Annotated in this window: 95 protein-coding genes and 1 pseudogene; 38 read left to right on the forward strand and 58 right to left on the reverse strand. The window is 60.4% G+C overall.

Going from position 1 to position 112,183, the window contains the following annotated elements:
* Positions 1-708: 708 nt before the first annotated feature.
* The 7 genes from ACLIRY_RS20360 (at position 709) to ACLIRY_RS20390 (ending at position 9,119) form a co-directional block, all read left to right on the forward strand.
* A complete protein-coding gene (locus tag ACLIRY_RS20360) occupies positions 709-2,241 on the forward strand; it encodes an acyl-CoA carboxylase subunit beta (RefSeq protein WP_413207265.1) in 1,533 nt (510 codons plus the stop codon).
* A gap of 48 nt (positions 2,242-2,289) precedes the next feature.
* The gene (locus tag ACLIRY_RS20365; RefSeq protein ID WP_413207266.1) at positions 2,290-4,278 is read left to right on the forward strand and encodes an acetyl-CoA carboxylase biotin carboxylase subunit; all 1,989 of its coding nucleotides are present in this window, start codon (positions 2,290-2,292) and stop codon (positions 4,276-4,278) included.
* 279 nt (positions 4,279-4,557) lie between these two features.
* Complete coding sequence (locus ACLIRY_RS20370) at positions 4,558-5,208, forward strand: hypothetical protein (protein WP_413207267.1); 651 nt, start codon at positions 4,558-4,560, stop codon at positions 5,206-5,208.
* Positions 5,209-5,493: 285 nt separating this feature from the next.
* The gene (locus tag ACLIRY_RS20375; RefSeq protein WP_413207358.1) at positions 5,494-7,047 is read left to right on the forward strand and encodes an acyl-CoA carboxylase subunit beta; all 1,554 of its coding nucleotides are present in this window, start codon (positions 5,494-5,496) and stop codon (positions 7,045-7,047) included.
* Between the two features lie 44 nt (positions 7,048-7,091).
* Positions 7,092-7,526 (forward strand): OadG family transporter subunit, encoded by a 435-nt coding sequence (locus ACLIRY_RS20380; RefSeq protein WP_413207268.1) that lies wholly within the window; start codon positions 7,092-7,094, stop codon positions 7,524-7,526.
* Positions 7,523-7,921, forward strand: coding sequence for an acetyl-CoA carboxylase biotin carboxyl carrier protein subunit (locus ACLIRY_RS20385; RefSeq protein WP_413207269.1), 399 nt, complete (start codon positions 7,523-7,525; stop codon positions 7,919-7,921). The genes ACLIRY_RS20380 and ACLIRY_RS20385 overlap by 4 nt, the downstream gene beginning before the upstream one ends.
* 31 nt (positions 7,922-7,952) lie before the next feature.
* Positions 7,953-9,119, forward strand: coding sequence for a sodium ion-translocating decarboxylase subunit beta (locus ACLIRY_RS20390; protein WP_413207270.1), 1,167 nt, complete (start codon positions 7,953-7,955; stop codon positions 9,117-9,119).
* A 197-nt stretch (positions 9,120-9,316) separates the two neighbouring features.
* Here ACLIRY_RS20390 and ACLIRY_RS20395 read toward each other — a convergent pair whose 3' ends face one another.
* From ACLIRY_RS20395 to ACLIRY_RS20420, 6 genes are all read right to left on the reverse strand, one after another.
* Positions 9,317-10,114 carry a hypothetical protein gene (locus ACLIRY_RS20395; RefSeq protein ID WP_413207271.1) on the reverse strand — a complete coding sequence of 266 codons (798 nt, stop codon included), beginning with the start codon at positions 10,112-10,114 and terminating at the stop codon, positions 9,317-9,319.
* Positions 10,111-10,542 (reverse strand): secondary thiamine-phosphate synthase enzyme YjbQ, encoded by a 432-nt coding sequence (locus tag ACLIRY_RS20400; protein WP_413207272.1) that lies wholly within the window; start codon positions 10,540-10,542, stop codon positions 10,111-10,113. The genes ACLIRY_RS20395 and ACLIRY_RS20400 overlap by 4 nt, the downstream gene beginning before the upstream one ends.
* Entirely contained in the window at positions 10,539-11,147 is a 609-nt protein-coding gene (locus ACLIRY_RS20405) for a methyltransferase family protein (RefSeq protein WP_413207359.1), read from the reverse strand. Before ACLIRY_RS20405 ends, ACLIRY_RS20400 begins: the two co-directional genes overlap by 4 nt.
* Positions 11,148-11,173: 26 nt before the next feature.
* Positions 11,174-11,536 carry an I78 family peptidase inhibitor gene (locus ACLIRY_RS20410; RefSeq protein ID WP_413207273.1) on the reverse strand — a complete coding sequence of 121 codons (363 nt, stop codon included), beginning with the start codon at positions 11,534-11,536 and terminating at the stop codon, positions 11,174-11,176.
* 5 nt (positions 11,537-11,541) lie between these two features.
* Positions 11,542-13,020, reverse strand: coding sequence for a D-glycero-beta-D-manno-heptose-7-phosphate kinase (rfaE1, locus tag ACLIRY_RS20415; RefSeq protein ID WP_413207274.1), 1,479 nt, complete (start codon positions 13,018-13,020; stop codon positions 11,542-11,544).
* A gap of 124 nt (positions 13,021-13,144) precedes the next feature.
* Positions 13,145-13,960, reverse strand: coding sequence for a metallophosphoesterase family protein (locus ACLIRY_RS20420; protein WP_413207275.1), 816 nt, complete (start codon positions 13,958-13,960; stop codon positions 13,145-13,147).
* Between the two features lie 317 nt (positions 13,961-14,277).
* Here ACLIRY_RS20420 and ACLIRY_RS20425 point away from each other — a divergent pair, with 317 nt between their 5' ends.
* The 8 genes from ACLIRY_RS20425 to ACLIRY_RS20460 all read left to right on the forward strand — a co-directional run bounded on the left by ACLIRY_RS20425 (position 14,278) and on the right by ACLIRY_RS20460 (position 25,212).
* Positions 14,278-15,567, forward strand: a complete 1,290-nt coding sequence (locus tag ACLIRY_RS20425; RefSeq protein WP_413207276.1) for a diguanylate phosphodiesterase — start codon at positions 14,278-14,280, stop codon at positions 15,565-15,567.
* Between the two features lie 28 nt (positions 15,568-15,595).
* A complete protein-coding gene (locus tag ACLIRY_RS20430) occupies positions 15,596-16,912 on the forward strand; it encodes a diguanylate phosphodiesterase (RefSeq protein ID WP_413207277.1) in 1,317 nt (438 codons plus the stop codon).
* A 23-nt stretch (positions 16,913-16,935) separates the two neighbouring features.
* The gene (locus tag ACLIRY_RS20435; protein ID WP_413207278.1) at positions 16,936-17,709 is read left to right on the forward strand and encodes an ABC transporter ATP-binding protein; all 774 of its coding nucleotides are present in this window, start codon (positions 16,936-16,938) and stop codon (positions 17,707-17,709) included.
* The gene (locus tag ACLIRY_RS20440; protein WP_413207279.1) at positions 17,706-18,593 is read left to right on the forward strand and encodes an ABC transporter permease; all 888 of its coding nucleotides are present in this window, start codon (positions 17,706-17,708) and stop codon (positions 18,591-18,593) included. The genes ACLIRY_RS20435 and ACLIRY_RS20440 overlap by 4 nt, the downstream gene beginning before the upstream one ends.
* A gap of 72 nt (positions 18,594-18,665) precedes the next feature.
* A complete protein-coding gene (locus ACLIRY_RS20445) occupies positions 18,666-20,111 on the forward strand; it encodes an efflux RND transporter periplasmic adaptor subunit (RefSeq protein WP_413207280.1) in 1,446 nt (481 codons plus the stop codon).
* Positions 20,108-23,197, forward strand: coding sequence for an efflux RND transporter permease subunit (locus ACLIRY_RS20450; RefSeq protein ID WP_413207281.1), 3,090 nt, complete (start codon positions 20,108-20,110; stop codon positions 23,195-23,197). Before ACLIRY_RS20445 ends, ACLIRY_RS20450 begins: the two co-directional genes overlap by 4 nt.
* 692 nt (positions 23,198-23,889) lie before the next feature.
* Positions 23,890-24,204 carry a hypothetical protein gene (locus ACLIRY_RS20455; RefSeq protein WP_413207282.1) on the forward strand — a complete coding sequence of 105 codons (315 nt, stop codon included), beginning with the start codon at positions 23,890-23,892 and terminating at the stop codon, positions 24,202-24,204.
* A 141-nt stretch (positions 24,205-24,345) separates the two neighbouring features.
* Positions 24,346-25,212, forward strand: a complete 867-nt coding sequence (locus ACLIRY_RS20460; protein WP_413207283.1) for a transglutaminase family protein — start codon at positions 24,346-24,348, stop codon at positions 25,210-25,212.
* A 191-nt stretch (positions 25,213-25,403) separates the two neighbouring features.
* Here ACLIRY_RS20460 and ACLIRY_RS20465 read toward each other — a convergent pair whose 3' ends face one another.
* From ACLIRY_RS20465 to ACLIRY_RS20510, 10 genes are all read right to left on the reverse strand, one after another.
* On the reverse strand, positions 25,404-26,045 hold the full coding sequence (locus tag ACLIRY_RS20465) for an L-fuculose-phosphate aldolase (RefSeq protein ID WP_413207284.1): 642 nt from the start codon (positions 26,043-26,045) through the stop codon (positions 25,404-25,406).
* Positions 26,039-26,470 carry an L-fucose mutarotase gene (gene fucU / locus ACLIRY_RS20470; protein ID WP_413207285.1) on the reverse strand — a complete coding sequence of 144 codons (432 nt, stop codon included), beginning with the start codon at positions 26,468-26,470 and terminating at the stop codon, positions 26,039-26,041. The genes ACLIRY_RS20465 and fucU overlap by 7 nt, the downstream gene beginning before the upstream one ends.
* Before the next feature lie 12 nt (positions 26,471-26,482).
* Entirely contained in the window at positions 26,483-27,553 is a 1,071-nt protein-coding gene (mtnA, locus tag ACLIRY_RS20475) for an S-methyl-5-thioribose-1-phosphate isomerase (protein ID WP_413207286.1), read from the reverse strand.
* A gap of 126 nt (positions 27,554-27,679) precedes the next feature.
* Positions 27,680-28,744, reverse strand: a complete 1,065-nt coding sequence (locus ACLIRY_RS20480; protein WP_413207287.1) for a sugar ABC transporter substrate-binding protein — start codon at positions 28,742-28,744, stop codon at positions 27,680-27,682.
* Between the two features lie 103 nt (positions 28,745-28,847).
* On the reverse strand, positions 28,848-29,927 hold the full coding sequence (locus ACLIRY_RS20485; protein ID WP_413207288.1) for an ABC transporter permease: 1,080 nt from the start codon (positions 29,925-29,927) through the stop codon (positions 28,848-28,850).
* Positions 29,924-31,459, reverse strand: a complete 1,536-nt coding sequence (locus tag ACLIRY_RS20490; protein ID WP_413207289.1) for a sugar ABC transporter ATP-binding protein — start codon at positions 31,457-31,459, stop codon at positions 29,924-29,926. The genes ACLIRY_RS20485 and ACLIRY_RS20490 overlap by 4 nt, the downstream gene beginning before the upstream one ends.
* Before the next feature lie 30 nt (positions 31,460-31,489).
* Positions 31,490-32,752 carry an S-methyl-5-thioribose kinase gene (gene mtnK / locus ACLIRY_RS20495; protein WP_413207290.1) on the reverse strand — a complete coding sequence of 421 codons (1,263 nt, stop codon included), beginning with the start codon at positions 32,750-32,752 and terminating at the stop codon, positions 31,490-31,492.
* Positions 32,753-32,848: 96 nt separating this feature from the next.
* On the reverse strand, positions 32,849-33,577 hold the full coding sequence (locus ACLIRY_RS20500) for a GntR family transcriptional regulator (protein ID WP_413207291.1): 729 nt from the start codon (positions 33,575-33,577) through the stop codon (positions 32,849-32,851).
* Between the two features lie 360 nt (positions 33,578-33,937).
* Positions 33,938-35,026, reverse strand: a complete 1,089-nt coding sequence (locus tag ACLIRY_RS20505; RefSeq protein WP_413207292.1) for an isocitrate/isopropylmalate dehydrogenase family protein — start codon at positions 35,024-35,026, stop codon at positions 33,938-33,940.
* 264 nt (positions 35,027-35,290) lie between these two features.
* The gene (locus ACLIRY_RS20510; RefSeq protein WP_413207293.1) at positions 35,291-36,037 is read right to left on the reverse strand and encodes a glucose 1-dehydrogenase; all 747 of its coding nucleotides are present in this window, start codon (positions 36,035-36,037) and stop codon (positions 35,291-35,293) included.
* A 249-nt stretch (positions 36,038-36,286) separates the two neighbouring features.
* Here ACLIRY_RS20510 and ACLIRY_RS20515 point away from each other — a divergent pair, with 249 nt between their 5' ends.
* A complete protein-coding gene (locus tag ACLIRY_RS20515) occupies positions 36,287-37,777 on the forward strand; it encodes an aldehyde dehydrogenase family protein (RefSeq protein ID WP_413207294.1) in 1,491 nt (496 codons plus the stop codon).
* Between the two features lie 47 nt (positions 37,778-37,824).
* Here the strand turns inward: ACLIRY_RS20515 and ACLIRY_RS20520 are convergent, their stop codons facing one another.
* The 13 genes from ACLIRY_RS20520 to ACLIRY_RS20580 form a co-directional block, all read right to left on the reverse strand.
* The gene (locus ACLIRY_RS20520; RefSeq protein ID WP_413207295.1) at positions 37,825-38,721 is read right to left on the reverse strand and encodes a LysR family transcriptional regulator; all 897 of its coding nucleotides are present in this window, start codon (positions 38,719-38,721) and stop codon (positions 37,825-37,827) included.
* A 414-nt stretch (positions 38,722-39,135) separates the two neighbouring features.
* Positions 39,136-40,239 (reverse strand): IS4 family transposase, encoded by a 1,104-nt coding sequence (locus ACLIRY_RS20525; protein ID WP_413207296.1) that lies wholly within the window; start codon positions 40,237-40,239, stop codon positions 39,136-39,138.
* A gap of 184 nt (positions 40,240-40,423) precedes the next feature.
* Entirely contained in the window at positions 40,424-41,050 is a 627-nt protein-coding gene (locus ACLIRY_RS20530) for an SCO family protein (protein ID WP_413207297.1), read from the reverse strand.
* The gene (locus tag ACLIRY_RS20535) at positions 41,047-41,628 is read right to left on the reverse strand and encodes a nitrous oxide reductase accessory protein NosL (protein WP_413207298.1); all 582 of its coding nucleotides are present in this window, start codon (positions 41,626-41,628) and stop codon (positions 41,047-41,049) included. The genes ACLIRY_RS20530 and ACLIRY_RS20535 overlap by 4 nt, the downstream gene beginning before the upstream one ends.
* 86 nt (positions 41,629-41,714) lie before the next feature.
* Positions 41,715-42,347 (reverse strand): nitrous oxide reductase accessory protein NosL, encoded by a 633-nt coding sequence (locus ACLIRY_RS20540; RefSeq protein WP_413207299.1) that lies wholly within the window; start codon positions 42,345-42,347, stop codon positions 41,715-41,717.
* A gap of 53 nt (positions 42,348-42,400) precedes the next feature.
* On the reverse strand, positions 42,401-43,414 hold the full coding sequence (locus tag ACLIRY_RS20545) for a hypothetical protein (protein WP_413207300.1): 1,014 nt from the start codon (positions 43,412-43,414) through the stop codon (positions 42,401-42,403).
* Positions 43,411-44,163, reverse strand: a complete 753-nt coding sequence (locus tag ACLIRY_RS20550) for an ABC transporter ATP-binding protein (protein ID WP_413207301.1) — start codon at positions 44,161-44,163, stop codon at positions 43,411-43,413. The genes ACLIRY_RS20545 and ACLIRY_RS20550 overlap by 4 nt, the downstream gene beginning before the upstream one ends.
* Before the next feature lie 14 nt (positions 44,164-44,177).
* A complete protein-coding gene (locus ACLIRY_RS20555; protein ID WP_413207302.1) occupies positions 44,178-45,335 on the reverse strand; it encodes an ABC transporter permease in 1,158 nt (385 codons plus the stop codon).
* Positions 45,332-45,721: a hypothetical protein gene (locus tag ACLIRY_RS20560; RefSeq protein ID WP_413207303.1), complete on the reverse strand. Its 390-nt coding sequence runs from the start codon at positions 45,719-45,721 to the stop codon at positions 45,332-45,334. The genes ACLIRY_RS20555 and ACLIRY_RS20560 overlap by 4 nt, the downstream gene beginning before the upstream one ends.
* Positions 45,722-45,806: 85 nt before the next feature.
* Entirely contained in the window at positions 45,807-46,190 is a 384-nt protein-coding gene (locus ACLIRY_RS20565) for a hypothetical protein (RefSeq protein ID WP_413207304.1), read from the reverse strand.
* 80 nt (positions 46,191-46,270) lie between these two features.
* Positions 46,271-47,341, reverse strand: coding sequence for an ABC transporter substrate-binding protein (locus ACLIRY_RS20570; RefSeq protein ID WP_413207305.1), 1,071 nt, complete (start codon positions 47,339-47,341; stop codon positions 46,271-46,273).
* The gene (locus ACLIRY_RS20575) at positions 47,338-48,852 is read right to left on the reverse strand and encodes a sensor histidine kinase (RefSeq protein WP_413207306.1); all 1,515 of its coding nucleotides are present in this window, start codon (positions 48,850-48,852) and stop codon (positions 47,338-47,340) included. The genes ACLIRY_RS20570 and ACLIRY_RS20575 overlap by 4 nt, the downstream gene beginning before the upstream one ends.
* Positions 48,842-49,567, reverse strand: a complete 726-nt coding sequence (locus ACLIRY_RS20580) for a response regulator transcription factor (protein ID WP_413207307.1) — start codon at positions 49,565-49,567, stop codon at positions 48,842-48,844. Before ACLIRY_RS20580 ends, ACLIRY_RS20575 begins: the two co-directional genes overlap by 11 nt.
* Positions 49,568-49,841: 274 nt before the next feature.
* Between ACLIRY_RS20580 and ACLIRY_RS20585 the strand changes: the two genes are divergently transcribed.
* From ACLIRY_RS20585 to ACLIRY_RS20595, 3 genes are all read left to right on the forward strand, one after another.
* Positions 49,842-50,813: a Bug family tripartite tricarboxylate transporter substrate binding protein gene (locus ACLIRY_RS20585; protein WP_413207308.1), complete on the forward strand. Its 972-nt coding sequence runs from the start codon at positions 49,842-49,844 to the stop codon at positions 50,811-50,813.
* 180 nt (positions 50,814-50,993) lie between these two features.
* The gene (locus tag ACLIRY_RS20590; protein ID WP_413207309.1) at positions 50,994-51,434 is read left to right on the forward strand and encodes a tripartite tricarboxylate transporter TctB family protein; all 441 of its coding nucleotides are present in this window, start codon (positions 50,994-50,996) and stop codon (positions 51,432-51,434) included.
* A 10-nt stretch (positions 51,435-51,444) separates the two neighbouring features.
* Positions 51,445-52,953 carry a tripartite tricarboxylate transporter permease gene (locus ACLIRY_RS20595; RefSeq protein ID WP_413207310.1) on the forward strand — a complete coding sequence of 503 codons (1,509 nt, stop codon included), beginning with the start codon at positions 51,445-51,447 and terminating at the stop codon, positions 52,951-52,953.
* 483 nt (positions 52,954-53,436) lie between these two features.
* Here ACLIRY_RS20595 and ACLIRY_RS20600 read toward each other — a convergent pair whose 3' ends face one another.
* Positions 53,437-54,222 (reverse strand): metallophosphoesterase family protein, encoded by a 786-nt coding sequence (locus ACLIRY_RS20600; RefSeq protein WP_413207311.1) that lies wholly within the window; start codon positions 54,220-54,222, stop codon positions 53,437-53,439.
* A gap of 35 nt (positions 54,223-54,257) precedes the next feature.
* The gene (locus ACLIRY_RS20605) at positions 54,258-55,019 is read right to left on the reverse strand and encodes a hypothetical protein (protein ID WP_413207312.1); all 762 of its coding nucleotides are present in this window, start codon (positions 55,017-55,019) and stop codon (positions 54,258-54,260) included.
* Positions 55,020-55,261: 242 nt separating this feature from the next.
* Between ACLIRY_RS20605 and ACLIRY_RS20610 the strand changes: the two genes are divergently transcribed.
* The gene (locus tag ACLIRY_RS20610) at positions 55,262-56,452 is read left to right on the forward strand and encodes a nucleotidyltransferase family protein (RefSeq protein WP_413207313.1); all 1,191 of its coding nucleotides are present in this window, start codon (positions 55,262-55,264) and stop codon (positions 56,450-56,452) included.
* Positions 56,453-56,546: 94 nt separating this feature from the next.
* Here ACLIRY_RS20610 and ACLIRY_RS20615 read toward each other — a convergent pair whose 3' ends face one another.
* Positions 56,547-57,341, reverse strand: coding sequence for a class I SAM-dependent methyltransferase (locus ACLIRY_RS20615; protein ID WP_413207314.1), 795 nt, complete (start codon positions 57,339-57,341; stop codon positions 56,547-56,549).
* A gap of 180 nt (positions 57,342-57,521) precedes the next feature.
* On the opposite strand from ACLIRY_RS20615, the gene ACLIRY_RS20620 reads away from it, so the two are divergent.
* The 4 genes from ACLIRY_RS20620 (at position 57,522) to ACLIRY_RS20635 (ending at position 62,381) form a co-directional block, all read left to right on the forward strand.
* Complete coding sequence (locus tag ACLIRY_RS20620; RefSeq protein ID WP_413207315.1) at positions 57,522-58,802, forward strand: glycosyltransferase family 4 protein; 1,281 nt, start codon at positions 57,522-57,524, stop codon at positions 58,800-58,802.
* 6 nt (positions 58,803-58,808) lie between these two features.
* Entirely contained in the window at positions 58,809-59,891 is a 1,083-nt protein-coding gene (locus ACLIRY_RS20625; RefSeq protein ID WP_413207316.1) for a glycosyltransferase, read from the forward strand.
* 244 nt (positions 59,892-60,135) lie between these two features.
* Positions 60,136-60,633: a lasso peptide biosynthesis B2 protein gene (locus ACLIRY_RS20630; protein ID WP_413207317.1), complete on the forward strand. Its 498-nt coding sequence runs from the start codon at positions 60,136-60,138 to the stop codon at positions 60,631-60,633.
* Complete coding sequence (locus ACLIRY_RS20635) at positions 60,630-62,381, forward strand: ATP-binding cassette domain-containing protein (RefSeq protein ID WP_413207318.1); 1,752 nt, start codon at positions 60,630-60,632, stop codon at positions 62,379-62,381. The genes ACLIRY_RS20630 and ACLIRY_RS20635 overlap by 4 nt, the downstream gene beginning before the upstream one ends.
* Positions 62,382-62,717: 336 nt before the next feature.
* On the opposite strand, the gene ACLIRY_RS20640 is transcribed toward ACLIRY_RS20635, so the two are convergent.
* From ACLIRY_RS20640 to ACLIRY_RS20655, 4 genes are all read right to left on the reverse strand, one after another.
* On the reverse strand, positions 62,718-63,179 hold the full coding sequence (locus ACLIRY_RS20640) for a c-type cytochrome (RefSeq protein WP_413207319.1): 462 nt from the start codon (positions 63,177-63,179) through the stop codon (positions 62,718-62,720).
* A gap of 139 nt (positions 63,180-63,318) precedes the next feature.
* Entirely contained in the window at positions 63,319-64,035 is a 717-nt protein-coding gene (locus ACLIRY_RS20645; RefSeq protein WP_413207320.1) for an MBL fold metallo-hydrolase, read from the reverse strand.
* 187 nt (positions 64,036-64,222) lie between these two features.
* Positions 64,223-65,494, reverse strand: a complete 1,272-nt coding sequence (locus tag ACLIRY_RS20650) for a DUF2254 domain-containing protein (protein ID WP_413207321.1) — start codon at positions 65,492-65,494, stop codon at positions 64,223-64,225.
* 545 nt (positions 65,495-66,039) lie between these two features.
* Positions 66,040-67,164 carry a glycosyltransferase family 4 protein gene (locus ACLIRY_RS20655; RefSeq protein WP_413207322.1) on the reverse strand — a complete coding sequence of 375 codons (1,125 nt, stop codon included), beginning with the start codon at positions 67,162-67,164 and terminating at the stop codon, positions 66,040-66,042.
* Positions 67,165-67,531: 367 nt separating this feature from the next.
* Here ACLIRY_RS20655 and asnB point away from each other — a divergent pair, with 367 nt between their 5' ends.
* The gene (gene asnB / locus ACLIRY_RS20660) at positions 67,532-69,499 is read left to right on the forward strand and encodes an asparagine synthase (glutamine-hydrolyzing) (RefSeq protein WP_413207323.1); all 1,968 of its coding nucleotides are present in this window, start codon (positions 67,532-67,534) and stop codon (positions 69,497-69,499) included.
* Between the two features lie 130 nt (positions 69,500-69,629).
* On the opposite strand, the gene ACLIRY_RS20665 is transcribed toward asnB, so the two are convergent.
* The 6 genes from ACLIRY_RS20665 to rfaD all read right to left on the reverse strand — a co-directional run bounded on the left by ACLIRY_RS20665 (position 69,630) and on the right by rfaD (position 75,494).
* Positions 69,630-70,208: a hypothetical protein gene (locus ACLIRY_RS20665; RefSeq protein WP_413207324.1), complete on the reverse strand. Its 579-nt coding sequence runs from the start codon at positions 70,206-70,208 to the stop codon at positions 69,630-69,632.
* 129 nt (positions 70,209-70,337) lie between these two features.
* Positions 70,338-70,970 carry a hypothetical protein gene (locus tag ACLIRY_RS20670; protein WP_413207325.1) on the reverse strand — a complete coding sequence of 211 codons (633 nt, stop codon included), beginning with the start codon at positions 70,968-70,970 and terminating at the stop codon, positions 70,338-70,340.
* A gap of 64 nt (positions 70,971-71,034) precedes the next feature.
* Positions 71,035-71,967, reverse strand: a complete 933-nt coding sequence (locus ACLIRY_RS20675) for an Hsp33 family molecular chaperone HslO (RefSeq protein WP_413207326.1) — start codon at positions 71,965-71,967, stop codon at positions 71,035-71,037.
* Positions 71,968-72,188: 221 nt separating this feature from the next.
* A complete protein-coding gene (argF, locus tag ACLIRY_RS20680) occupies positions 72,189-73,106 on the reverse strand; it encodes an ornithine carbamoyltransferase (protein ID WP_413207327.1) in 918 nt (305 codons plus the stop codon).
* Positions 73,107-73,108: 2 nt separating this feature from the next.
* Positions 73,109-74,299: an aspartate aminotransferase family protein gene (locus ACLIRY_RS20685; RefSeq protein WP_413207328.1), complete on the reverse strand. Its 1,191-nt coding sequence runs from the start codon at positions 74,297-74,299 to the stop codon at positions 73,109-73,111.
* A gap of 208 nt (positions 74,300-74,507) precedes the next feature.
* The gene (gene rfaD, locus ACLIRY_RS20690) at positions 74,508-75,494 is read right to left on the reverse strand and encodes an ADP-glyceromanno-heptose 6-epimerase (protein WP_413207329.1); all 987 of its coding nucleotides are present in this window, start codon (positions 75,492-75,494) and stop codon (positions 74,508-74,510) included.
* Positions 75,495-75,731: 237 nt separating this feature from the next.
* Here rfaD and ACLIRY_RS20695 point away from each other — a divergent pair, with 237 nt between their 5' ends.
* The 8 genes from ACLIRY_RS20695 (at position 75,732) to ACLIRY_RS20730 (ending at position 83,204) form a co-directional block, all read left to right on the forward strand.
* Positions 75,732-76,154 (forward strand): accessory factor UbiK family protein, encoded by a 423-nt coding sequence (locus ACLIRY_RS20695; protein ID WP_413207330.1) that lies wholly within the window; start codon positions 75,732-75,734, stop codon positions 76,152-76,154.
* A gap of 300 nt (positions 76,155-76,454) precedes the next feature.
* Positions 76,455-76,955: a YbjN domain-containing protein gene (locus ACLIRY_RS20700; RefSeq protein ID WP_413207331.1), complete on the forward strand. Its 501-nt coding sequence runs from the start codon at positions 76,455-76,457 to the stop codon at positions 76,953-76,955.
* Between the two features lie 5 nt (positions 76,956-76,960).
* Positions 76,961-77,779, forward strand: a complete 819-nt coding sequence (gene proC, locus ACLIRY_RS20705) for a pyrroline-5-carboxylate reductase (protein WP_413207332.1) — start codon at positions 76,961-76,963, stop codon at positions 77,777-77,779.
* Positions 77,780-77,921: 142 nt separating this feature from the next.
* Positions 77,922-78,614 (forward strand): hypothetical protein, encoded by a 693-nt coding sequence (locus ACLIRY_RS20710; RefSeq protein ID WP_413207333.1) that lies wholly within the window; start codon positions 77,922-77,924, stop codon positions 78,612-78,614.
* A 201-nt stretch (positions 78,615-78,815) separates the two neighbouring features.
* Complete coding sequence (locus ACLIRY_RS20715; protein ID WP_413207334.1) at positions 78,816-79,286, forward strand: phasin family protein; 471 nt, start codon at positions 78,816-78,818, stop codon at positions 79,284-79,286.
* Between the two features lie 472 nt (positions 79,287-79,758).
* Complete coding sequence (locus ACLIRY_RS20720; RefSeq protein ID WP_413207335.1) at positions 79,759-80,094, forward strand: tRNA-binding protein; 336 nt, start codon at positions 79,759-79,761, stop codon at positions 80,092-80,094.
* 43 nt (positions 80,095-80,137) lie between these two features.
* Positions 80,138-81,121 carry a DUF3369 domain-containing protein gene (locus ACLIRY_RS20725; protein WP_413207336.1) on the forward strand — a complete coding sequence of 328 codons (984 nt, stop codon included), beginning with the start codon at positions 80,138-80,140 and terminating at the stop codon, positions 81,119-81,121.
* Positions 81,111-83,204 carry an ATP-binding protein gene (locus ACLIRY_RS20730; RefSeq protein ID WP_413207337.1) on the forward strand — a complete coding sequence of 698 codons (2,094 nt, stop codon included), beginning with the start codon at positions 81,111-81,113 and terminating at the stop codon, positions 83,202-83,204. The genes ACLIRY_RS20725 and ACLIRY_RS20730 overlap by 11 nt, the downstream gene beginning before the upstream one ends.
* A gap of 61 nt (positions 83,205-83,265) precedes the next feature.
* Here the strand turns inward: ACLIRY_RS20730 and ACLIRY_RS20735 are convergent, their stop codons facing one another.
* The 4 genes from ACLIRY_RS20735 to ispH all read right to left on the reverse strand — a co-directional run bounded on the left by ACLIRY_RS20735 (position 83,266) and on the right by ispH (position 88,713).
* Entirely contained in the window at positions 83,266-85,332 is a 2,067-nt protein-coding gene (locus ACLIRY_RS20735; RefSeq protein ID WP_413207338.1) for a methyl-accepting chemotaxis protein, read from the reverse strand.
* 152 nt (positions 85,333-85,484) lie between these two features.
* Entirely contained in the window at positions 85,485-86,048 is a 564-nt protein-coding gene (locus ACLIRY_RS20740; protein WP_413207339.1) for a DUF4344 domain-containing metallopeptidase, read from the reverse strand.
* A gap of 479 nt (positions 86,049-86,527) precedes the next feature.
* Positions 86,528-87,658 (reverse strand): adenosyl-hopene transferase HpnH, encoded by a 1,131-nt coding sequence (gene hpnH, locus ACLIRY_RS20745; protein ID WP_413207340.1) that lies wholly within the window; start codon positions 87,656-87,658, stop codon positions 86,528-86,530.
* A gap of 68 nt (positions 87,659-87,726) precedes the next feature.
* A complete protein-coding gene (gene ispH, locus ACLIRY_RS20750) occupies positions 87,727-88,713 on the reverse strand; it encodes a 4-hydroxy-3-methylbut-2-enyl diphosphate reductase (RefSeq protein ID WP_413207341.1) in 987 nt (328 codons plus the stop codon).
* Between the two features lie 457 nt (positions 88,714-89,170).
* On the opposite strand from ispH, the gene hpnA reads away from it, so the two are divergent.
* Entirely contained in the window at positions 89,171-90,184 is a 1,014-nt protein-coding gene (hpnA, locus tag ACLIRY_RS20755) for a hopanoid-associated sugar epimerase (RefSeq protein WP_413207342.1), read from the forward strand.
* A gap of 711 nt (positions 90,185-90,895) precedes the next feature.
* Here the strand turns inward: hpnA and ACLIRY_RS20760 are convergent.
* A pseudogene (locus ACLIRY_RS20760) lies at positions 90,896-91,867 on the reverse strand (IS1595 family transposase).
* A gap of 178 nt (positions 91,868-92,045) precedes the next feature.
* On the opposite strand from ACLIRY_RS20760, the gene ACLIRY_RS20765 reads away from it, so the two are divergent.
* Positions 92,046-92,276 carry a hypothetical protein gene (locus ACLIRY_RS20765; protein ID WP_413207343.1) on the forward strand — a complete coding sequence of 77 codons (231 nt, stop codon included), beginning with the start codon at positions 92,046-92,048 and terminating at the stop codon, positions 92,274-92,276.
* Complete coding sequence (locus ACLIRY_RS20770) at positions 92,273-92,659, forward strand: type II toxin-antitoxin system death-on-curing family toxin (protein ID WP_413207344.1); 387 nt, start codon at positions 92,273-92,275, stop codon at positions 92,657-92,659. The genes ACLIRY_RS20765 and ACLIRY_RS20770 overlap by 4 nt, the downstream gene beginning before the upstream one ends.
* Here ACLIRY_RS20770 and ACLIRY_RS20775 read toward each other — a convergent pair.
* Positions 92,656-93,201, reverse strand: coding sequence for a hypothetical protein (locus ACLIRY_RS20775; protein WP_413207345.1), 546 nt, complete (start codon positions 93,199-93,201; stop codon positions 92,656-92,658). The genes ACLIRY_RS20770 and ACLIRY_RS20775 overlap by 4 nt on opposite strands.
* A gap of 142 nt (positions 93,202-93,343) precedes the next feature.
* Here ACLIRY_RS20775 and ACLIRY_RS20780 point away from each other — a divergent pair, with 142 nt between their 5' ends.
* Together ACLIRY_RS20780 and ACLIRY_RS20785 are read left to right on the forward strand one after the other, a co-directional pair.
* Complete coding sequence (locus ACLIRY_RS20780) at positions 93,344-97,330, forward strand: ATP-binding protein (RefSeq protein WP_413207346.1); 3,987 nt, start codon at positions 93,344-93,346, stop codon at positions 97,328-97,330.
* Between the two features lie 930 nt (positions 97,331-98,260).
* Positions 98,261-99,013, forward strand: a complete 753-nt coding sequence (locus tag ACLIRY_RS20785) for a hypothetical protein (protein WP_413207347.1) — start codon at positions 98,261-98,263, stop codon at positions 99,011-99,013.
* A 49-nt stretch (positions 99,014-99,062) separates the two neighbouring features.
* On the opposite strand, the gene ACLIRY_RS20790 is transcribed toward ACLIRY_RS20785, so the two are convergent.
* The 10 genes from ACLIRY_RS20790 to ACLIRY_RS20835 form a co-directional block, all read right to left on the reverse strand.
* Complete coding sequence (locus ACLIRY_RS20790; protein ID WP_413207348.1) at positions 99,063-100,262, reverse strand: type ISP restriction/modification enzyme; 1,200 nt, start codon at positions 100,260-100,262, stop codon at positions 99,063-99,065.
* A complete protein-coding gene (locus ACLIRY_RS20795) occupies positions 100,263-101,231 on the reverse strand; it encodes a hypothetical protein (protein WP_413207349.1) in 969 nt (322 codons plus the stop codon).
* Positions 101,189-101,506 carry a hypothetical protein gene (locus ACLIRY_RS20800; protein ID WP_413207350.1) on the reverse strand — a complete coding sequence of 106 codons (318 nt, stop codon included), beginning with the start codon at positions 101,504-101,506 and terminating at the stop codon, positions 101,189-101,191. The genes ACLIRY_RS20795 and ACLIRY_RS20800 overlap by 43 nt, the downstream gene beginning before the upstream one ends.
* Positions 101,507-101,509: 3 nt before the next feature.
* Positions 101,510-102,031 carry a hypothetical protein gene (locus ACLIRY_RS20805; RefSeq protein ID WP_413207351.1) on the reverse strand — a complete coding sequence of 174 codons (522 nt, stop codon included), beginning with the start codon at positions 102,029-102,031 and terminating at the stop codon, positions 101,510-101,512.
* Between the two features lie 115 nt (positions 102,032-102,146).
* The gene (locus ACLIRY_RS20810) at positions 102,147-103,499 is read right to left on the reverse strand and encodes an IS5 family transposase (RefSeq protein WP_413207352.1); all 1,353 of its coding nucleotides are present in this window, start codon (positions 103,497-103,499) and stop codon (positions 102,147-102,149) included.
* 303 nt (positions 103,500-103,802) lie between these two features.
* Positions 103,803-107,198, reverse strand: a complete 3,396-nt coding sequence (locus ACLIRY_RS20815; RefSeq protein WP_413207353.1) for a DEAD/DEAH box helicase family protein — start codon at positions 107,196-107,198, stop codon at positions 103,803-103,805.
* On the reverse strand, positions 107,195-107,338 hold the full coding sequence (locus ACLIRY_RS20820; RefSeq protein WP_413207354.1) for a hypothetical protein: 144 nt from the start codon (positions 107,336-107,338) through the stop codon (positions 107,195-107,197). Before ACLIRY_RS20820 ends, ACLIRY_RS20815 begins: the two co-directional genes overlap by 4 nt.
* A gap of 7 nt (positions 107,339-107,345) precedes the next feature.
* Positions 107,346-108,344, reverse strand: a complete 999-nt coding sequence (locus ACLIRY_RS20825) for a hypothetical protein (RefSeq protein ID WP_413207355.1) — start codon at positions 108,342-108,344, stop codon at positions 107,346-107,348.
* Positions 108,344-109,525, reverse strand: a complete 1,182-nt coding sequence (locus ACLIRY_RS20830; protein WP_413207356.1) for a restriction endonuclease subunit S — start codon at positions 109,523-109,525, stop codon at positions 108,344-108,346. The genes ACLIRY_RS20825 and ACLIRY_RS20830 overlap by 1 nt, the downstream gene beginning before the upstream one ends.
* Complete coding sequence (locus ACLIRY_RS20835; RefSeq protein ID WP_413207357.1) at positions 109,522-111,060, reverse strand: type I restriction-modification system subunit M; 1,539 nt, start codon at positions 111,058-111,060, stop codon at positions 109,522-109,524. Before ACLIRY_RS20835 ends, ACLIRY_RS20830 begins: the two co-directional genes overlap by 4 nt.
* Positions 111,061-112,183: the final 1,123 nt, after the last annotated feature.

Genomic DNA, 112,183 nt, shown 5'->3' on the forward strand with positions numbered 1-112,183 from the left:
CGCATCGATCATCTCTGACCGGACCTCTCCGGCCAGTTGCTCCAGCTCCACCAACGAAAGAGACCGCGTCCCGGATGGGTCCGAAAACCGGTCGAGCAGGGGCGTTTCAGGCGATGAACTCACGGTAGCCGTCTCCCATTCAGCGTGCGCCGGGCACGTGATACCCCCATCCAGACATCGTGGGGGAGATGCGGCGGACCACTCTGGACGCCGGTGAAAAACCGCTCTTTCCCTAAGGATTTCCAGGAACACACGGGTCGGGAATGATAGGGGAGACCTCCCCTTGGACGCAAGGGAAGCCGATACCGGATATTGGATCCTTCGAACCAAAGACCAACGCTGTCCCTAATCCTATTAGCAGATGCGAAAAAGCGCGTATGAAGGGCTGGTTTCTACGGGGGGTGACCGCTATACTCCGTACGCTTCCGTCTGTTCGAAATGATTCATTTAGGGTCCGAGACAATCGAACGGTACTCGTTGCCAAAGTGTCCTATTTCGTATCCGACGCGCAAGTTCGTCCCATCCGCTGGCCCCGTTGGCCGCCGCTTGCGGGACAGTAGCCATCAGACAAATAATGACGCGGCCCCCGGTCCCCGGGGGTAACGGTCAAATGAAGCAAGAGAGAGGGGAGGCGACGTCCGTCCGTTCCATTCTGGTCAACGGGTCCGGCTGCGCCTTCGGGCATGTAAAAAAAACAGGAAGACCCGTATGCACGAAATTATCCGTCAGCTCGACGAAAAACGCGCCGCGGCCCGCCTAGGGGGGGGGCAGCGTCGGATCGACGCCCAGCACGCGAAGGGAAAGCTCACCGCGCGCGAGCGTATCGATTTGTTGCTTGATCCCGGCTCCTTCGAGGAGTGGGACATGTTCGTGGAACATCGCTGCGTCGAATTCGGCATGGCGGACAGCAAGATTCCCAGCGATGGAGTGGTCACAGGCCATGGCACCATCAATGGACGCCTGGTCTTCCTGTTCAGCCAGGACTTTACCGTGCTGGGCGGATCCCTGTCGGAAACCCATGCGGCCAAAATCTGCAAGATCATGGATCAGGCCATGAAGGTCGGCGCTCCGGTCATCGGCCTGAACGATTCCGGCGGGGCACGGATCCAGGAAGGCGTGGACAGTCTGGCGGGCTACGCCGAGGTCTTCCAACGCAATGTCCTGGCCTCCGGCGTCATTCCCCAGGTGTCCCTGATCATGGGTCCCTGCGCCGGTGGCGCGGTCTACTCTCCGGCCATGACCGACTTCATCTTCATGGTCGAAGACAGCTCTTACATGTTCGTCACCGGCCCGGACGTGGTGAAAACCGTCACCCACGAGCAAGTGACGGCCGAAGAACTGGGCGGCGCGATCACCCATACCAACAAATCTGGCGTGGCCGACCTGTCCTTCGAAAACGATGTGGTCGCTCTGTTGCAACTGCGCCGTTTCATGGACTTCCTGCCCGCCAACAACAAGCAGAAGCCGCCGGTCCGCCCGACGGACCACGCCTGGGACGCTTACGATATGTCCCTGGACAATCTGATCCCGAACAACCCCAACATGCCCTACGACATGAAGGAGTTGATCCTGAAGATCGTCGACGAGGGCGATTTCTTCGAGATCGCCCCCAAGTACGCGGCCAATATCATCACCGGTCTGGCCCGCATGGAAGGCAGAACCGTCGGCATCGTCGCCAACCAGCCCATGGTCCTGGCGGGTTGCCTGGACATCGACAGCGCCCGCAAGGCTGCCCGCTTCGTCCGGTTCTGCGACGCCTTCAACATTCCCCTGTTGACCCTGGTGGACGTTCCCGGCTTCATGCCCGGCACCAGCCAGGAATACGGCGGCATCATCAAGCATGGCGCCAAGCTGCTGTACGCCTATGCCGAAGCCACGGTGCCCAAGGTGACCTTGATCACCCGCAAGGCCTATGGTGGCGCCTATGACGTGATGTCCTCCAAACACCTGCGCGGCGATTTCAACTACGCTTGGCCCAGCGCCGAAATCGCGGTCATGGGCCCCAAGGGCGCGGTGGAGATCATCTTCCGCCAGGACATGGGCAACGCCGAGAAGATCGCCGAGCGGACGGAAGAATACCGCCGCCTGTTCGCCAACCCCTTCGTCGCGGGCTCCCGCGGCTTCATCGACGAAGTGATCCTGCCCCATGGCACCCGCAAGCGGGTCAACCGGGCCTTCGCCATCCTGCGCGACAAGGTTCTGGAAAACCCCTGGCGCAAACACGGCAACATTCCGCTGTAACCCGTGGTCCGCACGATCCGTCCTCGATGAAATGAGCTGGGGCAACCAATGTTCGACAAAATTCTGATCGCGAACCGCGGCGAAATCGCCTGTCGCGTTATCAAATCCGCCCGCAAGATGGGCATCAAAACCGTGGCCGTCTATTCGGACGCCGACCGGGACGCCTTGCATGTGGACATGGCCGACGAGCGCATCCACATCGGCGGCTCCGCTTCCGCCGACTCCTATCTGGTCATGGACCGCATCATCCAGGCCTGCAAGGACACCGGCGCCCAGGCCGTCCACCCGGGCTACGGCTTCCTGTCCGAAAACAAGGCCTTCCAGGCCGCCCTGGACAAGGAAGGCATCGCCTTCATCGGCCCGGGCAACCGCGCCATCGAAGCCATGGGTGACAAGATCGAGTCCAAGAAACTCGCCGCAGAAGCCAAAGTCTCCACGGTTCCGGGGTACATGGGCGTCATCAAGGACACCGACGAAGCGGTGAAGATCGCCAAGGACATCGGTTTCCCGGTGATGATCAAGGCCTCCGCCGGTGGTGGTGGCAAGGGTATGCGGGTGGCCTATACGGAGGAGGAAGCCCGCGACGGCTTCGTCTCGGCCACCAACGAAGCCAAATCCAGCTTCGGCGACGACCGGGTCTTCGTGGAAAAGTTCATCGAGGAACCGCGTCACATCGAAATCCAGATCCTGGCCGATGGCGAGACCTGCCTGTACGTGGGCGAGCGGGAATGCTCCATCCAGCGCCGCCACCAGAAGGTCATCGAGGAGGCCCCCTCGCCCTTCCTGACGCCGGAGGTCCGCAAGGCCATGGGCGAGCAGGCCGTGGCCCTGGCCAAGGCCGTGGATTACAAATCCGCAGGAACGGTGGAATTCATCGTCGACGCCAACCGGAATTTCTACTTCCTGGAAATGAACACCCGTCTGCAGGTGGAACATCCGGTCACCGAGATGATCACCGGCCTGGATCTGGTCGAATGGATGATCAGGATCGCCGCCGGAGAAAAGCTGACCCTCACCCAGGACGACATCACCCTGAACGGCTGGTCCCTGGAATGCCGGATCTACGCCGAGGATCCCTACCGGGGCTTCCTGCCCTCCATCGGTCGCCTGACCCGCTTCATCCCCCCCGAGGAGGTGGAAGGCCAGGTCCGCGTGGATACCGGCGTCGCTGACGGTGGCGAGATCAGCATGTACTACGACCCCATGATCGCCAAGCTGATCACCCATGGGAAGGACCGGAATGAGGCCATCGCTCGCATGCGGGAGGCCCTGGATGCCTTCTACATTCGCGGCGTATCCCACAACATCCCCTTCCTGGCCTCCCTCTTGGGCAAGCAGCGGTTCGTTGACGGCCGACTGACCACCAACTTCATCGCCGAGGAATACGCCGACGGCTTCCATGCCGCCGACCTTCCCGCCGAGGATCCCACCATCCTGATCGCGGCGGTCGCCTCCGTGCACCGCAAGCAGGTGGAACGGGAAGCCATGATCTCCGGCCAGATCGCCGGGCATGAGAAGAAGGCCCGGAATGACTGGGTTGTCCGCCTGGGCGACACCAATCACCCCGTAATGATCCTGCCAACCGACACCGGTCATGATGTCACCGTTGATGGCAAGACCGTCTCGGTAGCCCACGACTGGCGCTTCGGCGATCCCCTGTTCAAGGCGGTGATTGATGGCCGCCCTGTGGTCGTCCAGATCGACCGGGAAGGCGTGGGCTATCGCCTGTTCCACGCGGGCACTCAGGACCACGCCCTGGTGCTGACGGAAAGCGCGGCCAAATACGCGGCCCTGATGCCGAAGAAGGAGGCGCCGGACATGTCCCAATTCCTGCTCTCCCCCATGCCGGGCCTGTTGGTCTCCCTGGCTGTGGCAGAGGGACAGGACGTCAAAGCCGGGGAACGTCTGGCGGTGATCGAGGCCATGAAGATGGAAAACGTCTTAAAGGCCGAACGGGACGGAACCGTCGTCAAGATCCACGCAGCCCCGGGCGACAGCCTGTCCGTGGACCAAAAGATCATTGAGTTCGCGGGATAGACTCGCAGTCCGTCGAAGAGCGCGCCGCCCCGCAAGGAGCGGCGCTTTTTTTCTGCCCAGAAGCCCCCCAGACCTCCCTTGAGAATCCATGGGCAGCCGCCACCTTGTTATGGCAATATACTCCCCAAGCAATCATAAGATGAACAAACAGCCTTCCAAGGTGTTCTCTTGAATGCCTTTGCTACGGGCTAGATCAAATGGTTAGAGCATCGCATGGACCGGAAAACCGGTTCCCGATTTTCCGCTCGATGTTCTTAAAAAAAGGGAGAAGACGACACCATGCTTCAAACCTGCCTTTGCCTGCCCTTGACCCTAATCCTGGGCCTGCTAAGCAGTGTCGATTACGAAGCCTTGGCGGACCCCCCGCGGCCCGTGGACTCGCGGATCACGGCTCCGGTGATTGATGAAGCCCGTTTGAAGCAGGTCATCGCTGCCGTCACCCAATGGTCACGGGATCCCTTCATCATCGCCCAGGTCAAAGCGCAGAACGGCCAGCATGCCCATTTGACCCAAGGGGACATCGCCGGGCTGGACGCCCAGTGGCACATGGAGTCTGCGTCAGACAAGGCCCCAACGATCGCCGGGCTCCTCGCCGCCCCCTTGTCCCTCTATCTTGCCCGTCTCAAGGCACAAAGGGAAAACCTCTATACGGAAATCATCGTCATGGATGACAAGGGGTTGAACGTTGGCGTATCCGGTCCGACCAGTGACTATTGGCAAGGTGACGAAGCCAAATTCCTGGAAACCTACGGCAAGACTTCCGGAACCCCCTACCTGTCCGAGGTGGAATTCGACATCTCAAGCCAAAGTTTCCAAATCCAACTCAGCCTTCCCATCACCCAGGACGGTCAAGCCATCGGCGCGCTCACCGTTGGATTGAACGCCGAAGAAATCCTCCCGCCCGAAAAGCCCCCCCCAGAAAGCCCTTAGCGCTGGCAGGGCGATATGGGATGGGAGCTATGCGGCCATATGGGGCATCGGGCCATCTTTTCCCTTGCCAAGCCCCCCCTTGGACGCGCAGCTTTGGGTGGGGGGTGAAGGCGAAAAGAGTGACCCAACCATTTGAGTAGATTGTCACTTTCTTTTGTCTTGCAGCACCGGCGCCCGGGGAGCGAAACAAGACTTCAGGGCGCAGGATCCTAGTCCGATAGCGGACGCCCCATGGGGAAAACCGCGGCCATTCCGGACGCGGACAAGCAAAGCGGTTCGATATTCATGGCGATTTCCAAGACTCTCGCGAACGAGTTGGAGCGGCGTCGCGCCGCCGCCCTGGCCGGTGGCGGCCAAGCCAAAGCTGATGCCCGACACGCTAAGGGCAAAATGACCGCCCGGGAACGGCTCACCACCCTTTTCACCGAGGGCACCTTCCAGGAGTTCGGCCTGCATGCCCAGCATGCCACCCGCCATTTTGGCATGGCCGACAAATCCATCCCCACCGACGCGGTCGTCTGTGGGACCGGATTCATCGATGGCCGCCCCGTGGCCGGGTTCAGCCAGGATTTCACCGTCGTCGGCGGATCCCTGGGTGAGATTCACGCCAAAAAGATCTGCCACACCCTGGACCATGCCGTGAAGGCCGGTGTCCCGGTCATTGGGTTCAATGACTCTGGAGGAGCGCGGATCCAGGAGGGTGTCGGCGCCCTCTCTGCCTACGGCCAAGTGTTCTATCGCAATGTCCAGCTGTCCGGAGTGGTCCCGCAGATTTCTGTGATCGCCGGTCCCTGCGCGGGCGGCGCCGCCTATTCCCCGGCCCTGACTGATTTCATCATCATGACCCGGCACAATGCGGAAATGTTCATCTGCGGGCCAGAGGTGATCCGCGCCGTCACCGGTCAGGTCACGACCATGGCCGAGATCGGCAGCGCCGAAGCCCATGCCTCTGTGGCCGGAAACATTCATTTTATCGCAGAGGACGACGCCCATGCGGTGGCCATCGTCCACCGACTGCTGTCCTTCCTGCCGTCCAACAACATGATGGACCCACCCCACCGGATCGAGCCGGACCTGTCCGTGGCCGATGATCCGGTTCTGGACGATATCGTGCCGGAGGATCCGAAGATCCCCTTCGATTGCCGCAAGGTCATCGAACGGTTGGCCGATGGCGGTGACTATCTGGAGGTCATGCCCACCTTCGCGGCCAACATCGTTATCGCCTTCGGGCGGATTGGCGGGGTCGTGGTGGGCTTTGTCTCCAACCAGCCCACGGTGAAGGCCGGAACCTTGGACATCGACGCCAGCGATAAGGCTGCCCGCTTCGTGCGCTTTTGCAACGTCTTCAACATCCCGCTGGTGACCCTGGTGGATGTGCCGGGCTTCCTGCCCGGTGTACAAGAGGAACGACGGGGCATCATCCGCCATGGCGCCAAAATGCTGTTCGCCTATGCCTCGGCCACCGTGCCCAAGATCACGGTGATCATGCGCAAGGCCTATGGCGGTGCCTATCTGGCCATGTGCAGCCAGGATATGGGTGCGGATCGGGTGATCGCTTGGCCGACGGCAGAAATCGCCGTGATGGGTGCCGAGGGAGCCGTGAACATCCTGTACAAGCGTGAGCTGGACAAGGCCGACGACCGGAAAGCCAAATCCAAGGAACTGGCCGATGAATACAGGGAACAGTTCGCCTCTCCCTACCTGTCTGCGGGCAAGCTATTCGTCTCGGACATCATCCAGCCCCGCCAGACCCGCTCCGCCATCGCCCTGACCCTCCGGGGGCTTCTCTCCAAGCGCGAAACCCGCCCGCCCAAGAAGCATGGAAATATCCCCCTGTAGGATTGTCACCGTGCATCCCGTCGTAAATTAAGGACCCCAGGCCCATGCTCGACAACCTGGAACTCATCGGGACTGGCTTCGCCGTGGTCATGGCGGTGCTCGCCTCCCTATGGGGTGCCTGTGCCCTGATTGGCACCATTTTCACCCGCATCGAAAAGACCCGGGTGGAGGCGGTAGCCAAGGCTGCACCGATCCCGGCACCCGCTCCCCCGTCACCCCAAATTGGCCCCCAGACCGGCCCCTCCACGACCGGAGGCATTCCTGCCCACCATCTGGTGGCCATCGCTGCGGCTGTGACCTCGGTGCTGGGGGAGGCCTACCGGATCACCCAGGTCACCGCCCCCGCCCATCAGATCAATGACTGGCCCCTGGAGGGCCGTATCGAGACCTTCTCCGCCCACCGGATCCGGACCGATTGGGGTCCAACCCGCCCGACTCTGGGTGGCGAAACCCCAAATATTCTAAGAGGACAGAAATGATGAAACGCCTACGGATCACCGTGGAAGGCACCGCCTATGACGTGACGGTGGAAGAGTTGGATCAGCCCAGCGCCCCCACCTCTGCGCCAATCGCTGCCACACCCGCCCCGTCTCCGGCTCCCATTGCAGCAGCGGCTGCGGCACCCGCCCCCATCGCCCCTGCACCGACCGCACCCGCCGGTCCTGGCGCCGTAGCCAGCCCGCTGGCGGGGACTGTGGTCAGCGTCGACGTGGCCGTGGGTCAGGCCGTCACCCTGGGACAGACCCTGCTGGTGCTCGAAGCCATGAAGATGAACACACCCATCGGTGCCCCCCAAGCTGGAACAGTTGCTGCGGTGAGCATCACCCCCGGCGCCACGGTGACCGAGGGCCAAGTTCTCGTCACCCTTTCCTGATTTTTCTTTCCCAGTTTAGGACGCCGCCGCCATGGATGTTTCCGCCGCGGACAGCACGCAAGCCACTTCCAAGCTGGAGCAGCTTTGGAATTTGACCGCTATTTCCGATGTCACCTGGCAAATGGCGGGGATGTGGGTCATCATCGCGGTCCTATTCTATTTGGCCGTCTACCGCAAGTTCGAGCCCCTGCTGCTGGTGCCCATCGCCTTTGGTGCCCTGCTCGCCAACCTGCCAACCGAAGGCTTGATCAATCCCCCCATCGGCGAGCACGGGGGCGGGCTCTACTACTACATCTCCAAGGGGGTGGAGTTGGAGATCTTCCCACCACTGATCTTCCTTGGGGTCGGAGCCTTGACCGACTTCGGACCCTTGATCGCCAATCCGCGCACCCTGTTGCTGGGCGCTGCGGCCCAGTTCGGGGTGTTCGCCACCTTCCTGGGCGCGATCTTCATCGGCTTCTCGCCCATGGAGGCCGGGGCCATCGGCATCATTGGCGGGGCCGACGGCCCGACCTCGATCTTCCTGGCCAACAAGCTGGCGCCCCATCTGCTGGCCCCCATCGCCGTGGCCGCCTATAGCTACATGGCCTTGGTCCCCCTGCTGCAACCGCCGATCATGCGGGCTCTGACAACGGATGCGGAACGGAAAATCCGCATGCGCTCCCTGCGGAAGGTCTCGCGGTTGGAAAAGCTGATCTTCGCGACCATGGTGACCATCGTCGTCATCCTGCTGGTGCCTGCGGCCTCTGCCCTGATCGGCATGTTGATGTTGGGCAACTTCCTGCGAGAATCCGAGGTGGCCGAACGCCTGACCAAGGCCGCGCAGAACGAGATCGTCAACGTCGTGACCATCTTCCTGGGCACCTCAGTTGGAATCACCATGACCGGCGAGCGGTTCCTGAACTTTGATACCCTGAAAATCCTGGCTCTGGGGGTCATCGCCTTTGGCATCGCCACAGCCTGCGGCGTCCTCATGGCCAAGCTGATGAACCTGTTCCTCAAGGACAACAAGATCAACCCCCTGATTGGCTCTGCCGGTGTCTCTGCGGTGCCCATGGCCGCCCGCGTGAGTCAGGTGGAGGGACAACGGGCAGACCCGGGGAACTTCCTGTTGATGCACGCCATGGGACCGAATGTCGCCGGCGTAATCGGGACAGCCGTCGTCGCGGGCTACTTTATCGCTTGGTATGCGAATTAGAACTACGGTCTCGTCCTTTTTGGGCGATTGCCCAAACCCATTTGGGGGCAAATGCCCCCAAACCCCCATTTCTCTTTTACAAGTGACAGCCTGGGATCTGGGGCCTTTCGGCCCCAGTGAGGAACGGGGCGAAGCCCCGTGACTGCCCCTGTGGTGTACCGCGCGGCGAGACAAACTCACCCCCCTAACCATATGATCTAGTCCCTTTCCAGACACCCCAGGTCGTGGATCAGGGTCCAGGGGGTTTTCCACCGCAACAGATCATCGAAGGATCCCGCCTCCACCTCTCCCATCCCGGGAGCGGAGTGGAGGCGGGCACCTTTGTCTGCGTCCAAGGACAGGCTCGCGCTGCTCGGTGGAGCGTTTTCTGCTTCGCTGGGATTGATCGCTCCCCGCTCCCCTTGACGACTCCCGGCAGAGGTCACCGCCCCCAAGCCGTTGGCTCCATGGCTGAGCACCACATAGGCCGCCCGCTCCCTGTCCGGTGGAGCTTGGCCCTTGTCCGCCCCCAGAACGGCGATCGCCCCATTCAACGGCGCCTTGGTCAGAGCTTCGGCCGTGCAGTCTACGCCCACGTCCACCATGCCTTGGGACACGGCGTAGGTCAGGCGATGCCCCCAACCGTCCAGGGCATCCTCTTCCATCAACCCCAGGCTCCACCAGGGCAAGGTCCCCATGCTGAAAAGCGGACTGGGACGATCCAGCCCCCCCGTTCGAACCGGGCAACTCCCCGGTATCCAGGGCGGATTGGGGCCATCGGCGTCCGCCGGACAGGGCAGAACCCCGGTCGAGATGAAATGGGCCATCAGGGCCAGTTCTGCCCGGTCCAGTCGGTCCTCGGTCACGGCCTCGCGCCGATTTTTCAACAGACTGGGCGCGGCCATCAATCCCCCCGCCAGAATCAGACCCAAAATCGCCAAAGCCAAAGCCAGATCCATCAAAATCGCGCCGGAGCGAGCCGATCCCAAGGCCCTATTGGACAACCTGCGCGTCATCCGCCAATCAGGTGCAGGAGAATCTGCCGTCGGTGTGGGATTGTCCGATGCTCGCACAGATAAATCCCCTGCCACGTGCCCAAACTCAAACGTCCATCCGCCACCGGAATCGTCAGACTGGTGGCGGTCAATGCAGCGCGGATATGGGCGGGCATGTCGTCCGGTCCTTCCAGGGAATGGCGATAGAGACCGGGCCGCTCCGGCGCCAGACGGGCCAGGGCGTCGTCCAGATCGGCCATGACATCGGGATCCGCGTTCTCCTGGATCGTCAAGGACGCCGAGGTGTGACGCACAAAAACGGTCAGAAGTCCCATGAAGACCCCCGTTCCACTCACCCAATCCGCGATGGCCGCCGTCACATTCCGAAAGCCCCGTCCCCGGGTCTCCACCGTCAGCAGGGTTTGGTCCTGGTGTGTGACAGGAATCATGATATGCGTCGTCCTTTCCACGGGATGAAGGCGGGAACGCTGCGGCGATAGGACGCATAGGCGTCACCATACAGACCGAGCAGCTTGCGCTCCTCTAACCAGGTTCCCACAAGCAGGTAGAGAGACCCCCATAGGGCGTTCGACAGACCCAAGGGATCCACCGCCCGGCCCCAGAGGATCAAAAAAGCCGCCGTGTACAAAGGGTGACGCAGCCACCGGTGGGGGCCGTCCAAACGCAAGCCTTCGTCCTCATCGACCACAGGCTCGCGGAGTTGGCGCAGACCGAGCAAACGCCCCCCGTCATAATAACGCAGGGACCAGAGGCCAAAAGCCAAGCCCACCAGGGCCAGAACGGTCAGCCCCCAAAAGACCGGAGGGGGGGCGACGAAGGCAAGGGGGGGACGTCCCAAGGTTTCCTGCCCTAGCCAGAACACGAAGCCAAGGTGGATCAGGGCAAGGATGTTATAGGCAAGACGATGGCCCCGACCGAACAGCCTGAGAAGCAGACTTCGCCCGGATGCAGCGGCGAAAACGGAATGCCCCAGACCGAAGGACAGCCACCCCAGACCATGGAGGACCCAAGCGCCGATGACAGCGTCCTCCATATCGATCACCCCTTATCCTCCCGCCGTCATCCGCAAGTAATCTGGGTGATCCGCCCCACGGCGTCGATCATGACGTTGAGACGGTCGGGTCTGAAGTCGTGGGTCACCAAGGAGCCCGGCGGCAAGATCCGCTGGGGATGGGGCAAATCGGACACCCGCAAGAAGGGACCTTGGGCGGGCGGCGGGGCGGAACTGGACAGCAATGGCCCCCCTATCCGGTCTTGAAGCTGGTCAGCGATGCAGGTTCCTCCCTGTTCCATCCCCGCTGCCGGGCCCGTTCCGGCCCCCCCATGAACAGATCCCTCATCGGAAGAGGAGGAGCAAGCCGCAAGGCCCAGGGTCGACAGGAAAAGAGCCGCCAGAGTGAGGCTCGTATTAGAGGTCCGCATGACAATCACTCTCCCGATGATTTTTCGGATAGGCGGGCGATGGTGGCCGTCGTGGAAAAGCCATCTTCAAGCTTGGCGAGCACCACCCGCCCGCCATTGGCCTGGACCAGATCGGCGCCGACCACCGTATCGACAGTGTAATCCGCCCCCTTAACCAGCACGTCGGGCAAAAGGGTGCGAATCACGTCAATGGGCGTATCCTGACCGAAAAGAACGACCAGATCCACCGACGCGAGGGAAGCCAGGACCGTGGCTCGGGCCATTTCAGACTGAACCGGCCGGGTTGGCCCCTTCAAACGGGAGACGGAGGCATCACTGTTGAGACCAATGATCAGCCTGTCGCAAGCTTGCCGCGCCTGACGCAGCAGGGAGATATGCCCTGGATGCAACAAATCGAAACAGCCGTTGGTGAAGCCAATCCGCAACCCCCTACGGCGCCATTTTCCCGCCAGTTCTCTTGCTTCGTCCAAGGAGACCACCTTGGATTCGCTGGCGCTGACCTCCAGATGGTGGGCCGCAGCAAGCAGATCGTTCCGGGGCACTGCTGCTGTTCCCACACGGCCCACGACGACACCCGCAGCCAGATTGGACAGGCGACAGGCCGAGGACAGGTCCGCGCCGACAGCCAAGGCGGCTGCGAGGGTCGCCACAACCGTATCTCCCGCGCCGGAGACATCGAATACCTCCCTGGCCTCGGCCGACATATGCTCCACCGCGCCATCCTGTGTGACCAGGGTCATCCCGTCCTGACTGCGGGTCGCCAAGACGTTGTCCACCCCGCAAGTCTCGATGATCCGACGACAGGCAGCGACCACCTCCTCGTCGCTGTCCGCAGGCATACCGCTGGCCTCAGCCAACTCCTTGCGATTGGGCGTCAACAGGGTCGCACCTTCGTAGCGGGTATAGTCCCGCCCCTTGGGGTCGACGATAACGGGAACACCCGTCTCCCGACCCAGCCGAATCAAGATCCCGGCCATGCCCGTGTCCAGAACCCCCTTCCCGTAGTCGGAGAGGACCAGGGCGCCTGCGGTTTTGATCTGACTGCGCACATCCTCCACGAGTCGATCGGCGTCGTAGGATTCCAGGGGAGCAACGGTTTCATCGTCAGCCCTTAGGAGTTGCTGGCTTCCCGCGACGAATCGAGTTTTAACGCTGGTCCTCCGATCCGGTTGAACCCCGATGAAGTTCTCGACCGAGGATTCACTGCCCAAAAGGGTCATAACCTCGCTTCCCGCGCGATCCTCGCCCAAGACCGACATGAACGCACTGCTTGCGCCCAAGGCCACGAGGTTGCGCACCACATTCCCGGCACCACCCAACATGGATTGTTCCTCCTTGATGTGGATGATGGGAATGGGAGCTTCAGGGGAAATCCGGTCAACCTTGCCATGGACAAAACGGTCCAACATGACATCGCCGACACAGATCACGCGGGCGGAAGGCAGCTTGAGGACGATATCAGCGAGGGCGGCTGCAAGGGGCATGACCGAAGAGCACTCCACGGCGGGATGGGAAGAAAAGGGGACCGGCAAGCTAGCACCGGAGCGGTAGTGGGAAAAGTGTTGAACGACCTTGCCATCGATTGCGATCTAAAGGTCCCAGGCGACCTCAGCGCCAAGTCGTCCGGGTTACAACCTTCTGTCCGGGAACGGAAAGCAAGCGAACATCCCGGCCCTCGATCACGGCTGCGGTCAAGGTTCCTCCCAGATAGGCCCCCGTATCAACGCCAAGACGCAAGGCACTCCGCTCCACGACAGGCCTGGGCGTATGTCCATGGACCACGAAAAAATCCCATGGCTCGGTCGAAGACAGGAAGGGCTCGCGTATCCACAAGAAATCCTGTTCCTCCTGGCCGCTGAAGGGACGACTGGGATTCACACCGGCATGGACGAACAGCAAATCTCCCGACCGGATGGACGTGGGCAGGGACCTCAGAAACCGGTCATGCTCTGGCGGAAAGACCGCAAGGGCATCCACCCGGGCCCGGGCCCATTCCTCCGGAGTTGCGGCGTCGTCTTCAAACCCCGCCGGTGGCGTCACCCCGTAGGACCGCAGGGTCTCCGATCCCCCTCCCGAAGTCCCCATCCACCAGGGATGCACCGGAGAGCCCTCCAGAAAGGCCAGGAACTGCTCTTCGTGGTTCCCCTTCACGACGCTGACCGGCGGTAAGTCCGCAGGGGGCGTCATCAGGCGCGCGATGACGCCCTTGGACTGGGGACCACGGTCCACCATGTCGCCCAGGCTGATGATCCGAGCCTCGGTCACAGGATGACGGGCCATATCGACGCGAATTTCGTCCAACAGGGCATCGAGAACGGATAGCAAACCATGGATATCACCGATAACATAGTGACGGACGCCGTCTGGCCCTCCCTTGGAAAGGGGCTCAAGGTCCACGCGGTGGGCTGTCGTCAGGCCGGACATTGTCGATTTTTCCTTTGGAATCGCCACTGGTAGGAACGCCATGGATATGGGAAAGTGCTCTCCGCTGGGTCAAGAGAGAACACCCCTTCAACCGGCGAAACGGTCTCTTAGCCCTGAAACGGGGCGTACGAAGTACCGTTCCTTTGGACAGGCTGCCTGAAATACTTTGGACGGTCGGCCTGAAATGATCGGCCTAGCACGACCAAATGAAGGTTGAGTGCAGAAGATGCGCCAACCGATTACAACGTAAAGAAGTAGTAAGGCCTCGGGAAGGACTCATGCCGTCTTCATCGGTTTCTTTTGGGAATGCACGGGCCATGATGACGGCCCTTGCCGGACTGAAACAAAATCCAGCGGGCCACCAAGTTGCGGTGATTGCTCTTTCCCAACTTCAACCTGAATTCCGCCGATTGAATCTGGTCCAACGGGCGGCAGAGGTTTTTGCTCCCCTGATGCGTGTCAAGGATGGCCCCCTGGTTTTCCTGCCCGCCAGCTTGGATATTGTCATCCTGGGCCGTAACCTGCCCCGTGACGCCATCCGCGACGCTGCCGGCGCCATTCGAGCCCTGTTCGGCGCCGACCCCTTGGCCCGGGAACGGGCCCCGGGACGGGATCGCTTCGCCCGGTGGTTCGACCTGGCCCGCCCCGACCATATGAAGGCCTTCGCCACCCTGGCCGACGACATCGACCAGCGCTCCGCCGAGGCGGCCCAAGCCACCGGTGCGTGGAACATCAACGACCAACCCCTGACCCCGAAACGTCTGGCCCTGCTGACCGCAGATATGGAAAACTTAGACGTTGCCCCCCTGCTGCACCGGCAGGCCGTCGTGGAAGTGACAGAGGACCGGCGAGCCTTATTGGTCCATGAGGAATTCTTGATCTCCCTTTCGGCCCTACGCAAAAAAGTGGCCGAAGAGGTCAATCTGCAAAGCGATCGCTGGCTGTTTCAGGATTTTACGCGATCTCTCGACCGTCATCTGTTACGGGTTCTGAAAAACATGGAGGTGTTCCAGAAGCCCAAAGCACTCTCCATCAACATGAACCTGGAAACCCTCTATTCCGATGCCTTCGCCGGGTTCGCGGCAGCCCTGCGCCCCGATCAAACCCTGGTGGTCGAAGCCCAGGGCGTGGATGTCTTCGCTGATATCGGCGTTTTCCTGCGAGCCCGGGATTGGTTGCACGACAAGGGACACAAGCTTCTGATTGATGGACTGACGCCCCGTACCATGGAGACCGTCGATCTGGGTCCCTTGGGGGCTGATTTCTATAAACTGGGCTGGAACCCCGGTTTGGTTCATTCCGTTGATGGAGACGACGCCGCAGCCGCCCGAGCCCTGATCGGCGCCATCGGAGCGGACAAGGTGATCTTGGGCCGGGTTGATTCCGAACAAGCCATGGCCTGGGGGATCCGTGCGGGAATCCACCGCTTCCAAGGGTTCTTCGTTGATTCCATGCTGGGGGCGATGATCCATGGGGACTGCCCGAATCCCTGTGGTCTGGGTCGGTGCATCGCGTCGCGGCGGCAATTGACCGGCGGGCTGCGTGACGAATGCCACGACAAGGCTCTCCTGGACGGAACCACCCGCATCGCCGCCAAATCGGTGTAGGACGGGTGCACGCAACGAAATGGGAATAATGGACTCCACGACGCTAACTGATACCACCGGTGACGAGACGAGCCACGAGGTTCGCTCGCTTGCCAATTTGATTGCCTGGCTACAGGACAACCTGGGACGTCTCCTTGGCTACAGGGCGGCCCGGTTGCGTCTGTCCAAAATCTGGCGCAGCGCGCCTGATGCCCTCAATCCCGCCCGCACCATGCTGGCCGAACTGGCCCGCGATCCGGAAATCAAGATTTTCTCCCTGCCCCAAGGGGACCTGCTGGTAACCCACCACCAGACCGACGGTGCCCGGGTCGTGGAGACCCTGGAAGAAATCCGCCTTCTGTTCAAAAAAGACCCCCATTGTCGGCAACCCATTCTGCTCGGCACGGATACCCCCTTGGTGGGGTGGCATGTGCTGGGCGCTGAAGCGGAGTCCATGCTGCTTTGGGCCGAGCGCACCCTGGCCGACCACCTGAACGCCACTGGCGGAGAGGGCGCCTTACCCGGCGGCGGCGCCCGCCTGGGCGCGCCTGCCGTCCGTCCCGGCATGCCCGGCCACCGGGGGCGCCCCCTGACACCGGAAGGTTTGGCCAAACTGGAAAACGGCCTGGCCATGGCCGACCTGTCGACCCAAGTGCGGCGTCAACGCATGGTCACCATCCAACCCGATGGCATGCCCCTGCCAATTGGCACGGAACTGTTCATCAATATCGGGGAATTGCGCCAAACCATCGCCCCCCAGGTGGATCTGTTCTCGAACCAATGGCTGTTCCGGCGCTTCACCGCCACCCTTGACCAACGCATGACCACCTATATCGGCGGCTATGTGGCGGCGGTGGACACCCCCATGGTCAGTCTGAACCTGAACGTGGCCACCATCCTGGGACCGGGCTTTGCTGCGGTGCGCGACGCCGCCAAACGGCATTCTGACAGGATCGTCGTTCTGGAACTACGCCTGGACGACATCATGGCAGACTTACCCGCCTTTCTGTTCGCCCGGGAACATGCTCACCAACTCGGCTTCAAGGTACTGATTGACAATCTGGGGGCACAGGCAATGCTTTGGGTGGACCGTCAACGCCTGGACGCGGATTTCCTTAAGGCCGTCTGGTCGCCGGAGATGGGACACCTTCTATCGACTTCGGATGGGGATATTCTCCGCCAACGTATCCGCGCCTTCGGTCCGGAATCCATCATCATGAGCCGCTGCGACGATGCCGCAGCCGTGGAAGCGGGAAAGGCATTGGGTTGCAGAATTTTCCAAGGCTTCTACCTGGATGACCTGCTGCGCGAAGGCACACCCCATAATCCCCAACCCAATGATCTATCCCCGGAGCTTGCGGAGTGAAGACAGCGTCCCCCGTCCTGTCAATGCCAACGCATCCCGCGATCCGAGTGGAACAGCTCACCAAGGTCTTCCCCAACCGCAAGCGCGGCCAAGTGGTCGCCGTCGATGGTGTGACCCTTTGGGCAGAGCGGAACAGCACCGTGGGCTTGTTGGGGGGTAATGGCGCGGGCAAAACCACCACCATTTCCATGATACTGGGCCTGTTGACCCCCACATCAGGCCGGATTGAGGTCTTGGGTGTGGACATGGTCGCAGCCCGCCACAAGGCCCTGCCCTTTCTCAATTTCTCCAGCCCCTACGTGGATTTGCCCCACCGCCTGACGGTGCGGGAAAACCTGATGGTCTACGCCCTGCTTTATGGCCTGGCCGACCCCAAGGCGCGCATCGCCACCTTGACCGCCGAGTTGAGGATTGACCACCTGATGAACCGGCCTTCCGGCAAACTGTCGGCGGGGCAGAAAACCCGGGTGGCACTCGCCAAGGCTTTGCTCAACGACCCCCGCGTCCTCTTGCTGGACGAGCCCACCGCCTCGCTCGATCCCGATACGGGGGACTGGGTGCGCACCTATCTTGAAAACTGGCGGCGCAACCGCGGCGCAACCCTGTTCCTGGCCAGCCACAACATGGCCGAGGTCGAACGCCTCTGCGACACCGTTTTCATCATGGGGGAAGGGCGCGTCCGCGACCAGGGCGCCCCCCGGGATCTCCTCGACCGCCATGGTCGCGCCAACCTGGAAGAGGTTTTCCTGAAAATCGCCCGGGAAGGACGGGACCCGGACCTGGAGACACCCCCATGAGCCCCAAAACCCAGCAAGATGACGAGGACCCCGGCGCCAAAGGCTCCGCCCCCCCACCCATAGCAGAGGCCCTGCCCGCTTCAGACCAAATTCTATCCCTCCGCCGGATCGGCGCCCTGATCCTGCGCCATTGGTACCTGATGCGGGGATCGGTGCCGCGTCTGCTGGAAATCGCCTATTGGCCCATGATCCAGGTCATCACCTGGGGATTCGTGACCCGGTTCCTCTCCCAGGAATCCACCCTGGTGGCCCATGCGGGAGGCATGTTCATTGGTGCCGTATTGCTGTGGGACGTTCTGTTCCGGGCCAACCTTGGCTTTACGCTGTCGTTCTACGAAGAGCTCTGGTCCCGGAACCTGGGTCACCTCTTCGTCAGCCCCCTGCGTCCCTACGAGCTGTGCATCTCACTCATGACCATGAGTGTGATCCGTACCCTGTTGGGGGTCTTCCCAGCAAGTCTCGTCGCTCTGTTCCTTTGGAAATTCAACATCTACGATCTGGGGTTGCCGCTGCTGGCCTTTTTTGCCAACCTGATGGCCATGGGCTGGATTATTGGCCTGTGCGTCAGCTCCCTGGTCCTGCGGGTCGGCCTGGGGGCCGAGAGCATGGCCTGGGTGATGATCTTCGCCTTCATGCCCCTTTCCGGCGTCTATTACCCCATTGGAGTGCTGCCTGAAGCCCTGCAGTGGGTCGCCTACGCCTTACCCCCCGCCCATGTGTTCGAGGGGATGCGCGAAGTGATGATCCACGGCACCTTCAACCAGGGCCATTTCCTGGCCGCAGTGGGGCTGAACGGGCTTTATCTGGTCCTGTCCATGGGGGTGTTCCTGCAGGTTTTCCGAATTGCCAGGGACAGGGGTCTTCTGCTGAACATTGGCGAGTAGTTTCGTTTTTCCTTATACAAGGTATCCGCCTTGGGTACACTCCGGGACCTTCCGTGTCAGTGAGTCCCGTCCATGCCCGACCCCATGCCCGCCCACCGGTCTCCCCGCCTCCGTTCTCTTCTTGGCCTGCTGCCCATCGTCCTTGGTGTTGCGGTCCTGATCCTGGCTGTCTCTGGCCGCGTTCCCCCTGCCCGCACCCAGGACGCAACCCCGGCCACCCCGGCACGGGTCATCACCGTCCCCCGCCTGGACGTCACCCCACTGATCACCGCCCATGGCCCCGTCCGCCCGGACCGGGTCTGGCAGGGGGTGGCCGAGGTTTCGGGCCGGATCGTCGAGGTCTCCCCGGTCCTGCGCCAGGGGGTCATCGTGGAAAAGGGCACTCTGCTAGCGCGCATCGATGCCGCCGACTACACCCTGATCGAGGCCCAGCGGCAGGCTCAAGTCCAAACCCTGAACAGCAAGCGGATCAACCTTGAAGCCTCCATCGCCATCGAAGAGCGAGGCTTGACGATCGCCCAGGCAGAGCTGACCCGCAAGGAGACCCTCCGGGCCCGGGGGGCCGTTTCCCAATCGGATGTGGACACTGCGGCCCGCTCCCTTCTGTCTGCGGAACAGACCCTGCAAAACCTGCGCAATGAGTTGAACCTGCTCCCGGCGGAGATGGATCAGACCCGCGCCCAATATACCCAGGCCAAACTGGACGTGGCTCGGACGGAGCTGGTCGCCCCCTTCGACCTCCGCATCGCCTCGGCCGACGCGGTGGAAGGGCGTTTCGCCCAGGTGGGCCAAATCCTGGCCGAGGGGGATTCCATCGCCAAGGCCGAAGTGGAAGCCCAGGTTCCCCTGAACCGCATGCTCGCCCTGAACCGAGCGGGCGGAGAACGGAGCCTTTCAGAGGGGGACGGGCAAAATGGCATGGGAGGCAGACTCGGTGTGGCCAGCCAGGACATCTCCGCCAGCCGCAACCTCAGTGCCCAGGTGGTGCTTGAGGTGGGAGAGACGACACTCACCTGGCCCGCCCGGGTGGAACGGGTCAGCGATACCATTGACCCCACGACCCGCACCCTGGGCGTCATTGTCGTTGTGGATGAGCCCTATCGCAGGGCCATCCCCGGGGTTCGCCCCCCCCTGGTCAAGAACATGTTCGTCACCGTCCTTTTGGGCGGCGAGACCCTGCCCGACAGGGTCGTCATCCCCCGCCACGCCCTGCGTGCCGACGGAACCGTCGCTCTGGTGGGCGCCGACGGAACCCTCGTCTTCCAGCCCGTGGAGGTGCAGTTCACCCAGGATGGATATGCCGTGATCAAGGAGGGATTGGTGGGGGGCGAGACCCTGGTCGTCGGACATCTCTCCCCAGCTATCGCAGGAATGGAGATCACTCCCATCGACGATGGCGACACCCTCGCCCTGCTCACGGAAGAGACAGCCGCCGGGGCACTGAAGAGCGATCCAAAGACGGCCCCAAAGACTGACCCAAAGACTGACGGTACACTGAAGGACGGGGATTCCCAATGATCTCCTATTTTGCCCGCCACCCCACAGCAGCCAACATCCTGATGCTCGCCATCATGGTGTTGGGGGGCGCCAAAATCTGGGACCTGAACCGGGAAACCTTCCCCCGCCTGCCCCAATTGGATGTGGAGGTGGGAGTGGTTTGGCCCGGCGCCTCCGCCGGACAGGTGGAGGATTCCCTCTGCCGCCCCCTGGAAGACGCTGTCGAGGGCATCTCCAACCTGGAGGAAACCGTCTGCACCGCGTCGGAGGGCAAAGCCAGCCTCGTCGCCTCCATGCGCGAAGGGACCCCCCCGGCCACCTTCCTGGACGATGTCCGGGCCGAAGTGGATGCCCTGGATGAACTGCCCGACGACAGCGAGCGCCCCACCACTATCTTGAGAGACCGAACGGATTTCGTTGCCTCCCTGTCCCTGACCGGCCCCATGACGCCCCAGGAGCTGCGGGACCTCGCCTTGGACTTGAAAGACCAGATGTTGCGCTTCGGCGGCATCCCCCTGGTCAGCGTCCAGGGCTTTTCCGACCGCCAAATCCGGATCGAGGTCCCCCGAACCACCCTCCGCGCCCTAGGCTTGTCCATGGCCACCGTCGCCCAAGCCATCCAAAACCAGAACCAGAACATCCCTGCCGGGGTCCTTCAAACCCGGGAAAACGATATCCTGTTGCGCGTGGGAGAGGACCGAAGTCACCCTACCGATTTCTTGGATTTGGTCGTCCTGGGGGATGCCCGGGGCGGCGTGGTCCGCTTGGGCGACATCGCCACCATCACCGATACCTTCCAGGATGCCGAAAAGAAAATCCTGCGCGATGGTGTCCGCGCCGCCCTGCTGCAAGTCAGCAAGACTCCCGCCGACGATAGCCTGAAGGTGATCGAGCGCATCACGTCTTTCCTGAAGCAGGTAAGACCGACCCTGCCGACTCAGGTCTCCCTGGACGTGACCACCGATGTGTCCTCCATCATCGAAGACCGCCTGACCTTGTTGTTGGACAATGGCCTTCAGGGGTTGGTTCTGGTCTTCCTGTCCATGTGGCTGTTTTTCGGCTTCCGATTCAGTTTCTGGGTCTCTGCGGGCCTGCCCGTGGCCTTCCTGGGGGCCATTTTCCTGATGACCGTCTTCGGCTACTCCCTGAATATGATCACCATGGTGGCCCTGTTGATCGCCATCGGCCTGATGATGGATGACGCCATCGTCATTTCCGAGAACATCGCCGCCCGCCTGTCCAAGGGTCAGTCGCCCATGGATGCGGCCATCCAGGGTACTCTGCAAGTCTTGCCCGGGGTGGTCAGTTCCTTCCTGACCACGATCATGGTTTTTGGCGCCCTGGTCTTCCTGAAGGGGAACATGGGCGCCGTTCTCGGCGTGCTGCCCGTGGTTCTGATCATGGTGCTGACCGTCAGCCTGACCGAAGCGTTTCTCATCTTGCCCCACCACTTGGCCCATAGCCTGGAGCACGCCAGAGACAAGCCACCGGGCCGCTTGCGCCAGGGGTTCGAAAGACGGTTCGGCCAATTTCGCGATGGCTTCGTGGACGGGATCGTCCGTCGGGCCGTGGGCCACCCGGGCTTGGCCGTGGGTCTGTTGGTTATGACCCTGCTCCTCTCCATCAGCCTGGTCGCCTCCGGTAGGGTCAAGATGGTAGCCTTCCCCAATCTGGAGGGGGACATCATCGAGGCCCGCGTCCTCATGCCCCAGGGCACCCCCCTCGCCCGGACCGAAGCCATCGCCGAACGGATCCTGGAGGCTGCACGCACCATCAACGAGGAGCTTCGGGATCGGCAACCTGGGCAAGCCGATATCATCCGAGGGGTCACCACCCAGTTTTCCGTCAACAAGGACGCAGGGGACGTGGGCCCCCATGTGGTCACCGTCGGTTTGGACCTGTTGTCCTCCGAGGTTCGCAACGGATCCACGACCGAGTTGATCAACCGGCTGCGTGAGCTGGTGGGCAACCAGCCCGATGTCGTGACCATCCATTATGCCCAACGGGAGCGGGGACCGGCAGGCAAGGCCTTCGAAATCCGCCTGACCGGCACCGATCTGGACGAACTGAAGTCCGCCTCCCTTAGCCTGCAAAACTGGTTACGCGGCTATGACGGGGTACACGACACCTATGATGACCTGCGACCGGGCAAGCCCGAAGTCACCCTGATCTCCCGTGACACAGCCCTGGCCCTGGGTGTGACCGCCAAGGATCTGGCCGACCAGACCCGGGCCGGGTTCCAGGGATTGACGGTGGATGAATTCCGCGTCGGCCCGGAAAACTTCGAGGTTGACCTGCGCCTGATTGAGAAGGATCGGGGGGACTTGGCCGACCTGGATGATTTCGTGATCGTCACCGCCCAGGGCGACGCCGTGCCCCTGGGTGCCGTGGCCCAGATCACATGGACCCAGGGATGGGCCCGGATCCTGCGGGTCAATGGGCAACGCACAGTCACCATCTCCGGCGACGTGGACAGCCGGGTGGCCAACGCCAACGAAATCACCCGCGACCTGACGACCACCTTCCTGCCCGATTTGCTGTCGCACCATCCGGGCGTCCGCTCCTCGCTGGAAGGGCAGGCCGCAGAGGGGGGGAAGACCGGCAAGTCGATCCTCGGCAATTTCCTGATCGGCCTGATCGGCGTGTTCCTGCTGCTCTCCTTCCAGTTCCGCAGCTATGTGGAGCCCATCATGGTCATGGCAGCGATCCCCATGGGCTTCGTCGGCTCCATCCTGGGGCATATGATCCTCGGATTGGACATCTCCATGCCCTCGCTGATAGGGCTCACCTCCTTGGCCGGGGTGGTGGTCAATGATTCCATCCTGCTGGTCCAGTTCCTCAAGGAAAAACGTGCCCTTGGCATGCCTCCAGCCGAGGCGGCGGTGGCCGCGGCCCGGGAGCGCTTCCGGCCCATCCTGATCACCTCGCTGACCACGGTGCTGGGGCTCGGTCCGCTCCTCACCGAGACCAGCCTGCAAGCCCAGGTGCTCATCCCCTTGGCCACCAGCCTGGCCTTTGGTCTGACCTTCTCCACCCTGTTGGCCCTGATCCTGATCCCAGCCTTTTATGTGTTACTGGCCGATTGGAATGCCATCGGGCGAAAGTGAAACGCTTATACCCCAAAACCGTGAACTTGGGCTGGAACGCAGTCGTCGGCCTCGCTCACCGCTGTCTTCCATACCAAATCTCTGGCCGATCAGCCAATACCAGGGAGCAGTTCACGGAGCTTTACCCCGCCCCCCCCTCTTTGGCGAGACTGGGGCCGAAAGGCCCCAGTCCCCAGGCTGTTATTTATATACTCTGTGTCCTTGAAATTCCGGAAACCCTGCTTCGCAGTTTCTGGGCTCTGCCCAGACCCGCAAAGGGTCGGTGGACCCTTTGATCCCGGGGGTCCGGGGCCTCAGGCCCCGGTTTTGCCTCCGTTGCCTGCTCCCACCCTGGAGTCCCGCCTGCGCGGGAATGAGGACCAAGTGCTTGAAATGATAAGAGTCATTTCTGATTGGGCTCAAAGGCGCAATAAAAAATACCCTTCCAAATTGAAATAAGAAAAACAAAAATCGATTTCCATTTACTCACTCGAACATAAGTCCTTGAAAAACGATCATTAAAATCACATATAAGCGAGAATACGCCTTAATTTTAATTTTGAAACTTAATGTCTAATCCAGCCGGAGTATTTACTCAGACCGTCCAGGAATGGACCGCTCAGGGCACCTTTAGATCATATAGTTAGAGCATCGAGCGCTTGAACCCAAGTGAGGCATCATCTCCACCGTCAGATGGAAAAGGAGCATTTCTTGTGACCGACGACCCCGTAAACCTTGACGGACGCCGCGACCCCGCAGGGCAAATCGCGACGGATATCCGGCGCCACACCTTGAAAGCCTTCGAAGCAGATCAGGAGGCGCTCCGCCTTCGGCAGGAAGAGCTCGAACAGCAGCTCATGGCCGACCGGGCGGAGACCTGGACGGAAGCCGCCCTGAAGGCGGAATACCTCATCCGCCAATATGCCAAAACCGCCGAAGGCCAGGATGCCCGCCGGACGAAGCTCATCAACGGAGCCCTTGGCGATCTCGCCCGGCTGATCGAAAGGGATAATACCAAGGTGCGGTGAGTTTGACTCACCGCACCTTGGAAGCGGCCAAGTGGCCGCCGCGCCTTATGGCGCGTAAAAGCCCGCGTGGCGTTTGAACGCAAGAAAAGCGGCGTGGGTTTCAACCCGCGCCGCTTGGTATAAGGGAGAGACATAACGCCCATGACAACGCTCCGGATTCGCCACAGAACCAGCTATCGGTACGGACAACCCGTTGGATTTCATCCCCACCGGCTCATGCTTCGCCCCCGGGAATCCCACGATGTCGGCCTGTTGGATATGGAGATGACCTTGGACCCTCCGGCACAGATTCGCTGGACCCAAGATGTCTGGGGTAACCTGATTGCGACGGCAACCTTTGACAGACTGGCGGACCACCTTGTCATCGAAAGCAGGGTGACATTGGAGCTCAACGCCGCACCTTGGCCGGTTTTTGATATCGCGGCTTCGGCCATTTCCTATCCCTTCCGCTACGACGACGAGTCCTGGATCGACCTGGGAGCCCTCACCCGGCCAGGCTATGACGACCCGACCCACCGATTGCGGGATTGGGTCCGGGGGTTCGTTCGCGGCGAAACCACCGACACATTGTCCCTTCTCAAGGATATCAACGCGGGTATTTCATCGACCCTCTCCTACCAAAGTCGGGAGGCAGAGGGCACCCAATCCCCCTTGGACTCCCTCGATCGGGGGTGGGGATCTTGCCGGGACTTCGCGGTTCTGTTCGTCGAAGCGGTGCGCCTCCTTGGCTTCGGCGCCCGACTTGTCTCGGGCTATAGCCACGACTTTGAGAATACGCGGCTCGGAACCCAGGGCAGTGGGTCCACCCACGCATGGGCGGAGGTCTACCTTCCAGGGGCCGGATGGATTGTTTTCGATCCGACGAATCAAGCTGTGGGCGGAGCCAACCTCATCCCGGTAGCCGTCGGGCGCCACATCCTGCAACTCGTCCCCGTGGCTGGAGGTTTTTTCGCAACGGGTGAAACGCCAACGGATATGAGAGTCGAGGTTTCGATCACTCAACTGTAAAAGACAATCCAATGCCCCGTCCCCCTCCTCTTTGGCGAGACTGGGGCCGAAAGGCCCCAGACCCCAGGCCATAAAAAAAAGGGGGGTTTGGGGGCATTTGCCCCCAAAGGGGTCTGGGCACTCGCCCAAAAAGCGAAACGGGATCCGCTTGACCCAAGCCACTCTCCTTTCGCTCTGCTCCAACGCCGACGCTATTTCTGGCCATAACTCGCGAACTTGTCGACCACCACGGCCATTTCCGCTTGCGAGAGAATCACCGGCGTCCCCACCGACCGGGCTTGGAGCCAGATCCTCGCCACGAATTCCACCGCTTCGGCTGCGGCGAAGGCCGTGGGCAGGTTATTGCCCATGGCGATCACCCCATGGTTGGCCAATAGCAGGGCATTGTAGTCCCGGATCCCCTCTTCCACCGCGCTGGCGAGGGCATCGGTCCCGAAGGTGGAATAGGGCGCCAGGGGCACCTTGTCGCCCGAATACCCGATCATGTAGTGAACCGCAGGCAATTCCTCACCCAGACAGGCCACGGTCGTGGCATAGACCGAATGGGTATGGACCACGGCCACCGCGTCGGGACGGGCGCGATAGACCGCCCGGTGAAACTGCAGCTCGCTCGACGGCTTGCGTTTTCCCTCAACGACAACGCCATCCAGGTCCGTAACCACAATATCCTCAGCCTCGGTTTCGAAGTAATCGAGGCCCGAGGGGCTGATGGCGATATGCCCCGCCGCCCGGTCGATGACACTGATATTGCCCCCCGTGCCGGAGGTGAGTCCCACCTGGACCATCTTCCGGCCATACTGAACAATGCTGTCCCGGTCCGCCGCCATCAACATGGCGTAACTCCTTTCTTCAAGATCACGCAGCCATACTTAGAGACATCGCTGGTCTGGGTGATCGCAAAACAGGCCCGGGCCCGGTCGTAGAAATCAAACCGGGGGATGAAGGCGATCTCCGGCGTACCCGGCGCATGGCGGTCGATGGCCGCACGAAACGCTGTCAGAACTGCGGGATCCATACTGTCGCCCTCAACCGGGTGGATCATGGTCACAGGCGCGTCCACATAGGCATCCAGCTCGAACAGCGGCAGGATGGCGTCGAGAAGGTCGGCCACCATCACCCCATCGGCCCGGTGGAACAAACGGGCATTGCTTTCACCGGGGAAATGGGCGTCGGCGATCAGGATCTCGTCACCATGGCCCATGGCCGACAGGGTCCGCAGAAGGTCGGGTCCGATGAGGGGAGAAATCCCTTTCAGCATCATCCCCTCCCCTTAGCCCTGAAACGTTTTGGCCAGAGTCTCCACATAGGGAGCCCGGATAATGCCCTTTTCCGTGATCAACCCGGCCACCAAAGCATTGGGGGTCACGTCGAAGGCGGGATTGCGGGTTTTCATGCCCGGAGGCGCGGTGCGCCTTGCGCCAAATTCACACACTTCGTCCCCATCCCGCTCCTCGATGGGGATGTCCTTGCCATGGGCGGTGTCGAAGTCGATGGTGGAAGATGGGCAAGCCACATAGAAGGGAATCCCGAAATAGTTGGCCAAGATGGCCACACCCATGGTCCCGATCTTGTTGGCCACATCGCCATTGGCCGCCACCCGATCCGTCCCGACGATGACCAGATCCACCAGCCCCTGGGACATGATATGGGCAGCCATGTTGTCGGTGATCAGGGTGACATCAATGCCCGATTGCTGAAGCTCCCAACTGGTCAGGCGCGCGCCCTGGAGCAAGGGGCGGGTTTCATCGGCATAGACCCGGAAATTGATTCCTTGGCTTTGGGCCACATACATGGGCGCCAGCGCCGTCCCCAGTTCGGAAGTGGCCAAGGCTCCGGCATTGCAATGGGTGAGGACACCCATGCCCTCCTTGATCAGCGGCGCGCCATGGACCCCCATACCCCGGCAGAGCATCCGGTCTTCCTGATGGATCGCCTCGGCTTCCGCAACCAGGACCTCGAACAGGGCCCGAGGGGACTTGTCATCTGCTTCCTCGGCCTTCTTGACCAGCCGGCGCAGGGCCCAGCCCAGATTGACCGCCGTCGGTCGGGAGCTGTCCAGATAGGCCGCCTGCGCCCGAACCTCCTCCATGAAATCACCCTGGGACAGGTCCAGCTTCTCACGCAGAGCCACCAGCAGACCGTAGGCTCCGGCGATGCCGATGGCCGGAGCGCCACGGACCTTCAGGGCCTTGATCGACTCCCAAACCTGCTGGACCGTCTCTTGCCGCTCCTCGATAACCTCGCCGGGTAGGCGGGTCTGATCGAGCAGGAAGAGCTCGCGGTTTTCCCACCGGACAGCCCGTACCAGGGAGTCCGCCTTCAATTTGCTCGTGTCCAACATGTCGTATCTCCTTCCGGACCCAATGGGGCTCATTCGGGGTTCGGATCTGGGAAAATCCAGTGGAAAAAGGCGGGATCCCGGTGAATGAGCGGACCGGGATCCCGCAAGAAGAGGCTTGGGAGAGGGTTAGAAAAGCCCCTTCGTATCCACGGGAATCCAGGGCGCCAGCGCCTGATTCACGTGGTTAAACTCTGGAAAAGCGGCGCGCAGTTGCTTCATATTCTTCACGTCCTTCGCCACCAGGGCATCGCGCGTGAACAGGATCGGCGGAATAAGGATATCGTGGTCCAACTGCTCGCCCGCGATCTTCTTGGCGATCGCGCGCACGGAAACCGCGCCGATGGCGGCTGGATTGGTGGCCGCCGTGGCCATCCAGGGGCTGCCCTCCTTGACCATCAACTGGATGTCCTGGGTGGAGATATCGGCGGAATAGACCTTCACCTGATCGGTCTTGCGCGTCTCTTCCAGGGCCAGGATCACGCCCTTGGCGAATTCGTCATAGGGCGCGAAATAGGCATTGATCTCCGGCTTGGCACGCAAAGTCGCCTTCACCTGATCGGCATTCTTGACCGAGAAGGGAGAATCCAGTGTTCCCGTACGGGCCACTTCCTTGATGCCCGGCTCTTCGGCTTTCACCTTGGTGAAGGCGGCATCGCGCTTGTCCAGGGGCAGGATACCGGCCACATAGACGTAGCCGACATTGGCCTTGCCATCGAAATCCTTGATCATGGCCTCAAGGGACATGCGGCCAAGGGCGTGGTCGTCCTGGGCGATCTGGTTGATATCCGGATTTTCAAGATTGACGTCAAAGGCCACCACGGGAATTCCCGCCTTGATGGCGTCTTCGGCCGGCTTCTTCATGGTCTCGGTCAGGCCGTGATCGATGATGATCCCGTCCACACCCATGTTGATGGCCTGATAGACGAAGTTCGCCTCGGCCTGATTGTCCATGTTCTTGCCAAAGATGGTGAGCTTCATGCCCATCAGGTCGGCCTGCTTCTGGGCACCGGCACGGTACATCTGCATGAACTCCCCTTCCACCATCTGGCGGATCAGGGCCACATGCACTTCCTTCGTCCCATCGAAGGGAGGTGGTGCACCGTCCAACCCTTCGGCCAGCGTCGGCGTGGCCGAAGCCATCATGCCAGCGCAGGCGAAGGCGACGGCGCCCATCAGTGATTTCGCGAACATATATTTCCTCCTCTGAGTAGTCTTCTTACGCAATGGCGGCAAATGCTCCCCTTGACCGGGGAGTCCCTTGGTCGAAGCGGGGGAGCCCCGCCAGGACAGCGCTTTACCTCCTTTTCGCCAGGCCGAACGTGAAGGCCAAAGCGGCGACGAGGACCAGGCCTTTGATGAAGTCCTGGGTGTAATAGGGAAGGTTCAACATCGTCAGTCCGTTGAGCAACAGGCCCACGAAAATCGCGCCAACGATGGTGCCGAAGGGGTTGGGCCGCCGGACACCCAGGACCGCATAGCCGATCAACGCGGCCCCGACCGCATCCAGCAACAGGCCGCCGCCGGAGGACACGTCCCCCCGACCGACACGGGCGGCCAGCAGGATACCGCCAAAGGAGGCAATGGTGCCCGAGAGCACATAAGCCATCATGCGATAGCGATCGACCGCCGCGCCGACCAAACGGGCCGCCTCGGCATTGCCGCCGATGGCGTAGAACACCCGGCCCCAGCGGGTATGGTCGAGGATGACGTAAACCACCACAGCCAGAATCAGCATGAAAATGACCGGTGTGGGGATCACATCGAACACCCGCCCTTGCCCCAGGAACAGGAAGCTATCGCTGAACTGGCCCATGGCCTCGTCCCCATTGTCCAGCATCATGCCGGTGCCGATGGACCGTCCGCCCGAGGGGATGAGTTGCAACCCCATGACCAGAAACATCATGCCAAGGGTGGCCAACAGGTCGGGGATTTTCAGGTATACGATGAGCACACCGTTCACGAGCCCGATCAGGGCGCCGATGATCAAGCAGACGACGATGGCTTCCAGGCCGCTGCCCTCCATGACCACCATGACGTAGGACGCGACCATAACCGACATGGCTGCAGTCGACCCCACCGACAGGTCCAGGCCATCGATGACCAGTGTGAAGGTGACCCCGAGAGCCAGAATGGCGTAGACCGTCACGCCCAACAGGATCGAGAACAGGTTGTCGGAATTCCAGAAGGCCGGCTGGACCAGGCCGAACCCGATGAAGGACGCGGCCATCACGATCAGGAAACCGTATTTGATGGAAAAGCTGGTGAGCGTTCCCTTCTTGGAGGCCGGTTCAGGCCCCACGGGCGCCCCGGACAGGGGAGACGGATGGGACGCGGGGGCCGTTTGGGTGTTCCCCGGGGTGATATCGCTATTCATGACGACCTCTCTACTCGTAAATCTTCCGGGGACTGGGTTGTCCAATGTAACAGGCGTGCGCGGTCCAGCGACTCATAGGGCTGTTCGCCTGCGATGGCACCGTTGTTGAAGACCACCACGCGGTCGGCGACCTCCAACACTTCATCCAGGTCGGCGGCCATGACGATGATCGACCGCTCCCCCCGGTTTTCGGTCAGGTACCGGTTGATGTCGTGGCGGGATTTGATATCCACGCCCTGATAGGGCTCGTCGAGGATCAAAACGTTGAAGTCCTGGGAGAGCCAGCGTGCGACAATGACTTTCTGCTGGTTGCCGCCGGACAGCTCGGCAATATCCGAGCTTTCCGAATGGCATTTCACCCCCATGGCCCGGACCATCCGCTCTGCCTCCCGGCGCTCGCCACCGTGGTCGAGGAGCCCCCCCAGGGAGGAAAATCGATCCAGAAAGGGGAGAGTGATGTTCTTGCGGATGGAGAAATCGGGAATGACCGCCGTGTTGCTCCGGTCCTCGGGCACCATGAAGATGCCCGCCTTGATCGCATCGCGCACGGATCCATGGACCACAGGTACCCCATTGACCCGCACCTCACCCGCATGGGCCCGATTGACGCCGAACAGCACCTTGGCCAGTTCCGACTTGCCCGCCCCGATGAGCCCGGTGATCCCCAGGATCTCCCCGGGATAAACGGACAGGTTCAGAGGGGGCGAGCCGGGTTCGACCTCCAGATCGACCAATTCCAGGCGGGGCGTCGACCGGGCCACGGCGGTGGTTTTCCGCCCGGCGGCCCGCCCTTCCAACTCGCCGACCATGGCGGTGACGATTTCCTTCACCTTGAAGGGCTTGGCCAGGATCCCCCCGCGCACCCCGTCCCGGATGACTCCGACCCGATCGGCGATCCGCTCGATTTCGTGCAAGCGGTGGGAGACGTAAAGAATCGACACCCCCATGTCCCGAAGCTTGAACAGGGTGGTGAACAGCCGTTCAGCCTCCTTGTCCGAGAGGGAGGAGGTGGGCTCATCGAGGATCAAAAGCTTCGGATTGGACGCCAGAGCCCGGGCGATGGCGATCATCTGCCGGTCGCTTTGGGCCAGCTCTTCCACGGGCGCGTCGAGATCCAGATAACCCAAATCCATCTTCGCCGCGATCTCCGCAGCACGCCTTTTCACGGCCTTGGGCCGGTGGAAGAACCCGCCGTCAGCTGCCAGAAGGTCGGCCAGGGCTAGGTTTTCGGCCACGGTCATGTTCTGGACCACGCCCTGATTGATGATCTGATGGACCGTCTGGATGCCCTTTTGGTAGGCCTCCTGCGGTGTCGAGAACCGGGCCGGTTCGCCATCAATGAAAATCTCGCCCTGATCCGGGGCGTAATAGCCACAGATGATCTTGATCAGGGTCGATTTTCCCGCGCCATTCGCGCCCACCATGGCGAAGATCTCGCCCGGATGGAAATCAAACGACACGTCGTGTAGGGCACGGGTGGGGCCGAAACTCTTCCCCACGCCGCGAACCGAGACCAGCGGTTTGCTGTCCATGTTACGTCTCCAGCGATACGGAAAAGGGGACTAGCCGCCAGCAACCGGGGAAATTTCTTTCGCCAGCTCCGTCAGGTCCGTGATCCCGGTGAAGCTCGCCCGGTTGACCACCATGCGGCTGCCCATGGTCAAGGCGCAGACCTCTGCCTTGGCCCGTTCCTTCAGGTCTGAAATATCCTTGATCTCGGCAACCTTGGCCAAACCGACAATGCGTCGCATCATCTTGCAGGCGGCAAAGCCGATGGTGTCGGACAGCAGGCGGGACATCGTCTGCGCCCGGAATGCCGCGAAGGCCTCCGGATTACCTGGGAATCCCCAGGAATTGGCCGGATCCTTGGCGCAATGCTCCACCCAGTTCCGCTGGAATTTCGCATCAAATCCCGTCCAAACCTGCTCGATGGTCTCCAACAGCCAAGCGCGGTAGGGGGCGGGATCCTCTCCCTTGGCCCTTTGCCAATAGTCCTGGGAGAAATAGGCCAGGATCAGATTGGCCAGGAAAGCGCCAAGATCGAAGCCCATGGGGCCATAAAAGGCGAATTCCGGGTCGATGACATAGGTTTCCGTCTCGCTGACCATCAGCGACCCGGTGTGCAGATCCCCATGCAGCAACGCCTCCGCGTCACACATGAATTTCCGCTTCATCTCCGCCACCGCCGCACGCACTGCCGGATCCCTCTGGATCAAGTCGATGGCGACCTGGGGCAGCTCCGGATTGTAGTCGTTGGTTTCATTGTCCTCGAAGGGATGGGTGAAGACGAAATCCTCGGTGATCTTGCACAGATCGATGTTGATGAACTTTGCCACCTGCTCCTTCTTGGTGCGGTGATCCAAGTGGAAGTCCGAGGAGAAAAATAGCGTATCGGCCAGAAACGTGGAGGCATGCTCGGCGAGATGCGGGAAGACCTTGCCCTTAATCAACTCCCCCCGCAGGATCGCGTGATCCTTCAAGTTTTGCATGACCACCAAGGACATCTCCGAACAGGAGTGGTAGATGGTCGGCACGTTGTGGGGGCAGAGCTCCTTTTGGCGACGCAGCGCCATGGTCTCGAAGGTCATGCGCTCCCTGGACAGGGGCCAATCCTCGCCCACGCACCGCAGGAACGGGACAGCTTGTTTCACAATGACCGTTTCTTCCGGATTGGATCGGTTGGTCACCCGATACACATAGTTCAAGTTCCCATCACCGATTTCGCTGACGTCGAGCCCATCGAAGCTGGAGAAGATCTCGGCCATTTCCGCCTGTTCAGACAAATACTTTGCAATATTGTCGACGGTCAGTTGTACGTATTCCATCCCATTCACCTCTTTTTTTCTCCACAGACATCCGGGATCGAACGGCTTTCACGATGAGCCGCCCGGGAAGACTGTGAAGTATCCACGTTCTTTATCTTAGAAGCGTCGTTTTCGGCTGATTCGGAAATCAAAGATCTCCGAACTGTAGTAGTCGTTGGAGTAGCAGACAGGAACTCCATTCACGTCGTAAAAAATCTCCTCGAACAGCATGAAAAGCCCCACCTGTTCTGCCATTTCCGGCAGGTCCCGACGGGTGAGAATGGCGGGAGTCAGGGTGCTTTCCGTATAGGAGACCTCGCGCCCGACCTCATGGAGCATCCCGAACAGGGAGTCCCCCAGATCTCGGGTTTCCAGGATATCGCCCAAGATGGCGCGGGGAAAAATATCGACGCAGTAGGCGGCAAGGGCGTCATCGGCCCGGCGCACGCGCTCGACCCAAACACATTCTTCCTCTTCGCCCACCTGAAGCTTCTCCGCGAGACTGGCGCCCGCAGGAAAGGTCTTCACAAGCATGCGACTGGTGGACGGCTCCGCCCCCACCGCCTGGATATGTTCGGTGACCGACTGCAGGTCCTGCAGTCCATGTTTCATGACAATGGGAAGGTGACGGACGAAGGTTCCCCGCCCCTGAACTTTCCGGAGGATTCCCTCGGACGTCAGATTGGCCAAAGCCTCGCGCAGGGAAGACCGCCCGACGCCAAGGCGCTGGATCAGGTCGTTTTCCGTGGGGAGCTGATCCCCGGGCTGCAGCCCTTCGTCCCGAATCAGCTGACGAACGGCTTCCTGAATACGAACTGGTAAGGGCTTGTCCACCTTCAAAAGCATGCCTTGGCCTCCCTCCCGATATTCATCCGATGTTTTTTTGGACATCCGGAAAAATATCAGTGTACGCCGCCTATTTTCTGGGCATTTTTGCCTCGTTCGGCGCAATACATCTGTTGTCTGATGAATAAAGTGATCTTTCACCTCTCTCTTGTCAATGTGAAATCAGGTCCGCCCTCCGGGGGTTGCTCAGAGGGGAAAATTGCAAAATTCCATCGAAGAAAGCGATTAAAAAGCGCACGAATCGAACCATCTCGGAATATTTGTCTGACCTTAGAACATCAAGCGAAAAAACCCGCCAAACCGATACTTGGCGGGTTTTCGGCGGGGACCATCGTCCTCTCTGTCTCTCCTGCTGAGCGCTCAGGCCACCAGACGCCGCACGGTTTCCGTTGCCGTGACAGTGCCCCGGTCTCCTCCCAAGTCCCGCGTCAGCACACCAAGGGCAATCGCACCATCCACGGCATTCCGAACCCGAGTCGCAGCAGAGGTCAACCGCGCGTCGTCATGGCGTCCCCCCAGCCAATCAAGCATGGAGGCCGCAGAGAGAATGGTTCCATAGGGGTTGGCCATGCCCTTGCCCGCTATATCCGGGGCCGAGCCATGGGCCGCCTGGAACAGCCCCCGGGTCAAGCCGACCTCGGCGGAGGGCGCCATCCCCATCCCGCCAATGGTCGCCGCCCCCAGATCCGAGATGATATCGCCGAACATGTTTTCGGTAACGATCACGTTGTAGTGGCCGGGACGCAGCACGAGGTGCATGGTCATTGCGTCAATCAAGACATGTTCGGCTTCGATATCCGGATAGTTTGCGGCCACCTCGTCGAAAACCTGACGGAAGAAGGCATAGCTCCGCAGCACGTTGGCCTTGTCGCAACAGGTCACCCGGCGGACTCCATCCTCTGGCGCGCCCGCGCTGGCACGGGCCAGGGCGAAGGCCTGGTGCACGATCCGCTCGATCCCCACCCGGGTTTGCACCAGGGTATCCACGGCCACCTCGCCCCGCAGACGAGACCCCGCCCCCCGGGCGGCGTAGAGCCCCTCGCTGTTCTCGCGCAGAATGATGTAGTCGATCCCACCGGGCTTCACATTGGCGAGAGGAGAGGCCACGCCCTTGAACAGCCGGATCGGGCGGATATTGGCGAACAGATCAAGCTCGAACCGCAGACGCAGGGTGAAGTCCAACCCGGCCTCTGTGCCGTCCGGATGGTTCACCCCGGGGATCCCGGCGGCCCCATGCAGCACCGCATCGGCATCCCGGCAAGCGGCAAAAGTCGCCTCGGGGAAGCTCTCCCCGGTTTCCCGGAACAATTCGGCTCCCGCCGGATGATGGCTAAAACGCAAGGGTGTGTCCGCCCCCAGCGCAGCCTCAAGCACCGCGACCGCCGATTGGGCAACCTCCGGCCCGATGCCGTCCCCCTCGACAACGGCGATGGTATAGGCGTCCTTCATGGGCGCAGGTCCTTTCTCGATTAGAGCATTTTGCGCAAAACTGGCCCTCGGATCACGGGACACCACAGGGCGTGCTTTCCCGTCACGGGGCTTTGCCCCGTCCCCCCTTCTTTGGCGAGGCTGAGGCCGAAAGGCCCCAGACCCTGGGCTAAAAAAAATGGGGGTTTGGGGGCATTTGCCCCCAAATGGGCTTGGGCAATCGCCCAACGAATACGAAACAGTGTCGGGTGCTGTGGCTTCACAAATCAGGCAAGACTCGCTCAATCAGATACACCGGCCGCCGTCGACTTCCATGGCCACGCCGGTGATCATGCTGGCCTCTTCGGAACAGAGGAACGCGGCGGCGTTGCCCATGTCTGCGGGGGTGGAGAAGCGGCCCAAGGGGATGGTGGAGAGGAATTTGGCACGCACCTCGGGCGTATCCTCGCCCATGAAGGTTGCGAGCAACGGCGTATCCCCGGCGACCGGATTGATCGCGTTGACCCGAATGCCAAAGGGCGCCAGCTCCACGGCCATGCCCCGGGTAGCGGTGATGACCCAGCCCTTCGACGCATTGTACCAAGTCAGGTTGGGCCGGGGGGAGACCCCTCCGGTGGAAGCCACATTCAGAAAAACCCCTGCCTTCTGCTCCTTGAACAGAGGAACCAGGGCGCGGGCACCGTTGTAAATGGAGCGCATATTGACACTGGCGATGCGGTCAAAGGCCGCATCGTCGATGGTTTCCATCGGCGCTGGCAGGTGACCCACGCCCGCATTGTTCACCAGGATATGCAAACCACCAAAGGTCGACTGCGCCAGATCCCGCGCCGCTTCCATGCCGGACAACTGGGCGACATCGGCGACCAGGGGCAGGCAAGCCGCGCCCAGGTCCCCGGCGACGCGTTTCCCGTTGGCCTCGTCGCGATCAAGGAGGATCACCTTGGCCCCTTCGGCGACGAACTTGCGGACGATGCCCTCGCCAAAACCGGACCCGCCGCCCGTCACAATGGCGACCTTGCCTTCCAATCTCATGACGTCTCTCCAAGATTTTAATGTCATTGTGGCAAAACCATCCGGGAAAGTGCCCGTCGAAACCAGTCGCTTTTTTCTGAACGCCGCTTCAGCTTTCCTGGGTTGAGCCCCTTCCCGACACCGCCCATTATCGGCCACCCTGTACGGGACTCCCAGCCCTGTCCAGGCGACGAGAGCGTTCAGGAAACAACCGGCGAGGAAACAGCCGGGCCGGATCCACCCGGCATCATTTGGCATCGGACCAAGATCATGACCGTGGATTATAAAACCCGCGCTGCGGCGCTCTACACAGGCGACTTCCGCCCCATGTTCATCGGTGGGCATTGGGTCCCGGCCCGTTCAGGCGCTGTGATCGAGGCCCACAACCCCGCGACCGGCGCCCTGCTCGCCACCGTCCCCCGGGGCGATGCCGCCGATATCGACATCGCCGCGGGGGCCGCCCGCCGCGCGTTCGAAGGTCCCTGGTCCCGTTTCACACCCTTCGAACGCCAAGCCCTACTGCTGCGCATCGCTGACCTGTTTGAGAAAAACTGGGAAGACCTCTGCCTGTCCGACACCCTGGACATGGGCATGCCGATCAGCCGGACCCTGGCCAACAGCCGCCGGGTCATCGGCATGTTGCGCTTTTATGCGGGCATGGCCACGGCCATCCATGGGGCCACCATCCCCAATTCCTTCCCCGGTGAGATCCTGTCCCAAACGGTCAAGGAGCCGGTGGGTGTGGTCGGCGCCATCATTCCCTGGAACGCCCCCATCGCCGGATCCGTCTGGAAGATCGGCCCAGCCCTGGCCACCGGCTGCACGGTGATCCTCAAGCCCTCCGAAGAAGCCTCCCTCACCGTCTTGAAGATCGCCCAGTTGATGGCCGAGGCCGGATTGCCTGACGGCGTATTGAACATCGTCACCGGCCTGGGGGCCGAAGCCGGGGCCGCCCTGGCCGAGCATCCCGGCGTGGACAAGATCGTCTTCACGGGCTCCACCGCCACCGGACAGGCCATCGCCCGGGCCGCCACGGGCAACCTGAAGCGGGTCTCCCTGGAACTGGGCGGAAAGTCTCCCCTGATCGTCTGCGAAGACGCCGATATCGAAAAAGCCGTCCCAGTGGCAGCCATGGCCGTTTTCGCCAACTCGGGTCAGATCTGCATCGCCGGATCCCGCCTGTTCGTGGCGCGCAAGATCCATGACGCCTTCGTCGAGCGGGTGGCAGACTTCGCCAAGGCCCTGCGCGTGGGTGACGGCACGGCAGCCGAAACGGAACTCGGCCCCATCATTTCGGCCCGACAGGCCGAACGGGTGGGACGCTTCATGGAAGCCGGGCAGGCGGAAGGCGCAACCCTGCTTGCCGGAGGAGACCGCCTCTCCCCGTCGGGGCTTGAGGGGGGCCATTTCTTCGCCCCCACCGTCTTTGGTGGCGTAACCGACGAGATGCGCATCGCCCGGGAGGAAATCTTCGGCCCCGTCATCTCCGCCCTACCCTTCGATACCCTGGAAGAAGTGGTGGGCCGGGCCAACGCCACCCCCTATGGCCTCGCGGCGGGCATCTTCACCACCCACTTGGGCACGGCTCACAAACTATCGCGTCGGATCAAGGCCGGGTCCGTCTGGGTCAACATGTACCATGCCATCGACCCCGCAGTTCCCTTCGGCGGCGTCAAAATGTCGGGCTATGGCCGCGAGGGTGGTGCCGAACACCTGGAGGAATACCTGGACACCAAGGCCATCTGGATCCAGACCGAATAGATCGCTTTTCCGGCGTGAAGTCGGGTGGAGTAACGATCCGCCTGACCTCACGCCACTCCGCGCAAATCGGTGCGAATCAGCTCCATCAACTGTTCGGAATAGGCATGGCGCACATAGCCACGGGCGGTGATGATCCCCACCGCCCGCTCTGCACCGGCGTCCGAAATAGGCACGACCCGATAGCCTGTCCCCTCGTGCAGGGGCACGGCGATGGAGGGGACAATGGACACTCCGAGCCCCGCAGCGGCGAAGGTGAGCGCACTGTGGGCATTGCGCACCTCGTATTGCAGGTCGAGGGCAATCCCCTTCTCTCCCAAAATTTTGTTGATCAAGGCCCGGATTGCCGTTGTCTTTTCCAAAAGGATCACCGGTGCCCCGACAAAGGACGCCAGGCAACGCTCTTTGGCCCCATCGTCATATTCCGGCGGCACGCAGGCCACCAGTCGGTCCGCCCGCAGGGGCTCGAATTCGAACTCGGTCATATTGGGGACTTCGGGACCGATATAGAGCTCCACTTTCTGATCCAAGAGCAGGTCCAATGCCCCGGTGGGCGGTGTTTCCGTCACCTCCACCACACTGCGCGGATAACGGAGCTTGAAGGTCGCCAGAATATGGGCCAACCGGGTTGCAGCCAGGGTCGGAGCACAGGCGATTTTCACATGCCCCCGCCGTTGGGCGGCCACCTCGGTCAGGCGGCGCAGACCGGTCTCCACGTCATCCATGGCCTTCCGCACCTGTTCAAACAGGATCCGGCCTTCCGGCGTGAGATTGGCCCGTTGCGGCGACCGGACAAACAGGCGGATTCCCACCTGCTCCTCCAGATCCCGGATCTGCATGCTCACCGCCGACGGAGACCGGTTGCTCTCCTCTGCCGCGCGACGGAAGCTTCCATGCTCGGCGGCCAGCAGAAAGGTATGCAATAGCTTCAGATTGATGCCGGTCACTGGCCCTCGCTCCCGATGGTCTTCTCTTTTTTTACGGTGGGATAAAAGGCCCTTGATGCGGCCGACGCAAGCTCATTGCACCGGCTCCGGGAAACGAAAGGGTCACAAACCCGGAAAAGTCACGGGACCATCGACAGATTTCAGAGAACATCAATGAAAATATGAAGTTATACCAAGGTGCGGTGAGTTTGACTCACCGCACCTTGGAAGCGGCCAAGTGGCCGCCGCGCCTTATGGCGCGTAAAAGCCCGCCTGGCGTTTGAACGCAAGAAAAGCGGCCTGGGTTTCAACCCGCGCCGCTTGGTATTACGATTGATGTTGGGTGGTTCCTGGTGCTGTGAGGGCCGGAGGGATATGATTGCCGCGACAATACGCTGCCGCACCAAAGCGAAGAGTTGCCAAAGAGTTGGACTTCTACTGTGCTGAGGGGAAAGTTTCCGACACGTTGCAGGTGTCGGTATCAATCAAAAGAGCGGTAATTAGCTTCGCCGATAACCAGGAACGCGCTAAATCCGGATCCTTGGCTGGCAATTCATCTATGTCTAAGAGGCTCTTCAATCGCTTGAATGCCAGTTCGATTTGCCAGCGTAACCGATAGAGAGAAGCTATTTGTTCAGGTGTTGCCACGTCTTTATCGAGAGAGGTGAGAAGCATCATCCACCCTGCTGAAACTTCTCCTAATGGTGACATAGTCCGGCATTGTCGACTGGCTTTTCTGCATGCTTTCTTTCTGGCTCGCTGTTTCGCATCTTCAGGCAAAGGCACCAGAATCAACCGGCCCGTAAAAAGGGGGCGGCGCGCTCTTGCATCGCTTCCAACACAGACGGTGAAGGTGGAGATCGCATCACGCGGGAGCGTCGCGAGGTGCTCCAGGAGGGGAAAATTTTCACCCTGTTCATCGAATAAAACAAGCGACCTCCAACCAAGACGAACCAGGAAATGGCCTCCAGCTTCACGAATGCTGTTAAGAGCGCTGGCTTTGGCATAGGCCCGATCACCGACGACCAGTTCGCCAGGACCCGCAGTAAAGTGCTGAAAACTTTCCGATGTTCGACCATCGCTGAGGACCGCCCCGCCAAAACGGCCTTCTAAGGGGCGATAATCCATATGGAGTCGCCAATCCGTCCCCTTACTGCCAGGCTGGGAAATCGTCGTTGCGTCGATCAGACGAACGGCTAAATCGAGACCGGGCATTGGTATGGGCGCGACAAGGTGGGCCAGCTTGGTCTGCCATAGGATTTCCAGCCAATCCTTTGCGTTGCGTAAACGATCAAGTAGCGAGACGTCGCTGATCTGCGCCACGCCTGCAGCCTCAGCCCAGGCAACGGTCCTCCGCAAGGACATCCCTCCGACCGCATAGGCCAGAGCCAAACGTAAGAGCGTCGCAGGATCTCGCACCCCACGAGGCCGGATGAAAGCTTTGCTTTCACGAGCCGTGGCATCAAGGTCTATATCGGCAGAAAGACGGCTCAATATCTCCGCCCAACTCGACCCTTCATAAAGTGTTGTGCTTTTCATCTCCTATATGAATCACAATCCGATTCCCCCTGTCCAGCTCTATACTAGCGCCTATGGGGCTTTGCCCCGTCCCCCCTCTTTGGCGAGGCTGGGGCCGAAAAGCCCCAGACCCCGGGCTAAAAAAACACGAGACACTGTCGTGTCCTGTGACCGCTAATGTGGACCAACTTGATCTCCGAGCACTCTAGCCGCTCCCGACGACCTCCTCCGTCAGCCCTTGGGCCAATTCAGCAGCCCCCACGTCCGGCAGGAAATAGGAGCGGAAAGCGCCGTCCGGCCCCATGAGGAACAACAGGGCGGAGTGGTCCATGTCATAGCCATTGGGTGTTCCGTCCACCTTCTCCGACAGGATACCATAGGCCTGCATAGCCTCTTCCACATGTGCAGGATCGCCGGTGAGGCCGATCATCCGCGGATGGAACAGGGTCACGTAAGCGCCCATCTTTTCCGGTGTATCCCGTTCTGGATCAACGGAGATCATCACCGGTTGGATGCGACGCGCCAAGGCCTCGGGCATGCTGTCCAGGGCATCGGACACGGCTTGCAGGGTGGTCGGACAGATATCCGGGCAATGGGTATAGCCGAAATAAATCAGGGTGTAGCTCCCCAGAAAATCCTGGTCGGTCATCACTTGACCATCCTGAGCCACCAGTTCGAAGGGGCCACCCACCGGGTCGGCCTCCCGCCCGCCCCCGGAGGCCATCCATCGGCCTCCGATGGCCAGAACGGCCACCACCACCAGGGTGAGCGCCAAGGGCCAGTCAACACGGAACCTCTTGGACTTCCGCTTGCGGACGCGCTTGCTGGTCATGGCCCGAGGCCCGAAAAATCGCCGTCATCCAGTTTCACCATCATTGGCAGGGTGAGGGCGTCGAAAGGCAGAAGCGCCTTGCCCGCGTGATCCGCCAGAAAGGTTTGCCCGTCGGCGTCATTGGCCAAGGGGACGGGTTCATGCCCCATGGGTCCCAGCACGTCCGATCCAACGACGAAAAGCGCCGTTCGGGGATCGATCCGGGCCAGATCATAGTAATCGGTCACCGCCAGCCCCACCACCTGCTCCGGGCTTCGCTTCGGGGCGTATCGGGGCATGTCCTGCAGGTATTTCACCATGTCTTTGACCCCATCAAAATGGGCGGCGGTTCCATCGGCGAAAGCCACCGTGGCGATCCAATCGGGGTATTTCGCCACCAGCATCCCACACACGGGACAGGTCTCCATGGGGCCGGGAAGGGGCAGGTCGGCGGCGCTCACCGCATCTGCGGTGTTCGCCCGGACGGAGCCTCCCGCCCCCAGGGCCGAACCGATCACTCCCGCGCCCACAGCCAGCATCCAGCGGGACAGCGCGCGCCGGGACAGGGAGGAGCACCGGGATCCAGGGGTCTCGCACATCGTTCATTTCTCCCATTCTTCAAAAGAGCGGGAGAGCGGACGCGACGATCCCGCCCGGTCTCCCGTCCATCCCATGAATGCGCGTCCTATTTGCCCGCGCGCCGGTCGGCCCGGTTCTTGCGGATCCGCAGGGTGTCCTGGGCGATGTCCTGATAGGTCGCCGCCATGGCCCCATTGAAGTCCGCCAACTCGCCGCCATCCGCAACCACAGCCGCTTGCGCCTGGGCCTTATCCCCATAGGCCCATTTCCGCCGGGCGGTCATGGTCCCCGGCTTGCCGGGAATGATGGTATAGGTCGCCTCTTCCACCGAAATCAGCGGCTTGATCTCACCCGCGGCCCCGGCATCACCCACGTAGATGGCCTTCGGCCCGCGATCCATGTTCAGGCTCAAGCTCAGGACGGCGCAGTGCAGGGAACAGGTGCCATCCACGAGATCATCGGCATAATGGATCAGGTGACGGGTATGACTGAATTTGGTCCGGCTCATGCCGCAATAGGGGCACATGGGATATTTTTTCAGCTCGTCCGTCAGGGGATCCGGATCCGGCGCGCCCTTGGGCATGAACTGCAGGGGGGTGCCGTCCGTGTTGGTAACGCTGTCCTTCTTCTCCAACCACTCCCAAGGCATGATCGGCTGTTGAGCCGAGGCTTCTTCGACACCGACCCCCAGGGCCAGGGCGGCGATGGAAGAGGTTTGCAGGAATTGACGACGTTTCATGGTGGTATGCTCCTTGCTCTTTGGTGTTCTGACACGCCCGGGTCCCGCTCCCTTCAGGGAAACAGCATCAGACCCGACCGCAGGATGATTGCACCGGACACCGCGCCGAATAGGACGCAGGCCGCCATGGACAGCAGCGCCATGCGCCGACACAATCGGGGGGAAATGGACCGCAGGCTGGGAAAGCGGCGGCCCCAGGCCAGGGGTCCCACCGCCAGCCCCGTCGCCGTGGCCACGAACAACGGCCCGTGCAGGGCGTAGCCGATGAAGCCGTATTCCGGCTTCAACAGGCAAAACGGACAATGGTGATTGGGGTTTTCGTAAACATAGAGCGAGATCACCGAGATCACGGCGGCCATGCCCAGAACGAAAGCGACGGCGCTCGCTCCCGTATAGGTCCAGGCGACCCAGTTGCCCCGCCCGGGTCCCCGTTTCACCAAGAAGGCGCCCAGGGCGAGCAGCAAGGCCAGCCCACCGAACAGCAGGCCCAAGGCCAAGGCGGGATCCAGGGCAGCCAGATCCCCCCCAATGCCCGTATTGGCCGGGGTGAACAAACGCGAACAGCAGGAGGTCACCACGTCCGCCCGCAGGTTCAGAAAATAGGCCAACTCCAGTCCGACAGCCCCCAAAGCCAAGGGCAGAACCGCGAGCAACAGGGCATATTTCACCCGGATCAGCGGATAGTCGTAGCCCTGGCTGTCCAGATGATCGAGGGCCAGCCAAAGGCAGGCGGCAAAGAAGACACCGATCCGCAGCATCAGGGCGGGCATACCGAAGCCATTGACCCGCAGAGTCCCCGCCGCGCACATGGCACCGACGAACTGCGAGGCCATGCGGTCGGCGTTATAGACGAACAGCACCAGCGCAACCCCCTGCACTGCCAGGGCAAAGCCCACCAGGGTTGAACTCAAATAGGTTCCGCGCTCCAGCCGCAACTGGGATGCCGCGCCGTTGGTGGGATCCCAATGGCGCAGCACCCGCGCGCCAAAGACCGCGCCTCCTCCCAGGGCCAGGGTGGTCAGCAATGAGGACAGCAACAGGGCCAGGATGGCGGGTTGGAAGATCATCGCGTGCCCCCTCTACCCAACCCGGCGAGACCGGCGGGACCGGGCTCGTCCCCGGCGATCCGGCCATCCCGGAGCGTCACCACCCGGTCCACGGAGGCGCATTCCCAGACCCGGGGATCGTGGCTGGTCATCAGCACCATGCGCCCCTCGTCGCGGAAATGGCCGACGATCTCCAGAAAGCGGCTGGCCAAAGCGCTGTCCAGGTTGGCTGTGGGTTCGTCGGCGATGAGCACCGGCGGGTCGTTGACCATGGCCCGGGCGATGGCCACCCGCTGAACCTCACCGCCGGACAGCAACTCGACAGGAGTTCGCGCCTTGTGACCGACATCCAGGCGCTCCATCCAAGCGGTGGCGCGGGCGATGATCTCCCGCCGCCCCAGGCCCAGGGGATAGGCCGGAAGCATGACGTTTTCGAGCGCACTCAGCCCATGGATGAGATTGAAGCTCTGGAAGACAAAGCCGAAGGTCCGCCGCCGCAGAAGGGTGAGGAAGCGTTCCGGCAGAGCGGAAATGTCCCGCACCTCCGCCGTCTCCGGGTCCCGCATATGGATCCGTCCACTGGTCGGTCGGGAGAGGCAGCCAACCAGGGACAACAGGGTGCTCTTGCCCGACCCACTGGGGCCACGCAGCACCGTCACTCCCTGTCCTTCCAGGGTCAAGTCAAGCCCATGGAGAGCGGTGAAGGCGTTTTCCTCCCCCTCGTTATGGGTTTTGGTTACGGCTTTGAAGCTCAGCAGCGGATTGTTCATGTCATCCCCTCCCCTCAGCGCATCACGGTGTCGGGGTCGACCACGGCGGCGCGCCAGATGGGCACCAGGGTCGCCGCCAGGTAAGGGCCGACGGTCAGCAGGAAAAGGGTCAGAACCCGCGCCCCATCGATCCGGGGGGTCAGGTGGATCTGCGGATAAAGCACCGCCCATCCCTGAAGCACGGGCCGCAGCAGCCCGGCGGAAAAAAAGAAAACATGGAGATAGGCCAGCAGATACCCAGCCAGGAAGGCGAACAAGGAAACCAGAGCGCTTTCCCACAAGCGGGCGCGGATGACCTCGCCGGTCTCCCAGCCGATGGCCTTGAGGATACCGATCTCGCGCCGTTCCTCCGGCGATTGGCCCGAGGCCTTGTCCCAAGCCAGGATCATGAAGGCGAGGATGGCCCCCCCCATCAGGGCCAGCAGGATCCCCTCGCGCCAGTCGAACAGAGCGTCATAGGTCCGCAGGATGTCCCGCCGGGTGATGAAGCGGCAGTCCGGCAGGACCAGGGCGGCCTTCTCCACGATCTTGGTGATTTCCCGGGGATTGCGCACCCCCAGGGCAAGGTCGGTGAAGACTCCGTCGGGCAGGGCATGGAACGCGCGGAAATCGGCCTCCGACAGGACCACCAGATCGGCGGAAACCAGTTCGGACGCGGTTGGAAGCACCGCCTCCACCCGCAGTTTGAACAAACGTCCTTGAGGGTTCAGCAGGAACAGCCAGCCCCCAGGCGCAACGCCACGGGACCGGGCCACCCCTCCCCCGATCCGCACAAAGCCCGGCTCCGGTGGCGTACCATAGGCTCCGCCCCCCCCTCTCCCCGAAGGGACCAGCATGGTGTAATTGGCGCCATTGGCCGTGTCGTAAAAATAACCCCACAGCCGTCCCTCGGCCCATTGCACCCCGCGAATGGCGCGCAGGGCCTCCAGCCCGCCCGCGTCGATCAGGGCATGACGCCCCATGACCATGCGCTGGACGGTGACCTCTGGTGCTCCCGCCAGCGCTCGGACCGCCTCTTCCCGCAAAGCGCCGGTGAACAGGGTCACCGAAGCGAGCACGAAGAGGATCGCCGTGTAAACCAGAAGCAGGCCCAGGTTGCGCGCCTTGCGCCGGGCCATGGAGGCCAAGGTGTAGTCGATCATCAGGATCTGAACGCGAAGCCAGCGAATCATTCCGATGCCTCCCCGCTGGCAGATGCCTCTCCCTTGGTCAGAGAAGCTTGACCCCAGGGTGTGGGTGGCCCGATCAACGAGCCGCTGGGAAAATGGTCCAGGGCCAGGGGATGGTCTTGAAAGGGCGTGTGGAGATCAGCCAGGGACGGATTGCGGGTGTAACGGGCCTCGGTGAATAGGGCGAGGTCCGTCAGGCCCAAATCCGCAACCACCTGGGCTGTCACGCCTCTGTCCTCGTTCCCCCGAAGGGCGGCGTCAAGAACCGTGCCGAGGATAGCGGTCAGACCACCGGCCAAAAGAACGAGGGCGACCACCGCACGATTTGGTGGAAAGGGAGAACCGCCCGACCGGGCAGACCCGGTCTGGCGCGCCACGGGAAAAGTCATGGGGACCGTCGATTCATAGGGAAAAGGACAGGGGACGACCGGGTCCCCATGCCTTCCCCCTGAAGGGACGGTCGGCGAACCCGGATCAGAGGGCGCGGAAGATCACCGGAGGACCACGGGACCGTACAGCCCGCACCGGTTCAGCGCAGCGAGCGTCGGCGGAAGCCGAAAATAGGACGGTACGCCCCTCGGTGGGACAGCCGATCCGGGGCTCCAAGGGCGGGGCCGCAGCCGTCCCCATGGCCAAGGCCATGCAGACCGGACAATTCGACCCGCTGGCGTCCCCATGGGGAGTGGATCCGGAGTCATCGGAAGGGGAGGAAGATACAGCCAACCAATCCAGAGCTCGGCAGAAGGACGGCCCCCCGTATTGGCTCGCCTCGGCCGCAGTGATGGGCGCCGAAATCCGCAGGACCAGAGCGAAAACCGAGACCAAGATCAGAATGTGCCGCAACATGCCGTTCCGCATGACCCCTCCAAGCCGCCCCCTTTCCCCAAGGTCGGCTCCCCCTTATACGGCAATACCCCCATTAGGTGAATGGAGAATTGTCAATCATCCGACTGCGGGGGGCGGATGGAGGTCCCCCAGTTTCCCAGGAAGGCCTTCCTTTTCATCGTATCCAGATAGACCAGCAACCCCGGCCCCAACTTGATGGGAACGGGGGCGACGCGGATTCCCTCGGTCAAGGCACGCACGGCATCCTGAACGCGGGCGCTTTCCGCAAGGGGGATCAGGGAGGACGTCGTCCCCATCAACGACTGCCCCACCGTCGACAGCAAAAACTGGACGAAGGCTGTCGCCGCGCGGGGCACGGGTGTTTTCTTCAAAATGAAGACAGAACGGGACATGACCAAGGTGTAGTCGGACATGAAATGGACCCCGATCCGGGGGTCACGGGACGCGCGATCCAGGGCGTAGGATCCGATGACGTTATAGGCCAGAACCAGGGTGCCGTTGGCGACCTGGTCCATCATTTCCTCCGAGCAGCAGAAAAGGCGCACCCTTGCCCGCCCCAGGCTTTCCACCAACCGGGCGGCGTTTTGCCCCTGGATCTCGTCCTGGGTCGCAAAAAGATACCCCACACCGGAGAAATAGACGTCGAAAGTTCCCAGATGGCCATCGAAGAAGTCTGGATCATCGCGGATCATGCTCGCCAAATCGGAGTGACTGGAAGGCAGTTCTCTCCCGACAAAGGCAGCCTTGTTGTAGACCAGGGACACGGGCTCATAGGTGAAGCCCAGCAGTTCTCCCCGCCAACGGGCCCATTCCGGGGGGAAGTCCCCGGCCTGGAAGTCGAGCGGCAGGGCAAGCCCTTGATTCACCAGATCCACTTGCAGATCCATAGCCGAACTGATCACCACATCGGCCTCAAAATCCGCACGGTTCCAATTGGCGAGCACCTCCTCATACAGTTCCGAAGTGTTGAACTCGCGGTACTCGATACGGATGTCCGGACGATGCGCCTCGAAGGCCTCGATCAGGGGCATGAAGGCCCTGGAATCCGTCGCGCTGTAGACATGGACGACCACCGGTTTCTGCGCCTGAGCCAGTCCAGCCCCCCAAGCCAGAAAGGCGAACAGCCCCACAAACAAGGTCCGGAGCAGGCCTATCGATTTCATAACGTCATCTCCCCTGACCCTGGTCCAGCCCCTGGCCCTGGTCCTGGCCCCTCGGGGAAGCGGATATCCACAGCCAAACCGCCGAGGCGAGACTCCCCCAGGGTCAATTGAGCGCCATGGGCCTGGGCCACGGCCCGGACAATGGCCAATCCCAGCCCCGAACTCTGTCCACTCCGTCCGGTCCCGGCTCCCTGTCCAGTCCCATTCCCGGCCTCACTCCCCATGGAGCGGAAGCGCTCCAGGGCGGCCTCCCGACGGTCCGGGCGGATACCGGGTCCGGCATCCTCCACCAGCAAACCAATGACCGGCATGCCGCCTCCCTCCGCCGCCTCGCGATAGAGGGTGATGTCCACCCGGTTTTCCAAGGGACCATGTTTGGCGGCATTATCCAACAGGTTGCGCAGGGCTTCACGTAGAGACACCGGATCCCCGGCAATCCAGGCCCCTCCCTTGGGTAAAGAGGTCGTCTCCAGCCCGTATTCCAGATCCGAGGACAGGCTGTGTCGCAGGGTATCCTCCAGGACGGCCCGGGCCAGGGCCACCAGATCCACCGCCTGAAGGGGCGTGTTCTCTCCCCGGTGGATGACCATGGCATGGGCCAAAAGCTGGTTGGTCAGCCGGGCCGTGCGGTTGGCTTGATCCTGGGCCCGGGCGAGCCGGTTGGCCAGGGCTTCCGGATCGCTTTGGCGGCTGGCGGAATCCAGGGTTCCCTGCAACGCACCAAGGGCCGTCCGGGTCTGGTGGGCCACGTCAGCGATGAAGGTCTGTGTGTGCTGCTGATTGACAGCCAGACGCTGGATGAAGCCATTGATGGCAGAGATCAGCGCCTCCACTTCCCGGGGGGGCATGGCGGCCAAAGGTGTCATGTCCGTGGGCTCTCGCCTGCTCAGGTCCTGTTCGATGGCATTCAGGGGGGCGAGCGCCCGGTTGATACCCAAACCGACGAAAGCCAATCCCACAAGACTGAGAAAAACAAGCATGGCCAATCCATTGGTGATCAGAGAGCGTTCCAGGGCATCCCGGGCCAAACGGGTATGCCCTACCTGGGCAATGATCCAACGGGCATCTCCACCCCCCGGCAGGCGGCGCCCCAGGAAAATGAAGCGCACCTCCTCGCCGCTCCATGAGGCGTCCACGTAGCGGGGCCGGGTGGAGGGAACCAGATTTCCAGCCATTGGCAATTCGGACTCGCCGGTCAAAGTCACCCCGGTATCCAGGAAAATGCGGTAGAAAACCCGATCATCCGGGGCCAGGCCCAGCATCTCCAGGGCCGAATAGGGAATGTCAACGGTGGTGCCCCCGGGCAAAACATAGCTGCGTTCCAGGATCGCCAGCGCCGCCCCATTGAGCAGCAGGTCGTAGGTGCCATTGGCAGCGTTCCGGGCGTAGGTCCAAAGGGCCACAGCGGCCAGACCAATGATCAGGACAAACCCCGTGGCCATGCGCACCAGCAGACGGCGACGCAGGGAAAAGCGGCGCGGAGCCGTGCGTTTGAACGCGTTAATCCCCAAGGCCTCGGTCTTCCTCTCCCTCTCTGTCTCCGTCGCCCGGTCCCTCCCCCTCGACGATATCGGCGATATAGCCCAGGCCCCGGGCCGTCTTGACCACCAGGGGAGAACCCTGAGTCTTGCGCCGCAACCGGGTGACGGCCTGTTCTATCGCGTTCAGGCTGGGCGCTTCCTCGAAGGTATAGATCTTGTCGGCCAGATCTTCCTTGGTCAGGACCCGGCCCAGATTGCCCAGGAACACCTCCAACAGCTGAACCTCCCGGGCGCGCAGCTCCAGGTCTCGGCCATCGACCGTAGCCCGCTTGGCCGCCCGGTCGAAGGTGAAGTTCCCAAAGCCCACCGCATTGCTTGCCGCACCCGAGCGACGCCGGGCCAGCACCCGGCACCGGGCTGACAGTTCCCGGAAATCGAAGGGCTTGATCAGATAGTCGTCGGCCCCAGCATCCAAACCGATGACCCTGTCGTCGATCTCCGACCGGGCGGTCAGCACCAGAACAGGGGTGGTGTCCTGGCGGGCACGGAGGGAGCGAAGAATGTCGTACCCATTGCGACCGGGCAGGTTGATGTCGAGCAACACCAAATCGAAGCGCTTATGGCGCAACAGGTCATTGGCCACCTCGCCATTTTCTTCCCGGTCAATGGCGTGGCCTTCCGCCGTCAAGCGCTCGACCACGGCCTCGGCCAGGTCATCATTATCTTCCACCAGCAGGATTCTCATGGGGGCATCTTAATCCGGCCCTGCGGCCTGACAAGCCGCTTTCATACAAGGGGGAGGCGGGGGCGGGGGCGGGGGCGGGGGGCGGGGGCGGGGGGCGGGGGCGGGGGAGGAAAGGAACGGGACCGAGTCAGCTTCGCGTCAGCTTTGGGTCAAACGCCGGTCAGGTCTGGGGGCTACTGTAGCAACCTGAGGCATAAATAAGAGTCTCTGCAACGGACTTCCGCCTCCGGTAAACAAACAGCAAAACAGTATAATCCCAAGGGAGGGACCCCTCATGAAGATGCTCAAGGTAGCCGCCGCGCTGCTTCTGTCCACCACGCTCGCGGGCCAAGTTCTGGCCGCCGACATTGAACATCCCGAATGTATCGCCCCGGCCAAGCCCGGTGGCGGCTTCGACCTGACCTGCCGCGTCGCCCAACAGGGCCTGATGGATACCTTCGGCAAGCCCTTGCAGGTCACCTTCATGCCCGGCGGTATCGGCGCCGTGGCGATTAGCCAGTTCAACACCACCCGCACCGATGACCCCAACGCCATCGTCGCCTTCTCCTCCGGCTCCCTGCTGAACATGGCGACGGGCAAATATGGCGAATGGACGGAAAAGGACGTGCGCTTCCTGGCCACGGCAGGCGCAGACTTTGGCGCCGTCGTGGTCCCGGGTGACAGCCCCTACAAGACCCTTGACGCCCTTATGGACGCCATCAAGGCCGATCCCCAGGCGGTGGTCATCGGCGCCGGTGGCTCCGTTGGATCCCAGGATTGGATGAAGGCTGCCCTGCTGTTCAAATCCGTCGGCCAGGATCCGCGCAAAATGCGGTACGTCGCCTTCGACGGTGGCGGCGATGCTATCGCCGGCCTGCTTGGTGGCTCCATCCAACTGTACATGGGCGACGTGGGTGAGATGGTCTCCCACATCGGTACGGGTACCATGAACGTCCTTGCCGTCATGTCGCCCGAGCGCCTGGGTCCTCCCTTCGCCGATATCCCGACCACCAAGGAATTGGGGTATCCCGACGCGGAATGGACCATCCTGCGCGGCTACTACATGGGCAAGAACGTGTCCGACGATGCCTACAACGCCTGGGTGGCTGCCTTCGAGAAGGCCTATGCCGACCCCGCCTTCGCGACCCTGCAGAAAGACAAGGGCCTGATGCCGCTGAACATGGCTGGGGCGGAATTGTCCGACTCCATCAAGATCCGCGTCGAAAAAATGCGGACCATCGCCAAGGAAGCCGGGCTGATTAAGTAAGCCCAAGCCAAAGGCCCACCCCGGACGACAACGTCTCTCTCCGTTTTCGTCCAGAGTGGTTGCGGTTCCCCACCCTGCCCTTTCAGGGTGGGGGCCGCCTTCCCCTTGGCGGACTGCGGGCCATCTATCGGCCCCACACATTTTTTCGCCAAACATTTCTTTCGATTGGAGCGCCATGACATGGCCGACCGGATTTTCTCCGGGCTCTTGCTGTTGGTGTCGATCGGCTATGGCGTCATGGCCTTCACCGTCATCAAGGCCCCTTTCCAATACGACCCCTTGGGACCGGAATCCTGGCCCCGCATTCTGTCCGTTGTCGCCGCCCTATGCTGCCTGGGCCTGTTGGCCCGCCCCGATACGGATCGCTTTGACATTGAGGGCAAGACATTGACCCGACTGGTCGTTCTGGTCCTCCTGCTCGCAGCCTACGCCGCCCTGTTCCAGCCCCTGGGCTTCGTCCTCGCTACTTTCCTGTTCTGCGCCGTCTTGGCCCGGATCCTGGGCGCCACCATGGGTCATGGCCTGATTTTCGGCTTGGCTACGGGCATCCTGGGGTACGGCGTTGGCTCCATCCTGCTGGAGTTGAACCTTCCAGCGGGTCCGCTCCGTGCGTTGATGTGAGGATCCGACCATGACAGATGTTTTTTCGGGCTTGGCAAGCGGCTTTGCCGTCGCCCTGCTGCCCCTCAATCTGGCGCTGGTGATGGGGGGCTGTTTCATCGGCACCTTGATCGGCGCCCTGCCCGGCATCGGCCCCATCAACGGGGTCGCCATCCTGTTGCCCATCGCCTATAGCCTGGGGCTGCCCCCTGAATCCGCCCTGATCCTGCTGGCCGGGATCTATTACGGCGCCGAATACGGCGGGCGAATCTCTTCCATCCTGCTGAACGTCCCCGGAGATGCGGGTGCGGTCATGACCACACTGGACGGCAATCCCATGGCCAAGCGGGGCGAGGCCGGACGGGCGCTCTCCCTCTCCGCGGTCGCCTCCTTCTGCGGAGGAACCGCAGCGGTGGTGCTGATGACCCTGTTCGGCCCGCTGCTTGCTTCCTTTGCGGTGAAGTTCAACCCCTCCAACTACGTCGCCTTGATGGTTTTCGCCTTCGCCAGCCTCGCCTCGCTGGTGGGGAAGAACCCTGTCAAAACGCTCCTTGGTGCGCTCATTGGTCTGATGATGGCGACGATCGGCATCGACGCCAATACCGGCGTGGCCCGCTATGACTTCGGCATCCCGGACCTGCTGGCGGGCATTGACTTCCTGGTTGTCGTCATTGGCCTGTTTGGCATGGCCGAGTTGATCCATCTGGTCGAACAACAGGTGAGCGGCAAGTTCACCATCTTACCCATCGGTAAATCATTCGTCTCCATGGCCGATCTGATGGTCAGCAAATGGACGATCCTGCGCTCGGCGCTGATCGGCTTTTTCATCGGCGTCCTGCCCGGCACGGGAGCCTCGGTGGCCTCCGCCGTCGCCTACGGCACGGAGAAGCGGCTGGCCTCTGACGGAGACACCTTCGGCACCGGCAACCCCAAGGGTCTGGCCGCACCGGAAGCCGCCAACAATGCGGCGGCGGGTGGGGCCATGGTGCCTATGCTGACCCTGGGAATTCCGGGATCGGGCACGACCGCCATTTTGCTGGGTGCCTTATTGCTGTTTAACGTGACGCCCGGCCCGTTGATGTTCCAAACCCGGCCAGAGATCGCCTGGGGCCTCATCGCGTCGATGTACATCGGCAATGTCGCTCTGTTGGTGATCAACCTGCCGTTGGTCGGCCTGTTCGCCCGCATGCTCACCATCCCGCAGAAGTACCTGATCCCGCTGATCGCGGTGCTTGCCTTCATCGGTGTCTATTCGGTCGTGGGCAATCCCTTCGACCTGTTCATGATCATTGGATTGGGGATCTTCGGTTGGCTGCTGCGCAAGCTGCATTTTTCGCTGGCGCCGATCATCCTTGGGTTCGTGCTCGGGGGGCTTTTCGAGGACAATCTGCGCCGTGCTCTCTCCATCTCCGGCGGCGACTGGTCCATCCTCGTCAACGACGCCACCAGTTGGGTACTGTATGCCTTAGCCCTGTTGGTGGTTGCTGTACCACTGATCCTATCCAGGCGGAAGCAGATGACCTTGGATACGGAAGCGTAAATCACTCCACTTCTCGCTCTTGTTTATCTCCCTAAATGAAAAAACTTGGCCGCCCCTAGGGGCGGCTTTTTTTGTGGCCTGGCCATGCATTGGGCGATTGCCCAAACCCCCCTTTTTTTACACCCCGTTTCCTTGGAAAACCGAAAAACGCGGGGCTTTGCCCCGCCCCCAACCGGGGCCTGAGGCCCCGGACCCCCATTCGTTTTTTGACCAATGGGATCAAAGGGTCCGTGACCCTTTGCGGGTCTGGGCAGAGCCCAGAAACTGCGAAGCAGGGTTTCCGGATTTTCAAGGACACAGAGTATTCAAATGACCGTCTGGGGCCTTTCGGCTCCGGTGAGGGACAGGGCAAAGCCCCGTGAAACATTTCACGGGACATGCTCTAAGCCACCTTAACCCGAGTTAAACCCGTTTCTATTCAGGTTCTTCCTCGTGACCGGGTCAGCTTGTTCGGCGAAATGGTTTGAATTGGACATCACGCTATCAGCGCAAAGTCGCCGTCAATACCCGCACATCCTGCCCCTGGAAGGCCACAGCGGATAGGCGTCCTGTTGCATAGGCCCCCGTATCCACTGAGATCCGATTATCCCGGATAACAACCTGTTCCACGATGGTATGGCCATGCACAATGCGTTTTTCGTGTTGCGCGCGGCTTTCCAGAAAGGGACTACGAATCCAGAGAAGGTCGTCAACTTTCTGCTTATCCAGGGACCGTCCGGGCCAGATACCCGCGTGGACGAAGGCATAATCTCCAAGGACAATAATTTTTTCCAGACCACTAAAAAAAGACAAATGCGAATCTGGCAACGCCTGCCGAAAGGCGTCCCTAGCCATCCTCAGTCGAGACAGGGATGACTGTCCCGCAGAAACGGACACGCCATAGCTCAACAGGGTCGCCAAGCCGCCGAATTCCAACCAAGCCGTCCCGCCACGCGGATCATTCAAGAAATTCAGAAGAGCCTGTTCGTGATTTCCAGCGAGAAAACGATACTGAAATCCAGGGGGAGGTGCCTGCAACAAACGCTCAACGACTCCACGGCTGTCTTCTCCTCGATCAACATAGTCCCCGAGAAAAATTACGGTGCCATGGCACGAATCCGCATTCCGCCTAAAATCCTCCTGGATCGCGTCAAGAAGACGCTCGAGGAGTCGAAGCTCTCCATGGATATCCCCAATGGCATAGACAACCTCGCCTTTGGGAACGAAACACGGGCCTGCGATCCCTCCGGGACGGGCAGTATGTTTAAACCAAGAAAAGAGCCGATCCATATCAGACGAAGAAATTGTAGGGAAATTCCAAGACCTCAGCTCGGACTCGATCTTTTAAACAACTTCGTCGTCGTCTGCAAAGTGTCAACGATAGGCGGCAACTGAGTACCGCCCTGCCCATTTGCCAGATTTTCTGGCCGAGGCGGTGTAACAGGTCTACTCTGCTCGTTCAGAATAGCCAGCATTTGCCCTGGATTATCAGGATTCTGGATATTGAGAGCGGGATCCGAGCTCCCCTGTCGGATCAATACAGCGATTGCCTGCCCAGCGGAGGTATCAGCCCCACCCACCGCGTTGTAGGTATCAGCCAGAATTTGAATGGCTCCCGCCGGATTGCTTCCATAGACGGAAGGATTGGTGACCGCCGTAGCAACTTGAGTGGACAACTGGGTAACCCCTGCGGGGTCCACCTGCTGCACCTGAGGCGAGGACACAACAGCTGCGATTAGCGTCAAAGCCCCCATCGCATTCGACGTCCCTTGACGGACATTAACGGAGGCCATGGCACCTTGGGCAGCGGCCATCGCCGCAGCCGGGTTTATCGCCACCATCTGTCGGGCCACACCCGCCACCTGCTGGCTAAGAGCATTGCTCTGCGCAGGGTCACCACCACTCAAGACGCTGATTGCCTGTTGGACGGCGTTAGCGTTCCCCGTTTGAACAGCCGCCCGCAACGCCGGAGGAAGCTGGGCCGCTTGACCAACCTGGGCTTGAGCCTCCGGAGCGGTGGCGACAACAATGCCCCCCGTAAAGGCAAAGCCCATAACCCCAAGGCCCAACATGGCTATGATTTTCATTCGCATAGTCCCATTCCCATCATTGAGCGGTCAGTTTACGACTGTCGGCAACCTAAAACTCAGGAGGCGACCAAAAGCCCCGCCAGCGACCTAAAGTCACATATTGATCTATACTGTCGCCCATTTAGGACTTGGACGCAAGGGTGAGACCGATAAGAATCGACAGATAGGCCCTTTGATCTTATCTGGTGGCCCTATCGATCTCCCCTATGCCCCTTAAACACCACACTTTAGGTCGTGTCATGTCCCTTGCCGCCGTTTCTCCCCCAGGCAATCCGGCCACCTCTTTCGTCCTGCGGTGCCTGTTGGACATGCCCCTTTCTCCTCCCGCAACGGAGATTTCCGATTCCATTGTGGATCTGGCCCGTCATCACATGATCGCAGGATTGGTCCTTGAGCGTATCGCCTCTCTGAAGGGGACCCCCCGCACGGATGACCTTGCTGAAAAGCTGCGGAAGCCCGCCCAAAGAACCGCGACCAAATCCCTTCGCATTCTGGACGCCTGGAATCGGTTGTACGTTGATCACCTAAAGCCCTCTGGTCTCCGCCATCTGGTGGTGAAAGGCATTGCCCTGGACAGCCGCTATCGAGGTTCCATTGGCGCGAGGGGGTGTCGTGACCTGGACGTGCTCCTGTCCCTCAGGGATATTGATGTGTTGCTGCCACAGCTTTTGGAGGATGGCTACAACTTGACGACGACTTTTTCCCGTCCTTCCGACAGGGTCTCCCTTTCGGACCATATGCGCATCCTTACGCGCCTGTCGCCCGAAGTTGAAGTCGTGTCCCCGCAGGGTGTTCTGATCGAGTTACACAGCTCGCTGGACCTGTCCGGGACAGCCTTTCCCACAGATCAATGGCTCGGGCGAGCGGTCCAGGCCTCAATCGGCAGCCTGTCGATCCCCACCCCCCCGACCGCAGACCACTTTGTCTACCTTTGCTACCATCACTCCCGGCATGAATGGTCACGACTGCATTGGCTGAGCGACCTGCACCTTCTGATGACGCACCCCAGCTTCGACCCGGAAGAGGTCCGCGCCCAAGCCCGCGTGGCAGGTCTTTCCCGGCTCGTTACGGCTTGCATGGAACTGCCCGACCGGATCAGAGACAGTTTGGAAAACCAACCAGAAGTCCCGGGCAATTCCATGGCCCGGGATCTGACTGCCCTCTGCCTGAACTATGCCCGTCCGGCCATCACACCGCCAGAGCAGGGACGACTTTCCGCGACGACTCCCCCCCTGGAACGGTTCAAATCCCTTTCCTGGATTTTTTGTCTTGATTGGCGAATCCGCGATCGGCGTAGAGACCGCCTGCGTCTCATTATGAACGCGCTACGCCCCAAGTTAGCGGATTATCAAACATGGCCCCTTGCCCTTGCATGGACCCCGATTTACTGGATTTACCGCCCCATTCGATTCGTTCTACGCCTCTTTTAGACCGTACGGTCTTCTCTCGGCGGAACCGATGCCTTGCCTTGATGCATAGGACACTGGTCATGACCGAGGGGATCCCATCGGTTGGCTTGGAGGTTCACAACAAGGGCTTTTCAGTCGCGGTGGCCGAAGAGGGGGGAGGGGGGAGCGCAGACCGTCCCCGTACCGCAACACAATAGAAGGTCTGAGTTAAAACCATCTGAGGATCCCGATCCCCCGTCTCCACAGCGATGGCCAAACGCAGCAGGAACCGTATCAGCTGCCACCCCAGGCGCCGCAACCGGACCCTCGCTTTCGCCCCAACAGGGCGGTCTTCGTGGCAGGAAATCTTCTGGAAGCCATAGGCCGCGAGAAGCTGGGCAATGGAACGCCCCGTAAACACGGTCTCATGCGTTAGATCACCGTGGACCACGCGACCACCAAGGGGAGACGCACCGTTCGGCAAATGCAGTATCAACCGCCCTTCATCGGCTAAGGCCCGATGTATCGCCATCATCCAAGCATGCAACTCCGGCTTGGACACATGTTCAAGCACATCGAAAGCCACCAAACAATCCAGGGACTCCGCAGGCAAGTGCGTCAAATGGGCCAGAGCATCCCCTTCGACCACCTCGGTCAATCCCGCCGATCGGGCCTCGGCCACCTGTTCAGGAGACCGGTCGACTCCCCTCACGTCACGGTAACCCAATTCCTTGGCCCGCTCCAGAAGCACTCCCGCTCCACACCCCAAATCGAGGATTCTTGCCTGGAGATCTGCGGGAAAATGGGTCCGGATCAGGGCTGTCAATTGGGCAGTCCGGTACTGTTTTTCCTCCACCCGACCTCCTGTGGGAAGGGGAGCCGCAGCGCGATAGCGATCGTAGAGTTGGTCCCGCAAGGCCGACCTGGGCAAATTGCACCTCCTACAACAAAGGACGAAGAGTCCCCCCTCCGTAGCTTACGCAAGAAGAGGATGTCTTGAAATGTCTGAGGAGAGAAACTGCTTCCCCCTCTCCCCCGAAGTGTTTTACAATAGGCCTTATATACTCAGAAAATTCACCATTTCCAAATCCCTCGAAGGCCCCTTTTCCCTATGATGAGACCCCAGGACGGCTCGGCGCCTACGAGCCGTATAGCGTCGAACAGCTCCGTAAAGGTCGCCGTCATCGCTACCCATGTCCCCCCAGCGACAGGATTTGGTGGTATCGCAGAATGTGTGGGTCGGCAGGCGAAGATCTGGAGCGAGCGAGGGCATTCCTTCAGCCTGACCCTGTCGGATGGCTCCATGGGAGCCCCTCTGACGCGGGAAAACGTGGACCTGCCCGCCAGCGTCCCCTTGCGCATTTATCGAACACCGCGCCAGTCACACTGGGCCAAACGCTGGGGGTTTGGCCTTGGGGCCATTCCGGCAATCTGGTCATCCTGCTCCCGGGCGAAAATCGTCCATATCCACGGACTGGGAAGCTGGCCAACCCTGGTGGCTCAAGCCATCTGCTGGATGACCGGGCGCCCTATGGTGGTTACTCTCCACGCGGGTATCATGGCCACCCATATAACCCTGTTGCAAAACCGCAAACCATTCAAATGGCGTCTCTATCGCTTTTTCGTCCTGCCCGCATTGCGTCGGGCCGTCATGCTTCAGGCCACAACGGAACTGGAGGCAGAAAGCTCTGCCCCAGTGGTTCCAGGCATCCCCATGCAAATCATTCCCAATGGCGTTGACCTGACCAGTTGGTTTGCCTTGCCCTGGCCTGAGCCTCCCCCGCCGGAGAGCGGCCGTACTCTCTGCTACATGGGTCGCTTTTCCCCGGAAAAAGGCCCCCTCTCGTTTCTGCGCCTCTGGCGCGTCTGCAGGCGGGAGGGAGATCGGCTGATTCTGGTCGGCGACGGAAAAGGCCCCTACGCCGAAGCCGTCGAAACCTTGGCCAAAGCCATCGCAGCAGAGCTTCCCGACACATTGGAACTCTTGCCCTACCAGGATTTCGCGGGGATGCGCGCTGTCCTGTCCCGCGCGCACGGCTTGGTCCTGCCGTCGGGTATCGAGGGAGGAGACATGCGGGAAAACTTCGGCAATGTGGTTGCGGAAGCGATGGCATCAGGACGACCAGTCGTGGTCGCACGGGGTCTGGCCTGGGATAGCGTGGAACGGGACGGGGCAGGATTGGTCTTTGACCCCACCGAGACCTCCCTCGCCGATACCTTGGATCGGTTCCGGCGAATGGACGCGGAGGCCCTGGCCACCATGGGCCATCGGGGTCGGGCGCTGGCGGAAGCCCACTATGACATGGAAAGCGTCGCAGAGGCCCTATGGGAGATGATGGAACAGGCGCTCTCGCCACGCCTCTCCACTGCCCCCCCCACATCAGGACCTTGATCCGCTATGCAAACCACCATGCTCATGGTTGGCGACTTCAATCCCAGGGGAACCTGTTCCTACCGAGCCGCAGCCTTCGAACGGTTGGGCCTGACCGTCCACCGCTTGGACATGGGAACCTATGCCAATGCCGGGGGGCGGATCCCGGCCGCCCTTCGCATCCGCCTCATGGTCGACCCCTATATCTTTCTCTTCAACCGCGCCCTAGAAAAATACCACGGTGCCATCAACCCGGATGTGACCTGGTTTGACAAACCGACCTTTCTTCACCCCCAGACCCTGCGCCGAATGCGTCGAAGGGGTGGACTGTTCATCCACCACAACCAGGACAACCCCTTCAGCCCTGCACCTGGGGAACCCGGATGGCGATGGATCATCCCCTGCATTCCCCTATTCGACGTCAATATTACCCCTCGCGCCATATCCCTGGCGGATTATGCTGCAACTGGTTCGCAATCGACTTTGGTCATGCCTTTCGCTTTCGACCCGCTGATCCATTACCCAAGTCGTCAAAGTCTCGAACCACCGGACCTGCCCTTGACCTTCATTGGTTTTCCCTATGACAACCGCCCAGATTTAATCAATCGACTCGGTCAATCGGGAGCAAGGGTGGCGATTTTTGGCGACCACTGGAAGCCCCGACAGCGTCCAACCTCCCCCAATGTTACTTGCTCACCCGGAGTGCACGGCGCAGACTATCGAGAACATATCCAGCGTGCCTTGGCCTGCTTGGGCTTTGTCACCCACAGTCACAAGGACCCCAATGCCCATCGGTCCTTTGAAGTCACTGCCGCCGGCGGGATGCTCCTGGCCGAGCGGACAGATGGCCACCAAGCCGTCTTCGAGGAAGGGCGCGACTGCTTGATGTTCTCCGAAGTGAAGGAAGCAGCAGACAAGGCCGCCTACCTGGAGCGCTCCCCCTCAGCGCGGCAGGCCATGGCCAAGGCGGGCAACCGACGGGCCTGGCGGAGCGGTTATAGCAACGACGAACGGCAAGCAGCCATCCTGGCCGAAGTCGATCCCAGCCGCTTCGGGCACTTGCCAGAGGTCGCCAGGAAGACGATCGCGCGCCTGGACCCTCTTCGCTAGAGTCTTTCGAGATCAAGTTGGGTCACTTCGCGACCACGATCCACGACAGGGGGTGTTTTCCCCCAAATGGGCTTGGGCAATCGCCCAAAAAACACGAGACATAGAAAGAGAGTGACGTGGGGCCGACTTGTTCCAAACTGATTCCATGTCACTCTAGGAGAGGGATTTGGCTCCTTTGGAAAAACGTGTAAATCAGATCCCATGGAGCATTCGCCCCCTTCCAAGCAATCCGGAGAATAGCCGATTGAACATCCATCCCCCAGGGACCAAGAACCGGCCGCCCCACCGTCCAGGGGATTACGGCCGGGCGGCGGAAGCCTTCATCATGCTGGCCCTCGCCTCCCTGACCATTCGCTTTATACCCTTTCGGTATTTCTCCCGATGGCTGGGTCAAGTCGAGGCGGCAGGTTCCCCTGCTCAGGACCCCGCGTCGGAGACAGCCGAAGGCGGAGCACCACCTCCCCTGGCCTGGTCGGTGGCACTGGCCGTAAAGCGCGCGGCGCGGCGGGCCTGGTGGCACCCGACCTGCCTTGCCCGGGCGATGGCGGGGCGTGCCCTTCTTACCTGGCGGGGTATTCCCGCAACGGTGACTTTCGGCGTTTCCCCGGGAAAAGATGGAGCCCCCTTAACGGCCCATGCTTGGCTCGTTTGCGGAGAGGCGACCCTGTTGGGCGGAGAAGCGGCCCCCACGTTCCATCCCATCGCCCATTTCAAATCTCCCGCGAAAGGTGATCCCACGTGAACAATAGGGGATTGGGACGTTTCCTTCCTCCGACCCTGATTCGGCTGATCACCACCCTTCACGCGGATCTGGGCGGTAGGACAATTGGGGGCGCCATGCTGCTGTTTCTCAGCACATCCCTGAGCGAGGGAGCCCTCGTCGGAATGGCCCTGCCATTCCTGGATAACATCATCGGAGCGAAGGAGCTGTCCCCTTCCCTGATGAAGCTCCCCGGACTGCCGGGCTTTTCGGCAGCCCACGGGCTCCTCCTCTGCCTAACCGTCCTTGCGATTATCCGTGTTTCCCTCAATGCAGGGCAAGAACTTCTGATGATGCGCCTGGCCATTCAGTCGGCGGCGATCGCCCGCATACGATTGTTCCAGGCCCTCTGTGCTGCGGATTGGCGTTTCCTTGCTGAGCGGTCCCATGGGGAAGCGGCGAATCTGCTTGGTCAGGAAATCGCGCGCGTGAGAGAAGGGCTGTTCCATCTCGTCCACTTTCCGGCCCATTCGCTGATGCTCGCCATCCAACTGGGCCTGGCCCTGTGGATCTCGGTTCCTGCGACCTTGGGAACGATCTTGGCTGTCGCGCTTATTTTAGCCGTCGTCCGAAGGCGAAGCCCCTCGGCGATCTCTCATGGCGCCCAGGTCAGTGCCCTCAATGCCGATGTATCCCAGGATATCGAACATTTCTTCGCCACCCAAAAGGTGGCCAAGGCCCACGAAGCCGAGCAATGGCACACAGATCGCTTCTCCAGAACCATTCAGACGATGAGCGAAACCTCTCTACGCTTTGCAGGGGGCAATGCCCGGACCAAGGTCACCCTGCAAATCGCCGCAACGATAATCCTAGCCCTCATGATTGCCATCACCACAGGTTCGGGCCATATATCCGGCTCGGAATCCTTAATCCTTGGGGGCCTGCTGTTCCGCGCCCTTCCCAAGATCCAAGCCCAATATCGGGGCGCACGCATTGTCGCCCACTCTCTGCCCGCCTTCCAAGCGGTTATGGCCATGGTCGACCAAGCCCAGGCCGCTGCGACCCCGCTCTCGGACATGAAACCTGCCCCAGCCTTCCAAAAAAGTCTAAGCTGTCGGAACATCAGCTTTCGCTTCAAATCAGACGGTCCGGCAGTACTCTCAGGACTGGATTTAGTGATAAAGAGAGGCGAACTCGTGATCCTGCAGGGCAGCTCTGGCGGGGGGAAGACCACCCTGGCGGACATCCTTAGCGGGCTCCTCCACCCCACAGAAGGCGAGGTCCAGATCGATGGCCAGCCCCTGACACCGGCCATGGGACGGGATTGGCGCCGCCGGGTGGCCTATGTGATACAGGACCCCTTGCTCTTCGTCGGTACGATTCGAGAAAATCTAACCTGGTGCGCGCCGGGTCAAGGGGCCACGGCACCAAAGGACGACGCCCTTTGGGAGGTCCTGCGTCTATCGTCCGCAGAGGCCTTCGTCCGCGCTCTCCCCCAAGGTTTGGATAGCCCCCTCGGCCCGGGAGGGCACGGGCTATCGGGTGGTCAGAAACAACGCCTGTCCCTGGCCCGCGCCCTGTTGCGCCACCCGGATCTGCTGATCCTCGACGAGCCGACGGGCGCGCTAGACAGGGAAACGGAGGCCCAATTGGGCCAAACCATCGCCTCCCTCAAGGGGGAAATGACCATTTTGGTGGTCACTCACAAAACACCCGAGGTCTGGTCCCCCAATCAGGTCGTGACCCTGTCTGGGGGACGCCTGATCCAATCGATCAACGCCCCCGGCTGACAAGAGTCCCCCCAACCCTCTTATACCAAGCGGCGCGGGTTGAAACCCACGCCGCTTTTCTTGCGTTCAAACGCCACGCGGGCTTTACCGCGCCATAAGGCGCGGCGGCCACTTGGCCGCTTCCAAGGTGCGGTGAGGCAAACTCACCGCACCTTGGTATTACCAAGCGGCGCGGGTTGAAACCCGCACCGCTTTTATTGCGTTCAAACGCGAGAGTATTCCGAGATCAAGTTGGGTCGTTTCGCGATCACGGTACACGACAGTGTCTCGTGTTTTTTGGGCGATTGCCCAAGCCCATTTGGGGGCCAATGCCCCCAAACTCACCGCTCCTTGGCATTAATCCTTAAATGCACGATGGCAGGCCTTGCAGGACTTGTTGAGAGCCTCGAATGATGACTCGGCCTTGGACTGCTCGGCGGAAAAGGCGGCCAGGGCCAGGGCCTTGGTTTGAGTATCCTTGGCCAGCTTCTCGAACCGGGGCCATTCATCCCAAATTTCTTGCAAGGCGTCGGACTCCAAGTCGAACGACCCTTCGGGAAACAGCTTGGTTGTCGCCTCACCGGAATGGGCTGCGATGGTTTCCGCCGCCTTTTTCACTTCGGCCGCATCGTAGGTCATCACACCCTTCACCATGGGACCCGCGATTTTCATGGCCGTCTTCATGGCCTTCATGCTCTCTATCCGCTCTTTGACCACCCCTGTTGCCTCCGCATGGGCGGGAACACTGGAGACACTCAGGAGGATCGGACCTCCAACGAAGACAAGGGCAGCGACAGACGCAAGGGTCAGGGCACGCATAAAGGGGATCTCCGTTTTTGGGGATGAAATTGGAGCCGTCAGGGATGAAACCATTCGATGCATGTGGAATACGAGGCAAATGGGACGAAAAGGAGGCAAACTAAGGCAAATCCACAGGCGCGACCACGCTTTCCTGTACCTACAGGTCAAAAACCTGCCCGGTTTCCACCCATCCTAGAAAGCCATCTGCCTTGCAGTCTGGTTTAAAACCGGACTGGTAGTGGTAAAGCCACATACGTCCCCGCACCTCATGGGGCAGGGTCAACAGGTCCAAGTAGTGGGTATGGGCTGCCGAGCGACGACCGGTGGTCTCGCAATCATGGAAGATCACATCCGCCCAATCGTAATGCGCCTGTAGATTGGCGGGATCGAACCGGGAATCACTGGTGAAATAGGCCTTCAGCCGGGGACCGGAAATCCTCAGACCGAAAGACGTCATGGTCGATCCGTCATCAGACCGCAAATGTTCCGTGGGCGCCAGATCCAACTTTATCCCCCGCCAGGAGAAGGACCGCCCGGGCTCCAGGGTCTCCACATCGAAAAAATCCGACAGGTTGCCCAGACCATGGTCGAGCACTTCCATCCCCCCCTTCAGGCAATTGTCCCACAGGGGCCTCTCCAGGCAACTGGGGATGAACAGACGGGGACGCGCCAACGTTGGGTCAAAGTAGGTTGTAAAGCCCAACCACTCCAATCCCCCCACATGGTCCCCATGCAGGTGGCTAACAAAAACCCCCTCCACATCCCCTTGACTAAGGCCCTGGACAGCCAGGGAGCGACGCGCGTCGCTTCCGCAATCGATGAGTAAACGGGCCAGCCCCCCCTCGACCATGTCATCGGGCACTTCAAGAAGCATATTGCTTTGAAAACAGCCGGGCTCGGTCACAAAGGCCGCCCCCGCACCAAGAAATCTAAAAGACGCCACCCCGGCCCTTCCCCCTCGCACGCATTGCTTTTCGTCAGACTGTCCGCATATGGGCCGTCCCGTTCAAACCACAACCGGTCACGCACCAATCATACCATAGATGGGGTCCAAGAAATCGCTATACGGACCGGTCAACCCAAATTCCGGACTGCCGCAGGGCTTCTCGGTCTTCCTCCAGATCAAGCATCCGCTCGGATCGCTTCACGGCCATCCTGGCCAGCTCGGCAGCGGGTGCCCGAAATCGCCCATCACCGGCCAGGGCAATGGCTTCCAGGGATTTCAGTGTCCGCCGCTGAACCTCCACCAGCCCAGCGCCATCCCGTCCCAAGGGCAGGAAAATATCCTCCAACAAATCCCGGGGAGAAAGGGGCGCAAACCGCAGCCGGTCATAGAGGATAGGTGCCTCTTCCTGACGGCTGATCTCCTCCGCCCATTCGGACAGCAGACGCACGCTCCGCCCCAGGATATCGAAGGCGGTTCCCGGATCATTCACGCCCGGCGAAAGGGCCCGGGAAGCGATTTCCGCAAGCACGGCCAGTCCGAACCGGGGATCCTGGGCGTAGGACCGTTCCGCTCCGGTGGTGATGGCCTTGCGGACCCCCGCGATCAAGGCCCCGTCCTTCCCATCCCCGTTCCCTTCAACCAAAAGCAGAGGGCGCCCCGCATGGACATGGCACCCAGGCGTGGCCACCACCCAAAAAATCAGGCCCCTGGTCTTCGCCAACCCTGCCAGTCCGACCATGTCGATATACCGGACATACCCTGGACGTTCAGCGTAGATGGGTTTGGCATGAGAGGGCGGAGTTTCGCTGCCAAAGGGTTTGGCTCCCAAAGAGGGGCTCGTCGCCCGATCCGTCAAGGCCGCTGCGATCACATCCTCCAAACGACTGGCCGAATGTTCCAGTCGCCCCAGCCGGGAGAGGTGATCGATCCAGCGCAAAAGAGTCAAAACCACCAGGATGATCACAATGACGGTCACCAGGAACAGAATGGCCCGCCCCCGGTCCCCATGAATGCCCGTTTCCAGGACAATCAACCCCGCAAGCGCGAAAAGAAAGGACCCGACAAAAGCGCTCAAGGCGTTTTGTGTACTCGGATCCTCCAACATCAACTTGGCCGCCCGCGGAGTCACATTGGCAACCGCCGCAGTCTGGGCAGAGACCATCGCCCCCATGGAAAAAGCGGTGACAGACAGCATGCTGGTCGCAAGAATTTCCAGGATCCGCTGGGTCGCCCCGGTATCGACACCGTCCAGGATCCCCAAAGGAATCAGCCCGTCGGCGAAGGGAACGGCCAAAACGGCCACAAGCGCCAAACCAGAGAACAGGAAGGCGCGCGCCCAGAGCTCGCCCGACAAACGCAGGTAGATCCATCGCCATTTTGAAATCATCGGAACAGGCTCCTGACAGCCCCCATCGGGCCTAAATCAAACCACCTTTCACGGTACAGGACAGTGTCTTATATCTTTTGGGCGATTGCCCAAGCCCATTTGAGGGCCAATGCCCCCAAACCCCCATTTTTCTTTTACACATAAGAGCCTGGTGTCTGGGGCCTTTCGGCCAGTAACTGCCCGGGGTCTGGGGCCTTTCGGCCCCAGTGGGGGACGGGGCAAAGCCCCGTGACAGGAAAACATCCCCTATCGTGTACCGTGACCACCATTAATCGATTCCAACTTAAGGCCGATGATGTGATCTAAAATCTTATACCTGGAGTATCGCGCGAAGCGGAAGACCGGTTCCCCCTTTTCCTCTGGATACTCTAAGGGATCATCGCTCCCCGTAGTCTGTCACGCACCCTTATACCAAGCGGCGCGGGTTGAAACCCACGCCGCTTTTCTTGCGTTCAAACGCCAGGCGGGCTTTTACGCGCCATAAGGCGCGACGGCCACTTGGCCGCTTCCAAGGTGCGGTGAGGCAAACTCACCGCACCTTGGTATTAGGCGGCGATTGTTTCGATCGCCTGCTGGACACGCCAAGTGGCCGTTTCCAAACTGTTGTGCCGCTGGGCCCGCCAGGCCGCCTCTCGCCCCATGGCATGGCGCAAACCGGGATTGAGCAACAAGAAGGCCACGGCTTCGGCCATGGCATCATAGTCCCGGGCCGGGGTGATCAATCCCGTCTTCTCGTCATGAATGACCGTCGCCGCACCGGACCGCCCGGCAACCACCGGCAATCCGGCCGCCTGCGCTTCCAGCAAGGCCATCCCGAATGACTCATTTAGGGCGGGCCAAACCATCAGGTCGCAGGCCGCATACAGGGGGGGCATGAGCATGGCGTCCAGCTCCCCCAAGAACAGGGGAGAAAGGGGAGCCAACGCCTCTTCCACCACCGGTCGGGCCGCGCCATCCCCGGCGACAATCAACTGGAAGGAGCGCCCTGGCACGTGACGCAGGGCTCGGGCCAACAGGCGATAGGAGGTTTCCTTATGCCCTGGCCGCATCATGGCGACGGTCAACAACCAGGGGCGGGCGGGATCCAAGCCATGGGCCTCTGCCATGGCCACGCGCACGGCGTCGGCGTCCACCCGGGAGAAAAGCGCCGTGTCCAGGAAGGGCTCCAGAACCTGGACTTTCCCTGGTGCCCCGGCGGCCTTGATCACGGTTTCCACATCTCCTCCGTTGAGTTGCAGAACCCGGTCTGCCCGGCGCAGACAGTCGGCCATGCGGCGCGCGCCCAGAGTCCAGGGGCCACCGTCCTGGAACGGATCATAGCCGGTCTGGGCGACCACATAGGGGATCTCCAGAGCATCGGCCACCACAGGACCAACCCAATCCGGAGCCCGATGGGAGGGCGCGCAGGTAAACCACAGACTGGGCCGCTCCTCCGGTGGTCTGGCCTGGTACCGTCGCAGGATCCTTTGGGCTTCCCAAGCCCCCAGGGCGGCCAGCCGCCCTTGCCTTTGGGTGTCCCCCGCCCGGTCCAGGGAGCGAAAATGGGAGGCCAACTCCACCGGATACTCCGCCCGGTCGAGAATGTTCATCAGAAGGCGCGCCAGCAGTCTGTCACCGGAGGGAACGGAATCGTCTGGAGCCTTTTGCGGTGCGTAAAAAGCGATGGTCATGGGTTCGGGCCCCCCACATGCCGAATATAGGCCGAATATAGACGGTCATGATGGCCATGTGCGCCACCGCGGCGCAATAGGTTTCACCAAACGGATTCGAAGCCGGGACGAAGAGAAGGTTTTTGACCGTGGAAGCGGACTCGCAGGCAAGTGGTACCGGTTTTCCAGGCCATAATGCACTCCAGGTATTGAAACATGATCAAACGGGATCCCCCCGACGTGACCCCGTTTGATCGCAACGGAATTCAATCGACTATGATATCCAAGCCCCTTGATGGATCCCCCTGGGCTCGCTTGCCGAACTGGGATGCCGGAGCCATAGTGCATGGGTGTTTTGTCATATGTTTTATTAAGGGCCTGGGTAGATATGTGTGGAATTACGGGATATTGGGCGAGACGGGGAGACGGCCTGGACAAAGCCGCCATGACCACACGGGTCCTCGCCATGGCCGAAGCCATTGATCATCGCGGTCCCGATGGGGCCGGAGGATGGGCCGATCCGGCAGGGGGCGTGGCTTTGGGTCACCGACGCCTGTCCATCATCGATCTGTCGACCAATGGCGACCAGCCCATGGTCTCCCGGAGTGGCCGCTTCGCTCTGGTCTATAATGGCGAGATCTACAACGCCGCCGAAATCCGAACAGACCTGGAATCCCAGGGGGGGCTCAGCTTCCGGGGCCATTCGGACACGGAAGTGCTGCTGGAAGCCTGCGCCCTCTGGGGCGTGGCTGCGACCCTGCCCAAACTGATCGGCATGTTCGCCTTCGCCCTTTGGGACGGAGAGGAACGGCGCCTCACCCTGGCCCGGGACCGGTTGGGCATCAAACCCCTCTATTGGGGAGAGTTCGACGGAACCCTCTTGTTCGGCTCCCAACCCAAGGCCCTGTTCCCCCACCCCAATTGGCAGGGCACCATTGACCGAGACGCCCTGGCCGCCATGCTGCGCCTGTCCTGCGTCCCCTCCCCCCGATCCATATACAAGGGGTTGGAGCAGGTCACGCCGGGGACCTTCGTCATGATCGGTCAGGACGGGACCCGACACCGGAAAGCCTTCTGGTCCCTGGAAGAGGTCGCCGCCCAAGGCATCGCCGCGCGCGCCACCCCCCTGTCCGATGCCGAGGCAACCGACCGGCTGGAGGCCCTGCTGACCGATGCGGTGGAACGGCGCCTGATTTCCGACGTGCCGCTCGGCGCCTTCCTCTCTGGTGGGGTGGACAGCTCCACCGTGGTGGCATTGATGGGCAAGCTGGCCAAGGGCGCGGTCAAAACCTTCTCCATCGGTTTCGACGAACCGGGTTGGGACGAAAGCACCCATGCCCAAGCCGTAGCCACCCATCTGGGCACGGACCACCAGGCCCTCACCGTCTCTTGGGCCGATGCCCGGGCGCTGATCCCCGACCTTCCCCATTGGTACGACGAACCCTTTGCCGATGCCTCCCAGATCCCAACGGTCCTGGTCAGCCGCCTGGCCCGGGGAGAGGTCACCGTCAGCCTGTCCGGCGATGGCGGAGACGAGCTGTTCGCGGGCTATAACCGCCATTTCCTCGGACAGCGGCTCTGGTCCCTGTCAAGCCGGATCCCGGATCCCCTGCGTCGGCTCGCTGCGGCGGGCTTGTCGGCCCCGCCTCCGGCCCTGTGGGATGCCCTCGCCCAGATGCTTCCGCCGGGCAAACGCCCCCCGCAACCCGCCGACAAGGCCGCCAAGGTGGCCCGGCTGTTGAGGGCCCAAACGCCGGAAGCCCTGTACCGGGATCTTGTGGGGGCCCTGCCCGCCTCTGAGGTTCCGATGAGCGGCGCATCAAGCAAGGCGGAGGAGCGGTGGTACTCCGCACGGGCCGAGAGTGTGAATGGCTTCGTCGATCGTATGCGCCTGCTCGATGCCCTGGGATACCTGCCCGACGATATCCTGACCAAGGTCGACCGAGCCTCCATGGCCGTTGGGCTGGAGGCCCGTGTGCCCATCCTTGATCACAGGGTGGTGGAATTCGCCTGGAGCCTGCCCGAGCACCAATTGATGCGCGAGGGCCAGGGCAAATGGCTACTCCGTCAGGTCCTCTATCGCCATGTCCCCAAGCCCCTGATCGAGCGCCCGAAGATGGGTTTTGGCGTGCCCGTTGGCGCTTGGCTGCGGGGCTCCCTGAAGGATTGGGCGGAGGACCTGCTCGATCCCACGGAGATGACAACCCAAGGACTCATCGACCCCGCGCCCCTTCGCGCTTGGTGGGCGGACCACCTGAGCGGACGCCGGGATTTAAGCGACCGCCTCTGGCCGGTCCTCATGGCGCTTTCTTGGCATCGGCACTGGCAGGAGAAGGGGGTGTTTCGGGGGATATAGGGCGGTTGCGGTTTGCCCATACAGGGACGTCTTTTCAGATACGGGGCTTTGCCCCGTCCCCCACTGGGGCCGAAAGGCCCCAGACCCCAGGCCCTAAAAACACGAGACACTGTCGTATATCGTGGCCGCACTACTCCCGCAAAACCACTGACCGTAGGATCGATTGCATTACAGGCCAGGGGTCTCCCTTACCGCAGAGCGCTCCGCGCAAATAGGCGTCCCAGGTGCCCGCAGGCGCCGCCTTGCCAACACGCAGGGGGGCAAAAAAGGCCACACAGGATCGGCTTGCCCCCCGGGCCTCCATCACATAGGTATCGCCGAAGGGCAATTGGTGGCGACCGGTGACGATGGCGTCCGGCGCAATCCCCGCCGCCGCCGCCAGGGCATCCCGGTACAGAGACAGGGTCAGAGCCGCAGGATCCGTGTCCTCGGCCATCGACCAGTCCTTGGCATAACGCCCGTAGAGCACAGCGCCGCCATCAAGCAGATGGGCGAACAAATAGCGTGCAACCAGGGCCTTGTAGCGGCGGCCCCGGTCCAAATCCGGCGGCACTGCGATCAACAGGCGGGTTTTGTCCTCGCCGATCACTTGCATGGGATCGGGGGGGCCGGTCAACCAGGGCTCGGAGGGAAGGGGGGCAATGGCCCTTGGGGGGCTGGCACAGGACGCCAGCAGCACCAAACAGAAAAACCCAACCAGGACACGCATCGACCTTACCCCTCTCAGACGGAGGTCACTGCGCCTCCCCTCACCCTTACGCCTAGCGGGCTTTTTACGCGCCATAAGGCGCGGCGGCCACTTGGCCGCTTCCAAGGTGCGGTGAACCGCACCTTGGTATTACACCAAATAATCACCCATATAGGTGTGGATGCTACTATCCATGCTATCGTTGAAATCATCCATCAATTGTTCGACCAAGGTGAACCAGGCGGTTTCCCGGTCGTTGACGCTGGCATCCTCGGGCAGGGTGATATAGCGCCAAACCTTTGCCGTGGCCTGGGCCAATGTCACCCGGGAATCCGGGTCCACCAACTCCACCGTGGCCTCCAGGTTGGCGTCGTAGCGTTCCGCCTGTTCGGTCCTGAAGGCCCCTTCCAAACCCTTCTGGACACCCAGAGTTTTCTCCGTCACGGCCGCATCATGGATGGTCATGAGAATGGTATAGGGCGTCTCGCCCGAGGCCTGGAGTCGGTCGAAAGCCCATTGCCGGGCCGCCCGAGCCGGGGACAAGGGCATTTCCTGTTCGACATTGGGCGCCCGCATGGGGGGATCGTAGGATTCGATCACATCCACCCGTCCAGCCTGCATCCGCAAGGGGGGGAGATGCCCATAGCTCAATTCGGAGAATCGGGGGCGGGCCTGAGGATTGGCACAGCCTCCGGTCACCAGGGTCAGCCCACCCATTGTGGCGATCCCCAGGGACAGGCTCAGAAACGAACGGCGAGACGGGCGGGCGTGAAGGAAGCGCATGGGAAACCCCATTGAAGGTCTTTGATGACGAGATGCAAGGCGGATCCAGCCAGGGCCCAAGCCTTCAGGTCTCGTCGGAGCCGGGAGATCCCGCAGTTTGACCATCCAGATCCTCAAGCGTCAAAGCATATGTTGCTTTGCAAAATTCGCACGTCACGTCGATCGAACCGGCCTTGCTCAGCTCCTCAACTTCCTCGCGCGGGAATGTGGCGAGAGTACGGATTACCTTCTCCCGCGAGCAGCGACAGCCGAAGAAAACGGGGCGGTAGGGGGAAACGCGCACCTGCTCCTGGTGGAAAGGACGGCGCAGCAGGTCCTCCGGGGTCAGGGCCGGATTGACCAATTCCTCGGTGGTCAGGCTGTCCATCAGAATGACCGCCGTGTTCCAGTGCTCGTCCCAGTCCTCGCCATTCTTGCCCCCGGCCTCAGGCGGCATGCGCTGCAGGACCATGGCCGTCGCCCCCCAAGCCACATCGGCGAGGGATCCCTCCGGCGGCGGCATCACCGCCACTTTCACCAGTGTCGGCAACTGCTCGGACTGTTCGAAATAGCTTTGGACACATTCTGACAATCGGTCCCCCTCCAGGGCAACGATGCCTTGATAGCGGTCCGTATTTCGTCCCTGGTCGACGGTGAAAGTCAAATGGCCGGTCCCCAATAGCTCAGGCACGGGGCGCACCACCGGCCCCTTTGGCAGAGCCTCCTCCCGGTACCGGGCAACGCCGCGCACCATTCCAGCGCTGGTGATATCGGCCACCAAGGCATGGACGGGACCATCCCCCCTGGCCTGAAGGGTAAAGACCCCTTCATATTTCAAGCCAGAGGCGAGCACCATGCCCAACAGCACGATTTCGCCCACCAATTCAGCGACAACCGGTGGGTAATTATGGGGGCCAACCGCATCGGCCACAACACGCCCGGCCCGCGCCAAACGCCCTCGGAACACGCCCGAAGCCAGATGGAACGGCAGGATGAGATTGTCCGAAGGACCACTCATGAAGAACATCCCGCGATATATGGGGAAAAGAAAACATCAAAGGAAAGACCGGAGACCGTCTCTTTCCCGTCCTCCAATCCCTCGTTACTTAGAGTGAAACGGGATCAGCTTGACTCAAGCTGGCCCCGTTTCACTCTCATTCTATAAGCTTTAGAGTATCTTCGAGGCCAAGTTTGGTCGCGAAGCGACCCAACTTGATCTCGGAATACTCTAGGTCGCGTTTAGCCCAGGCACCAAGCCAGAACGCCCTTCTGGGCATGCAGACGGTTTTCCGCCTCGTCCCAGACCACGGACTGAGGTCCGTCAATCACCTCTGCAGTCACTTCCTCTCCGCGGTGAGCGGGCAGACAGTGCATGAACAGAGCCTCGGGTTTGGCCTGGGCCATCAGGTCGGCCGTCACCCGGTAGGGCTGCAGAGCCGCCTTGCGGGAAGTATCCTCGCAGCCCATGGACAACCACGTATCGGTGACCACGCAATCGGCTCCTTCGACCGCCGCCACCGGGTCTGCGGTGACGGTGACCGAAGCCCCCTGCGCCCGCGCCCAATCCACAACCCCGGCCGGAGGCTCCAGGCTGGGCGGACAGGCCAGACGGATGGCGAACTCGAACTGAGCGGCCGCCTTAACCCAGGAGGCCGCGACGTTGTTCCCGTCCCCGGACCAAGCAATCGTCTTGCCCTTGATGGCACCGCGATGTTCTTCGAAGGTCATCACGTCGGCCATGAGCTGGCAGGGGTGAGCACTGTCTGTCAGGCCATTGATCACCGGCACGCTGGCATGGCTGGCCAATTCCTCCAGCTTCGTCGGGTCCCCCGTCCGCAGCATGATGACATCCACGTAACGGGACAGCACCCGGGCCGTATCGGCGATGGTCTCACCCCGGCCCAACTGGGTATCGTCGGGCATCAGCGTCATGACGTTGCCACCCAATTGGCGCATACCGACCTCGAAGGAGACCCGGGTGCGGGTCGAGGGTTTTTCGAAGATCAAGGCCAGAACTTTGCCCGCCAAAGGCTGGGTGGTCCCGCCGTGGGAGCGCTCGCGTTTGAACGCCTTGCCTTGCTCCAGAATGGCCCGCAACTCGTCCCGGCTGAAACCACCAAGATCCAGAAAATGCTTCGGCTTCGATGTTGCCAGCATTGTTATCCCTCTTCCTTCTCGATCCGCGCGCAGGCCGCTTCGATGGCCACCTCTGCCGCATCAATTTCGGCCTTGCCGATGATGAGCGGAGGCAACACCCGAACCACATTGCCGCCGGCCGGAACCGCCAACATCCCCTCTGCACGCATGGCGTCCAGCACCTGGGTATTGGGCGCGACGCAAACCAAGCCGATCATCAGCCCCTTGCCCCGAAGCCCCTTAAGCACCCTCGGGTGCCGGGCCACCAAGCCCTCCAGGCGCGCCCACAGATCCTGCGCTGCGGATTGGACGCCCTCCATAAATCCATCGGCCAACATGACGTCAAGCACGGCGTTGCCCACGGCCATGGCCAGGGGGTTGCCGCCAAAGGTGGTGCCATGGGTCCCCGGTGTCAGGGCCTGGGCCACCTCCTCCCGGGCAAGGAATGCGGCCATGGGGAACCCCCCGCCGATGCCCTTTGCGACCGCCATGACGTCAGGCTCGGCGCCCTCTTCCCACTGATGGGCAAAGAGCTTGCCGGTCCGGCCCACGCCGGTCTGGATCTCATCCATGATCAGCACCAGACCGAACTCGTCGGCCATCTGGCGCAGCCCCCGCAGGTACCCCTCCGGTGGGGGATTGATACCTCCCTCGCCCTGGATCGGCTCCACCAGAATTGCCGCCGTCTCCTCCGTCACGGCAACCCGGGCCTCGTTCAGGTTGCCAAAGGCCACCCGGTCGAAGCCCTCGGGCATGGGACCAAAGCCCTGCCGGTACTTCTCCGACCCGCCCGCAGCCAGGGTGGCCAGGGTCCGGCCATGGAAGGCCTCCGTCGCCACGATCACCCGATTCTTCTGGGGCTGACCCTTGACCACCTGTTGGTAGCGGCGGGCGAGCTTCAAGCTGCCCTCCATGGCCTCGGCCCCGGAGTTACAAAAGAAAACCGAATCGGCGAAGCTGTTGTCCACCAACCGCTGGGCCAGCTTATGCTGTCCTGGGATTTCATAGAGGTTCGAACAATGCCAAAGCTTGCCCGCCTGGTCTTGCAGGGCTTCCACCAGATGGGGATGGGCATGGCCAAGCGCCGTTACTGCGATACCACAGCCGAAGTCCAGATATCGTCGTCCGTCATTGGCGAGGAGCCAAGCACCCTCGCCCCGCTCGAACGAAATGTTCACGCGGGCATAGGTAGGCATGACGGCCGGGATAGTCATTGCTTCGTGTTGCGTCCTTGATCGCTTGTCAACGGGGACCGCCTCCCTTTGGGGAATGGCGTTTGGCTTCGGACCAAAAAAACGAGGGGCGGCAAACATGCCGCCCGTCGAATCCGAAGGAAGCGAGGTTTATTGCGCCTTTTGGCGAGGATGTCAACGCATGGCGGCGCCCTCAGGCACCTCCCCTTTTCCCAGGATGCGCGCAGACTTAGCGAAATGGGTCGTCCTTCTCCAAATAGTCCTGGACGTAGCGGCGCACCCCCTCTTCCAGGGGAGTGGACTGACCCGGATAGCCCGCAGCCCGCAGCTTGGCCATATTCGCCTGGGTGAAATACTGGTATTTGTCTCGAATCGCCTCGGGCATCTCGCGGTAGGCAATCATGGGCTCCATGCCCAGCGCCCCATAGACGGCGCTTGCCAAGTCGGCAAAGCTCCGCGCCCGACCACTGCCCAGGTTAAACAGGCCGCTGACATCGGGGGCGTCGAGCAGCCAGAGGATCACATCCACCACATCCCCAACCCAGACGAAATCCCGCAGTTGACCACCGTCGGCGTAATCCGGATGGTGGGATTTGAACAGCGAGAAGGCCTCGCCACGCTTGGCCACGGGATGGATTTGATTGACCACGCTGCTCTGTGGCCCCTTGTGGACTTCATTGGGACCATAGACGTTGAAGAACTTCAACCCCGCCCATTGGGGCGGCTGGGGGCCGTCGGCGTCCAATATGGCCCGGACCCGCCGGTCGAACAGGTGTTTGGACCAGCCATAGGCGTTCAAAGGGCGGAGCTTTGCCAAACCCCCGGCGGAAAAATCATCGTCAAACCCACCCGATCCATCGCCATAGGTGGCCGCACTGCTGGCATAGATGAAACGGGCCCGATTGCGGGAACACCACGTCCACAGGTCCATGGACAGTCGGAAATTGTTCGCCACAATCTTATCCACATCCGTTTCCGTCGTCGCGGAAATAGCACCCATGTGCAGGATCGCCGACACGTCTCCCCGGTGATTCTCCAGGAAATCGGGCAAATCTTCGGGTCGGATAATATCGGCAAGGGATCGCTTCGCCACGTTCCGCCACTTCACCCCATCGCGCAGACGGTCGACCAGGATCAAGGGGCTCCCCCCCTGGTCTTCCAGGGCCGCAAGAAGATTGGAGCCGATGAACCCAGCGCCGCCAGTAACGATAATCATGGGGACCCTCCCAGGAGAGAAACAGCCCCGATCCGAACCCGCCGGGGGCGTGCGCGCCGCTTATACTCCCCAGGATGGATCCCGTCACCCCACCATGGTCAGCGACGCCTCAGCGCATGACTCGGGTTGCATCGCGAAGCGACGCACTCCATACTTGGAAAAGACATGCCGAAAATGAAGCGGCACCGATTTGTCATACCTGATTTGTCATATCTGACCATGGCTGGAGTAATGATCATGAGCGCCGGAAACCGGTTGATGGACGATCTGTCGCGCGTCGCCGGCGGTGCCCTGGGCGCCCTTGGGGGGCTGCGGGGCGAAGTGGAAGTGCTGGTGCGCCAGCGCATGGAACGCATGGTCGCTAGCATGGACCTTGTAACGCGCGAGGAATTCGACGCGGTCCAGGCCATGGCTGCGGAAGCCCGCGCCAAACAGGAAGACCTGGAACAGAAGGTCGCTGACCTGGAAGCCAAGCTGGCCGTTAAACCCGAGCCCAGCCGGGCCCGCAGGGCCACAGCGACCACCACAATCCGGTCCACGAAAAAGACCCCCGCCCCCACCAGCGCCACCGCTACCGCCCCTGGGGCGAAGGTCGAGGACAGCACTGGCGACACCGCCGATGAAACCAATGGGGAAACCACTGGGGAAACCAAAGAATAGGCGGCCATAGGACAGCCTCAAAACAACGACACAATCCACCGCGCGTCGCCTTCGCGACTGCGAAAAAACAAACGCGATAGCCCTTGCGCCCAGGCGCCCCCCTTGGCAAACTACTCTTGGTATGGAAAAGGACAGACGGACACAATATTTGTTTTCGAGATCCCATGGTTGGGTTCACCCGAAAAGTGCTTGTGATCCCAAACGGTTCCTCAGTTTTGGACAGCCGGTTTTTCTTTCTCCTTTTCCACCCCGTAGCCAGGCCCGGCGGACCGCGCCACCAACCGTGACGGAGGAATGGGCATGACCACGATGACGGCCTTGATTGACGAGGCCACCCCGAATCCCATCGACCTGATTGAAACCATCGCCGCTTACAAAGAATGGACATTCGAGCGTCGAAGTGACCGCGAAATGGCCGTCGAAGTCCCCGGCCATTGGTGCGACTATGGCCTGTTCTTCGCATGGTCGGAGGATCTGGACGCCCTGCATTTCTCTTGCGCCTTCGACATGCGGGCTCCCCGCGGTCGCCGGGGGGAGATCCTGGAACTGCTGGCCCTTCTGAACGAGCGCCTTTGGCTCGGACATTACGCCCTTTGGACGGAAACCGGCATTCCAATGTTCCGCCATACGGTCCTGCTGTCCGGTCAGGAGCTGTCCCGGGCGGGGGTGGAGGAACTTGTGGAGATCGCCGTGGGAGAATGCGAACGCTTCTACCCCGCCTTCCAATTCGCCATTTGGGGCGGAAAAAGTGCCCAGGAGGCCATTGATGCCGCCCTTCTTGAAACCGTCGGAGAGGCCTAGAGTCCATGACGCGTGAGTCCCTGGCGGGTACCCGCCTGCTTTTGATTGGCTGTGGCAAGATGGGCGGCGCCATGCTCGCCGGATGGCTGGATCGGGGCTTGGCCCCCGATTCGGTCTGGGTTGTCGACCCGGGCCAGTCCGCCCTGCCCGAAGGTGTTTCCCGTATTGAGCCAACCCATGCGCTGGCCCTGGATCCCGCACCCGATATCTGCGTCGTCGCCGTGAAGCCGCAAATGATGGCCGAAGCCCTGCCCCCCTATGCCGCTTTGGCGGCCAAAGGCACGGTCTTCCTGTCTGTTGCGGCCGGAAAGACCACCGAGGGCCTCAATCGCCTTTTGGGCGGCGCTGCAGCCGTGGTCCGAGCCATGCCCAACACCCCCGCCGCCATCGGCGCAGGCATGACCGTTCTCTTCGCCAACGACAAGGTTTCCGAAGGCCTCCGCACCACCTGCGAGACCCTGATGGCTGCCGTCGGACTGGTCGATTGGATCGAGGACGAAGACCTGATGGACGCGGTCACCGCCGTTTCCGGCAGCGGTCCGGCCTATGCCTTCCTGCTGGCCGAATGCCTCGCTGCAGCAGGTGAGGCGCAAGGCCTTCCCCCCGCCCTCGCCGCCCGCCTGGCCCGCCAGACCGTGTCCGGTGCCGGGGCTCTTATGGCAGCGGCGCCCGAAGATCCGGCGACCCTGAGACAGAACGTCACCAGCCCCAATGGCACCACTGCGGCGGCACTGGCGGTTCTGATGGACGACTCCGCCTTCCCCAGGGCTCTGCGAGACGCCGTCACCGCAGCGGCCAACCGGTCCAGAGACCTCGCCTCCTAGAGTGCAATGGGGCCAGCTTGAGTCAAGCTGGCCCCATTGCACTCTGATTCAATAAATTGAGCATCGAGTGGACCGGAAAACCGGTACCCACTTTTCCGCTCAATGCTCTAACGCCTCCTCCCACCGAAGGGCAACCCAAGCCATGACCAGCGAATCGGTGACCAGCGAAACAGTCTCGCCCCCCTTCGGGGCAACAGATGGGCCAGCCCTTGAGAATAGGGCAGCCGACCTCGCCTTGATCGTGGATAGCGCCCTCCGTCTGGCGGGAATCGCGGGTTGGACCGGGGGAACCCTGGCCCAAGTCGCCGAAGACCTGGATATGCCGCTGGCCCGGGTTCTGTCCCTGGCGCCAACCCGAACAGCTGTCCTGTCCGCCTGGGGCAAACAGGTCGATGCCCAAGTCCTGGAAGGCGGACTGGAAATGGACCCGGAGGAATCCGTCCGAGACCGACTTTTCGACCTGATCATGCGCCGCCTGGATGCCATTGCCCCCCATAAGGACGCCGTCGCAGCCCTTCCCCGGGCCTGCGCCGGAGACCCTCTGCTCGGACTGACGGCGGCCATGGACCTGTCCCACTCCATGGCCATGACCCTGGAAGCCGCCGGTGTCGGCGCGTCTGGCTTTGGTGGACTGCTGCGGGTTAAGGGATTATCGGCCCTGTTCCTCCATATCCTGCGGATTTGGCTGACCGATGACAGCCCCGACATGGCCAAGACCATGGCGGCTCTGGACAAGGCCCTCGACAGGGCGGAAAGTGCTGCCAATTCCCTGTTCTCCAGGAGAGGCAACGGAAGACGCGACTCGAAGTCACAGGATACCGCCACAGAGGCCTAAATCCCGACAGCCAACCATTCCAAATGGCTGATATTGCAGTGCAAAAAAACGCGTTGACTTCACCTGTTCCTCCCCATAGGGTCACGACTAACGGTAGACCTTGCGGGGAAACTCAAGAGTTCCCAAGAGAGTAAGATCTGCCCAAGCGTTCGTTTAACCGGTGGACCGGTGTTCATCCACCGCAGGGAGAGAGAGAAAACCATGGCCAAGCAGCCCGAGAATTTCTTCGACTTCGACTTTTCCAAGTACCTGACCGACATGAAGGTCCCGGGCATTGATGTGGACTCCATCGTTGCCAGCCAACGCCGAAACCTGGACGCTCTGACCTCCGCCAACAAATTGGCCGTCGAGGGTATGCAGGCGATCATGAAGCGCCAAGCCGAAATCCTGCGCCAGTCCATGGAAGAGGCGGCCACCGTCGCCAAGGACATCAGCAGCCCGGATGCGCCCCAGGACAAGTTCAGCAAGCAGACCGAACTGGTGAAGGACAGCTTCGAAAAAAGCATCGCCAACATGCGCGAACTGGCTGAAATGATGGCCAAGTCCAATACCGAAGTCTTCGAACTGCTGAACGGTCGCATCTCGGCGGCCATGGAAGAGGCCAAGGCCCTGGTGGAGAAACAGCAGGACGCAGTGAAGACCACCACGTCCAAGGCGGCTGCGCCCAAGTAAGCATCGGGTGGGTTGCCCTGGAGCCCGCATGCCCAGGACGACATGTCATACCAAGGTGCGGTGCGTTTGATATACCGCACCTTGGAAGCGGACGAGGAGCCCACCGCGCCATATGGCGCGGCACCGCCTATCGCCCCATATGGCGCGTTACCGCCTATCGCGCCATATGGCGCGTCAAAGTCCGCTTGGCGCTTGAATGCAAAAAAAGCGGCGTGGGTTTTCAACCCGCACCGCTTGGCATCGATCTCCGAAAAGCCCACGTTCTGTCAAAGCCCACGTTCTGTCAAAGCCCACGTTCTGTCGAAGAACGGGGCTTTTCTTTTTTCTCTGCGAATCACCTTCCTGATTGCCAGCCAAGCCTCGCCCGCCTTGGCCCCTGACACGACGTCCGGTCAGCCCACCTACAGGTCTTTCACCTTACACTTATGTCGTATAGGCTAACCTTACTGAAACCAAGGAGGAGCTTTCGCCCATGCCCATCAGTTATGGCGATTTTGAGAAGGTGGACATCCGCGTGGGCACCGTGGTCGAAGCAGAACCCTATCCGGAAGCGCGCAAGCCGGCCATCAAGCTCAAGGTGGATTTTGGGGGGGACCTTGGCATTCTCCGCAGTTCCGCCCAATTGACCCGCCATTATACCCCCGAGACTCTGGTGGGCCGTCAAGTCATTGCAGTCACCAATTTTCCCCCAAAGCAAATCGGCAAGGTCATGAGTGAATGCTTGGTCGTAGGCATGCCTGACGGGGAGGGGGAGCCGGTCCTGCTGTCTCCCGACCACCCCGTTCCCAATGGCGGGCGGCTGTTCTAGCGCGCCCCCCATATCGAATCGTCTATACAAGGAGGGACCCGACGTGCAATCGGACGAAGATGACCGCCTTGTTTTCATGGACGACGGGGACGCGGGCGATGCCCTTCCCCCTCCGTCCAAGCCACGCCCCTGGTCCATCCTGATCGTCGATGACGACGAAGAAGTCCATAGCGTTACCCGTCTGGCTCTCGACAGTTTCACCTTCCGCAGCCGTCCCTTGGCCTTCACCAGCGCCTATTCCGCGTCGGAGGCGATGGCGCTCCTAGAGGCCATGGACGAGGTTGCCATCATCCTGTTGGATGTTGTGATGGAATCCGACGACGCCGGTTTACGAGTCGTGCGCTTCACCCGTGACAAGTTGGGCAACCAGTCCACCCGGATCATCCTGCGGACCGGCCAGCCCGGACAAGCCCCAGAGCACGACCTGATCGTCGAATACGACATCAACGATTACAAATCCAAGACCGAACTGACCCTCTCAAAGCTCTACACCATGATGGTCTCCTCCCTGCGGTCCTTTGAACAAATCCAGGCGCTGCAAACCAATCGGCACGCCCTCCGTCGCCTGCTAGGCGCTGCGGCACAGGTTTTCCGGACACCCCAGGCAAAGATTTTTTCTGACAGTCTCCTGGAACGCATCGCCAACCAATTGGATAGCCCCCTCACCGGCGCCCTCTGCCTGAGGGAGGTTGGAGAGACACCAAACATCCTCGCCTCTTGGGGACAGTTGAAACAGAGACCGTCAGGAGAGCCCAGGGCAGTCCTGACGGAACCCGGTTGGAAAAATTTACACGACCTCCCCCTCCCGACGGAAATGCCCTGCTCTATTGGTGGCGGCTTGTCGGTAATTCGGGTGCAAAGCCCCGTCGATGGCCATCCCCTCGCCTTGGTGATGGCAACAGGAGAAGGGACGCCCCCTAATTTGTCTGAGGCAGACGCCCTCGTCTTGCGGTTGTTCTGCGAGAATATCGCCGATCAGTTGGAAAGTGACGGCCCCAAGGGTTCGGACAATTCGGATGACCGATGAGGAGTCCCTGATCCGCCTGTTGGGCATGGACGGCCAATGGATTTGGAGACTTGATGGTTCTGGCCGCCTCCTCGCCCCGGACGCGGCCAACTTGACTCCGGCACCTGCGGCCCTCGGGGCTGTGACGGATCGCCCGTTCATTGACCTGATGGACGATCGAGTCCGGGCCGATCATGCCAAAATTCGCGACGCCCTGGCCACGGGCGCAGCCTTCTCCGGTCTCATCTGGCGGGCCCGCCTCCCCTCTTCCGCCTCCCCGCTCTGTCGGAATGACTCTGGGAAGCGGGCCCTTTCTCTTTTTGGAAGGTCCGAGCCACCGGCGCCCATCGCCCCGGTCGGCCCTTGGTTCCGCTGCGCAGCCGTCCCCCTGGTGCCCGGCGACCCATCTGGAGGGTGGCTGGGCCTCTGCCAGCCTATCGACCGGGAAAAATCCCTGGAAAAGACCCTCGCCGAAACCGAGGCCCAGGCCGCAGCCTCCGCCCAGGCCAAATACCGGTTCTTGGCGACCATGAGCCATGAGTTGCGGACCCCGATGACCAGTATCCTGGGTGCTTCCCAACTGTTGGCCGATAGCGATGGGGCGAACGACAGGGAACAGGGCCTGTTCCTCAAGACCATTCACGAGGCCGGGCACACCATGATGGGTGTCTTGAATGACATCATCGACCTGGCCAAGGTTGAAGATGGCAAGCTCGACCCTGCCCCGGAACCGGCCCGCCTGTCTGTCCTGGTCGACGGAGTCATGGTGATCATGGCCGGTGCCGCAGAAACCAAGGGCTTGACCCTGGTCGCCCAGGTCGACCCCGCTCTGCCACCGATCCTGTCTTTCGATGTCCCCGCCGTCCGGCGGATTTTGCTGAACCTGATTGGCAATGCGGTCAAATTTACCGCTGCGGGATCGGTGACCTTGGAGGTCCAACTGGTCCGCCGGATCACACAGGACAAGGTCCGGCTGACCTTCACCGTCACCGACACGGGGATCGGCATTCCGAGTGCCTTACACGATGCCATTTTCGACCCCTTTTCCCAAGTGGATCCCCTGGTGTCCCGGGGCGTCGGGGGCAGTGGACTGGGGCTGACAATCAGCCGTCGTCTGGCAGAGACCATGGGCGGCCAATTGACAGTGACCTCCGCCACCGGTCGCGGCAGCGCCTTCACCCTGACCCTGGACCTGGACATCCCCAAGGATATCCCCCGGATCGAGGGCAAAGCGACCCCCATTCCCCCAAAACGGCGACGGCCTCTGCGGATCCTCTTGGCCGAGGACGTGGCCCTGAACCGGACGATTCTCACCCGTATGATCGAGCGGGATGGCCACAGGGTACGCGCAGTGGGCAACGGGGCCGCAGCCGTCGCAGCTCTGGCCATGGACCAGTTCGATCTGGTCCTGATGGATTCCCGCATGCCCGGCATGGACGGTTTAGAGGCCACCCGGCGGATCCGGGCTTTGCCCGACCGCACCAAGGCCACCCTCCCCATCCTGGCTCTGACCGCCAATGTGCTGCCAGAGGACGCAGCCCTGTTCCACGAGGCCGGCATGGACGGCATCCTCCATAAACCTCTGGATATGGAAGCCTTCTACGGGGCGCTCGCCGATCTGTTCGAAGCGGACGGCCTGGGCGCGCCCGCTCCCGCCAGCCCCCCGTCAATCGTCCCCCCGCAGAGCCCGGCCCCTGCTCCTCCGCCACATCCAGACGAGGACACCCCCTTGGTCGATGGGGAGATGATCGCCACCTATCTGGAAATTTTTGGCATCGACGGCGTCCTGGATCTGGTGAAGGTCTTCGAAGCCCAGGGAACGGGCATGGCCCAATCCATGCGGGACGACCTGCGCGAAGGGGCTATGGATAGCCTGATCGACACGGCCCACCGGTTGACCAGTGCCTCAGGCTCCCTGGCCCTGACACGCCTGCATAGCCTGGCGCGACAGGCAGAGGACGCGGCCCGGGATGGCCGGTTCGCGGATCTCGATCCCTTGGTCAACAGAATCCCGCTGGTGGTCGCCCAATCCCTGGCAGACCTGGACCGCCGCCTCACCCGGCTCAGGTCCAGAACGAAACTGGATGAGCTTGACTCAAGCTGATCCAGTTTCGTTCTGATTCTTTAAATTTTAGAGTGCCCCGGTGACAGAGACCGCTTTCGGGTCACGCCCCCTTCAAGGAAGCGGTAAAGACATCCACCTGCTCGCCCAGCAGGGTGAAGCGGTCATTGAGCGACCCTAAATCCCGCCCCATGCCATCCAAGACCTGTCCATTCTTTCCCGCACCGCTGGAAACCTGTTTGATCACTCCCGACAGGACTTCCGCCCCATCCGCCACTTGGGTCACTGAACGGTTGATCTCGCCGGTCGCGGCGTTCTGCTCGTCGACGGCTGCGGCCACCGCAGCATTGATTGCGGCAATCCGTTCAATGACTTCGGCCACACCTTGAATCTCCCGTGAGGCAACCGTGGTGCTATTCTGGATGGCGGAGATCTGTTGGGCGATTTGGTCGGTCGCCTTGGCTGTCTGGTTGGCCAGGTTCTTGACCTCATGGGCGACGACAGCGAAGCCTTTGCCTGCCTCTCCCGCCCGTGCGGCTTCGATGGTGGCATTCAGCGCGAGGAGGTTGGTTTGGCTGGCGATATCGGTGATCAGGGTCACCACGTCGCCGATTCGATTGGCGCTTTCCACAAGACCGGTAACATTCTCTACGGCGGATCGGGCCCGACTGCCGCCTTCCTCCGCGATGCTGTTGGCATTGCGCATCTGAACACTGATTTCAGTAATCGAGGCCATGAGCTGATTCACCGCAGCCGCCACGGTCGCGACGCTTTCGGCCATGGTGTCCGCAGTGAGGGCCGCATCAGTGGTGGCCTCGGCATTGACCTTTGCCCGGCCTGACACGGACCCGGCAACGGTGGTCATTTCCGTCACCGCATGCCCCAGATCTTTAACAATCCCGTTCACCTCCGCATCGAAGCGCTCGGCGACGCTGATTAATTCGCCCCGGCGTTGGGTTTCGGCCTCCTCCTTGGCCCGCGCCGCCTGGGCTTCCAATGCCCGCTTCTCCGCAGCATTGTCCTTGAAGGTCTGAACCGCTGCAGCCATGGCGCCGAGTTCATCCCGCCGGGTCTGGTCGGGCACGCGCACGTCCTCCTCCCCCTCGGCCAATCGCCGCATGACCTCGGTCATGCGGGTGATGGGTCCAATGAAAGCACCGGTCATGCCCCACATGAATGCGAGCCCCACCCCAAGCAATCCAAGCCCCGCCAGAAGCAACAGGTTTCGCATGTCCATCACGGGGGCAAGCACCGCTGCCCTGGGCGCCACAAGAACAAACGTCCACGTTTCTGGAACGCCCTCGAACCCGATGGGAAGGCCGGTGACCAACAGCCCCTCCCCCGTCTTCGGATCTGCGATTTCATCGTGGTGGAGCCGTCCCGCATTGGTGTCGGCCAGCAACTGCAACAAGGTTGGGTTTTCCACCTTGGAGCCGAGCTTCACATCATCTGGATGGGCCACCCATTGGCCGTCGGAAGAAAGAACCCCCACCCAACCGGTTCCAAAGGGGTGGACTTCGGCCAAGGCGTTCTGGATCCCATGCAAAGCCATGTCGAGAGTGACCACCCCCAGAACCGTGCCTCCGCTACCGATCACCGGAGAGGCCGCCGTGGCCATCAGGACGTCCTTGCCGTTCACCGGATAAATGTACGGAAGAGTGACCGTGCTTCGCTTTTCCCGCATGGGCAGATCGTACCATGCCTCCGTATCCCCAGAGGCATCCATGATCAGGGGTTCCCAGTCCACGCCACCGGCTTGGGTCTTGTAGAAATAGGGAATAAAGCGCCCTGTCTTATCGCTATAGGGCAGCGCTTCCCCTTCCCCGTCGCGGCCATCGAAGGCTCCCGGCTCCCAGCCGGTCCCACCGCCGACAAAGGCCGCGTCCAACCCCAGGGCGTCACGGACCAATCCCCCCATAATGGCCCGATCGGGTGCGCCGTCTGCGACCATCCCAGCGGCATCCCGCGACAAGACCTTGGTCACGGTCACGGCCTCCCCGATCAAATCCCGGACCACCTGGGCATGCTCCGCCGCTTGGTTCTCGAGGTCGGCCAGAGTCATCGTTTGGGTGTTGTCTGTCCCGACCAGGGTGGCGATCAGAATCAAGGCCCCCATTCCGAGGCTGAAAATAACAGCCACATAGCCAAGAAACCGATAGCGCAAGGACATGTCACACTCCCCAAAAACAATCCGTTTGAGGGTGACACGATAGGGTGGTGGACCGCAGCCAGGCACTTAAGGTTTCGCGATAGTTTAAAGGCGAAACCATGACACTCCATTGGAGACGGCGCAGGCGATCGGAGCTCTCGACTCCCCCCAGGTCACGGGGAGCGGTTTTCGATGTCTGCAACGATCAACTTTCGATAGAAATCCGCCAACTCATAGCAAATGGTGATCTCCGCCGTCGCTGCGTCCCAGAAGGCATTGGGCTCCCCAAAGGATTTCGTGGCCACCGTGATACGCTCGGGGAGTTCGAAGCGGGAGAGCACATTCCTGGCCATGACGTCCAGAACCTCGGTCTCCCTAAGGAAGACTGCGACCTCCTCCTGTCCTCGGGCCGGAGGCTCATGGACAACCCGGACTCCTTTTCTCCGAACGCCACCGGCGAGGATATACGGCTCCAACAGACCGAACCAGGCACTCTGAGCCTTGTCCCAATCGTCGAGACAGCTCTCCCGACGGTCATCGGGCAAATCCACGGAATCGGCCAGATCGGAGAATCCATCTGGGTCGGAGCCATAAATCAGGCAGGCCACCTGATAGGCCCGTTGCAGGTCAAAACCATGTTCATCCCACATGACCTGGGCCGAGGTCCGAACCGGAGAGAGCAGGACCAAGGGAACCGCCAGCACGACCAGGGCAAGAAGGCGAAACGGAGCAGACATAACGGAGTCTCCAGGAGGGGAACCCGAACCAAAGCCGATCACCAGCACCGAGTCCGGAGGCCCGGGGCGCTTCCGGCGGAGATGGTGCCCATACACCGTCACGCGGTCAATTGCCTTCACATCGGCCTTTACGCAGGTTTGGCTGATCTTTTAGCAATTGTCGTTTCGAAACAGACGGATATTCCTGCCTGATCGGCGAATCCACAGGACGCGACAGTGTCTCGTGTTTTTTGGGCGAGTGCCCAAGCCCCTTTGGGGGCCAATGCCCCCAAACACCCATTTTTCTTTTATAAATAGGAGCCTGCGGTCTGAGGCCGAAAGGCCCCAGTGGCGGACGGGGCAAAGCCCCGTGCCGGGAAAGGGCCAGCTATGGTGTACTGTGGCCATGAAATGACCCAGCTTGGCCTTGAAGGCACTCTAAAATCTATACAATGAGAGTGAAACGGGGCCAGCTTAACTCAAGCTGGCCCCGTTTCACTCTAGCTGGCCACGCGTACTTTTTCCGCTTTGACGCGATCCACTTCGGTTTCCACCACCTTGTCGAAAACATATTCGGCGGCCCGCTGATTTTCGAAGGAGACTTCGGGGGCCATGGGGCCATCGGTCTTGATCGGCTTTCTGGACACGGCCCAGGCTTTCAGCGGGTGGGCCACGGTGTCGGCCACTGCGGTGGCTTCGTAGCCGCAATGCATCATGCAATTGGCGCACTTCTCATAGCGACCCGTACCATAGGCCTCCCAATCGGTGGTTTCCATCAGTTCCTTGAAGGTGGAGACCGTGCCCTCGTTCAGCAGGTAGCAGGGGCGCTGCCAGCCGAAGACGTTGCGGGTGGGATTACCCCAGGGGGTGCATTCGTAGGTCTGGTTGCCGGCAAGGAAATCCAGGTAGAGGCTCGACTGGTTGAAGCGCCAGGAGGGCTTCTGCAGCTTGAACAGATCCCGGAAGAGCTGCTTGGTCTTCTGGCGGCCCAGGAAGACGTCTTTCAGGGGGGCGCGTTCGTAAGCGAAGCCGGGGGCGACGGTCACGCCCTCCACACCCAATTCTGTGCTGGCATATTCAATGAAATCGGCGATGCGCTCGGGCGGGACGCCGTCGAACAGGGTGGTGTTGCAGGTCACCCGGAAGCCCTTCTCCCGGGCCATTTTGATGGCTTCGACGGCCTTGTCAAACACGCCGTCCTGGCACACCGCCTTGTCATGGTGTTCCTTGTCCCCGTCCAGGTGGATGGAGAAGGTCAGATAGGGCGAGGGCTTGAAGTCATCCATGCGCTTTTTGAGCAGCAGGGCGTTGGTGCAAAGGTAGACAAACCGCTTGCGGGCGGTGATGCCCTCCACGACCTTCACGATTTCCTTGTGCAGCAAGGGCTCGCCACCGGCGATGGAGACGATCGGCGCACCGCATTCGTCGGAGGCGGCAATGCAATCCTCAGCCGACAGACGTCGATTCAGAATGCTGTCCGGATAATCGATCTTGCCACATCCCGCGCAGGCCAGATTGCAACGGAATAGGGGTTCCAGCATGAGCACCAGCGGATAGCGGGTGTTGCCGGATAGTTTCTGCTTCATCAGATAAGCGCCGATACGGGCCTGCTGAATAAGGGGAACACCCACGACAGTTATCCTTTTTACGTGCTGAACAGGACGGGTCGGATGACCTGTTTATTGGATCCAACGGTGGATCAGGCGGCTGTTTCGTCCATGGAGTCTTCGATCCCGACTTCATCTGCCGTCTGCAGAGACCGGGGAAGCTTGAACTGCATGTGTTCTTCCACGCCGTTCTGCTGCACCATTTCCACAGTGCCGAAATCACCAAGCCGGGTGATGAGGTCCTGGACCAGAGATTCGGGGGCGGAGGCCCCCGCCGTCACGGCCACGGTCGAGACCCCCACCATCCAGGCGGGGTTCAAGCCCGAGGCGTCGTCGATCAGATAGGCCGGTTTGCCGATTTCCGATCCGATTTCCCGCAAGCGGTTGGAATTCGAGGAGTTGCGGGCGCCGACAACCAGCAACAGGTCCGCGTTCCGGGCGATTTCTCGCACCGCTGACTGGCGGTTCTGGGTGGCGTAGCAGATGTCCTTGACGTCCGGTCCGACGATCGTCGGGAATTTGGCTTTCAAAGCGTTGATCACATCCCGGGTGTCGTCCACGGACAGGGTGGTCTGGGTCACATAGGCCAGGCTGTCGGGGTCGTTTACAGACAGCTTCTCCACATCCGCCGCCGTGCTGACCAAGTGAACACCGCCGGGGATCTGACCCTGGGTTCCCTCCACTTCCGGATGCCCGGCGTGGCCAATCAGGACCACTTCCCGGCCCTTGGTGGCGTGGTTCTGGCCTTCCTTGTGGACCTTTGAGACCAGCGGGCAGGTCGCGTCCACCACGGGGAGTTCCCGGCGTCCGGCCTCGTTGATTACGGCCTTGGATACGCCATGGGCACTGAAAATCGTTACGGCGCCTTCAGGAATCTCGTCCAACTCATCGACGAAGACGGCGCCTTTGGCCTTCAGGCTGTCGACGACGTATTTATTGTGAACAATCTCGTGCCGGACGTAGACGGGTGGGCCGTATAGATCCAGGCAGCGCTCCACGATTTCGATAGCGCGGGTCACCCCTGCGCAGAACCCGCGGGGGTTGGCCAAAATGACGCGGAGAGTCCTTTGTTCGCTCACGGTACAGTTCCTTAGGGCCTATAGTCATCCACGGGGCCGGTTTGAGGGCGCGGTGGGTCACGGGTATAGTTTGGGCGGTTCGGCACAGAACGCAACGGGCGTGCTCCCAATCTTGGGCATTCTCGGTGCAGGCCGATCCATGACATCTTCGGCGCCAATCGACCCATACACCTTCGGTGCCGACCGATCCATAGCACCTTCGGTGCCGGGTCTATGAGATAGGGACAAAGCCTCGATCAAACCAGGACCGCGACGCACAATAAGGTGTTCCCGCATCGGAACGCAATGGTTGGTAAACCCTATTCGTTCGTGGGTTTTGCTGGGTGGAGCCTGGGCCTGGTGGCTGATTGCGAAGCTGTCGGGTCTGGTCCCAGGGCCGATGCGGGTGATAAGGTGCCGACCCTATCCCCAAGTCGACGCTGGGGTACCTTGATTTCGCGCTTGGGAAAACCGAAGCATGACTGTTCTTGTGACCGGAGCCTCCGGCTTCGTTGGCGCCGCCGTGGCCCGGGCTCTGCTGGCCCGGGGGGAAACCGTGCGGGTTCTGGCCCGCGCTACGAGTTCACCGCGCAATTTGGATCGCCTTGATGTGGAGGTGGTTCGGGGTGATCTGACCGACGGGGCCTCGTTGTCTAAGGCGGTTCAGGGAATCGACGGGCTGTATCATGTGGCTGCCGATTATCGCCTATGGACCCTCGACCCTGCGTCTATGTTCCGCGCGAATGTGGAGGGGTCGGTGAATATTATCCGCGCCGCCGCAGAGGCTGGAGCCAAGCGGATCGTTTACACCAGCAGCGTGGCTGTTCTGAAACCCCATGCCGATGGTACGCCCGCAGACGAAAGGACGCCGACGACGGCGGCTGATATGATCGGCCCCTATAAGCTATCGAAGTTCAAGGCGGAGGAAGCCGTCCGCGCCCTGGTGGCGGAGACGGGAGCCCCGGTGGTCATTGTCAATCCCTCCACCCCCATTGGCCCGGGCGATGTGAAACCCACTCCCACCGGTCGCCTGATTGTTGAGGCCGCCACGGGCAAGGTTCCAGCTTATGTGGATACGGGACTGAACGTGGCCCATGTGGATGATGTGGCCATGGGCCATCTGCTGGCTTTTGATCGGGGTGAAATTGGCGAGCGCTACATCCTGGGTGGAGAGGACATGGCTTTGCGGGACATCTTGGCTGTGGTTGCCCGGCTTTGCAGAAGGAAGCCGCCCCGTATCAGTCTCCCTCATGACTTGATTGTTCCAATCGCTTGGGGAGCGGAAACCTGGGCAAGAATAACGCGCCAGGAAAAGGAACCCTTTGTTACTCTTGATGGTTTACGCATGGCGCGTAAGCGGATGTTCTTTTCTTCCGCCAAGGCCCGGTCTGACCTTGGGTATGATCACCGGCCTGCAGAGCGGGCGCTGGAAGATGCGGTGACGTGGTTCGGGCAAAACGGCTACCTTGCTCATGCGACAAGTCGTCGCTGAAGAGCTGACGGATGTCGAGGCGGGTCGTGAGCTGTCGCACGATGCGATGAAAGCATGAGGCATCAGCCTCGGCACCGGCAAGGACCGGCCTGCCCCCGAATGAAGTCGCCCGCGCACTGAAGCCAAGCGGCCAATTGAGCGTTTTTGATTGCCCGAAAAATGCGCGTGGGTTCGCCCCGTATTGGAGCGGGCTTCAAGCCTTCAGTCCACGTCGATTGGGGGGGGGCGGGGGCGAAGTCCAAACCCGAAGCGACCGACCGGCCGCCGTGTGAAGCCCGCCCAATCGAGGGCGGGTCCGCAGGATGCTGCCGCGAGACATTTAAAAGAAAATTCGTGGAGGGTGTAGGACGAAGTCCAAACCCGGAGCAAGCGCCCGACCGGGCGCCGGGCGAAGCCCGCCCCATCGGAGGCGTTCGCGAAGCGAACTGCCGTGAGATATTTAAGAATTTGGCGGATGGGGTGGGATTCGAACCAGATTGAAATCGCTGGATTTTTCAAGACATCTTCTCTTATACCCCTCATTCTACCCATCACCTGCTTTGGGATCATTTTTTTGAGGTAGGGTCCATGGAGCCGATTTCTGAGTCCAGAAAGGCACCTCGCGCGCCGTTCACAAAGCCCCTGAATCCGAATCGGGATTGGTTCAAGGGAGGGTGAGCGCGAGTGCTCTTTCAAGAAGGCTCTATTCATAAATCGCATTGATACGGACGATCATGCCCCCATCGCGGCGCGCAGGCAGTAGCGGGGGGTTGGATTGGAGTGCAGGGCGATGAGATGGAACCACTTGAGATACGATCCCAGATAGCGAGTAGCGATGCCGCGCCTCGGTCGGAGAAAGTCTTTGAGCCTGGAATGGCGGTTGTTAACGGTCTGAATGTGGAGTTCGCCCCGCCGCCGCTCCCCGGCCGACTGGTTGAGCGTTTCGTGGCTGAGGCCCAAGGCGGCGGCACAAGGCGGGTAACAGGTGGCGCCGTCGGTGACCAGCAGGGCATCCTTATCCACCACCGGGGCCAGGACCTTGCCAATAGCATCGGCTGAGACCAACGGCAGCACGGCACTGAGGGTGGTGCCAGAGCGATCCGCCGCCATCAGCACCGGCACCTGTTCGTCCGAGCGCCCCCGCTTGACTGCTTTGCCGCCGCGCTTGCGGGGCTTGCGATCCGGAGCTTGAGCCTTGCCGTCCTTGGCCCGCGTCCAGGTTCGGTCCCCCTTGCGGCTGGCCAGAATGAATGTCTCGTCAGCCTCGACGATCCCCTTGAGTTTTCCGGCACCGGTCTGGACCGCGTTCAGGAACCGATGCCGCCAACGGTGGGCGGTGCTGATATGGACGCCGCAGCGATCCGCCGTTGTCTTGAGGGTGTCGCCATCGGCTAGGGCCGAAGCCATTTCAAGCCAGCGGTCTTTGTGGTGCAGACCGGAAAGCGGCGTGCCGGTAGCCGCGCTGAACGTCCGTTTGCAGGACCGGCAGAGATAGCGTTGGAGGCCTCGGTTCTTGCCATTCGCGACCGCTCCCGGCGCCTAGCAGTGCGGACAGGTCCGATCCGCACCGACGCTCTGCTCGACAGCCGCAACGGAAGCGACCCCAGGTGGGCGATCGGCCAGGGTCTCCAACACCTTCGCCTTCTGCGCTTCCGTGAGGTGATCGATCTCGCACAACCAGCGGTGAAAGCTCTTGTGGTCCATGGTGCCTAAACTCCTGCATTTCCTCCACTTTATAGCAATTCAATGCGATCTGCGAATAGAGCCTTCAAGAAAGAAGAGCGGCAAGCCTTTGCGCCGGATAAAAAGGCTCAAAGGTGCCCCCGTGACGCCCGATGAACGGACATGCTAGACTGTTGCGGACTAATGATGAGGACGCGCCATGAAGAATTCCACTCGCGAAGATTTCGCCACGAAGGTTGACCCCGACATTCTGGCGTCGATGCGCGCCTTGGAAAAATCTGACGGACGTGGAATGCAAGCGCTCGTCGACGAAGCATTCTCCGACTACTTGGCAAAGCGCCGTCAGGAGAAACCCAGGCCCAATGTCATGGCCGCCTACGAATCCAGTATCGAGCCCTTTGCCCCGCTTTACAAAAAGCTGGCGGAATGACGGAGTACCTTACGCTTGTCGAAGTCCGCGCCATCCACGCCGACCAGATCCGGCGCTATGGTGGCTCGGAGGGGATCCGCGACCTGGGGCTTCTGGAAGCGGCGTTGTTTCGTCCCCAGAGCGGGTATTATCCCGACCTGATCGCGGAGGCCGCCGCCCTATGGGAAAGCCTCACCCAGAACCATCCTTTCGTTGATGGCAACAAGCGCGTTGGCTTCGCGGCGACGTATACCTTTCTCATGATCAATGGTTTCCGTCTCACCGTCGATCACGAAGAGGTCTTTACGTTTATGTCCGCGCGGTTCGAGACGAAAACATTCAACTTCGACCACTTGGCTCCATGGCTTCGGTCGCACACCTCAGCACTCGACAGAAATAGTTAACGCCCCCAATATTCCACGGCGTAGTCGAGATGACTCTTGATGGAACGCTCCAAGACGGCCTGCCCCATATCATTCCAATCGGTAATGATCCGATCAAAGTGCCGACCATTACGCAGTAGCGTGCCATCCTTGACGCCACGCACAGCGTTGGATTTTAAAATGAAGCAGGTCATTAGACAGGGGTGTTGTTCTTTTAAGGCGCCGTAGACGGTGTCCTTGGTGTCGATGGCATCCGTGTTCAGCCACGTACCCGTTTTCAGTTCAATGGCAACAAGCGGCAACAACTGCGGAGTTCCATCAACCACGGCTTGGCGGACGACCAATACGTCGACCTCCCTGGTAAAGATCTGAGACTTCCACTCGTCGCCCTTCTGCCAAACCGCGATTCTACCCGAGGGGATGGAACCCTTAGGGACAACCGCAAGGCTGTTCAGATCCAAGCGCTCCGCATCCGGACTTTCGGTGCGGGCGCTATCGCACCAGCGATTAAGCACCTCGCTGACGAAGTTGGTCACCTCTACATTAAATCCGTCTTCGTTCATCGACACCCTCCTGGCGGCTCTAGCTGTTGAGGTAGCTTATGCATGAATGCCGTATATAGCCCAGGTCCACCATTTAAGGTATAGTTTTCCTCTCCAACTTCACCATTCGGGTTGGTTCCCATAAAATGCAGAGGGCGTCACGATGGCGAGGGGACTTTCGGAATTATCTCTGGACGAGGTCGTTGCCGTTTTAATCGGGGGGGAGGCCGTCACGCTTTCGGAAGGCGGACAATTCGTGCTCGATAATCCCGATAGCCGTTCCCTATTGGCATTTTACAATCGCAACCGCATGTCCTACTGGAATCCCGACAAAGTCGCTTCAATCAGCGAAGGTGAGGTTGACCAACTTATTAACGCGCTGGGTCAACCTTATACGCCTCCCGCCATGCCATTGATGGCCGCGCAAGGGCGCCAACAGTGGCGATTAACTAAAATCGAAGCGCACCGATTTCGGGGATTGCACCGACACTGTGGGAGTGAAGGCAAAGATCCAGATCCCTTCTCCCACGTAATCGCGGGTGACGTTACTCTATTTCGCGGTTTCAATGGCGCGGGGAAGACATCGTTGCTCAATGCCGTGTGCTGGTGCCTGACAGGAATTGTGCACCACTCACAAGCGTTACCCTCGCCCCCTTACAATCAAATCAACGTTCAGGTGCAGCCGGATAACGGATTGTCGGGAGCTATACCGAGCACGTTCAAGATGCCGCCCTTGGTGCCTGTTCCTACCGACGAAGAACTTGCCCTCGTGGGCGGGACGCCAAAAATCGATACCTGGGTAAGATTAACCCTTCAGTCGATTATCGACCCCACCCGCGTGGTTGAAGTGGAACGCAGACTGATTCCACTCCCCAGAGGCAAGCTTGACGTTCAAATCTCTGGACTGGGGGATTTAGGCCTTGGTGACTTAGCGCTTCAGGCGGGAACGATCATGCCCGCCATAGCAGCCGCCATGCGTTTTGATGATAAAACCAGTTTATCACAGGCGGTAGCGACTTTGACTGGCCTCCGTCCGTTAGCGGCCTTCGGCGCGCGATGCGAAATCGTCCATGATCGGCTCACCAAAAAATTCACCAGGGCCGCGACCACGGAGCGCGACGATGCGGCGACGGATATACAGAATCAAATCGTCACGCTGAAAAATCTACTCGAAGCCCATACCAGCGTTCCTGCGTTAGATATGGTCGTAGGACCGAATATAAATTCACCGGATATCTGGAAGCAGGGTATCGCGGAAGCCAAGAAGGTTCTTGGTACCGCAGAAGAGGCAGCCAGGGTTGATGCGAAGGCACTCCTTGGCACAGTGCCTCAACACCGCGCTGAAGCCGATCTTCAACGATTCAACAACGACATTAACAAGGCAAGCGAACTCATTGGCGGACAGGCGATCAAGGCGCTCCCCACGTGGAGCAAAGCGATAAGGCTGAAAGAACTAACCGAGGCTGATCTCGCGACTGCGGAGGAGCAGATCACAGCCGTTATCATCGAAGCTGGCCAAATCGATAAAGGCTTGGGTGACACACGGAGAGCGGACCGGATCCGGCTCTATGGACTCGTGGCGAAATGGCACGACGAACATCACCCAGATCAGCCAATCCTCGCTTGCCCCGTTTGTGGAACCGAACTCAATAAGGAGCCCCATATCCCAGCGGACGCCCTCTTGGATATGAGTGTATTAGACGCACTGGAAAAGTGCCGTTCCGCTGATGCCGCCGCACTTAAAACCGCCAAAGAATGGGAACGCGATAAGGCACGGGAATTTGTCACGCAATTACCGGAGGGGCTGAGGGAGTTCGCCACATCACCCCTCCCGGATTCCACCCTTGGGCTATATGGCAATGCGCTTACCAATGAGCTTTTCGGCACCGACATGCCACAAAGCATGCAACCCTTGGGAAAACATGTCGCCAATATCTGGTCTTCCGCAATTGCCAATGCGGTGCCCATGCCGAGAGCCCGCGATACCGGCTTGCCGGATATCATCCCCGACAAGGAGGGGCTGCGCAAAATCTTGGGGAACATTGAACGTGCCATACGCATGGCTCGATATCGGGCTGCAAATGCCGATTTTATTGAGCAGGCCATTAAGAGGACGCTGATCGAAGCTCAAGGCCCGGAGGAACACGAAGCGATCCGTAAGCCCCTAAAAGAACAGATATCGGTCTTGCTGCGCTTCGCACAGTCCTCCACGTCCTTCCGCGCCGTCCGAGGTCAAGTTGAGCAGATTGAGGTGAAATGTAAATTTTGGGAGGGGAGGCAGGTGCGGATAAATGAGCTCGCCCGGGCAGCGAGGGCCATCCACCCCTTCATCGCGTTACCAAACTTGGTCCATCAACAGGTGAGCGGCCTTATCGAGCGTTTAAATGTCCGCGCAGCCTACTGGGCCGCGCTGATATACCGAGCGCAGTTTAACGGAGCTCCATCCTACGCGGGCCTTGACCCGGATCGGGTTGAAGCGTTCACACTGTTGGCCGCCAACGGCAAACATAGAGTCGCTGCCCATCACATTATGAACGCTTCTGCACTACGTGCCTTCCTGTGGTCGTTCGTGTTGGCACTCTGGGAGCAAATCTGGGCGAGCTCTGGTGGCATTTCGTGCCTGCTAATGGACGATGCCCAGGATCTACTTGATCCCGCTAACGTGGCCAATATGGCATCGGCTGTTCCCAAAATGCTTGAGGCAGGGATTAATCCACTGATCGCCAGCAATGATTTTGGCTTCCTGGCTTCGGTGGAAAAGCGCGTTAAGGCCATGGGTGCGGGAGCTCCACGAGTGGATGCGGTCGAATTCTCGGCAATTTCACGCTCCAAGCCGACAGCGGACATAAGGAGGTTAACGGATGGAGTCAGGGAAATCTTCCGCCGTTGGCAAGCCAATCAAAATGATCCTGACCTCTCTCGTCAGTTCGTCACCCCCGTGCGCGTTCGCATCGAGACCCGACTGTGGGACCTCCTTGGCGACGATCCGCAAGTTCTTCATGACCCGGCGCTAAACGACCTTCTGGGCAGGATTTCTCAGGCGCGGAAGAATGGGGAGCAGCCCTTTACCCACGAACCCTTTGGCAATCTCGTGGAAATGCGGTGCCTTCAACCAGGTGCCGATTTTCGCACCATTATTAACAATGCCCACCATAGGCTGGCGGAGCAAATAACACCGGGCGAAGCTGCGGTCGTGGCGGACCACTTTGACACGGTGCTGAAAGCGATTGACGCTTGCTGGAACACCTATGCAAGGCACATGCGGCGATTACCGCCAGACGAGGGAGATTTATTGGCGGGAGCCGGAGCTCCCACACCTCCCACAGCCATGACCTCGACGAATTCAAATTTCCCCATAGTGGGCCATTTAGCCGCGCACGACGTGGGGACCGCTCTCCCCGACCTGGAAGCGGAAACGGCTACGTTCCAGTTGGATGGGTTGGGCCAGATCGCCCTATACACACTCAGGACCAACACTTTGGGAATGGTCGCCCTCCAAGGGCAAACCCTTATCGTCTCCCTGGACGAACAACCAAACCGCGGAGATCTAGCCGTGGTTCAGACCGCCGGTAGAACCTATGCGCGCCGCATCGCTATCAATCGAGACGATCGAGCTCGCATCGTGCTGGAAACCCTTCAATCGACCGCCAACGTGCCCCCGACGCATTTTGTGATGCAGGCCACGTCCCGCGTACTCAAGATTATTGGCGTCCTATTTGATAACGCACAACCCGGTCGTGGTTCAGACGAAGCAATCCAAACCAATCGCTCGCAAATCCTCGACCAAGCGACGTGCGTCGCTCGGGTGGTCGGGGATGGTGCTTTCCCCTTAGCCAGGGACGGCCACCATGTTCTTATTGGTCCCGCTCCCGCTGGTCCGAATTCCTTGGTCGGCCGCATCGTGGCCGTGTTTGTGCAAGATGATCCCGCTTTCCCTCAGCGCAGAGGGTTTCTCAAGCGGCTAGGAAAGGCGATGCCGGGCCACGAAAACATACACTACCTTGAAAACGTTGGCCTTTTTGGCGAAGGAGAGTATGTGCAATTTCCCGGGAGCTCCCTGCCAGTGCCGAACGTTCCCATGGTCAACGATATTCTTAGAGTACACGGAGTGATATTCAAATCAGCCAGCGCCACAGCCTCGTTCGATTAATATTTTAAAGCGGGGAGTATATCGCTCCATCCCATTTCGATTATTCATTAAAGTATTATTCGTTTTAATATGAGGTGCAAAAAAGATCCCACCTCTCCTCGGTGCCCCTCTAGAATTTATAGAATGATAGCGATGGTAAATAATACTTACTGAAGACCCCCAGTTTTACTCAAAAATTTGAGCTAATTTAATCATGTGTGGACGTCGATATACTCCTGTGGCCTTCGGGGGGCATCGGGCACGGTAAATGCTCAGTATCTTCAACTTCATGGAGAGGAGCCCCCCATGAATAACGTTTACTTGAGCATCAAAGAGTTTTGTCGGCAGGCCGCCATCTCGCGATCCTACTATTACAAGCTTGCCAAGGCCGGAAAGGGGCCGACGAGCGTGACCATTGGTCGCAAGCGCGTCGTAACCGAAACTCCCTATGATTGGATCTGTCGCATTGCGGAAGGCGGAGATGAATTCCTCGCTCAGGGGAATATCCCCGCTCTTGCAAAGCCCCATGACTCCCCGACGGGAAAAAACAATCCCCCGAGACCCGTTCCGCGCCCGTCGCCAAGCGCACCGTCGCGGAAAAGATAGTCGTCCATTGAGGTGCGCGGTGGGAGGCGAGGCCCGCGGGTCGTCTCCCTCGCCCACCTCCTGGCGCCAATCTTTTTTTTCCTCCCGATCAAGGTCTCGCATACGGGAATTCCACGGAAGAGAGTCTGGAGAGGGCGGGGGTATATAGTAGTATTTATATGCTCACACATGCACTGCCTGGAATGCATGAATGTACTCCCTGTACTCCACCCCCTCTTCCATCTCTATAGGTTCCCATGAAGACCTTTGTTGTAATAGACTTTTAAACACGGTGTTACTGAGATGAAGTGTGTCACAGGAAAGAGGCAGAGGACTTTATTAGGCGGACAACTCGAGAATTACGTCTTGGAGGAAATCACGCCGGAGATCTTTCATAAGCTCATCGAGCGTATGCGCTCTTCGAAGGAATTTAGCCAGAAGATACTGCTTAAGATAATCGAGCGCATGGACGACATGCTCTTCCACTGCAAGAGAGTTCGCATCATCCGTTTCGACGTTCGTTACCCTGCGGCCTATAAGGCCTCCGGGAGTAACGAACAAATCGGAAAACTAATGAGAAACGCGAGGAGCCGGATGGAAGCGAAAGGTATTCTCTTCCACTACGTGGTTACTCGGGAGCAAGGGGAGAGCGCGAACCCTCACTATCATGTTCTCGCACTGCTGGATTACAAGAAGAAAAGAAACAGCTTTTCATTGTGTAAGGACATTGAGGCCGATTGGCTAAAGATACTCGATTGGCTCAAACAAAACTGCATACACAGATGTAAGGCCAACCCATCCTTACTCATTCGTCCCTCGACACTTGAGGATTTGGAGGGGTCCGGCTTAATGTGGTACTATCTAAAAGTTCTTAAGTACGCAGCCTATATCGCAAAGATCGAGTCCAAATCCAACCGCCCCAAGTATATAAGAGACTATCTCTGTTCTCCTCTGTTCAAGAGGCACACTATGTCGAACCCGCGAATTCAATCAGTATTGGAAAAAAACTCATGGCTGTCGGGTGTTTTGCCAACCCTGAAATATCGACCAGAGTATTTCCCGTTGTCTCGTGTTAAGCCCGTTAAGGCCACACCTCGTAAACCGCACCGTCGGGATTAAATTCCAATCGTCTCATCCCGCTCGATTGCTCGCGACGACAGCGGTTCCATTAAATCTCCAGCTTGGGCAAGGTCCGCACGATGGCCAAAGTTTCCAAGCTGACGGTGATGAGCCGTAAAAAGAGGTCCAGGGGGTAACGGGGGTTGTTCATGGTCTCGGTAGCCCAATCGTTGGCGTCGTTCACAATGCCGCTGGCTTTGTCGACTTTGACGCGTTGACGTTCCACCACCCAGTCCAACGCCGACTTTCCGTTAACCACATAGTCGTAAGCATCGAGCGGGATACCGGACACGGTGATCGCGCCGTTGTAGTGCAAGATGGATTTGTCCTTTCCGCCCTTGCCGCCATAGCGCATTTTTTCGACCCGGTAGCTCACGCCATCAGATTCTCCGGTAATGGTGACACCGGCATATTGGGGCGCCGCTTCGTAGTTCACATGCAAATCCCCGAGGGCCCGCCCTGCCTTAGAAAATGCCCAGAAGTCGGCGGCGACTTGAACGCTGGGAATACGCGGGAGTTCCTTACTCAGGTTATCGGCGAACCGGGCGCGGTAGTCCGGGGAATGCAGCAGGCCGTAGACGTAGTAGAATAAGTCTTCTTTGGTGATTTTTTCGTCTGGGTAGGCGTCTTGAAAATGCGCCAAGCCTTCGTCGGTGATGGCATCACGGCGTCTGTAGCCCTGCGCTTCGGCAGCGGCCATTTCTCCAGCCTCCGCGAAAAGATCTTCCATGCCGCTTTTGGGAGTAGTTTCGGATTTAATCGGCTCGTAAAGATACAAAGGGAAGCACTGAGTCCCACCATCTGTTTGGAGTTCGATTAAGTGATCCGTCATCAAGGAAAAATTTCCATTATTATTCAATCTTTGCTTGATAACGATCAATAAATTTTCAGCCTCCGCATATGGGAAGAGGCGTGGCATTTGGTAGACGCGCTCGTTGAGTGATCTGTTAAAATACAGCCACTCTTTGTTGAAGGGGCGGTATAACGAACTACACAGGCTTGATTCGTCAAACGAGACTTTTCTGCTATTAACCAAACCCTGGCGTAGGGAACTCGTCCAACTGATTTTCGTTGGATCCGTCGTGATCACGTTATCCATGACCGCTTCCCGGGATTTTTTATCCAGGCCGGGATATTCGGTCATAAGGCGATCCACCACGTCGTTATAGACGGTGACGGTTTTCTTAATATTGGTTGCGACGGTAGCTCGAGAGGCGTTGTAGCACCAAGCATCGCGCTGGGTTTTCACTCAGGCGGAATAGCTGGTGAAGAGCGTTTTTTCCGCTCCCCCCTTATCCCCCAGCAACCAGTGGGTCCCTAAACTATCATCCCGCTGTTTCAACCAATCCCCATGGTCGTCGGGGAGAATATGCCGCCAGCCATTCGCCTGGGTGATTCCCGCGATGCCGCCGAAGGCCTGGACCCGTTCGAGCTTTTCTTCCCGGGAGAGATAATCCCCGATGTCGTGGTAGAAAATCTGTCCCCGTTGGGTGGCTTCGGGATTTTTGACCAGGATAGAAATGGCGATGGGCGCTCGGCTGCCGCTGCCGAATATTTTCCCGCCTTCCTTGCGAGACAGTTCGCCCGAGGTACGTTGATTTCCCCGCAGGTGAAAAATATAGAGGCTGCTGAATTCCTCAGCGAGGCAGTAGCGCAGACCATCCGCCGTGTTGGCTTCGATAAACCCGGCGTTGGTAACGAAGCCAATGATACCGCTTTCTCCGATGCGGTCCGATGCCCACCGGAGGGCGCGAATATAGCTGTCGTAGAGGGCATTCTTATTCGTCGCGCGGGACCGCGCGGCGTAGGTGGAACGGATGGATTCATCCAAGGTCGGGTAGCCGACATTTGCGTTATTATCGTTTGCACTGTCCTGTCCCACCGAGTAGGACGGGTTGCCAACGATTACCCGAATATCCAGTGACTTTTGCCGCACGCGTCGGGCACTGTTGTCGACCAGTAATTTGCTGACTAAGTCGTCCTTCTCGTAAAGCTGGAAGGTATCGGTAAGGCAGATGCCCGGAAAGGGCTCGTAGTCCCCGCCAACGATCCCGTGATAGACCGCCTCGATATTAATCGCCGCGATGTAGTAGGCCAGCAGGACGATTTCGTTGGCGTGAATTTGCCCCCGATATTTTTCCCGCAATTCCTCGGGCGTCAGCAGGCCGCTGCTCATCAGGCGGGTGATAAAAGTGCCGGTTCCCGTAAAGGGATCCATGATATGAACGTCAGTACTGCCGAGCGTCTGATTAACTCCTGGCGCAACAGATGGTCCACACTATGGATAATAAAATCGACGACCTCCACCGGGGTATAAACAATCCCCAATCGGTCGGTCATGCGGGGGAAGGCATTGCGGAAAAACTTGTCGTAGAGTTCCACGACGATATGTTGCTTTCCCTCCAGCGTTTGTAGACCCTGGGCCCGGCGGCGGACACTATCGTAAAAGCGTTCGAGAGTATCGGCCTCGCTGTCCAGCCGGTGCTCCTGCAAGACTTACAAGGTGGCCTGCATGGCCTGGGAAATCGGATTGTGGCTGGCGAAGCTGTAGTCGTCGAATAGGGCATCGAACACCGGTTTGGTGATCAGGTGCTGGGCCAACATTTCAATAATTTCGGCATCGGTAATGCTGTCGTTGAGGTCATCGCGTAATTCCTCGGAAAAACCGGCGAAGGCCTCCCGCTCGCGGGTATTCTCGGGGTTATCGAGGATACCGGTAATACGGGTTATGTGCGTGCGGGCGATTTTCGCGATATCGGATGCCCAGTCCTCCCAGTGGTGGCGGTTGCCGCATTTTTCCACCACTTTAGAGTAAATCGCGCGCTCCATCTCGCCGACCTCGAAATGGAACTCCCCCTGGGTCAGACCATCCGCTCCCGGTTTCGGTGCCGTGCTTCCAATCGAGAAACTCCCCTTGCCGGACGGAACGGCACTGGCGGCGGGCATGGCCGGGCGGTGGATTTTATCAGTGACGGCGATCACTTCCATCCGACGCGGATCCGGGCCGTCGAATTCCATTTTATTGATGTGTGAGTCAAAGCGGTCATCGTGGGGGCGCAGGGCCTGGAGAACCTGCCACACCACTGGATAGGTGCGATTTAGTCTCCCGTGAAAAAGGGTGGTGTTCAGCGCTTCAAGCCACGGCTTGGAGCGGCTTTTCCATTCCGAAGAGAGGGAAGAACATCCGGGCCAGTTCCAGAATCCAGGCGCACAAATGTGCCAGCCACGCCAGAATGAGGCGGAAGTTATGTCCGGCGCCAGTGAGGATGGCGTTGATGCGGTCTCCATCCTTGCCCTGAAGGAAGTTTCGGTCCAATCGTCCGTCGCTCTTCAGATGGCCGATTACCGGTTCAATGGCGCTTCGGCGCTTCAAGCGCTTGCGGATGGTCGATGTCGGGGCCTTCTGGCCGGACATCCAAACCATGAAGCGGTCCATGCCGTGGCCGCGACACCCCTTGTCCACATAGACTTTCTCGACGGTTACTCCGGACCAAGCCTCGCTGGCCGCCACGGCGGCTTTCAGTGTGTGGCCATCGTGGGGGTTGCCGTGCAGGGCGTCGATGTGGGTGACGAATTGGCCACCCGGAGAGCGGGCGTTGGTCGTCGCCACGGTCACCTTGCAGCCGAATTCATAGGGTTTGTGGGCTTTGCCCTTGCCGATACATTCCACCTCCGGCGCGTGGAGGGAATAAACCTTGGGCAAGGGATCCCGGCGTTGCTGGGTCATCACCCGTTCGGCCAACCACAAGGGACGGCGGAAGACGTCCTCCAGGGCTTGATTTCCCGCGATCTTGCGCTGGATGTCGCGAATGACGCGGCCAAGGAACGTCTTGATCTTGCGCATTTCCCGCCGGGCACGTTTGTGCTGCTTGGCGTGCCGGTAACGGCCTTGCTTGATCTGAGCGGCCTTGCCCACCCGGACATAGCTCTGGCGGAGGGAAACTCCCCATTCCTTGGCCAGACCCACCAGCTTTTCCCGGGCCCGCGACATCAGCTTGGCGTCCGTTGGAAAGGTGACCGCCTTGGGCTGCACCGTTGTATCGACGGTGATCTGTTTCATGTCATTGGCCCGAAGGGCGCCCGTTCGATGGGCTGTCGCCAGACTTTCTTGGACGAGGCTCGCCAGCGCGTCGGGACCGATCCGCGCCCGCCAATTCGTCATGGAGCTGCGATCCATAGGCAGGCGGTGCTGAAAGAACGTCTCGCCACAAAAATACTGGAAATACGGATCATGGACCCACCGGTCGCAGACCCCTTCGTCAGACAGGTCGTACATGTGCTTCAGAAGATGTAGCCCCACCATCAACCGCGTCGGAATGCCAGGGCGTCCGGTTTCCGCGTAGCTGGCCGAAAACCGCTCATCGAAGAAGGACCACTCGATCCGATCGGCCAGCTTCACCAGCGCGTGGCCCATGTCGATGATCTGTTCCAGGCTGGACCGAAAAAGCTCTCCCTGGCTTTTTGAACTCCGCTTGCGTGGACGCACCCCGAACCTCCTTCGCCGCCTTCCAGTCCATGGAATCACGATCCTGGAAACAGGAAAAGCGCCAAATCCTTTTGCAAGGTTTTGGCGCTCCAAACGCGTTTTCCGGCAATTCCCGTTACTTCAAGAAACTCTCAAACCCGCAGATCTCCTAGGCTGCCGCCTTCTTCACAGGCGACGATTTATCTTTCAGGGCTTCGTCCGGTGACAGGTGTGACAGGTGTGACGGGATGACCACGGGCAGGATAACGTAGCCGCGCGTTTTTCCCGGCGCCAAGGTTGTCCACGCCCATCATGGCAGAATTCTCATGCCGCTACCGCATCGTTCAGCCCGCGAACAATCTGGATGATCTCCTGTGCCTGATCACGATCAAATATCCCGGCGATACCCAAATCGTTTAAATCGGTGAAGGGGCTCTCATAAAATCTGGTCGGGTCCACGTAGCCCTCTTCGGTCAGGCTATCAATCACGAGGTCGAGAAACTCAACCTGATCGGCGTTCAGCTGGTGACGGGCCACGAACGCGCTGAAGGCGTCCTTGGCGGCAACCTTGTCCAGACCGGTCAGGGAGCGCAGGAAGCGCCCAAGACCGCCTTCCTCGTCGAGTCCAGCGATAAGGGTGTCGTCAGCGATCTCCTGTTCGATGAGGATGCGCTGCAGTTCTTCGAGGTCCTGCTTCGTCAGGGCCTCGCCACGGCGAACCTTGATCAGGGTGATATGGTCTTGATGAGCGTCAATGAACCGTCGGACCTTCATCTTGAAGCGCGCCTTGTCCACGCCGCTCCCCACCTCCGGCATGGTGACTTCCGTCCCCGTTCCAATGTCATCCTCGAAGTCGGTGATGACGACCTTGCGCTCCTCCGGCTTGATCAACTCGGCCAAGTGGCGAAGGCGGCGGCGCACGGTCTCCAGGATCTCGGGGGTGATGTCCTCCCAGAAGGCGTCGGTCTGGATGTCGAGGATCAGCTCCATCTCTTTCGCGACCAGGGGCACGTTGTCCATGCCTTCCAGCGCCGAGGCAAAGCTGATGATCCGCATCTGCAATCGCGCGAAGGCTCCCGTCTGCTTCAAAAGCTCAAGCTGCGCGGTCAACATGAGCAGGTCGAACTGCTTGGCGGAAAGATTGCCGTCCTCAAAGGCGGTTGGCAACCCGGCGACCTCCTCGATCAAGGTCAGGCGATCATCGAGGGAAAGATCGTTCCAGGCCTTCGGGTCGCGGAACTTCTCGACACTGCGACGCTTGGCGCGGACAATGAAGTTGTCCAGCGGCATACCAAGGATCTCGTCATGGAGCCGCGTCTTGATGTCCTTGATCAACCCCTCGTGCGGCTCGCCCGAGTCCCCCAATGCCTCAATCAGTTCGACGCGCGAGCCGAACAGTCGCTCGCCGAGCGGCTTGGCCGTGGGACCATCCGTCTTGTTGGGGTTCTCCCGGAAGAACTCGAGGTTCTGACAGAAGTCGAAGATGACGAACTGTTGCTTATCCTCGCCCGGCCCAAACAGATCGGGGCACAGGCGGGTGCCACGACCGACCATCTGCCAGAACTTGGTCTTGGACCTGACGATCTTGAAGAAGACGAGGTTCACGACCTCCGGCACGTCGATGCCGGTGTCGAGCATGTCCACGGAGACGGCGATGTGCGGGGCCTTGTCAGCCTCGGAGAAGTCGTCGATCAGCGACTGGGCGTAGTTGACGCTGTAGTCGATCAGCTGGGCGAACTGCCCTTTGTAGTGAGGGTAATTCTCGTTGAACCGGTCGACGATGAACCGGGCGTGCTTGCTGTTCTTTGCGAAGATGATCGTCTTGCCCAGCCGGTCACCGCCCGCCACCTTGATACCGTTGCGCATCAGGTGCTCCAGCACCTTCTCGACGGTGTCCTCGTTGAACAGCCACTTGTTCAGATCGGCGCTCTCGACGCGGTCACGCCGCGTGCCATCCTCGTCCCATTCGATGGCGTCCCAGGCTTCCTTTTCCTCGTCGGACAGCTGGTTGTAATCGATGCCATCGCGCTGGAACTTCAGCGGCACGGAGATCGTGGTCGGCGGCACGAGGTATCCGTCACCCACGGCATCATCAAGGTCGTAGGCATCGGTCGGTACGCCCTTCTCAAGCCCGAACAGGGAGTAGGTGTCCTTGTCGATCTCGTCGCGCGGTGTCGCGGTCAGCCCCACCAAGAGGCTGTCGAAGTACTCGAAGATCGCCCGGTACTTTCGGTAGACCGAGCGGTGCGCCTCGTCGATCACGATCAGGTCGAAGTGGCCAGGGCCGTAGCGCTTCTCGCCCCCCTTACTCTCCTCGATCAGCCCCATCATGGTCGGATATGTCGACAGGCAGACCCGTGCCCCCGCGTGATCGTTCTTCTTGGTGTCGTGCTGTTCAAGCAGGTTGGCCGAGGGCGTCGAGGGCAGATGCGCCTTGAACGCCCCATGGGCCTGCTTCACTAGCGCGATCCGGTCGGCGAGGAAGAGTACACGCTTCACCCGGTTGGCCCGCATCAACTGGTCGATCAGGGCGATGACGGTCCGTGTCTTGCCGCTGCCCGTGGCCATCACCAGCAAAGTCTTGCGTTGAGCATCCCGTTCGAAGGCCTCACCCACACGGCGGATGGCCCGCTGCTGGTAGTGGCGCCCGGCGATCTCCGGGTCCACGTCGACTTTCGACAAGGGGCGGGCGTTCTCGCGGCGCTGCAGGAGCAGCTGCAACTCATCCTTCTTTAGGAAGCCCGAGATCCGCCGCGGTGGATAGGCCTGATCATCCCAGATCCAGTGTTCATAACCATTGCTGGTGAAGATCACCGGGCGGCGGCCATACCGCTTTTCCAGGCAGTCCGCGTAGAGCTTCGCCTGTTGCTGCCCCGTCCGACTGTCCTTCTTCGTGCGCTTGGCCTCGACCAGCCCCAGCGGTTTTCCGTCATCTCCCCAAAGCACGTAGTCGACGAAGCCGTCACCGCTCTGGTTCGGCATCCCCGTCACGGCGAACTCCCGATCCCGCTCCTGGTCGAGAGCCCAGCCCGCCTCGCTCAGCAGCAGGTCAATGAAGGTATCGCGGGTCTCGGCCTCGCCGTAGTCATGATCATCCTGAACCGCGCTGTTGGCCTTGCGCAGAGCGGCCATCTCCGCCCGCACGGCGTCCAGTTCGGCGTCCAGCTTGGCGCGCCCCTCCTCGGAGGCGCGAAGGGCTTCCTCGGCCTCCTCCGCGCGTCTGCGCTCGGCCTTGGCGTCCGCCTCGACCTTCTGGATCTGCGCCACGGTGCTGGCGGTGATCGTCAGCGACTTCTCCAGCTTTCCGGCGTCGAAGGTCAGCCCCGGGTCCGGCCGCTTGATCTTGGCATAGGTCCGGGCGATCCAGTAGCAGACGTGGAACAGCTCGCGGACGCTGGCGCTGGCATCATGCGCGCTCAGCGGCTTGCCGGTGTCATGGGCGGCGCGGTTGCCCTGGTCCTTGATGTAACGGGCCTTGATGACGATGGCGGGGCCGGTCAGGGCCTGCAGGCTCGGCTCGGCGATCATCGCGGCCAGGGTGTCGTTGTAGACCACCCGCAGCGCCGGGTCCGTCCGGTAGAGCCACTTCAGCGCCGTCTCCAGCGTCAGCCTCGCCCAGAAGCACGCGCCTCGTGGGTCGGACAACGCATGAGTCTCGGCCTTGCTCGCCGTCTTGAAGAGATGTGGAAAGTCCGCTGACAGAAAACTGAACTGGCTCATGTATCAGCCCCCTCAAAATCGAAGTCCGTTTCACCTGAAACAGCTTGCCCAATAGGAAAGATGGTTTCTGTGGTCACGAGCTGGCGCTTGGCCCGCTGGATGAAATGATTTTTGGCGGCACAGGTGAAGCTAGCGGTCATGTAATCCTCAGTCCAAATAAATCTTTTCTGGATCCATGGAGGCGCTCAAGTAAGGGGAAAGCCCTGTCAGAATTACAGATATCGAAAGGAGGTCGCGCATATCAACTTCGCGCAGTTGGCTGGCTGGTGTGCCACCGTGCCGAATTCCGGGATAGTCGGACGCAAATCCATAAAGGGCCTTCGCGGATTCCAGAACTTGAGCATGAGGCCAGACGGCCGCCCTGTCGCACATCGCGCCAAACGTGTTGGCCGTTCGCCCTGGGCATGTGCCACTTTTCACGTCCGCATTGTAAGATAGAATGTTCGGGTGCTGAGAGAGCATCGCTTCGAGTAGATTGAAGTGTGCCGCAATGCATTGCTTCACTTTCCGAGGCGAACGCTCGTCGTGCAGATCTCGGATCGTCTCCTCGAAGGCTGCCATTGGCTCGGCCAGAACGGCATCTTGAGCGCTAGATAACCTCAGGTCTCGCAGCATCTTTGTGAATAGCCCTGGCAGCGTGGGATATATCGCCATCCGACGATTGAAGGACGGGCGGCGAACATCGTACCGAAGGCTGAACTTCTCGATAAAGGTCTGAACAGCAACGAAATACGCATTCGGCAGCTGATCGCCACCGGCATCGTCGAAGGGCTTGAAAGACTTCTCCAGGGTTTCGACGATGGCGGACTCCGAGGGCACGTCGTCGAAAAAGTTTCGGATGTAATCCCGCGCGAGTTCGTCGTCCGTGCTGGCGTCCATGTACAATTCCCGTGCGGCTTGATACCGTTCGAAAGCAGCCTCGTACGCTGCCCTTGCCTCCAAGTCTTCTGGCAGGTGCAATTCACCGTCGTCATTGTACGACTGGTATGTCGGCTCGATTGGCGGCGTTGGCCTTGGTAGCGCGGACAGGAGAAGGTCCAGCCAAAGGTCTTCGACCTCGATCTCGTTCTCTTCAATGAACGACAACAGAGGGTCGAAGACCTCGAAGATCAGCAGACTTTGGACCCCCAGAAAATCACCGCGCATTACAGTTCTCCCCGGAAAGCGCGGTGCTGGAGAGAGGCGAAGAGGGCTTGTTGTGCGCAAAGGGCTGCCGTTAGCTCTTGGCGTTGCGGTTCGCACGCGGCGACCCGATCAGCGTACCGCTGCTGACAGTCGAGGGTAGGCAGCGGTATTTCTGCCTCTGACAGCGATTTTACGTTAAAGTGTTTTTGGACTTGTCCTACGCTACCAGACAGGACGAGTTGCCTGCCGTCGGAAGAGTTCAAGAAGTCACGCAGGTAGACAGAAAGTAGTTTAGTCCTATCTGGGCAGGCTATAAGAACATCGATGCAGTTAGCTCCATCAAGCTCGGATGGCACAATAGCGGCTAAGCCGGGCCTACCACTCCGGACCGCCAACACATCCCCAGCCGACACCTTCGATTTTCTGAGAGGGCCGTCATTGGCCTCTGGCGAGAAGAACACCAAGTCGGTCAAGTCGATCCCGGTTTCCTTGATATTGGTGCCTCGGATAGCCGGAATGCCATTGTCCTTATAATACGATGCAGGCTTAATCACGACCCCTACCGAAACACGGTGGCAGAGTTCTCCCACCGTAGATGTGGGTAGGCTCAGTGAATTGTTCCCTACATCCCCAAACATCTCATGAAAGATCGCCTGGCCGAGGGTGTTGAGTTTGTCGAGGGCGCGGGTGCGGAGGCGGCAGAGCTCTGCCGCCTGATCCAGTATCCCCGCAATCCGCTTCTGCTCCTCCAGCGGCGGGAGGGGGATTTCTACATCGCGGACGATGCCGCTGTTCAGGTTCTTGACCGTGGCACCCGCAGCGCGCGAAGCAAACTTCTGATAGATCGGCTCAGACCCCAGCAGGTGGTAGAAGTAGTCAGGGTGAATCTGGTCCGACTGGGGCCTTAAGAGCAACCATCCGTCGTGAATGCAGCCCTTTATCCCCATGATATACGGTTTCCCGAAGCTCATGGAGTTGGAGAGGATGAAATCGCCGGGTTCTACCTCTCGAGTTTTCTTGAGCCCCTCTGGTCTGATTTTTTTCTTAGTCTCATTGATGTACTTGTCGCTAGCCGTGGCGTCGCCGATCATCACCCAATTGAGACCATCGGGATCGTCAGTAATGAACTGGTCGATGGGACGCGGCGAGCCGCCGCGTGCAACTTCGAAGATTTCACCGATGGGAACCTCTGGCCAGCTCATCCCAGCATCCTCTCAAGCCGGTCCAGCCCCTCGGCAATCTCGGCCTCCAGCGCCCGCAGTTCGGCGATGATCTCGGACGGGGCCTTGTGGCTAACCTCCTCGTGCTCGACCTCTTTATACCGGTTCAGCGACAGGTCCCAGGAGCCGGTGGCGATGATGTCCGCGGCGGGCACCACGAAGCTCTGCGCGGTGCGGGGCCGCGCGGCCTCCGCCTCCCAATCGCCCCAGCGGGCGAGGATGTCGGGCAGATTGTTTTTCGCATGCTCCTCGGGGGTCAGCGTTTCCGCCGGGCAGGCCCCCAGCTTTTCCTCGTCAAGCAGCGGCGTGCGCTTGTCATCAAGGCTGAATCCGTCCGCCGTCATGTCGTAGAACCAGACGCCTTCGGTCCCGCCGACGCCGGTCTTGGTGAAGACCACGATGGCGCAGGACACACCGGCATACGGGCGGAAGACGCCCGAGGGCAGCTTGATGATGGCGTCGAGTTTGTGCTCCTCCACCAGCATGCGGCGAATGTCCTTGTGCGCCGTCGACGAGCCAAAGAGCACCCCGTCCGGAACGACCACCGCCGCGCGCCCGCCGATCCGCAGCTGTCGCAGGAACAGTGCCATGAACAGCAGTTCGGTCTTCTTGGTCTTGACGATCTTCAGCAGATCCTTGGCCGTGGTGTCGTAGTCGAGCGAACCCGCGAAGGGCGGGTTGGCCAGGATCAGGGAGTAGTCGCCCGCGTCGGTGCAGTGCTCTTCGGCCAAGCTATCGCGATAGGAGACATCGGCGTTTTCGACCCCGTGCAGGGTCATGTTCATCGCGCCGATCCTCAGCATGGTGGCGTCGAAGTCGAAGCCGTGGAACATGGACCGGTGGAAATGGTCGCGCTGTTCCTTATTGCGCAGCATCTCGGGGCAGTGGTCACGCAGGTATTCACTTGCCGCGACAAGGAAACCACAGGTGCCCGCCGCAGGGTCGCAGATGGTGTCGCCAGGCTGGGGTTTCATGATGTTGACCATCAGCCCGATGATATGGCGGGGCGTGCGGAACTGGCCGTTGGTGCCCGCGCTGGCGATCTTGCTCAGCATGTATTCGTAGACGTCGCCCTTGGTATCGCGATCGTCCATGGGAATGTCGTCGAGCATCTGCACGACCTTGGCCAGCAGGTTGGCGTTGGAGAAGCCGAGCCGCGCGTCCTTCATATGGGTGCCGTAGGAGGAGCCTTCCTCGCCCAATTGACGGAGGAAGGGGAAGACGTGCTCATCGACGATGCGCATTATCTCGCGGGCCTCGAAGTGCTTGAAGCGGGACCAGCGGAGGTTGTCGTAAGGCTCGCCCTTGTCGTCGGCACCGACCGGGAAGATGCGGCGGGACATGGGGGCGCCAAGGTCTTCGGACTTGCGCTCCTCGACGGTGTGAAGGTCGTCGAGCCGCTTAATGAACATGAGGAAAGTCAGTTGTTCGATCACGGAGAGGGGATTCGAGACCCCGCCGGACCGGAACGCGTTCCAGATCTGGTCGATCTGATTTTTGATTGTACCTGTAATCATTTGATATCCGTTATGATTTTCACACAATGATGAACCATGGGACGGCGCGCGCAACTGAGACCCACAACGCCTCAGCCTATCACTTTTTGTTACATCTCAATCTTTTTCGCAAACCTGGACACCTCGAAAAACCTCCTCCAACCGCCCGTCATGTGATTTTCTGTGAGAGGGATCTGTCAGGGAGGCGAGCATGCATGGCAATCCCACATTCTCGAAAAGTATTTTCCGTTAGCATTTTCCTGGGTTGTGAAAAACCGTTTTTCAACAATAATTTGTTTCTATCTCTGCATATTCTGCGTTTCGGGCACCGAAATACCACTCGCGTCCTCCTCGACAAGAGCGTTTCGGCTCTTCGACCGCCATATTTTTTCCTCATTTCATGGGAGGTTGGCACTTCATGGACACTGTTCCACAAGCGCGAACATTGGAATAATTTATTCTAATAAACGTGGCATCTTGCGCCGTCACACCAACTCAATTCCCGCCGCCCCGTGACGAGCTCAGCCCCGGGCTCGCCTCTCGCACGCTATTGGAAATTCGAAGCGGTGCCATGCCATGCGACTTCTTGTTCCATGATCCGTCTTTTAGGCCATAGCCGTACTACCAACCGTCACCCATTGGGGGCTCGCGGCGCCCCGGAATGCATCCTATCCAGCCCGACCGTTCTTCTTTATTTAGGGGACTTCCACTCCCATCCGTACGCGGATATTCATGAAGTGAAGACATGCGAGGGATGGAATTTCAGTAAAGCTGATTATGGTTTCATTAAAAAACATGATGATCTAATAAAATTTTACATGACTTTTAGTATTATTATGGGCATTGTCGCAATGAAAATATCTGGGAAGAAGGCTCCTTGTTACAATAACAAAGGCAGGACAGTCGAGTTTACTCTTCAAAACTACAGGATTTGGCTAACGGCCTATGCTGTGCGTGCGGGAACGCGATGAAATGATAGAGACAGTGGCTAAGTTAGTGTGGCCTCGCCCCACCAGAGTAATTGCTCACGGGGTTGGCGAAATCGGTTGGCTGACGGCCTGGGTTGTGATTCAACCTTTGTATGAAAACGCCCCGGACATATCGACTTAGCGAAGCGGAGAAAGACGCCTTGCTGCTTGAGCAG

The sequence above is a fragment of the Rhodospirillum sp. A1_3_36 genome (genome assembly GCF_047263945.1).
Lineage (GTDB): Bacteria > Pseudomonadota > Alphaproteobacteria > Rhodospirillales > Rhodospirillaceae > Rhodospirillum.

Bases quoted from the DNA above. Each gene is read 5' to 3' on its own strand.
- ACLIRY_RS20830 (WP_413207356.1), bottom strand. From the start codon at position 109,525: ATGAGCTGGCCAGAGGTTCCCATCGGTGAAATCTTCGAAGTTGCACGC.
- ACLIRY_RS20605 (WP_413207312.1), bottom strand. From the start codon at position 55,019: ATGAAAATCATAGCCATGTTGGGCCTTGGGGTTATGGGCTTTGCCTTT.
- ACLIRY_RS20365 (WP_413207266.1), top strand. From the start codon at position 2,290: ATGTTCGACAAAATTCTGATCGCGAACCGCGGCGAAATCGCCTGTCGC.
- ACLIRY_RS20445 (WP_413207280.1), top strand. From the start codon at position 18,666: ATGCCCGACCCCATGCCCGCCCACCGGTCTCCCCGCCTCCGTTCTCTT.
- hpnA (WP_413207342.1), top strand. From the start codon at position 89,171: ATGACTGTTCTTGTGACCGGAGCCTCCGGCTTCGTTGGCGCCGCCGTG.
- argF (WP_413207327.1), bottom strand. From the start codon at position 73,106: ATGCTGGCAACATCGAAGCCGAAGCATTTTCTGGATCTTGGTGGTTTC.
- ACLIRY_RS20740 (WP_413207339.1), bottom strand. From the start codon at position 86,048: ATGTCTGCTCCGTTTCGCCTTCTTGCCCTGGTCGTGCTGGCGGTTCCC.
- ACLIRY_RS20585 (WP_413207308.1), top strand. From the start codon at position 49,842: ATGAAGATGCTCAAGGTAGCCGCCGCGCTGCTTCTGTCCACCACGCTC.
- ACLIRY_RS20620 (WP_413207315.1), top strand. From the start codon at position 57,522: ATGATGAGACCCCAGGACGGCTCGGCGCCTACGAGCCGTATAGCGTCG.
- ACLIRY_RS20425 (WP_413207276.1), top strand. From the start codon at position 14,278: ATGATGACGGCCCTTGCCGGACTGAAACAAAATCCAGCGGGCCACCAA.
- ACLIRY_RS20400 (WP_413207272.1), bottom strand. From the start codon at position 10,542: ATGATTCCTGTCACACACCAGGACCAAACCCTGCTGACGGTGGAGACC.
- ACLIRY_RS20835 (WP_413207357.1), bottom strand. From the start codon at position 111,060: ATGATTACAGGTACAATCAAAAATCAGATCGACCAGATCTGGAACGCG.
- ACLIRY_RS20410 (WP_413207273.1), bottom strand. From the start codon at position 11,536: ATGCGGACCTCTAATACGAGCCTCACTCTGGCGGCTCTTTTCCTGTCG.
- ACLIRY_RS20610 (WP_413207313.1), top strand. From the start codon at position 55,262: ATGTCCCTTGCCGCCGTTTCTCCCCCAGGCAATCCGGCCACCTCTTTC.
- ACLIRY_RS20795 (WP_413207349.1), bottom strand. From the start codon at position 101,231: ATGGATCCCTTTACGGGAACCGGCACTTTTATCACCCGCCTGATGAGC.
- ACLIRY_RS20530 (WP_413207297.1), bottom strand. From the start codon at position 41,050: ATGACCAGCAAGCGCGTCCGCAAGCGGAAGTCCAAGAGGTTCCGTGTT.
- proC (WP_413207332.1), top strand. From the start codon at position 76,961: ATGACGCGTGAGTCCCTGGCGGGTACCCGCCTGCTTTTGATTGGCTGT.
- ACLIRY_RS20370 (WP_413207267.1), top strand. From the start codon at position 4,558: ATGCTTCAAACCTGCCTTTGCCTGCCCTTGACCCTAATCCTGGGCCTG.
- ACLIRY_RS20405 (WP_413207359.1), bottom strand. From the start codon at position 11,147: ATGGAGGACGCTGTCATCGGCGCTTGGGTCCTCCATGGTCTGGGGTGG.
- ACLIRY_RS20360 (WP_413207265.1), top strand. From the start codon at position 709: ATGCACGAAATTATCCGTCAGCTCGACGAAAAACGCGCCGCGGCCCGC.
- ACLIRY_RS20700 (WP_413207331.1), top strand. From the start codon at position 76,455: ATGACCACGATGACGGCCTTGATTGACGAGGCCACCCCGAATCCCATC.
- ACLIRY_RS20515 (WP_413207294.1), top strand. From the start codon at position 36,287: ATGACCGTGGATTATAAAACCCGCGCTGCGGCGCTCTACACAGGCGAC.
- mtnA (WP_413207286.1), bottom strand. From the start codon at position 27,553: ATGTTGGACACGAGCAAATTGAAGGCGGACTCCCTGGTACGGGCTGTC.
- ACLIRY_RS20600 (WP_413207311.1), bottom strand. From the start codon at position 54,222: ATGGATCGGCTCTTTTCTTGGTTTAAACATACTGCCCGTCCCGGAGGG.
- ACLIRY_RS20385 (WP_413207269.1), top strand. From the start codon at position 7,523: ATGATGAAACGCCTACGGATCACCGTGGAAGGCACCGCCTATGACGTG.
- ACLIRY_RS20805 (WP_413207351.1), bottom strand. From the start codon at position 102,031: ATGGAATTCGACGGCCCGGATCCGCGTCGGATGGAAGTGATCGCCGTC.
- ACLIRY_RS20625 (WP_413207316.1), top strand. From the start codon at position 58,809: ATGCAAACCACCATGCTCATGGTTGGCGACTTCAATCCCAGGGGAACC.
- ACLIRY_RS20460 (WP_413207283.1), top strand. From the start codon at position 24,346: ATGACAACGCTCCGGATTCGCCACAGAACCAGCTATCGGTACGGACAA.
- ACLIRY_RS20595 (WP_413207310.1), top strand. From the start codon at position 51,445: ATGACAGATGTTTTTTCGGGCTTGGCAAGCGGCTTTGCCGTCGCCCTG.
- ACLIRY_RS20510 (WP_413207293.1), bottom strand. From the start codon at position 36,037: ATGAGATTGGAAGGCAAGGTCGCCATTGTGACGGGCGGCGGGTCCGGT.
- ACLIRY_RS20655 (WP_413207322.1), bottom strand. From the start codon at position 67,164: ATGACCATCGCTTTTTACGCACCGCAAAAGGCTCCAGACGATTCCGTT.
- ACLIRY_RS20500 (WP_413207291.1), bottom strand. From the start codon at position 33,577: ATGCTTTTGAAGGTGGACAAGCCCTTACCAGTTCGTATTCAGGAAGCC.
- rfaE1 (WP_413207274.1), bottom strand. From the start codon at position 13,020: ATGCCCCTTGCAGCCGCCCTCGCTGATATCGTCCTCAAGCTGCCTTCC.
- ACLIRY_RS20420 (WP_413207275.1), bottom strand. From the start codon at position 13,960: ATGTCCGGCCTGACGACAGCCCACCGCGTGGACCTTGAGCCCCTTTCC.
- ACLIRY_RS20490 (WP_413207289.1), bottom strand. From the start codon at position 31,459: ATGGACAGCAAACCGCTGGTCTCGGTTCGCGGCGTGGGGAAGAGTTTC.
- ACLIRY_RS20590 (WP_413207309.1), top strand. From the start codon at position 50,994: ATGGCCGACCGGATTTTCTCCGGGCTCTTGCTGTTGGTGTCGATCGGC.
- ACLIRY_RS20820 (WP_413207354.1), bottom strand. From the start codon at position 107,338: ATGACCGCTAGCTTCACCTGTGCCGCCAAAAATCATTTCATCCAGCGG.
- ACLIRY_RS20440 (WP_413207279.1), top strand. From the start codon at position 17,706: ATGAGCCCCAAAACCCAGCAAGATGACGAGGACCCCGGCGCCAAAGGC.
- ACLIRY_RS20775 (WP_413207345.1), bottom strand. From the start codon at position 93,201: ATGAACGAAGACGGATTTAATGTAGAGGTGACCAACTTCGTCAGCGAG.
- ACLIRY_RS20780 (WP_413207346.1), top strand. From the start codon at position 93,344: ATGGCGAGGGGACTTTCGGAATTATCTCTGGACGAGGTCGTTGCCGTT.
- ACLIRY_RS20540 (WP_413207299.1), bottom strand. From the start codon at position 42,347: ATGAAACGTCGTCAATTCCTGCAAACCTCTTCCATCGCCGCCCTGGCC.
- ACLIRY_RS20525 (WP_413207296.1), bottom strand. From the start codon at position 40,239: ATGAAAAGCACAACACTTTATGAAGGGTCGAGTTGGGCGGAGATATTG.
- ACLIRY_RS20505 (WP_413207292.1), bottom strand. From the start codon at position 35,026: ATGAAGGACGCCTATACCATCGCCGTTGTCGAGGGGGACGGCATCGGG.
- ACLIRY_RS20535 (WP_413207298.1), bottom strand. From the start codon at position 41,628: ATGTGCGAGACCCCTGGATCCCGGTGCTCCTCCCTGTCCCGGCGCGCG.
- ACLIRY_RS20550 (WP_413207301.1), bottom strand. From the start codon at position 44,163: ATGAACAATCCGCTGCTGAGCTTCAAAGCCGTAACCAAAACCCATAAC.
- ACLIRY_RS20645 (WP_413207320.1), bottom strand. From the start codon at position 64,035: ATGCTTCTTGAAGTGCCCGATGACATGGTCGAGGGGGGGCTGGCCCGT.
- ACLIRY_RS20580 (WP_413207307.1), bottom strand. From the start codon at position 49,567: ATGAGAATCCTGCTGGTGGAAGATAATGATGACCTGGCCGAGGCCGTG.
- ACLIRY_RS20685 (WP_413207328.1), bottom strand. From the start codon at position 74,299: ATGACTATCCCGGCCGTCATGCCTACCTATGCCCGCGTGAACATTTCG.
- ACLIRY_RS20570 (WP_413207305.1), bottom strand. From the start codon at position 47,341: ATGAAATCGATAGGCCTGCTCCGGACCTTGTTTGTGGGGCTGTTCGCC.
- ACLIRY_RS20825 (WP_413207355.1), bottom strand. From the start codon at position 108,344: ATGCGCGGTGATTTTCTGGGGGTCCAAAGTCTGCTGATCTTCGAGGTC.
- ACLIRY_RS20375 (WP_413207358.1), top strand. From the start codon at position 5,494: ATGGCGATTTCCAAGACTCTCGCGAACGAGTTGGAGCGGCGTCGCGCC.
- ACLIRY_RS20380 (WP_413207268.1), top strand. From the start codon at position 7,092: ATGCTCGACAACCTGGAACTCATCGGGACTGGCTTCGCCGTGGTCATG.
- asnB (WP_413207323.1), top strand. From the start codon at position 67,532: ATGTGTGGAATTACGGGATATTGGGCGAGACGGGGAGACGGCCTGGAC.
- ACLIRY_RS20555 (WP_413207302.1), bottom strand. From the start codon at position 45,335: ATGATTCGCTGGCTTCGCGTTCAGATCCTGATGATCGACTACACCTTG.
- ACLIRY_RS20430 (WP_413207277.1), top strand. From the start codon at position 15,596: ATGGACTCCACGACGCTAACTGATACCACCGGTGACGAGACGAGCCAC.
- rfaD (WP_413207329.1), bottom strand. From the start codon at position 75,494: ATGATTATCGTTACTGGCGGCGCTGGGTTCATCGGCTCCAATCTTCTT.
- ACLIRY_RS20715 (WP_413207334.1), top strand. From the start codon at position 78,816: ATGGCCAAGCAGCCCGAGAATTTCTTCGACTTCGACTTTTCCAAGTAC.
- ACLIRY_RS20670 (WP_413207325.1), bottom strand. From the start codon at position 70,970: ATGCGCTTCCTTCACGCCCGCCCGTCTCGCCGTTCGTTTCTGAGCCTG.
- ACLIRY_RS20640 (WP_413207319.1), bottom strand. From the start codon at position 63,179: ATGCGTGCCCTGACCCTTGCGTCTGTCGCTGCCCTTGTCTTCGTTGGA.
- ACLIRY_RS20770 (WP_413207344.1), top strand. From the start codon at position 92,273: ATGACGGAGTACCTTACGCTTGTCGAAGTCCGCGCCATCCACGCCGAC.
- ACLIRY_RS20435 (WP_413207278.1), top strand. From the start codon at position 16,936: ATGCCAACGCATCCCGCGATCCGAGTGGAACAGCTCACCAAGGTCTTC.
- ACLIRY_RS20485 (WP_413207288.1), bottom strand. From the start codon at position 29,927: ATGAATAGCGATATCACCCCGGGGAACACCCAAACGGCCCCCGCGTCC.
- ACLIRY_RS20735 (WP_413207338.1), bottom strand. From the start codon at position 85,332: ATGTCCTTGCGCTATCGGTTTCTTGGCTATGTGGCTGTTATTTTCAGC.
- ACLIRY_RS20565 (WP_413207304.1), bottom strand. From the start codon at position 46,190: ATGCGGAACGGCATGTTGCGGCACATTCTGATCTTGGTCTCGGTTTTC.
- ACLIRY_RS20765 (WP_413207343.1), top strand. From the start codon at position 92,046: ATGAAGAATTCCACTCGCGAAGATTTCGCCACGAAGGTTGACCCCGAC.
- ACLIRY_RS20650 (WP_413207321.1), bottom strand. From the start codon at position 65,494: ATGATTTCAAAATGGCGATGGATCTACCTGCGTTTGTCGGGCGAGCTC.
- ACLIRY_RS20710 (WP_413207333.1), top strand. From the start codon at position 77,922: ATGACCAGCGAATCGGTGACCAGCGAAACAGTCTCGCCCCCCTTCGGG.
- ACLIRY_RS20815 (WP_413207353.1), bottom strand. From the start codon at position 107,198: ATGAGCCAGTTCAGTTTTCTGTCAGCGGACTTTCCACATCTCTTCAAG.
- mtnK (WP_413207290.1), bottom strand. From the start codon at position 32,752: ATGGAATACGTACAACTGACCGTCGACAATATTGCAAAGTATTTGTCT.
- ACLIRY_RS20665 (WP_413207324.1), bottom strand. From the start codon at position 70,208: ATGCGTGTCCTGGTTGGGTTTTTCTGTTTGGTGCTGCTGGCGTCCTGT.
- ACLIRY_RS20545 (WP_413207300.1), bottom strand. From the start codon at position 43,414: ATGATCTTCCAACCCGCCATCCTGGCCCTGTTGCTGTCCTCATTGCTG.
- ACLIRY_RS20395 (WP_413207271.1), bottom strand. From the start codon at position 10,114: ATGACGCGCAGGTTGTCCAATAGGGCCTTGGGATCGGCTCGCTCCGGC.
- ACLIRY_RS20730 (WP_413207337.1), top strand. From the start codon at position 81,111: ATGACCGATGAGGAGTCCCTGATCCGCCTGTTGGGCATGGACGGCCAA.
- ACLIRY_RS20390 (WP_413207270.1), top strand. From the start codon at position 7,953: ATGGATGTTTCCGCCGCGGACAGCACGCAAGCCACTTCCAAGCTGGAG.
- ACLIRY_RS20695 (WP_413207330.1), top strand. From the start codon at position 75,732: ATGAGCGCCGGAAACCGGTTGATGGACGATCTGTCGCGCGTCGCCGGC.
- ACLIRY_RS20465 (WP_413207284.1), bottom strand. From the start codon at position 26,045: ATGTTGATGGCGGCGGACCGGGACAGCATTGTTCAGTATGGCCGGAAG.
- ACLIRY_RS20560 (WP_413207303.1), bottom strand. From the start codon at position 45,721: ATGACTTTTCCCGTGGCGCGCCAGACCGGGTCTGCCCGGTCGGGCGGT.
- ACLIRY_RS20480 (WP_413207287.1), bottom strand. From the start codon at position 28,744: ATGTTCGCGAAATCACTGATGGGCGCCGTCGCCTTCGCCTGCGCTGGC.
- ACLIRY_RS20720 (WP_413207335.1), top strand. From the start codon at position 79,759: ATGCCCATCAGTTATGGCGATTTTGAGAAGGTGGACATCCGCGTGGGC.
- fucU (WP_413207285.1), bottom strand. From the start codon at position 26,470: ATGCTGAAAGGGATTTCTCCCCTCATCGGACCCGACCTTCTGCGGACC.
- ACLIRY_RS20450 (WP_413207281.1), top strand. From the start codon at position 20,108: ATGATCTCCTATTTTGCCCGCCACCCCACAGCAGCCAACATCCTGATG.
- ACLIRY_RS20675 (WP_413207326.1), bottom strand. From the start codon at position 71,967: ATGAGTGGTCCTTCGGACAATCTCATCCTGCCGTTCCATCTGGCTTCG.